The sequence below is a fragment of the Litchfieldella qijiaojingensis genome (assembly GCF_014651875.1).
GTDB classification, from domain to species: Bacteria; Pseudomonadota; Gammaproteobacteria; order Pseudomonadales; family Halomonadaceae; genus Litchfieldella; species Litchfieldella qijiaojingensis.
Genome location: NZ_BMXS01000005.1, coordinates 1 through 114,565, shown reverse-complemented (window position 1 = coordinate 114,565; position 114,565 = coordinate 1). Strand labels below are relative to the sequence as shown.

96 protein-coding genes and 5 pseudogenes (1 of these 101 cut by a window edge) are annotated in these 114,565 nt (G+C 62.3%); 57 read left to right on the top strand and 44 right to left on the bottom strand.

Features of this window, described 5'->3' with window-relative positions; all coding sequences use genetic code 11:
* From IE093_RS07455 to IE093_RS22430, 7 genes and pseudogenes are all read left to right on the top strand, one after another.
* Positions 1-1,078, top strand: the 3' portion of a protein-coding gene (locus IE093_RS07455; protein ID WP_189467728.1) for a TRAP transporter permease. It extends 938 nt beyond the left edge of the window; 1,078 of the gene's 2,016 nt are visible here — the last part of the coding sequence; its start codon lies off the left edge, out of view; the stop codon is at positions 1,076-1,078.
* A gap of 159 nt (positions 1,079-1,237) precedes the next feature.
* Positions 1,238-1,744 carry a 5-(carboxyamino)imidazole ribonucleotide mutase gene (gene purE / locus IE093_RS07450; protein ID WP_189467726.1) on the top strand — a complete coding sequence of 169 codons (507 nt, stop codon included), beginning with the start codon at positions 1,238-1,240 and terminating at the stop codon, positions 1,742-1,744.
* A gap of 10 nt (positions 1,745-1,754) precedes the next feature.
* Complete coding sequence (locus IE093_RS07445) at positions 1,755-2,867, top strand: 5-(carboxyamino)imidazole ribonucleotide synthase (protein WP_189467724.1); 1,113 nt, start codon at positions 1,755-1,757, stop codon at positions 2,865-2,867.
* Positions 2,868-3,358: 491 nt separating this feature from the next.
* Positions 3,359-3,457: pseudogene (locus IE093_RS22760) on the top strand (toxin VasX); the annotation flags it as partial.
* A gap of 203 nt (positions 3,458-3,660) precedes the next feature.
* Positions 3,661-6,153 (top strand): DUF4149 domain-containing protein, encoded by a 2,493-nt coding sequence (locus IE093_RS07440; RefSeq protein WP_189467722.1) that lies wholly within the window; start codon positions 3,661-3,663, stop codon positions 6,151-6,153.
* A complete protein-coding gene (locus IE093_RS07435) occupies positions 6,056-6,592 on the top strand; it encodes a hypothetical protein (RefSeq protein WP_189467720.1) in 537 nt (178 codons plus the stop codon). The genes IE093_RS07440 and IE093_RS07435 overlap by 98 nt, the downstream gene beginning before the upstream one ends.
* A gap of 14 nt (positions 6,593-6,606) precedes the next feature.
* Entirely contained in the window at positions 6,607-7,743 is a 1,137-nt protein-coding gene (locus tag IE093_RS22430) for a hypothetical protein (protein ID WP_229803355.1), read from the top strand.
* A gap of 52 nt (positions 7,744-7,795) precedes the next feature.
* Here IE093_RS22430 and IE093_RS07425 read toward each other — a convergent pair whose 3' ends face one another.
* The 4 genes from IE093_RS07425 to IE093_RS07410 form a co-directional block, all read right to left on the bottom strand.
* On the bottom strand, positions 7,796-8,719 hold the full coding sequence (locus IE093_RS07425) for a LysR family transcriptional regulator (RefSeq protein WP_189467718.1): 924 nt from the start codon (positions 8,717-8,719) through the stop codon (positions 7,796-7,798).
* A gap of 267 nt (positions 8,720-8,986) precedes the next feature.
* Positions 8,987-11,011, bottom strand: coding sequence for a PhoX family protein (locus IE093_RS07420; RefSeq protein ID WP_189467716.1), 2,025 nt, complete (start codon positions 11,009-11,011; stop codon positions 8,987-8,989).
* A 116-nt stretch (positions 11,012-11,127) separates the two neighbouring features.
* Positions 11,128-11,928, bottom strand: coding sequence for a TraX family protein (locus tag IE093_RS07415; protein WP_189467714.1), 801 nt, complete (start codon positions 11,926-11,928; stop codon positions 11,128-11,130).
* Between the two features lie 2 nt (positions 11,929-11,930).
* A complete protein-coding gene (locus IE093_RS07410) occupies positions 11,931-12,428 on the bottom strand; it encodes a gamma-glutamylcyclotransferase family protein (protein WP_189467712.1) in 498 nt (165 codons plus the stop codon).
* A 219-nt stretch (positions 12,429-12,647) separates the two neighbouring features.
* On the opposite strand from IE093_RS07410, the gene IE093_RS07405 reads away from it, so the two are divergent.
* The 8 genes from IE093_RS07405 to IE093_RS07370 all read left to right on the top strand — a co-directional run bounded on the left by IE093_RS07405 (position 12,648) and on the right by IE093_RS07370 (position 22,136).
* Positions 12,648-13,160: a TRAP transporter small permease subunit gene (locus IE093_RS07405; protein WP_189467710.1), complete on the top strand. Its 513-nt coding sequence runs from the start codon at positions 12,648-12,650 to the stop codon at positions 13,158-13,160.
* The gene (locus tag IE093_RS07400; protein ID WP_189467708.1) at positions 13,157-14,476 is read left to right on the top strand and encodes a TRAP transporter large permease; all 1,320 of its coding nucleotides are present in this window, start codon (positions 13,157-13,159) and stop codon (positions 14,474-14,476) included. Before IE093_RS07405 ends, IE093_RS07400 begins: the two co-directional genes overlap by 4 nt.
* A 134-nt stretch (positions 14,477-14,610) precedes the next feature.
* Positions 14,611-15,669, top strand: coding sequence for a TRAP transporter substrate-binding protein (locus IE093_RS07395; protein WP_189467706.1), 1,059 nt, complete (start codon positions 14,611-14,613; stop codon positions 15,667-15,669).
* A gap of 131 nt (positions 15,670-15,800) precedes the next feature.
* The gene (locus IE093_RS07390) at positions 15,801-16,760 is read left to right on the top strand and encodes a LysR family transcriptional regulator (RefSeq protein WP_189467704.1); all 960 of its coding nucleotides are present in this window, start codon (positions 15,801-15,803) and stop codon (positions 16,758-16,760) included.
* Positions 16,761-17,005: 245 nt separating this feature from the next.
* Positions 17,006-18,385 carry a glutamine synthetase family protein gene (locus tag IE093_RS07385; protein WP_189467702.1) on the top strand — a complete coding sequence of 460 codons (1,380 nt, stop codon included), beginning with the start codon at positions 17,006-17,008 and terminating at the stop codon, positions 18,383-18,385.
* 251 nt (positions 18,386-18,636) lie between these two features.
* Positions 18,637-20,022, top strand: coding sequence for an aldehyde dehydrogenase family protein (locus tag IE093_RS07380; RefSeq protein ID WP_189467700.1), 1,386 nt, complete (start codon positions 18,637-18,639; stop codon positions 20,020-20,022).
* A gap of 189 nt (positions 20,023-20,211) precedes the next feature.
* Positions 20,212-21,396, top strand: a complete 1,185-nt coding sequence (locus IE093_RS07375; protein WP_229803352.1) for an iron-containing alcohol dehydrogenase — start codon at positions 20,212-20,214, stop codon at positions 21,394-21,396.
* A 20-nt stretch (positions 21,397-21,416) separates the two neighbouring features.
* The gene (locus IE093_RS07370) at positions 21,417-22,136 is read left to right on the top strand and encodes a glutamine amidotransferase-related protein (protein WP_189467699.1); all 720 of its coding nucleotides are present in this window, start codon (positions 21,417-21,419) and stop codon (positions 22,134-22,136) included.
* Here IE093_RS07370 and IE093_RS07365 read toward each other — a convergent pair.
* Both IE093_RS07365 and corA read right to left on the bottom strand, forming a co-directional pair.
* On the bottom strand, positions 22,099-24,360 hold the full coding sequence (locus tag IE093_RS07365) for a heavy metal translocating P-type ATPase (protein WP_189467697.1): 2,262 nt from the start codon (positions 24,358-24,360) through the stop codon (positions 22,099-22,101). The two genes, IE093_RS07370 and IE093_RS07365, sit on opposite strands and share 38 nt — an antisense overlap.
* 77 nt (positions 24,361-24,437) lie before the next feature.
* The gene (gene corA, locus IE093_RS07360; protein WP_189467695.1) at positions 24,438-25,391 is read right to left on the bottom strand and encodes a magnesium/cobalt transporter CorA; all 954 of its coding nucleotides are present in this window, start codon (positions 25,389-25,391) and stop codon (positions 24,438-24,440) included.
* A 122-nt stretch (positions 25,392-25,513) separates the two neighbouring features.
* Between corA and cadR the strand changes: the two genes are divergently transcribed.
* The gene (gene cadR, locus IE093_RS07355; RefSeq protein ID WP_189467693.1) at positions 25,514-25,975 is read left to right on the top strand and encodes a Cd(II)/Pb(II)-responsive transcriptional regulator; all 462 of its coding nucleotides are present in this window, start codon (positions 25,514-25,516) and stop codon (positions 25,973-25,975) included.
* 75 nt (positions 25,976-26,050) lie between these two features.
* On the opposite strand, the gene IE093_RS07350 is transcribed toward cadR, so the two are convergent.
* From IE093_RS07350 to IE093_RS07325, 6 genes are all read right to left on the bottom strand, one after another.
* Positions 26,051-26,824, bottom strand: a complete 774-nt coding sequence (locus IE093_RS07350; protein WP_189467691.1) for an ABC transporter substrate-binding protein — start codon at positions 26,822-26,824, stop codon at positions 26,051-26,053.
* Between the two features lie 102 nt (positions 26,825-26,926).
* Positions 26,927-27,658 (bottom strand): ABC transporter permease, encoded by a 732-nt coding sequence (locus IE093_RS07345; protein ID WP_189467689.1) that lies wholly within the window; start codon positions 27,656-27,658, stop codon positions 26,927-26,929.
* Positions 27,658-28,362 (bottom strand): ABC transporter permease, encoded by a 705-nt coding sequence (locus tag IE093_RS07340; protein ID WP_189467687.1) that lies wholly within the window; start codon positions 28,360-28,362, stop codon positions 27,658-27,660. Before IE093_RS07340 ends, IE093_RS07345 begins: the two co-directional genes overlap by 1 nt.
* 22 nt (positions 28,363-28,384) lie before the next feature.
* Positions 28,385-29,155 carry an ABC transporter ATP-binding protein gene (locus tag IE093_RS07335; RefSeq protein WP_189467685.1) on the bottom strand — a complete coding sequence of 257 codons (771 nt, stop codon included), beginning with the start codon at positions 29,153-29,155 and terminating at the stop codon, positions 28,385-28,387.
* Between the two features lie 246 nt (positions 29,156-29,401).
* Positions 29,402-30,400, bottom strand: coding sequence for a succinylglutamate desuccinylase (locus tag IE093_RS07330; protein ID WP_189467683.1), 999 nt, complete (start codon positions 30,398-30,400; stop codon positions 29,402-29,404).
* 1 nt (position 30,401) lies between these two features.
* Entirely contained in the window at positions 30,402-31,214 is an 813-nt protein-coding gene (locus tag IE093_RS07325; RefSeq protein ID WP_189467681.1) for a DUF1338 domain-containing protein, read from the bottom strand.
* Positions 31,215-31,402: 188 nt separating this feature from the next.
* On the opposite strand from IE093_RS07325, the pseudogene IE093_RS07320 reads away from it, so the two are divergent.
* Positions 31,403-31,507: pseudogene (locus IE093_RS07320) on the top strand (NAD(P)H:quinone oxidoreductase); the annotation flags it as partial.
* A 78-nt stretch (positions 31,508-31,585) separates the two neighbouring features.
* On the opposite strand, the gene IE093_RS07315 reads toward IE093_RS07320, so the two are convergent.
* Positions 31,586-32,659 carry a tartrate dehydrogenase gene (locus IE093_RS07315; protein WP_189467679.1) on the bottom strand — a complete coding sequence of 358 codons (1,074 nt, stop codon included), beginning with the start codon at positions 32,657-32,659 and terminating at the stop codon, positions 31,586-31,588.
* A gap of 111 nt (positions 32,660-32,770) precedes the next feature.
* On the opposite strand from IE093_RS07315, the gene IE093_RS07310 reads away from it, so the two are divergent.
* Together IE093_RS07310 and IE093_RS07305 are read left to right on the top strand one after the other, a co-directional pair.
* The gene (locus tag IE093_RS07310; RefSeq protein ID WP_189467677.1) at positions 32,771-33,715 is read left to right on the top strand and encodes a LysR family transcriptional regulator; all 945 of its coding nucleotides are present in this window, start codon (positions 32,771-32,773) and stop codon (positions 33,713-33,715) included.
* Positions 33,712-35,025 (top strand): glycosyltransferase, encoded by a 1,314-nt coding sequence (locus IE093_RS07305; protein ID WP_229803350.1) that lies wholly within the window; start codon positions 33,712-33,714, stop codon positions 35,023-35,025. Before IE093_RS07310 ends, IE093_RS07305 begins: the two co-directional genes overlap by 4 nt.
* 1 nt (position 35,026) lies before the next feature.
* Here IE093_RS07305 and IE093_RS07300 read toward each other — a convergent pair whose 3' ends face one another.
* The 3 genes from IE093_RS07300 to IE093_RS07290 all read right to left on the bottom strand — a co-directional run bounded on the left by IE093_RS07300 (position 35,027) and on the right by IE093_RS07290 (position 38,046).
* On the bottom strand, positions 35,027-35,728 hold the full coding sequence (locus IE093_RS07300) for a TVP38/TMEM64 family protein (protein ID WP_189467675.1): 702 nt from the start codon (positions 35,726-35,728) through the stop codon (positions 35,027-35,029).
* Between the two features lie 105 nt (positions 35,729-35,833).
* The gene (locus tag IE093_RS07295) at positions 35,834-36,769 is read right to left on the bottom strand and encodes an ABC transporter substrate-binding protein (protein WP_189467673.1); all 936 of its coding nucleotides are present in this window, start codon (positions 36,767-36,769) and stop codon (positions 35,834-35,836) included.
* A 101-nt stretch (positions 36,770-36,870) separates the two neighbouring features.
* Positions 36,871-38,046: a TauD/TfdA family dioxygenase gene (locus tag IE093_RS07290; RefSeq protein ID WP_189467671.1), complete on the bottom strand. Its 1,176-nt coding sequence runs from the start codon at positions 38,044-38,046 to the stop codon at positions 36,871-36,873.
* A gap of 113 nt (positions 38,047-38,159) precedes the next feature.
* On the opposite strand from IE093_RS07290, the gene IE093_RS07285 reads away from it, so the two are divergent.
* Complete coding sequence (locus IE093_RS07285; protein ID WP_189467669.1) at positions 38,160-39,038, top strand: LysR substrate-binding domain-containing protein; 879 nt, start codon at positions 38,160-38,162, stop codon at positions 39,036-39,038.
* Here the strand turns inward: IE093_RS07285 and IE093_RS07280 are convergent.
* Together IE093_RS07280 and IE093_RS07275 are read right to left on the bottom strand one after the other, a co-directional pair.
* Complete coding sequence (locus IE093_RS07280; RefSeq protein WP_189467667.1) at positions 38,969-39,844, bottom strand: M90 family metallopeptidase; 876 nt, start codon at positions 39,842-39,844, stop codon at positions 38,969-38,971. The genes IE093_RS07285 and IE093_RS07280 overlap by 70 nt on opposite strands.
* 9 nt (positions 39,845-39,853) lie before the next feature.
* Positions 39,854-41,425 (bottom strand): bifunctional GNAT family N-acetyltransferase/carbon-nitrogen hydrolase family protein, encoded by a 1,572-nt coding sequence (locus tag IE093_RS07275; protein ID WP_189467665.1) that lies wholly within the window; start codon positions 41,423-41,425, stop codon positions 39,854-39,856.
* Positions 41,426-41,660: 235 nt separating this feature from the next.
* Between IE093_RS07275 and IE093_RS07270 the strand changes: the two genes are divergently transcribed.
* From IE093_RS07270 to IE093_RS22755, 8 genes and pseudogenes are all read left to right on the top strand, one after another.
* Complete coding sequence (locus IE093_RS07270; protein WP_189467663.1) at positions 41,661-42,833, top strand: ABC transporter ATP-binding protein; 1,173 nt, start codon at positions 41,661-41,663, stop codon at positions 42,831-42,833.
* Positions 42,830-44,116 (top strand): ABC transporter substrate-binding protein, encoded by a 1,287-nt coding sequence (locus IE093_RS07265; RefSeq protein ID WP_189467661.1) that lies wholly within the window; start codon positions 42,830-42,832, stop codon positions 44,114-44,116. Before IE093_RS07270 ends, IE093_RS07265 begins: the two co-directional genes overlap by 4 nt.
* 44 nt (positions 44,117-44,160) lie before the next feature.
* Positions 44,161-45,048, top strand: a complete 888-nt coding sequence (locus tag IE093_RS07260; RefSeq protein WP_189467659.1) for a carbohydrate ABC transporter permease — start codon at positions 44,161-44,163, stop codon at positions 45,046-45,048.
* A 19-nt stretch (positions 45,049-45,067) separates the two neighbouring features.
* Positions 45,068-45,919, top strand: coding sequence for a carbohydrate ABC transporter permease (locus tag IE093_RS07255; protein WP_189467657.1), 852 nt, complete (start codon positions 45,068-45,070; stop codon positions 45,917-45,919).
* 64 nt (positions 45,920-45,983) lie between these two features.
* Positions 45,984-47,735 carry a transporter substrate-binding domain-containing protein gene (locus tag IE093_RS07250; protein WP_229803348.1) on the top strand — a complete coding sequence of 584 codons (1,752 nt, stop codon included), beginning with the start codon at positions 45,984-45,986 and terminating at the stop codon, positions 47,733-47,735.
* Positions 47,732-49,144 (top strand): sigma-54-dependent transcriptional regulator, encoded by a 1,413-nt coding sequence (locus IE093_RS07245; RefSeq protein ID WP_189467654.1) that lies wholly within the window; start codon positions 47,732-47,734, stop codon positions 49,142-49,144. The genes IE093_RS07250 and IE093_RS07245 overlap by 4 nt, the downstream gene beginning before the upstream one ends.
* 346 nt (positions 49,145-49,490) lie before the next feature.
* The gene (locus IE093_RS07240; RefSeq protein ID WP_189467652.1) at positions 49,491-50,771 is read left to right on the top strand and encodes a dicarboxylate/amino acid:cation symporter; all 1,281 of its coding nucleotides are present in this window, start codon (positions 49,491-49,493) and stop codon (positions 50,769-50,771) included.
* A gap of 64 nt (positions 50,772-50,835) precedes the next feature.
* Positions 50,836-50,925 (top strand): annotated as a pseudogene (locus IE093_RS22755) (carbohydrate ABC transporter permease); the annotation flags it as partial.
* Positions 50,926-51,238: 313 nt separating this feature from the next.
* Here the strand turns inward: IE093_RS22755 and tnpA are convergent.
* Positions 51,239-51,544: pseudogene (tnpA, locus tag IE093_RS07235) on the bottom strand (IS200/IS605 family transposase); the annotation flags it as partial.
* A gap of 26 nt (positions 51,545-51,570) precedes the next feature.
* Between tnpA and IE093_RS07230 the strand changes: the two are divergent.
* On the top strand, positions 51,571-52,791 hold the full coding sequence (locus IE093_RS07230; protein WP_189467651.1) for an RNA-guided endonuclease InsQ/TnpB family protein: 1,221 nt from the start codon (positions 51,571-51,573) through the stop codon (positions 52,789-52,791).
* A gap of 87 nt (positions 52,792-52,878) precedes the next feature.
* On the opposite strand, the gene IE093_RS07225 is transcribed toward IE093_RS07230, so the two are convergent.
* Entirely contained in the window at positions 52,879-53,868 is a 990-nt protein-coding gene (locus IE093_RS07225) for an IS481 family transposase (protein WP_189467649.1), read from the bottom strand.
* Positions 53,869-53,990: 122 nt separating this feature from the next.
* On the opposite strand from IE093_RS07225, the gene IE093_RS07220 reads away from it, so the two are divergent.
* The 5 genes from IE093_RS07220 (at position 53,991) to IE093_RS07200 (ending at position 57,012) form a co-directional block, all read left to right on the top strand.
* On the top strand, positions 53,991-54,599 hold the full coding sequence (locus tag IE093_RS07220; RefSeq protein WP_229803346.1) for a LysE family transporter: 609 nt from the start codon (positions 53,991-53,993) through the stop codon (positions 54,597-54,599).
* A gap of 109 nt (positions 54,600-54,708) precedes the next feature.
* Entirely contained in the window at positions 54,709-55,023 is a 315-nt protein-coding gene (locus IE093_RS07215; protein WP_189467647.1) for an NIPSNAP family protein, read from the top strand.
* Positions 55,024-55,178: 155 nt separating this feature from the next.
* Entirely contained in the window at positions 55,179-55,619 is a 441-nt protein-coding gene (locus IE093_RS07210) for a YgjV family protein (protein ID WP_268247390.1), read from the top strand.
* 92 nt (positions 55,620-55,711) lie between these two features.
* A complete protein-coding gene (locus IE093_RS07205; RefSeq protein ID WP_189467644.1) occupies positions 55,712-56,272 on the top strand; it encodes a DedA family protein in 561 nt (186 codons plus the stop codon).
* 116 nt (positions 56,273-56,388) lie between these two features.
* Positions 56,389-57,012, top strand: coding sequence for a LysE family transporter (locus IE093_RS07200; RefSeq protein ID WP_189467642.1), 624 nt, complete (start codon positions 56,389-56,391; stop codon positions 57,010-57,012).
* Between the two features lie 117 nt (positions 57,013-57,129).
* Here the strand turns inward: IE093_RS07200 and IE093_RS07195 are convergent.
* Positions 57,130-57,237 (bottom strand): annotated as a pseudogene (locus IE093_RS07195) (cyanase); the annotation flags it as partial.
* A gap of 10 nt (positions 57,238-57,247) precedes the next feature.
* On the opposite strand from IE093_RS07195, the gene IE093_RS07190 reads away from it, so the two are divergent.
* Positions 57,248-57,463, top strand: coding sequence for a hypothetical protein (locus IE093_RS07190; RefSeq protein ID WP_189467640.1), 216 nt, complete (start codon positions 57,248-57,250; stop codon positions 57,461-57,463).
* 627 nt (positions 57,464-58,090) lie between these two features.
* Here IE093_RS07190 and IE093_RS07185 read toward each other — a convergent pair.
* The 4 genes from IE093_RS07185 to IE093_RS07170 all read right to left on the bottom strand — a co-directional run bounded on the left by IE093_RS07185 (position 58,091) and on the right by IE093_RS07170 (position 62,471).
* Entirely contained in the window at positions 58,091-58,675 is a 585-nt protein-coding gene (locus IE093_RS07185) for a gamma-glutamylcyclotransferase (protein WP_189467841.1), read from the bottom strand.
* A 14-nt stretch (positions 58,676-58,689) separates the two neighbouring features.
* Positions 58,690-59,595: a DMT family transporter gene (locus IE093_RS07180; protein ID WP_189467638.1), complete on the bottom strand. Its 906-nt coding sequence runs from the start codon at positions 59,593-59,595 to the stop codon at positions 58,690-58,692.
* Between the two features lie 87 nt (positions 59,596-59,682).
* A complete protein-coding gene (locus IE093_RS07175; protein ID WP_189467636.1) occupies positions 59,683-62,007 on the bottom strand; it encodes a xanthine dehydrogenase family protein molybdopterin-binding subunit in 2,325 nt (774 codons plus the stop codon).
* Positions 62,004-62,471, bottom strand: a complete 468-nt coding sequence (locus tag IE093_RS07170; RefSeq protein ID WP_189467634.1) for a (2Fe-2S)-binding protein — start codon at positions 62,469-62,471, stop codon at positions 62,004-62,006. Before IE093_RS07170 ends, IE093_RS07175 begins: the two co-directional genes overlap by 4 nt.
* Positions 62,472-62,865: 394 nt before the next feature.
* On the opposite strand from IE093_RS07170, the gene IE093_RS07165 reads away from it, so the two are divergent.
* A complete protein-coding gene (locus IE093_RS07165; RefSeq protein WP_229803344.1) occupies positions 62,866-64,506 on the top strand; it encodes a BCCT family transporter in 1,641 nt (546 codons plus the stop codon).
* A 182-nt stretch (positions 64,507-64,688) separates the two neighbouring features.
* On the opposite strand, the gene betT is transcribed toward IE093_RS07165, so the two are convergent.
* From betT to betC, 3 genes are read right to left on the bottom strand one after another with little or no spacing between them, the layout of a single operon-like run.
* Positions 64,689-66,743 (bottom strand): choline BCCT transporter BetT, encoded by a 2,055-nt coding sequence (gene betT / locus IE093_RS07160; RefSeq protein WP_189467633.1) that lies wholly within the window; start codon positions 66,741-66,743, stop codon positions 64,689-64,691.
* Between the two features lie 12 nt (positions 66,744-66,755).
* Positions 66,756-68,411, bottom strand: a complete 1,656-nt coding sequence (locus tag IE093_RS07155; protein ID WP_229803342.1) for a SulP family inorganic anion transporter — start codon at positions 68,409-68,411, stop codon at positions 66,756-66,758.
* Positions 68,408-69,940: a choline-sulfatase gene (betC, locus tag IE093_RS07150; RefSeq protein WP_189467631.1), complete on the bottom strand. Its 1,533-nt coding sequence runs from the start codon at positions 69,938-69,940 to the stop codon at positions 68,408-68,410. Before betC ends, IE093_RS07155 begins: the two co-directional genes overlap by 4 nt.
* A 113-nt stretch (positions 69,941-70,053) precedes the next feature.
* Here betC and IE093_RS07145 point away from each other — a divergent pair, with 113 nt between their 5' ends.
* Together IE093_RS07145 and metX are read left to right on the top strand one after the other, a co-directional pair.
* Positions 70,054-70,971 carry a choline sulfate utilization transcriptional regulator gene (locus IE093_RS07145; protein WP_189467629.1) on the top strand — a complete coding sequence of 306 codons (918 nt, stop codon included), beginning with the start codon at positions 70,054-70,056 and terminating at the stop codon, positions 70,969-70,971.
* Between the two features lie 76 nt (positions 70,972-71,047).
* Positions 71,048-72,157, top strand: coding sequence for a homoserine O-acetyltransferase MetX (gene metX, locus IE093_RS07140; RefSeq protein ID WP_189467627.1), 1,110 nt, complete (start codon positions 71,048-71,050; stop codon positions 72,155-72,157).
* A gap of 56 nt (positions 72,158-72,213) precedes the next feature.
* Here the strand turns inward: metX and IE093_RS07135 are convergent, their stop codons facing one another.
* The 6 genes from IE093_RS07135 to IE093_RS07110 all read right to left on the bottom strand — a co-directional run bounded on the left by IE093_RS07135 (position 72,214) and on the right by IE093_RS07110 (position 79,819).
* The gene (locus IE093_RS07135) at positions 72,214-73,323 is read right to left on the bottom strand and encodes a cobalamin-independent methionine synthase II family protein (RefSeq protein WP_189467626.1); all 1,110 of its coding nucleotides are present in this window, start codon (positions 73,321-73,323) and stop codon (positions 72,214-72,216) included.
* 42 nt (positions 73,324-73,365) lie between these two features.
* The gene (locus IE093_RS07130) at positions 73,366-73,767 is read right to left on the bottom strand and encodes a GlcG/HbpS family heme-binding protein (protein WP_189467624.1); all 402 of its coding nucleotides are present in this window, start codon (positions 73,765-73,767) and stop codon (positions 73,366-73,368) included.
* 260 nt (positions 73,768-74,027) lie between these two features.
* A complete protein-coding gene (gene glcF, locus IE093_RS07125; RefSeq protein ID WP_189467622.1) occupies positions 74,028-75,281 on the bottom strand; it encodes a glycolate oxidase subunit GlcF in 1,254 nt (417 codons plus the stop codon).
* Positions 75,282-75,284: 3 nt separating this feature from the next.
* The gene (gene glcE, locus IE093_RS07120; protein ID WP_189467621.1) at positions 75,285-76,370 is read right to left on the bottom strand and encodes a glycolate oxidase subunit GlcE; all 1,086 of its coding nucleotides are present in this window, start codon (positions 76,368-76,370) and stop codon (positions 75,285-75,287) included.
* 9 nt (positions 76,371-76,379) lie between these two features.
* Positions 76,380-77,879, bottom strand: a complete 1,500-nt coding sequence (glcD, locus tag IE093_RS07115; RefSeq protein WP_189467619.1) for a glycolate oxidase subunit GlcD — start codon at positions 77,877-77,879, stop codon at positions 76,380-76,382.
* A 239-nt stretch (positions 77,880-78,118) separates the two neighbouring features.
* Positions 78,119-79,819, bottom strand: coding sequence for an L-lactate permease (locus IE093_RS07110; RefSeq protein WP_189467617.1), 1,701 nt, complete (start codon positions 79,817-79,819; stop codon positions 78,119-78,121).
* Between the two features lie 341 nt (positions 79,820-80,160).
* Here IE093_RS07110 and IE093_RS07105 point away from each other — a divergent pair, with 341 nt between their 5' ends.
* Together IE093_RS07105 and IE093_RS07100 are read left to right on the top strand one after the other, a co-directional pair.
* Positions 80,161-80,871, top strand: coding sequence for a glutathione S-transferase N-terminal domain-containing protein (locus IE093_RS07105; protein ID WP_189467615.1), 711 nt, complete (start codon positions 80,161-80,163; stop codon positions 80,869-80,871).
* A 75-nt stretch (positions 80,872-80,946) separates the two neighbouring features.
* The gene (locus tag IE093_RS07100; RefSeq protein ID WP_189467613.1) at positions 80,947-81,636 is read left to right on the top strand and encodes a glutathione binding-like protein; all 690 of its coding nucleotides are present in this window, start codon (positions 80,947-80,949) and stop codon (positions 81,634-81,636) included.
* Positions 81,637-81,656: 20 nt separating this feature from the next.
* Here IE093_RS07100 and IE093_RS07095 read toward each other — a convergent pair whose 3' ends face one another.
* A complete protein-coding gene (locus IE093_RS07095; RefSeq protein WP_189467611.1) occupies positions 81,657-82,565 on the bottom strand; it encodes a LysR substrate-binding domain-containing protein in 909 nt (302 codons plus the stop codon).
* Positions 82,566-82,791: 226 nt separating this feature from the next.
* On the opposite strand from IE093_RS07095, the gene IE093_RS07090 reads away from it, so the two are divergent.
* From IE093_RS07090 to proX, 3 genes are read left to right on the top strand one after another with little or no spacing between them, the layout of a single operon-like run.
* Entirely contained in the window at positions 82,792-84,093 is a 1,302-nt protein-coding gene (locus IE093_RS07090; protein WP_189467608.1) for a quaternary amine ABC transporter ATP-binding protein, read from the top strand.
* Positions 84,086-85,018 (top strand): ABC transporter permease, encoded by a 933-nt coding sequence (locus IE093_RS07085; protein ID WP_189467605.1) that lies wholly within the window; start codon positions 84,086-84,088, stop codon positions 85,016-85,018. Before IE093_RS07090 ends, IE093_RS07085 begins: the two co-directional genes overlap by 8 nt.
* A 57-nt stretch (positions 85,019-85,075) precedes the next feature.
* On the top strand, positions 85,076-86,125 hold the full coding sequence (gene proX, locus IE093_RS07080) for a glycine betaine/L-proline ABC transporter substrate-binding protein ProX (RefSeq protein WP_189467603.1): 1,050 nt from the start codon (positions 85,076-85,078) through the stop codon (positions 86,123-86,125).
* Between the two features lie 77 nt (positions 86,126-86,202).
* On the opposite strand, the gene IE093_RS07075 is transcribed toward proX, so the two are convergent.
* Both IE093_RS07075 and IE093_RS07070 read right to left on the bottom strand, forming a co-directional pair.
* Positions 86,203-87,150, bottom strand: coding sequence for a threonine ammonia-lyase (locus IE093_RS07075; protein ID WP_189467601.1), 948 nt, complete (start codon positions 87,148-87,150; stop codon positions 86,203-86,205).
* Positions 87,151-87,221: 71 nt separating this feature from the next.
* Positions 87,222-88,034, bottom strand: coding sequence for a helix-turn-helix transcriptional regulator (locus IE093_RS07070; RefSeq protein WP_189467599.1), 813 nt, complete (start codon positions 88,032-88,034; stop codon positions 87,222-87,224).
* Positions 88,035-88,154: 120 nt separating this feature from the next.
* Here IE093_RS07070 and lhpI (IE093_RS07065) point away from each other — a divergent pair, with 120 nt between their 5' ends.
* The 5 genes from lhpI (IE093_RS07065) to lhpI (IE093_RS07045) all read left to right on the top strand — a co-directional run bounded on the left by lhpI (IE093_RS07065) (position 88,155) and on the right by lhpI (IE093_RS07045) (position 97,568).
* On the top strand, positions 88,155-89,117 hold the full coding sequence (lhpI, locus tag IE093_RS07065) for a bifunctional Delta(1)-pyrroline-2-carboxylate/Delta(1)-piperideine-2-carboxylate reductase (RefSeq protein ID WP_189467597.1): 963 nt from the start codon (positions 88,155-88,157) through the stop codon (positions 89,115-89,117).
* Positions 89,118-89,206: 89 nt separating this feature from the next.
* Positions 89,207-90,673: a Na+/H+ antiporter NhaC gene (gene nhaC / locus IE093_RS07060; RefSeq protein ID WP_189467595.1), complete on the top strand. Its 1,467-nt coding sequence runs from the start codon at positions 89,207-89,209 to the stop codon at positions 90,671-90,673.
* Positions 90,673-91,935, top strand: coding sequence for an NAD(P)/FAD-dependent oxidoreductase (locus IE093_RS07055; RefSeq protein WP_189467593.1), 1,263 nt, complete (start codon positions 90,673-90,675; stop codon positions 91,933-91,935). Before nhaC ends, IE093_RS07055 begins: the two co-directional genes overlap by 1 nt.
* Positions 91,936-92,048: 113 nt before the next feature.
* Positions 92,049-95,714, top strand: coding sequence for a bifunctional proline dehydrogenase/L-glutamate gamma-semialdehyde dehydrogenase PutA (putA, locus tag IE093_RS07050; protein WP_189467591.1), 3,666 nt, complete (start codon positions 92,049-92,051; stop codon positions 95,712-95,714).
* A 159-nt stretch (positions 95,715-95,873) separates the two neighbouring features.
* The gene (lhpI, locus tag IE093_RS07045) at positions 95,874-97,568 is read left to right on the top strand and encodes a cis-3-hydroxy-L-proline dehydratase (protein WP_189467589.1); all 1,695 of its coding nucleotides are present in this window, start codon (positions 95,874-95,876) and stop codon (positions 97,566-97,568) included.
* 5 nt (positions 97,569-97,573) lie between these two features.
* Here the strand turns inward: lhpI (IE093_RS07045) and IE093_RS07040 are convergent, their stop codons facing one another.
* Genes IE093_RS07040 through IE093_RS07030 form a run of 3 tightly spaced genes read right to left on the bottom strand, consistent with a single transcriptional unit; the run spans position 97,574 to position 99,553 of the window.
* Complete coding sequence (locus IE093_RS07040; RefSeq protein WP_189467587.1) at positions 97,574-98,344, bottom strand: molybdopterin-binding protein; 771 nt, start codon at positions 98,342-98,344, stop codon at positions 97,574-97,576.
* Positions 98,337-99,281 carry a cytochrome b/b6 domain-containing protein gene (locus IE093_RS07035; protein ID WP_229803340.1) on the bottom strand — a complete coding sequence of 315 codons (945 nt, stop codon included), beginning with the start codon at positions 99,279-99,281 and terminating at the stop codon, positions 98,337-98,339. The genes IE093_RS07040 and IE093_RS07035 overlap by 8 nt, the downstream gene beginning before the upstream one ends.
* Complete coding sequence (locus IE093_RS07030) at positions 99,278-99,553, bottom strand: hypothetical protein (protein WP_189467585.1); 276 nt, start codon at positions 99,551-99,553, stop codon at positions 99,278-99,280. The genes IE093_RS07035 and IE093_RS07030 overlap by 4 nt, the downstream gene beginning before the upstream one ends.
* Before the next feature lie 189 nt (positions 99,554-99,742).
* Between IE093_RS07030 and IE093_RS07025 the strand changes: the two genes are divergently transcribed.
* From IE093_RS07025 to IE093_RS07015, 3 genes are all read left to right on the top strand, one after another.
* Positions 99,743-100,471, top strand: coding sequence for a response regulator transcription factor (locus tag IE093_RS07025; RefSeq protein WP_189467583.1), 729 nt, complete (start codon positions 99,743-99,745; stop codon positions 100,469-100,471).
* Positions 100,468-101,961, top strand: coding sequence for a sensor histidine kinase (locus tag IE093_RS07020; RefSeq protein ID WP_189467581.1), 1,494 nt, complete (start codon positions 100,468-100,470; stop codon positions 101,959-101,961). The genes IE093_RS07025 and IE093_RS07020 overlap by 4 nt, the downstream gene beginning before the upstream one ends.
* 153 nt (positions 101,962-102,114) lie before the next feature.
* Complete coding sequence (locus IE093_RS07015; protein WP_189467579.1) at positions 102,115-102,483, top strand: phasin family protein; 369 nt, start codon at positions 102,115-102,117, stop codon at positions 102,481-102,483.
* Positions 102,484-102,559: 76 nt separating this feature from the next.
* Here the strand turns inward: IE093_RS07015 and IE093_RS07010 are convergent, their stop codons facing one another.
* The gene (locus IE093_RS07010) at positions 102,560-103,645 is read right to left on the bottom strand and encodes a class I SAM-dependent methyltransferase (protein ID WP_229803338.1); all 1,086 of its coding nucleotides are present in this window, start codon (positions 103,643-103,645) and stop codon (positions 102,560-102,562) included.
* A 109-nt stretch (positions 103,646-103,754) separates the two neighbouring features.
* On the opposite strand from IE093_RS07010, the gene IE093_RS07005 reads away from it, so the two are divergent.
* Together IE093_RS07005 and IE093_RS22425 are read left to right on the top strand one after the other, a co-directional pair.
* On the top strand, positions 103,755-104,519 hold the full coding sequence (locus IE093_RS07005) for a DJ-1/PfpI family protein (RefSeq protein WP_229803335.1): 765 nt from the start codon (positions 103,755-103,757) through the stop codon (positions 104,517-104,519).
* On the top strand, positions 104,498-104,767 hold the full coding sequence (locus tag IE093_RS22425; RefSeq protein ID WP_229803334.1) for a helix-turn-helix domain-containing protein: 270 nt from the start codon (positions 104,498-104,500) through the stop codon (positions 104,765-104,767). Before IE093_RS07005 ends, IE093_RS22425 begins: the two co-directional genes overlap by 22 nt.
* A gap of 13 nt (positions 104,768-104,780) precedes the next feature.
* On the opposite strand, the gene IE093_RS07000 is transcribed toward IE093_RS22425, so the two are convergent.
* Positions 104,781-105,722: a permease gene (locus IE093_RS07000; protein WP_189467577.1), complete on the bottom strand. Its 942-nt coding sequence runs from the start codon at positions 105,720-105,722 to the stop codon at positions 104,781-104,783.
* Between the two features lie 95 nt (positions 105,723-105,817).
* Between IE093_RS07000 and IE093_RS06995 the strand changes: the two genes are divergently transcribed.
* Positions 105,818-106,666: a LysR substrate-binding domain-containing protein gene (locus tag IE093_RS06995; protein ID WP_189467575.1), complete on the top strand. Its 849-nt coding sequence runs from the start codon at positions 105,818-105,820 to the stop codon at positions 106,664-106,666.
* A gap of 25 nt (positions 106,667-106,691) precedes the next feature.
* On the opposite strand, the gene IE093_RS06990 is transcribed toward IE093_RS06995, so the two are convergent.
* Entirely contained in the window at positions 106,692-107,678 is a 987-nt protein-coding gene (locus IE093_RS06990) for a LysR family transcriptional regulator (RefSeq protein ID WP_189467573.1), read from the bottom strand.
* Positions 107,679-107,960: 282 nt separating this feature from the next.
* On the opposite strand from IE093_RS06990, the gene IE093_RS06985 reads away from it, so the two are divergent.
* From IE093_RS06985 to IE093_RS06975, 3 genes are all read left to right on the top strand, one after another.
* Positions 107,961-109,145: an efflux RND transporter periplasmic adaptor subunit gene (locus IE093_RS06985; RefSeq protein ID WP_422730966.1), complete on the top strand. Its 1,185-nt coding sequence runs from the start codon at positions 107,961-107,963 to the stop codon at positions 109,143-109,145.
* A 68-nt stretch (positions 109,146-109,213) separates the two neighbouring features.
* Entirely contained in the window at positions 109,214-112,384 is a 3,171-nt protein-coding gene (locus IE093_RS06980) for an efflux RND transporter permease subunit (RefSeq protein WP_189467569.1), read from the top strand.
* The gene (locus IE093_RS06975) at positions 112,377-113,810 is read left to right on the top strand and encodes an efflux transporter outer membrane subunit (RefSeq protein ID WP_229803330.1); all 1,434 of its coding nucleotides are present in this window, start codon (positions 112,377-112,379) and stop codon (positions 113,808-113,810) included. The genes IE093_RS06980 and IE093_RS06975 overlap by 8 nt, the downstream gene beginning before the upstream one ends.
* 105 nt (positions 113,811-113,915) lie before the next feature.
* On the opposite strand, the gene IE093_RS06970 is transcribed toward IE093_RS06975, so the two are convergent.
* A partial coding sequence (locus tag IE093_RS06970; protein WP_189467564.1) for an aldehyde dehydrogenase family protein occupies positions 113,916-114,565 on the bottom strand: 650 nt, incomplete at its 5' end.

The following is a 114,565-nucleotide window of genomic DNA, read 5'->3' as shown; positions in this document are numbered from 1 at the left end:
TGTGGTCAAGGTCAGCATCCTGCCGGCCATCATGTACTTCGCCACGGTGTACCTGTTCGTGCATATCATTGCCCTGAAACAGGGCATGCAGGGCATGGCACGCTCGGAGCTGCCGCAGGTGCGCGACGTGATGCGCCAGGGCTGGCACTTCCTGTTGCCGCTGGCGGTACTGATCTGGTTGCTGGTGATGCACATGTCGCCGATGCGGGTCGGCTTCTATGCGGTGATCTCGATGATCGTCGTGGCTGTGCTGCGCTATACCATCTGGTTCCTGTTCATTGCGCCGCAACAGGGGGAGAAGGTCACCTTGGCTAGTATTCGCCGTGTGGTCTGGGCCGGATTCCACAAGCTGGTGGAAGGGCTGGAGCTTGGCGCGCGCAATGCAGTGGCGGTGTCCATGGCCTGTGCGGTGGCGGGGATCATCGTCGGTGTGGTCGGGTTGACCGGCTTGGGACTCAAGTTTTCGGCGATGATGTTGGCCTTCTCCGGCGGCAATCTGGTGCTGGCGCTGCTGATGGTATTGCTGGCGAGTCTGATCCTGGGCATGGGGTTGCCGGTCACCGCGAGTTATATCGTGTTGATCGTTCTGGTCGGGCCGGCGCTGACCTCCGAGTTCGGCGTGCCACTGCTGATCGCTCACCTGGTGGTGTTCTGGTATTCCCAGGATTCCAATGTTACGCCACCCATTGCTTTGGCCGGTTTCGCCGGTGCAGCGGTTGCTGGCAGCAAACCCATGGAAACCGGTTTCCAGGCCTGGAAGTTCGCCAAGGGACTGTATCTGATCCCGCTGTTCATGGTGTTCAACCCCGAGATCATCATCGGTGGACCGGTCCCCGTCGTGATCTGGAATGCGTTCATTGCCCTGCTGGCACTGGGGGCATTCGCAGCGGTTCTGGAGGGCTATCTATTCACGCGCATGTCGTGGCTGCCCCGTCTGGTCACCGTGCCGGCCATCGTGGCGGTGTTCTATCCTGACCTGATAGTGGAGGCTGCTGGTGTCGTGGTCATGCTGTTGACCCTCGGCGGCAACTGGTTGGTCCACCGTCGCGAGTCGAGTGCCGCTGCCGCCAGCGGCTGATATTGGCAAAACGTCCGGTCTCCCCGGCGATGGATGTCCGCTGGGGTTCCGTCGACCCTTTCCCCAAACCGCGTATGGCGGTATGCTGCGCGGTTTTCAGACGATACCGCTGTGTTTGGGGCGGAGAGATCGTCATCATTACAATGGGGGAACACAGGCATGCCGTCGTCGAAGCAGGCGCCGCGAGTGGGCGTGATCATGGGATCCAAGTCGGATTGGCCGGTCATGGAGCATGCGGTCGACATGCTCGAGCATCTAGGCGTGGCCTATGAGACTCGCGTCGTCTCGGCCCACCGTACGCCGGACCTGTTGTTCGATTATGCCAAGGGAGCTGCCGGGCGGGGACTGCAGGTGATCATTGCCGGGGCTGGCGGCGCGGCACACCTGCCGGGCATGGTTGCCTCCCAGACGCCATTGCCGGTGCTGGGGGTGCCGGTGGAGTCCAAGGCGCTCAAAGGGCTGGATTCGTTGCTATCGATTGCCCAGATGCCGGGTGGCATCGCCGTCGGTACGCTGGCGATCGGCAAGGCCGGGGCGACCAATGCCGGGCTGCTGGCGGCACAGATCATCGCGCTGCAGGACGATAACGTGCGCGCTGCCGTCGAGGCCTTCCGCGCAGAGCAGACCCAAAAGGTGCTCGACAACCCCGACCCGCGTGCCGAGTGAGGAGACCGCTATGAATATCGGTGTACTGGGTGCCGGTCAGTTGGGCCGCATGCTGGCCCTGGCGGGCTACCCGCTAGCCAACCGCTTTACCTTCCTGGATACCACCGGCCACCCGAGCGCCGGGATCGGCGAGGTGATGATCGATACCGATCAGCGTCACCTGGAGGAGTTCCTGTCAAAGGTCGATCTGGTGACCTACGAATTCGAACACCTGCCGGTGGCCTTGGTGCAGGACATCGAAGAGCACAAGCCGGTTTACCCCTCGAGCGAAGCGATTCGTATCTGCCAGAACCGTGCCGAGGAAAAGGCCTTGTTCGATCGTTTGGGCATTCCCACCCCTGCCTATCGCCTGGTGGAGCATGCCGACGAACTCGAGGCCGCGGCACGCGAACTGGGCTGCCCGGTGGTCGCCAAGTCGGTGACCGAAGGCTACGACGGCAAGGGCCAGGCGGTGCTACGCGATCCGTCCGAGGCACATGACGCTTGGCGCCATATCGGCCATCCACGCCTGGTCGTCGAAGCCTTCGTGGATTTCGTGCGCGAGGTATCGATCATTGCCGTACGTGGGCGCAATGGCCAAGTGGTGTTCTATCCCATGGCCGAGAACGTGCATGTCGATGGCATCCTGCGTTATTCGCTGGCGCCGATGCCGGATCTCGACGACAGCGTGCAGTTGCTCGCCGATGACTACATCCGTGCGCTGCTCGACGAACTCGACTATGTCGGCGTGCTGACCCTGGAGCTGTTCCAGACCCGTGACGGCAAGCTGCTGGCCAACGAGATGGCGCCCCGGGTGCACAACTCCGGCCACTGGAGCATGGATGGCGCCGTGACCAGTCAGTTCGAGAACCACCTGCGCGCCATCCAGGGCTTGCCGCTAGGTGACACTCATGCTCGGATGCCGACCTGCATGGTCAACGTGATCGGCCGCGAAGGCGATCCCGCCGAGATCCTCGCCCTCGAGGATGCTCATCTGCACCGCTACGACAAGAGCGAGCGTCCCGGCCGCAAGCTGGGGCACGTCAACTTGGTGGCGCCTACCCATGCCGAGCTGCTGGAGAAGGTACGCGCCTGCGCGCGCCTGCTGCCCGATGCCCCGGAGCCGCACTTCAGCTTCGAGTAGTGAAAAATCGCTCTAGGAGGCTGAGCGAACACCCTTTCCTTGCACTGGCTTATCAACTCCTATGACTTGCGGCGCTTGGCGCCGCATGTGTGCTGTGTGCCACTGCGATTCATAATCAGGGTGGCTATCGAATTTATCAGGCATATCTGACAATCTTCGTTAGGGAGCGCAGCAATAAATCAGCGTTTCCTTAGCCTATTGCATTGTCGACTGTTCTCGTTAAGCTTCCCTGTAATTCCTATCTCACTAATAACTGATATAGCTGATGCAGGGAGGCATCATGAGCGATCGACAAGGATGCTCATCTCCTACTTTCACACGTCCCGCCGACGACCGCCACGATGGCATATTGGCGGCCTACGAGGCCTCCAACCGCCCCGCCGACGCGGGCGCCATCTGCCCGCTGATGAACGGCCGTGTACAACTGATCCCGCTGCGCTACGGCCTGGTCGAGACGCTCGAGCCCGGCTGCCCCACGCCCTACACGCCCCTCCCGGCCGCTGGGCCTGCGCCTGATGCGCGACGGCTACCTCTACGTGCTCGACGGCCACACCAACACGCTCGACGAATACCGCTTCAGCGACCAGGGCGCCACGGTCAGCGGCAAGCTCGACTACCCCAACGACCGCACCCTCTACGTGGGGTTCTCCGAAGTGCCCTGGAGCGACGCCAAGAAGGCCCAGGTCACAGACAGCGCCGCCGACCGCGACGCCTTCCTGCAGGCGGTCGACCTCGCCGGTGCCGGGCCGATTACCGGTGGCGAACACCTGATCCCGCTCGATAAGGCCACGCAGTGGGTCGCCGAATTCGCCGAGGACCACGCCCCCGAGCCCCCGAGCACGGCCACCCCCAGGAAGGCGAGGCCTACCACTGGGAGCACGCCCCCTACTACCACAAGACCCGCATCGGCAAGCTGCACCGCGCCCACGCCATCGAGGAACCCGACGAGTGCCTGTGCCTGCTGGTGCGCGACGACCTCGGCGTGATGCGCGACCTGGCCGAGTTCCAGGACGACGTGGTGGGCTGGATCGAGGACTGGACCCGGGAGAACGACGGCCGCACCCAGCGCGACTATGTGCTGGGCAGCTATATCGACTCGTTGATCACCATCGGCGAGACGCGCCTGCAGCAACGCGCCAAGGCCGGCGACGAGCGTGTCATCGCCTTGCTGGAGGACACCAACGACGCGCAACGACAAACCATCTACGAACACCTGGCGGTGCGTCGTGACCACCGCGGCGCCATTCCCATGGGGGACGAAGCGTACTTGCATGACGAACGCTTCGCCGACAACCCCTACGTGCAGAGCTATCTGGCCATGCGCGAGGCGTTAGGCGAGGCCACCTACGCCAGGCATCGCGACTTGATCAACCGGCTCAACCTGGAAACCTTCCATGCCCTGAACGGTCGGGAACTGGGCCAGCGTGGCGTGGCGGATCTGATCGACCGCCCGGCGATGGAAGCCTTTCTCGATAGCCAGCGGCCCCGGATGGCGCGCTGGAGCGAACTACTCGACCGCATCAGTGCCGACCGTGCCGCAATGCTGGCGGCCAACCGCTTCCACACCGCCGCCTGGTACTTCGACCCACACGACGACGGCCAGGTGGAAGCCTGCTTGCTCGCCGAATACGCCTGCACCCGGGATATCTGCCGCAACGACGACACGATCGAAACGCTGCATGCCTGGCTGGAAGAGCACCCGGTCTACGACCGCCCGCTGTTCCACACCCTGACACTCGAGGAGCAGGTCGCCCTGAGCAACCAACTGCTCGGCCTGGTCTCGAACAGCTACGCCCTGGCCGGTCAACTCCCCGGCATCGTCGAGAACATGGGTGACTGGGCGGAACGGTTGCAGGTACTGGAAGACGGCCTGCTGCCGGACCTAACCCAAATGCCCGAGCCCATTCAGGCCGCCAACGAGATGGCACGCGCCAACCTGTCGCCGGCCCTGGCCAAGGGCATCGAACAGGCCATGGCCCCTCTCGGCGCGGTGCTGGAAGGCAATCGGCTTCCGCTCATTGAAGACTTGTTCGAGGACCTGCCCAGGGCGCTGGGATGGCGCCTGATGGACGCGGCCAGGCAAGGCGGCTTGAGTTTCGTGGTCAGCGACGGCGAGGCGTTCAAGGTCTTCCGCGACCTGGTGGATGACGTGTTCACCCTGCGTAGGACCCTGTACTCGGTGAACCATCAGCGCGCCCGCTACCGCTTTGATCGCGGCTCGGAGCAGTATGCGCGGCTGAACCAGAACGAGATCCACTATCGGGAGCGCCTGGCGCCTTTGGAGCCACGCTTGGCGGCGGCCCTGAGCCCGGTGGAAGCCCTGCCCGACGAGCGCCTGGACAACACCGCCCCACGTGCCGGCGTCACGGCGGCAGCGGTGCGGGCCGGGGTCACCGTGGCTATCGCCGGCAACACCCAAGGGAGTTCGTTGTTGCAGGCGGGCGGCTTCATCCGCGACCTGCGCCGCGGCCTTCAAGCGACACCATCCGCAAGCCATATCGGCAACGCGCTGTCGTTGATGATCTTCCTCGGCCAGGCGATCAACCTGTGGGGCGTCAACCAGGCGTTGGACGAGCTGCCGGCGAAGCGTCACGGCGACGACACTTACGAACTCCAAAAGCGTAAGACCCGTGAGGCCTTGGCCGCCACCGCGGCGGCCGGCTTTCTCGGCGCGCAAGGCATCGGCCATGCCGCGCTGACGGCGCGGGCCGCACAGTTGGACAAATTGCTGCAACACAGCGGCGTCGACCGGGTCCAGGCCCAGTTGGGCAGGATGCATCTTGGACTGGGGATTGTGGGGTATACGGCTGGATTTTTTGCAGCCCTTTCCAGCCTGAGTAACGATTTCGCCAAGTGGCAGACCGCCGTGCGTTATGGCCGGTCCGGTGCCGAGGCCGGTGCGTTGATGGCCATGGGCGGTAGCGCCGGGATGGCAGGGGTCTCCGGTTACGCGCTAGTAACCACAGGAAAAACCCTTATCGATGTGGCGTTTCGGGGTGTTACCTGGACGATGGCAGGTAAGTACCTTAGCCAGCTCTTTGCCCGTTTCAATACCCTGGGATTGGCGTTCAGCGTCCTGCAATTGGCCGGTACCTGGCTCCACCACCGCTACAACCTCAGCGAGCACGACCGCTGGCTGCGGAGCACCTTGGGGCGAGCAGTACCAGGACATCTCGCTCGACACCTATATGGAACGGCTGCGCAGCGTGATTCAGCCGGCCTATGTGACCCTGGCCAAGCGACGGTTCTCGCCGCATATGCTCGCCATCATCCTGCCCAGCGTTGACAAGGCGGCGCTGGTGGCACCGCTGGATGGGCGGGCGGCGGTACGGGTGGCGCTGCAGGTTTGGCAGATCCGCCCGTCCTCGGGCCTGCGACCGATTGGGCCCGGCCCTCGGTCTCCCGGCGAGCAGTGGCTGTCCGTCACCGAAAGCGTGGTCGAGACCCTGGAGGTGCTGGAACAGGTCGGCGCGCCGGGGGTGGTCATCCGCGTGACGGCACCCGAGCGCCGTTTCACGCCGGAGCACTATATGGTGGGCGTGCGACTCGAATGGCTCGACGCAGAGGGACGCTATCAGCCCGACGAGCGCTATATCTATATCAACCCACGCCTGGGGTCGGGGCCCGGCAGCCACTACCCGGCCAGCGACGAGCTGCGGCCACCGCAGGTGCGTGAGGACGACTGGCACCTCGTCGACCTGCGTCTCACGCTGATGAATCCATAACGAGGGAGAGTGGCATGGCGAAGAAAACCGCCACTGAGCTGCCCAAGCCAAGTGGCCAGCCGCATCGCGCCGGCGACACGGAAGGGTTTTTCGGCGGCCGCACGCTGTTCCTGGCACCGCTGCCGCTGCCCGCCGGGGGCTCGCGGGTCGACTTCAGCCAGGGCATCGGCGAGCTCAACGAGGTGTGGCTGGATTATGGGGTGGGCTGGCCCAGAGTTTCCGGGTGGCAGGTATTACTTGGGGGATACATTAGTAGCTTTATTCTCATTGTATTTGGTCTTCCTTTAGGAATGGCAGCCATGACTTCCAATGAGGACTATCCCTTCTGGAGTGAATTCATCTATCACTTTTATGATGACCTCGAGTTTTCCTTGTTCGTAGTTGGGTGTGTTTTCATTCTGTTGGTGGGTTATTGGCCGCTCGCGCATATGAAACGCCGGCGCTTGATCCCGGTGCGTCTCAACCGTCAGCGCCGCGAGGTGTGTTTCGTGCCGCAATCGCCCGATGGGCGGGATGCCGAAGCACCGGTCTTCGTGCCCTGGGAGGCGATCACCGCCTGGGTGGTGGAGGCCCAAGGGGCGAGCCAGTACGGGGTGCATCGCCACTACGGCATGGGCTTCGGCCATTTTGATGCCGAGAGGGAGCGATGGCTCAGCCTCGAGGTGATGACGGCGGCGCTGCCGATGGCGATCAGCAACTGGGAGGCGCTGCGCGCCTACATGGACTACGAGGTGGACTCGCTCGCCGAGATCCAGGACCCGCTGGGCATCCGCCGCCCCGACGACCCGCCCTGGGAAGGCGTCCATACCGTGCGTAATGCCCGCCGCAAGCTGCACGAACGTCGCCGTAACGGCGAGGTGGGCTGGATCTATGTGGTCTTCTGGTACCTGTGGTACCTGGTCGAACTGGGCCCGCTGCCGGGCTATCTGGCCGAAGGGGAAGCCTGGTTGCTCAGGCGTCGGGGCCCCAAGGCGCTGCCGCCGGAAATGGTCGAATGGTCGAAGCCGCTGCCTAAAGAGCAATGGGCCCAGCCCAGCGAGGAACTGGTCAGGCTCGCCGCCGAAGCGCGACGGCTGCGCCGACTCGACCCGCGGCGGCCGGTCGCGGAGATCTTCGCCGAGGTCTACCGGGGGAAGGGGGTGGTGGCGTAGGCGCGAGATCATCGCCTGGCGCCTGCTAAATCCGAGGTAATATCATCGGAAACTACTGTACCTGATGACCGAATTCTCCCAGCAAGCGATGCAGCCAGCGATGGGCCGGCGAGTGATGGGTGCGGTCGTGCCATAGCTGGTAGAAGCGCATCGGCGGGAAGTCGATGGGCGAGGGGAGGATGGTCAGGGGCAGCAGGTTGGCGTAGAAGCGCGCGAAGTGGCGGCTGGTGGTGAAGACCAGGTCGCTGTCCTGTAGCAGGTAGGGCGCCAGGTTGAAGGACTGCACCTCGACGGTTTCGCGTCGCTCGACGCGCAGGCTGGCCAGACAACTGTCGATCACACCGCGTTGGCTGCGTGAGTAGGGCATCGGCACCACATGACGCGCGGCGAGGTAGTCGTCGTACGTCAGCCCCTTGCGCGCCAGGGGATGGCGCGAGGAAACCAGGCACACGATATCGTCTTCCAGCAGCATCGACAGGTGCATGCGCTCCGGTGGCTCTGGCCAGTTGCCGATCACCACGTCCAGTTCGCCCTCGGCCAGGGCGGTCTCGAAATCGTAGTCTGGCCCCAGGGAGTGAATCGTCAGCCGCGCCAGGGGCGCTTCCTGGCGGAAACGCTCGACTACCCGTGCCATGAACACCGGGGCCAGGTAGTCAGGTGCGCCGAGCCGGAACGCCTGCTGGCTGGCGAAGGGATCGAACTCCACCGGTTCGTTGATGAGCTTGTCGATTTCCGCCAAGGCCCGCCGTGCGTGCGGCAGCAGTTGCAAGGCACGTTCGGTGGGTACCATGCCGCTCTTTTCCCTCACCAGCAGCGCATCGCCGAAGGTGTCGCGCAACTTTTTCAGGGCCGCGCTGACCGCTGGCTGCGATTGATGCATGCGTATCGCGGTGCGCGACACACTGCGCTCGTCCAGCAGCAGGCACAGTACCCGCAGCAGGTAGGTGTCGAGGGGATCCTTGCGTCGCTGAATCATGGGCTCGTCCATATCGTTGGCAAGGGGGTCTATACGCTATTCATTATAGAGATTATGGGGTCATATCGGTTTTCATTTATCCCGGCATCTCTAGACTGATGTGGCACACCTAATTGTATACATGGTGTGTCCTCACAATGACAACAATGCTGGAAACATTTTTCATGATGCTGTGTCTGGTTGATAACCCACCAGGTCATTTTTACGCAGAACCAAACACCAACGCCGCTGCCATGGGCAGCGGCGTTTGCCGAAGGGGAAGGAAGGTCAGGCGCCGATCTTGTCGCCATCCTCGCGGGTGATGACGACCGTCGCCGAACGCGGGATGGCATCGCCGCCATCCGGCCAGTGGCTGAGGTATTGGCCCTGGGCGAAGTCCTCGGCACTGGTGTTGGCGCCGGGATGCTGGACGTTGATGAACATGGTGCGTTGATCCGGCGTGATGGCGACGCCGGTGATCTCCTGGCCGATGGGGCCGGTCAGGAAGCGCTTGATCTCGCCGGTCTCGGGGTTGGCGGCGAGCATCTGGTTGTTGCCGAACGGCGTGTAAATACCGTCGTTCACTGATGAGTCGCTGATGTCGGTCTGGATCCACACCCGACGATCGGCATCGATACACAAGCCATCGGGGCAGGCGAGCAGCGCGTCCTCATCGAGCGGATTGCCCGCCAGGTCGCGGCTGTCGTTGCCGTCGCCCGCCAGCACGAACAGTTCCCATTGGAAACGTTCGGCCTCTTGGCCACCGTCTTCCTGCCAGCGCACGATCTGGCCGAAGCCATTCGCGGCGCGAGGGTTGGCGGCGTCGAGTTGGTCTTCTTCCCGCTTGCTGTTGTTGGTCAGGGTGAAGTAGACATGGCCGGTTGCTGGGTCCACCGCACCCCACTCGGGGCGATCCATCTTGGTGGCGCCCACATGGTCGGCGGCGCTACGGGTGTTGACCAGGATATCGGCGAGATCGGCGAAACCGTTCTCCGGGGTCAGGCCATTCTCGCCCGGCGCTAGTGCCAGCCACTCACCGCTGCCATCGTCATTGAATCGCGCCACGTACAGCGTGCCTTCGTCGAGCAGTGAGCCGTCGGCGGTAGCGGCGTGATAGGGCCTGGCGGAAACGAACTTGTAGATGTACTCGAAGCGCGAGTCGTCGCCGGAATAGCAGACCACCGGCTTGCCTTCGACGGCCGGGGCGAAGATCACCCCTTCATGAGCGAAGCGTCCCAGGTGAGTGCGCTTGACCGGCGTGGAATCGGGATCGAAGGGGTCGATTTCGACCATGTAACCGAAGGTGTTGGGCTCGTTGCGATAGTCGTCCCGGGCGCTGGCACCGTGCGATGTGGCGTCGAAGCGGATGAACTCGTCATCGCCGCCCTTGGCCCGGTGCCAGTTCCAACGCCCGCTATCGCGAGTTTCGATACCGTAGCGCGACTGACGACGGTCGATCTCGGTGTCCTGTTTGGCGAAGTAGCCGGCCCAGTTCTCTTCGGCGGCCATGTAGGTGTTCCAGGGCGTGACGCCACTGGAGCAGTTGTTCTGGGTGCCGCGGGTCATGGTGCCGTCGGGGCTGTATTGGGTCCGCACGTGCTCGGTGCCGGCGACCGGGCCGGACAATTTCATCGGGGTGCGCGCCGTGATGCGACGGTTGAGGCCGTCACGCACCACGTCCCATTGGCCATTCGCGGACTGGCGAATGCGTACGATGCTCACGCCATGCCCGTTCATTTCCCTGAGCACCTGGTCGGGGTCGCGGCTGCCGTCCTCATTCTGCGGGAAGCCTTCGCTGTCGAGTGCCAGGCCAGAAGCCGCGGCATGCATGAAGCGCGGCTCGACATATTCGTGGTTGAGCACCAGCAGGCCGTCCTGCGAGCTGCCGTCGATGGCAAAGAAGTGCATGCCGTCATGATGGCTGCCGGTCTGTTGGGCCTGCGCCTCGCCACTGTTGTCCGGAGCGAAGTCGGGATAGTTGCCGGTGATCGGGGTGCCCCAGGGAATCAGCACCTGGCTGCGATAACCTTGCGGCACCACGACGGTATCGGCGGTGCTGGTAGGGATTGGCGTGAAGCCGAGAGTTGGGCCCGTACCACGCTGAGATTGCCCGGCGAAGGCCGAAGCGAGCGGCAGGCTGGTGGCCATGGCGGCGGTCACGGCCGTGGCCAGGCTGCCACGCAGGAATCCCCTCCGACTCAACCGGGCCTGCAGGACATCGCCGAAATAGCGATTGTCGGAGTTGTTGCTCAAGGGCTCGTCGCCTGCGGCGAGAACGGGATCGGTAGTGCCGGGCTGCTGTGGTTGTGTCATCGTCCTGCCTCTCATGAAGTCACGGGAGCCTCATGGTCGGAAGCTTTTGTTGCATTAGCATGAACGGATGATGGCAGTCCGATGTCAGGAAAGTGTCCAGCGGGCTCGGATGAGCCTCAACTCAGCCCTCCGGCCAACCACAACCACAGTGCGATGGCGGCGAAGTGGCCGGGATACCACGCCAGCCACAAGCGGCGAGGCATCTTCATGGTGATCTCGGGAACATGGCGTGCGGCACCGGCCGACAGCAGCAATATCAGCAGGCAGGTGGCCACGGTGAAGGACTTGGCCATGTCGCTGCTGTTCATCAACCCGGCGACGATCAGCACGGGCAGGGTGGCGCTCACCGCCAGCAGGCGTTCGGTCAGCGTTTCTCCTGTATGGCTCAGGTGATGCATGGCAAGCATGTACAGCGGCACCAGTAGCAGACCGTGATGGCCGTATTCCACCCAATTGCCTAGCAGCATCCATACCACCAGCGAAGCCGCCATCCCCGAGGCCAGCCAACCAGAGCTCAGTTCCTGGTCGCGGTGGCGCTCGAGCAGTTCGCGCCACCAGGCACCCCAGGCGAGGCCGGCCGCCAGGGTGAAGCAGATATTGAGGATCAGGGCGTCGGAAGCCCTGGGCATCAGCATGTAGGGAAACTGGGCGATCACGCCGATCACCAGGATACGGCGTGCGTAACGCAACGGGTTACGGGTATTGAACAGGGCGTGCCAGGCGACCATGGCGGCGAACAGAGGGAAAGCGATGCGTCCGATGGATGTTTCCGCCCAGGTCAGGTCCCAGCTTGCCGGTACGACATAACGGGTCAGGTGGTCGATCGTCATGGTGACAAGCGCCAGCCACTGTCCCCAGCCGGTCCAGCTCGAGGAAGGGCGTATGGCACCGGGCATGGCGGTGGCTGATGTGGACATCGTTACCTCCAGTCTGTAATCGATGACGGGGAAGCACTGAATTTATTCAGCACTTCCCGAGGGTTGCGGGGCCTGCCCTCAAGCGTGCCGATATTACCGTAAGGTGGACGATCATGGCGCTCATCGTAGACGGCCAGTGGCTTGCTCCTGACGTCCTCCACCTCGGCAGGCGACTTGAAATACCCCCACACGGAGCGCATGCCGCCTTGACTGTCGGTGACGGCCAGCCGCCGGCGGCGATAGCCATCTCGTTCATTGACACCTTCCAGCCGGTCGAGTTTATCCAGGGTTGGATTGTCGACCCGATACAGCTCGCCTTTTACCCGATGGCCGCGTCCTTGAGCATCGATCAATACCGGCGTGTAGTCGGCGCCATGCAGTACGAGGGGAAAGGTGTCACAGGTCTTTGCCGTATCGAGAAAAGTGGCCGTCGTCATGTAGGGCCCATGGTTGGTGAAACCGCGCTTCAGTGTGCCGTAGACGAACAGGAGATGTGTCATCGCTATCCTCCCGGGCGCTTGTGAACGGCTTCAGAACCGAGCCTTCGACTTGCTGCATCATGGTGAAATCGTCAGACCACAAGGCACTCGATGAGTGCACTATCGATTTTATCGATAGCCGGGGCGTCACCGTTACTGATGTTTATTGCGGTTTTCCAGAACCTCTGCAAACACTGAGGCGTATCGAATTGTTACCAGCCATAGGGACAACGAGACGCGATGCCAAGAACAATAAAACGCTATGTCTACTATGTGGATGCGTTCAACCGCCGCGTGGGCCGTCTGGTCATGTATATGATCTTCGCGATGATCGGTCTCATGCTATATGCCTCCGCTTCGCGGTCGGTGTTCAATAGCCCCCTCATCTGGGGCGTGGAAATGTCGCAGTTCATGATGGTGGCCTACTACCTGCTGGGCGGTGCCTACGCCATGCAGATGAATGCCCACGTGAGGATGGATCTGTTCTATAGCCGTTGGTCGGACAGAACCAAGGCCGTGGTGGATGCCATCACCATCCTGTTCCTGATCTTCTTCCTGGTGGCGCTGCTGATGGGCGGCATTTCCAGCACCCAATACGCGCTGGAATACGGGCAGCGCAACTACTCGTCCTGGGCACCACCACTGGCGCCGATCAAGATCATCATGTCATTCGGCATCCTGCTGATGCTGTTGCAGGCGATCTCCTCCTTCTTCAAGGACCTGGCCCGGGCCCGGGGGGAGACCCTGACATGAGCTATGAAATGATCGCGCTGATGATGTTCTCGACCATGATGCTGTTGCTGTTGACCGGCCAGCGAGTGTTCGGGGTCATCGGCTTCGTCGGCGCGGCTTCGGCACTGCTGCTGTGGGGAGACGGCGCCATCGAGATGCCGTTCAACGCCAGTTTCGTACTGCTCAACTGGTATCCGCTGCTGACCCTGCCGCTGTTCATCTACATGGGCTACATGCTTTCCGAGTCGGGGATCGCCGGCGATCTCTACGAGATGTTCCATGTGTGGACAGGCTCGCTCAAGGGCGGGCTGGCGGTGGGCACCATCGGCCTGATGGTGGTGGTGTCGGCCATGAACGGCCTGAGCGTGGCCGGTATGGCGATCGGGGCCAGCATCGCGTTGCCGGAACTGCTACGGCGCGGTTATGACAAGATCATGGTCACCGGGGTCATTCAGGCCGGCAGCTCGCTGGGTATCCTGGTGCCGCCCAGCGTGGTACTGGTGCTCTACGGCATGATCGCCCGACAGCCGGTGGGCAAGCTGTGGTTGGCCGGCGCTCTCCCCGGGCTGCTGCTGGCGACGCTGTTCGTCCTCTATATCGTGGTTCGTTGTCGAATCCAGCCGAACCTGGGGCCGACCCTACCCGAGGAGGAGCGGCAGATGGCACTTGGCGAAAAGCTCAAGCTGCTGCGCGCGGGCATCCTGCCGTTATTGATCTTCTTCGCCATGACCGGTCTATTCCTGCTCGGGGTGACCAGCCTGGTCGAGAGCTCGGCCTTCGGCGCCACCGCGGCGACCCTGGCGGCCCTGGTCAAGCGTCGGCTGACGCGCCATGTCATTGAGGAGACCATTCGCAAGACACTGGCGATCAGTTGCATGTTCATGTGGATCATCCTAGCGGCATTGTGCTTCGGCGCCGTCTTCGATGGCCTGGGCGCGGTACGGGCGATCGAAAACGTCTTCCTCGACCGGTTGGGCATGGGGCCCTGGGAAGTCCTGCTGATGATGCAGCTTTCCTACATCCTGATGGGCATGTTCCTCGACGACACCGCCATGCTGGTGATCGTGGCACCGCTATACGTGCCGCTGGTGATGAGCCTGGGGTTCGATCCGGTGTGGTACGGCGTGCTTTATACCATCACCGTGCAAATCGCCTACATGACGCCGCCGTTCGGTTACAACCTGTTCCTGATGCGCGCCATGGCGCCTCCCGAGGTTTCGCTCAGCGACATCTACCGCAGCGTATGGCCGTTCGTGGCGATCATGATCCTGGGGTTGGCGCTGGTGACGGCCTTCCCGCAGATCGCACTATGGCTACCGGAGATGTATTACGGCTAGCGACTCCGATTGAACGGGTCGACGCCATGACCGAGGACAGACGACGGCAAAGGAGGTGCTTACGCAGGAGATCCCTACGCATACCACGCTTCAGGCAACAACAACAATGGACTACTGACCAGGAATGAAGTGACATGACCAATAGACGCGATTTTCTCAAGAAAGCGGGGTTGGCCACGGCCGCGACCGTGGGTGCCACGACCCTGTCCGCCCCCTATGTGCATGCCCAGTCGCGCAGTCCGATCCGCTGGCGGCTGCAGACCTATGCCGGCCCCGCGCTGGCCGAACACGTCATCAAGCCGTCGATCGATGCCTTCAACAAGGCCGCCAACGGCGAGATGGAGATCGAGCTCTATTATTCCGACCAACTGGTGCCCACCGGCGAGCTGTTCCGTGCCATGCAGCGGGGGACCATCGACGCCGTGCAGAGCGATGACGACTCCATCGCCGCCCCGGTGGATGTTTCGGTGTTCGGCGGCTACTTCCCGTTTGCCTCGCGCTACAGCCTGGACGTGCCGACACTGTTCCATCACTACGGTTTGAAGGAAATCTGGGAAGAAGCGTACGGCCAAGTCGAGGGCGTGACCTGGCTGGGGGCGGGCTCGTGGGACCCGTGTAACTTCGTGACCCGCGAGCCGGTCCGCACCCTGGAGGATCTCAAGGGCAAGCGCGTCTTTACCTTTCCCACGGCGGGCCGTTTCCTGCAGCGCTTCGGCGTGGTCCCGGTGACGTTGCCCTGGGAGGACATCGAGGTGGCCATGCAGACCCGCGAGTTGGATGGCATCGCCTGGGCGGGGATCACCGAGGCCTATACCGTGGGCTGGGCGGATGTCTGCAGCTACTACCTGACCAACAATATCTCCGGGGCCTGGTCGGGTTCCTACTTCGCCAATACCGAGCGCTGGAACGAGCTGCCCGACCACTTGAAGACGCTGTTCAAGCTGTGCATGGACAGCTCTCACTATTACCGTCAGCACTGGTATTGGTGGGGCGAGGCCCACTACCGTACTGCGGGAGGCAAGCTCGAATTGACCTCGATTCCCGAGTCCGAATGGCAGACCATCGAGGACGAGGCCTTGTCGTTCTGGGACGAGATCGCCGCCCAAAGCGATATCAACGCTCGCGTCGTGCAGATCCTCAAGGATTATCGTCAGACCATGCAGCAGGCGGGTCCTCCCTACCGTTACAGTTAAGCGGAATCGGTACCTGCCCGGGAAGGCTTCGTTGACATGGCTCTGGAGCCGAGGTGTTCTCGGCAGGCTGTGTCCCGGTCGGATGCGGGATAGGCTTGGAGCGATCATCTTCCCGGGCTAAGGAGAAAGGCATGCGTAGCGGTTTCGGGTTCGATCTGCGCAGCATGGAAATCTTCGTCGAGACCCTCGAACGTGGCAGCCAGACCGCCGCGGCCGAGAGTCTCGGCCTCAAGCAATCGTCGGTATCCCAGAGCCTGGCCAATCTCGAGGAGGCCATGGGAGTGGCTCTGCTGAACCGCCATTCACGCCCGCTGGAACCGACCAGCGCCGGTCGTTTCTTCTACGATCGTGCCAAGCGTCTACTGAACGAAGCGCGCAGCACACGGCGAGAGTTGGTCTCGGGAGCGTTCGGTTGCTTGCATCAGGTACGCATGGCGCTGGTGGATTCGTTGGCCACTGCCGTGGGCCAGCCATTGATCGACGTCATCAAGCGCCATACCAGCGACTATACCCTGACCACCGGCCTGTCCCACATGCATGGCCATGCACTGCTGACCCGCCACGTGGATATCATCATCTCCGACGATCGCCTGGAGAACTACGATGGCCTGGAGCGTCATGCGATCCTTGGCGAGCCCTTCGTGCTGGTACTGCCCGCCGACTGGGTCGGACCGGTCGACAACCTGCACTGGCTGACGCGGAAGCTGGACTTCGTACGCTACACACCGCAGTCGTTGATCGGGCAAAGCATCGAGCGGCACCTGCGGCTCCATCAGATGGAATTACCGGCTCGGCTGCATCTCGACAATACCTACGCTGTGTTGAGCCTGGTCAGTTCCGGGGCTGGCTGGACCATCACCACGCCATTGTGTCTCTACCAGGCCGGTCTCGATCGCTTGAACGTAAGGGTAGTGCCGCTGCCGACCGAGCCGTTGCGTCGTGAGTTGACACTGGTGGCTCGACGCGACGAACTGGGTGATCTGCCCTCGCAACTGGCACGCGACAGCCGCCGCCTCTTGGAGCGCAGCTATCGTGCCGAATTGGAGCGACACTTGCCTTGGGTGCTGTCCGATGTCGTCACCTCGCGCTGATACGGCGGATGGAGAGTCCCGGTACCGGTGCTGAATGGAGCCCCAAATGCCCACTGCGAGTGCATTATCGAGCTTTTCGATAGCGATGCTGTCAGCGCCACTGATGATGTTTGCTCCTGGTCATGACCCCCACTCACACTGTCTGGGCGCATCGTGGTCAGTGCGGCGCTGTGGTCGGCCCGTGTTGTACGCCGTCATGCTCGCCTATTTTGGTATTTACAACTGACAAGATTGAGGGTAGCTCGATGAGCCGAATGCAAGCGAGAGACATCAAGACCGCGGAAGAGGCCCGACGTATCGTCGAGGAGCGTGGCTTGAGCCACGTCAAGGTGGGCATGTTCGACATTGACGGCGTGATGCTCGGCAAGTACATGCAGCGTGACAAGTTCTTCTCGGCCCTGGAAGACGGTTTCGCCTTCTGCGACGTCGTATTGGGTTGGGACAGCAAGGATGAACTCTACGACAACGTCAAGTTCACCGGCTGGCATACCGGCTATCCCGATGCGCCGCTGAAGATCGTGCCCGACAGTTGCCGTGAGCTGCCCTGCGAAGGCGATATGCTGCTGTTCCTGGCCGAGTTCGCTGGTCCAGCCGAGGAACTCTGCCCGCGTGGGTTATTGAAGCGTGTGCTGGAACGCGGACGTGGGATGGGCTTCGAGGCCTTTGGCTCGCTGGAGTACGAGTTCTTCATGTTCCAGGAGACACCGGAGTCGGTGCGCGAGAAGGGCTTTCGCAATCTTAAACCGTTGACGCCGGATATGATGGGCTATTCGATGCTGCGCAGCTCGGTGCACAGCGAGCTTTATCGCGAGTTGCTGGCGCTGGCGGAAACCATGGATTTCCCGATCGAAGGGCTACATACCGAAACCGGCCCCGGCGTGCTCGAGGCGGCCATCGGCGTGGATGGTGCCTTGGCGGCCGGCGACAAGGGCGCGTTGTTCAAGGTCTTTACCAAAGTCTGGGCCCAGCGCCGTGGTCTGATGGCCACCTTCATGGCCAAGTGGTCGCCTGACTATCCGGGCCAGAGTGGCCATATCCATCTGTCGCTGCGGGAGATTGGCAGTGGCAAGTCGGCGTTCTTCGATCCCGAGAAGCCCTATCAGATGAGCGATGTGCAGCGCCATTTCGTGGCCGGTCAGCAGAAGCTGATGCCGGAGTTTCTGGCCATGTTCGCACCGACCATCAACAGCTACACGCGCCTGATCCCCGGCTTCTGGGCGCCTACCGATGCCACCTGGGGGGTGGAGAACCGCACCACGGCGCTGCGCGTGATCCCCGGCAGCGACAAGTCGCAGCGAGTCGAATACCGCCTCGGCAGCGCCGATGCCAACCCTTATCTGGCACTGGCTGCGGCCATCGGTGCCGGTCTTTACGGCATCGAGCACCAACTCGAGCCAGACGAGCAGGTCAAGGGCAATGCCTACGAACTCGACCACCCCGAGCACCAGGCCCTGCCGCGGACCCTGTGGGAAGCCGCCCAGCGCTTGAAGGCCTCCGAGGCGGCCCGGGAATTGTTCGGCGACGCCTTCGTCGAGCACTTCGCCGCGACGCGCGAATGGGAGGAGCGGCAGTTCCGCAAGCACATCACCGATTGGGAGTTGGACCGCTACTTCGAGATTATCTGAGCCTCCAATTGCGCAGCTTCACTGCGCGATGGTTCCGACACCGTTGCGGAGGGTGCCGACCTGAAGGCCGGATCGCGCAGAAGATCTGCGCTCCCACGAGAGTGGGGCTAGGGGATTGTGTGGTGGGAGCGCAGCTCCGCTGCGCGATGAAGGAGCCGCAATAGCCGGCCTGGCGGCCGGATCGCGCAGAAATCTGCGCTCCCACGAAGGACTCGATGGCGGCCCGAGACGGCAACGAATGAGGACAAGTAATGGCCATACAGAAAACGATTTCCCCGGTCGACGGTTCAGTCTACGTCGAGCGTGAGCAGGCCGATGCGGCCCAGGTGGAGGCGACCCTCGAGCGGGCGGTGGCGGCACAGCGGTCATGGCGTGAGGTGCCGCTGGGGGAGCGGGCCAGGTTATGCTCGGCAATGGTCGATGCCTTCGTCGCTCTCCGCGACGAGTTGGCCGAGGAACTGACCTGGCAGATGGGCCGGCCGATCGCTGCCGCCGGCGGTGAAATCGGCGGTTTCGAGGAACGCGCACGGGCCATGATCGCCTTGGCCGAGTCGGCGCTGGCGCCAATCGAGCTTCCCGACAAGCCGGGCTTTACCCGCTATATCACCCGCGAGCCGCTGGGGGTATCGTTCATCGTCGCGCCCTGGAACTTTCCGTTTATGACCGCGGTGAACGCCATCGTGCCGGCGATCATGGCTGGCAATACGGTGATCCTCAAGCACTCGGCTCAGACGCCGTTGTGCGCTGAGCGTATCCAGCAGGCCTTCGACGAGGCCGGGGTGCCGGAGGGTGTGTTCCAGCACCTGCACCTGTCGCACGATGCCACCGAGGCGCTGATTCGCGATTCGCGCGTGAAACATGTCTCCTTCACCGGCTCAGTGGCGGGTGGTGAGATGGTCGAACGCAATACGGCGGGACGTTTCATCGCTACCGGTCTCGAGCTGGGAGGCAAGGATCCGGCCTATATTCGTGCCGACGTCGATCTCGACAGTGCCATTGACGGCGTGATGGACGGGGCCTTCTTCAATTCCGGCCAGAGCTGCTGCGGCATCGAGCGGATCTACGTGCATCGCGAGATCTTCGAGGCTTTCGTCGAGCGGGCAGTGGCCTGGGTCAAGCAGCTCCGGCTTGGTAACCCCACCGATCCTGCGACCACCTTGGGGCCATTGGTCAAGCCCTCCGCAGCCGACTTCGTGCGTAGCCAGATCGAGGAAGCGGTGGCACAAGGTGCCAAGGCCTGGATCGATCCCGGCGATTATCCATTGTCCACCCCCGGCAGCGCTTATCTGGCGCCACAGATCCTGACTGACGTCGACCATTCGATGCGGGTCATGCATGAAGAGAGCTTCGGCCCGGTAGTGGGGATCATGCCGGTGGACTCCGACGACGAGGCCGTGCGCCTGATGAACGACAGCGATTTCGGACTGACCGCGGCGGTCTTCACCCGCGATATCGCTGCCGGCGAGGCCATCGCCCGACGCCTGGAGGCTGGCACGGTATTCACCAATCGCTGCGACTACCTGGATCCGGAACTGGCCTGGACCGGCGTCAAGCACTCCGGTCGTGGCTGTTCGTTGTCGCGGCTTGGGTACGAGACGTTGACGAGGCCGAAGTCATTTCATTTGAAGCATCCATAAAGTCATAAGCTTGAAGCTGAAAGCTGGAAGAAACCCCTTGTGAGTCAAGGTGATAAATCCAAGTCTGATGTCGAGCTTCGAGCTTCGAGCTTCGAGCTTCGAGCTTCGAGCTTCGGGCTTCGGGCTTCGGGCTTCGGGCTTCGAGCTTCGAGCTTCGAGCTAAAAACATTGAGTACAGAGGGCGCTGCTATGAGTCACGTCGACATGAGTTACTTCACCACTGGCTGGAACTATCCGGCCCACATCCTGACCGGTGCCGGACGCATCCGTGAGTTGCCCGAGGCGTGCAAGGCGCTGGGCATGAAGGCGCCGCTGTTGGTCACCGACCCCGGACTGGCGGGGTTGGCGATGGTGCGCGATCTGGTACTGGCCTGCCATGACGAGGGGCTAGGCATTGCCGTGTTCAGCGAGATCAAGGGCAACCCCACCGGCAAGAACGTGTTGGATGGGGTAGCAGCCTTTCGCGACGGCGGTCACGACGGCGTGATCGCCTTCGGTGGCGGTTCGGGGCTGGATGCCGCCAAGGCGGTGGCGTTGATGGCCAACCAGCGCGAAGGCTTGTCGCTTTGGTCGCTGGAGGATGTCGGTGACAACTGGAAGCAAGCCGATGCCGAGGCTATTGTCCCCATCGTCGCCGTGCCCACCACCGCTGGCACCGGTTCGGAAGTGGGGCGCGCCTCAGTGATCGTCGACGAGCTCGAGCACGTCAAGCGAATCATTTTCCACCCGAAGATGGTGCCGGCCACTGTGATCCTCGATCCCGAGCTGACCCTTGAGCTGCCGCCGTGGATCACCGCCGCCACCGGCATGGACGCACTGTCTCACTGCATGGAGGCCTGGTGTTCGCCGCGCTATCACCCCATGGCCGAGGGCATCGCCGTGGAGGGCATGCGTCGGATACGCGATTACCTGCCGAGGGCCTTCAGCGATGGTCACGACCTGGAAGCGCGTATGAATATGTTGGTGGCCTCGATGATGGGGGCGACCGCTTTCCAGCGTGGGTTGGGGGCGATGCATGCCCTGGCGCACCCGCTCGGTGCCCTGTACGACGCTCACCATGGCACTCTCAATGCCATCCTCATGCCCTATGTGCTGCGAGCCAACGAGTGTGCCATCGGCGAGCCCATGGTGCGGCTGGGTCGCTATCTGGATCTGCGTCAACCGGGGACTGCGTCGGTGATCGACTGGGTGCTGGAACTCCGCGAGCGGCTGGGGATTCCCCATACCCTGGCCGAACTCCATATCGACGCCCACCAGGCCGACAAGGTCGGGCAGATGGCGGTGGTGGATCCCTCTTCCGGCACCAACCCCGTCGCCTTCGATGCCGCCAAGTACCGCGAGATCTTCGTCAACGCCGTCGAAGGGCGCCTCTAAGCCGCAAAGGAGATTCATCGATGCGTATAGGGCTTCTGCAATGCGATGACGTGGCGCCGGAACTGCGCGACGAGCATGGCAATTACCCCGAGATGTTTCAACGGCTGTTCACATCGGTGGATCCTTCCCTGACGTTTCGCGTGTGGCGTTGTCTGGACGGCGAGATTCCCGACGACGTGAACGCCGTGGACGCTTGGCTGACCACCGGCTCCAAGTTTGGCGTCAATGATGGCCTGGCCTGGGTCGACGAGCTGTGTGGCTTCGTGCGCAAGTTGTGGAATGCCGGCAAGCCGTTGGTTGGGGTGTGCTTCGGCCATCAAGTGATCGCCAAGGCGCTGGGCGGCAAGGTGATCAAGAGCCCGCGAGGCTGGGGAGTGGGAATGTCGTTCAATCGGGTCACCGAACGTGTCGAGTGGATGGAGCCCTGGCAACCGAGCCTGGATCTGCTGGTCAGCCACCAGGACCAGGTGGAGGAACTGCCGCCCCACACCCGGGTGCTGGCGGAAAGCGATTTCTGCCCCTTCTACCTGATGCAAGTCGGTGAGCATTTCCTCGGCGTGCAGGGCCACCCGGAATTTCCCAAACCCTATTCGCGTGACCTGATGCAGCTACGCAGCGAGCTGGTGGGCGCCGAGCGGGTCCGTGAGGGATTGGCCTCGCTCAACGCCCCGGTCGATGATCAACTGATGGTGCGTTGGATCCTCAACTTCCTGCGCTCGCCACAGCCGCGCTCGGGCTAGTCTGCTGGGGGTGTCTGGAAGGCATGGCGCGCAGTAACCGCATGCCATTGGCCACCACCAGGAGGCTGGCGCCCATGTCGGCGAACACTGCCATCCACAGGGTGGCGTGGCCACTGAAGGCCAGCACCAGGAACACCAGTTTGATGCCGATAGCGAACGCGATGTTCTGGACCAGCACCGAGCGGGTAGCTCGTGACAGTCGTACGAAGGTCGGTAGCTTGCGCAGGTCGTCATCCATCAACGCTACGTCGGCGGTTTCGATGGCGGCGTCACTGCCTGCCGCGCCCATGGCGAAACCGATATCGGCGCGGGCCAGCGCTGGCGCGTCGTTGATGCCGTCACCAACCATGCCGACGACGCCGTGTCGGGCATGTTCCTCGATGGCCGTCAGCTTGTCCTCGGGCAGTAGTTGCCCTTGTGCTTCATCGATGCCGGCTTCGCGGGCGATGGCAGAAACGCTGGCAGCATTGTCGCCGCTGAGCATCAGCGTCTTCACGCCGAGCTGGTGCAGGTCGTCGATCGCTTCCCGACTGGTCGCCTTGAGCGGATCGGCGACGGCGAACAGGGCCAATGCCCGCTGCGTATCACCCAGCACCACCACGCTATGGCCTTGACGTTCCCAAGTGTTGAGCTGGGCTTCCAGGTCTGGGGAGCAGAGGCCGAGTTCTTCCACCATCCGATGATTGCCCAGCCACACGGTTTGACCGTCGATCACGCCCTGTACGCCGCGTCCAGGGTGCTCGGTGAAGGAGTCCACCTCGCTTGCCACGATATCATCGGCCTTTGCGGCATCATGCACGGCGCGAGATACCGGGTGATTGGAGCGCCCGGACAGACTCGTTGCCAGTTGTTGCAGTCGCCTGCGCTCAGCAGCATCGGCATCGGGTGATAGCGGTTGCCAGTGGCGCTGGCGTGGTTGACCACGGGTCAAGGTGCCGGTCTTGTCGAGTGCCACCCAGGCCAGGCGATGCCCCAGTTCGAGAAAGCTGCCGCCCTTGATCAGGATGCCACTGCGGGCTGCTGCCGAAAGTCCGCTGACGATGGTCACCGGAGTCGAGATCACCAATGCGCATGGGCAGGCGATCACCAACAGCACCAAGGCACGATAGATCCCATCGAGCCAGGCCCCGGCGAACAGCAGTGGCCATAGTAGTGCGGTGGCAATGGCCAGGCCAAAGACCGCCGGGGTGTAGACGGTGGCGAAGCGGTCGACCAGGCGCTGGGTGGGTGCGCGGCTGGCCTGAGCCTGCTCCACTGCGTGGATGATGCGCGCCAGCGTCGTATCGTTGGCCACCCGGGTGGAGCGGTAGTCGAATTCGCCGTCACGATTGATGGTGCCGGCGAAGACAGTGTCGCCCATCGTCTTGTCGCGGGGCAGACTCTCGCCGGTGATCGGCGATTCGTCCAGCACCGGGTTGCCGCGCACGATCTCACCGTCCAACGCCACCCGTTCGCCTGGGCGTACTCGTACCAGGCTGCCGATGGTTACCTGATCGGCGGGTACCTCATGCCAGTCGCCGCAGGCCTGTTGCACGCGAGCTTGCTGTGGGGCCAGGGCCAGCAGGTCGCGAATGGCATGGCGGGCGCGCTCCAGCGAGCGGGCCTCGAGACGCTCGGCCAGGGTGAACAGGACCAGCACCATGGCCGCTTCGGCCCACTGGCCGATCAGCAGGGCGCCAGTCACCGCCACGCTCATCAAGGCATTGATGTTGAGGGTGCGGTGGCGCAGCGCCACCATGCCCTTGCGCCAGGTGGGCAACCCGACCATGGCAATGGCGGTCAGGGCCAACAGCGGCGGTGCCCAGGGTGTGCCCATCGCGAACCAATGACTGGCTTCCGCTCCCAGAGCGATCAGTGCCGCCAATACCACAGGCCACCAACGCTCGCGTTTCGTGGGGATCGCTTCGTCGCGGGAAGATGCCGAGTCGCCGTCCTCGATGGTTACCGGTGTCATGCCAAGGCTGCGGACACTCGCTTGCAAAGCATCGGGGGCGGCATCATGGTGATGGATCGTCAGTACGCGATCCATCAGGTTGAAGTCCAGCGCCATCACGCCCGGCTGGTCGGCCAGCGCCTTGCGCAGCAGGGCCTCCTCGGTGGGGCAGTCCATTTCCTGAATACGCAGGCGCAGCATCTGGCTGCCTTCTGGTGGCCGTGAGGCCTCGGTTGCTTCCTCGGCGAGGTGTGCCTGGCAGCAGGATCCCCCGGTATCGTGTCGAGACATGACGAACTCCTGGTGGCGTAGTCTTGTCTCATGACACACCCTGTAGTGACTACAGGGTCAAGTAAGGGTGGAAAAGCCTATAGCCAGTTCTTGTGTTTGAAATACAGATACGGCGAAATGCCGGCAATGGCCATCAGGCCAAGCGCGAAGGGGTAGCCGAAGGGCCATGACAGTTCGGGCATGATGTCGAAGTTCATGCCGTAGATACTGGCGATCATCGTCGGCGGCAGGAAGACCACGGCGGCGATCGAGAAGGTCTTGATGATCTGGTTCTGCTGGATGTTGATGAAGCCTTGGGTGGAATCCATCAGGAAGTTGATCTTGTCGAACAGGAAGGTGGTATGTGTCATCAGCGTGTCGACGTCACGCATCACTTCGCGGGCGGTTTCCTGGAGCTCTGGCTCTCCGCGCAGGTGGCGGATCAGGAATGACATCGAGCGCTGGGTATCCATCAGACACAGGCGGATCTTGCCGTTGCTGTCCTCGAGTTTCGCCAACTGGTCGATGGCATCCTCGAGGTCGGAGTCTTCCTCTTCCAGCACCAGATGGCTGACATCCTCGAGTTTGCGGTGTATGTCCTCCAGGGTGTCGGCGAGGTTTTCCACCTTCTGCTCGAAGATCGTCAGCATCAGTGATTGTGCCGAGTCGGTTTCCACCTGACCGCTGCGCGCACGCAAGCGCAACAGGCGAAAATCGGCGATCTCGGTGTCACGGAAGGTGATCAGCCGTTCGGGCTGCAGGATGAAGGCAACGGTGGTGTTACCGTGGCGGCCCTCGCTCTGCGACAGGAACAGCGAGTGCACGTGAATGCCATCGGCATCTACGAAGTAACGTGCCGACGATTCGATTTCCTCGACGTCGTCGGTGGCCGGCAGTTCGTCGGCAAGGAAAGCATTGAGCCGCTCGCGCTCGTCGTCGTCAGGCTCGTGAGCGTCGATCCAGGTAGCCTTGGCCAGGCGCTCGGAGAGTGGCAGTGAGTCCTTGGTGACTTCTTGGATGGTCTGGCGGTTGAGCTGGAAGGTTCGAATCATCGTCGTCCTTGGGTCGAAGCGTTGAATGCGCACAGATTATGCGTTTACGACCGACAAGCCAATCGAAATGACCCTATAGTCACTACAAGGCGCAGAATGGTCCGGAGACAGGAGGGCGACGCATGAAAATCGGTGACCTTGCCCGGCTTACGGGCTGTCAGGTGGAGACGATCCGCTACTACGAACGCGAGGGGATATTGCCCGAACCGGCGCGCAGTGCGGCCAATTATCGCTTGTACAGCGAGGCCCATGCCGAGCGCCTCGGGTTCATTCGCCACTGTCGGGCGTTGGACATGACGCTTGGCGAGATTCGATCGTTGCTCGACTATCACGATCATCCCGAGCAACCTTGTCACGAGGCCGATGCCCTGATCGACGAGCACCTGGCCCACGTGGAGTCGCGCATCGCCCAGTTACAGGCACTCAAGCAGGCGCTGGTCAAGCTGCGCGCACGCTGCAACGGCGAAAGCGCGGCGAGCGATTGCGGTATTCTCAACGAACTCGCTCGGCCATTGGAGGCCAAGGAGTTGCCGGGCACGGAGTCTGGTAGCGCGCATGTGCCGGGGGCGCATCGCGGGGTGTGAAGTTCGAGTGAGAGAGAATGGTGCGACGAGAAGGAGGTCATGGCTCCCCCGGCAATGCCGGGGGAGCGGAGACGATTACTGGTTATTGTTGCCGAAGTAGCGGTTGTAGATCTCGTTGTAGGTGCCATTTTCCTTGAGGGTGGCCAGTGCCTCGTTGAACTTGGCGGCCAGTTCCTCGTCACGCTGGCGGAAGGCGATGCCGAAGCCGTCGCCGAAGTACTTCTTGGGCTCGGTGATCATCTCGCCGACCACCTGGTAGTTACCCGCTTCGCTGTCGAGGAGGGTGGCCTTGCCGATCGGGAAATCGAGGAACACGATGTCCAGGCGCCCGGCATCCATGTCCAGCACCATGTCGTCGGCAGTGGCATAGCGACTCACGCGGGCCACGTCGCCGAAGTTATCGGTGACATAGTTGTCCTGCAGGGTGCCACGCTGCACGCCGATGGTCTTGCCTTCCAGGGCTTCTGCATTGGGCGTTTCGATATTGCTGTCGGCCGGTGCGAACCAGGCGGACGGCGGCGTGATGTACGGATCCGAGAACAGTACCTGTTCGCGACGCTCGTCGTTGATGGTCATCGACGACATGATCGCGTCGTACTTGCGCGACAGCAGGCCGGGAATGATGCCGTCCCAGCCCTGCACGATCCATTCACACTCGATTTCCATCTCTGCGCACAATGCGTTTCCGAGCTCGATGTCGAAACCGGTCAGCTCGCCATCCGGGGTGCGGTACTCCATCGGTTCGTAGGGAACGTCGACACCAAAGCGTACCTTGTCGTATTCACGTGCCTCGGCGGCGCCAGCCACGAGGATGGCACCGAGTAGGGTCACGCCGAGAAGTCTTTTCATGGTCCTGCTCCTATTTGTTGTAAGAATGCGCCGGTAAAGGGTTCAGCGACACATTATCGCACCTGCAATGAGCCCTTTCCAACGCTCGTTTGACGCTTGCCGTCATTGGCTTGCCGGCTTGAGATGGGCCAGCATTCGTTTCTCCAGATAGCGGAACAAGTACAGGATGGCGAACGTCAGGCACAGATAGATCGCGGCAACGAACAGGAATGCCTCGAACGGCGCATAGAAGCGTGCATAGACGAAGCGAGCTGCCCCTGTCAGATCCATGATGGTCACCACACTGGCGATGGCGCTGGCATGTAGCATGAAGATCACCTCGTTGCCGTAGGCTGGCAGCGCCCGGCGGAAGGCGCTGGGCAGGATGATCCGCCGCATCATCAGCGAGTACGACATGCCATAGGCCCTGGCCGCTTCGATCTCTCCGCGCGAGGTGGCCTTGATCGCACCGTGGAAGATCTCGGTGGTATACGCTGCGGTATTCAGGGTGAAGGCGATCAACGCCGGGTAGAAGGGCCGTTCGAGGATCAGCCACAACCAGGTGTCCTGAATGCCCTCGACGAACACCACGCCATAGTAGATCAAGTAGAGCTGGACCAGCAGTGGGGTGCCGCGGAACACGTAGGTGTAGAAGAAAATCGGCATCTTGATCCACTTACGCTTCGACCCGCGGCCGATCGCCAAGGGGATCGCCAATACCAGGCCGATGATCAGCGACAGGAACACCAACTGCACGGTGGTGACCAGCCCCTCGCCGTAATAGCCGAGCGTCTGAGCGTTGAAGATGGTGTTCTCGGCCAGTAGCTCGGTGATGTTTGCGATGAGTGCTTCCATCAGTGCGACTCCCCGAAACCGACGTTATAGCGTTTCTGCAAGTGGGCGAAACCCCACTCGGAGAAGGTAGCGATCAGCAGGTAGATCGCCGCTACGATGATCATGAAGGTGAATGGCTCACGGGTGGCCTTGGAGGCTTCGGAGGCGACACGCACCATGTCCGACAGCCCGATCACCGAGACCAGGGCGGTGGTCTTGAGCAGCACCATCCAGTTGTTGGACAACCCCGGCAGGGCATGCCGCATCATTAGCGGGAAGCGGATACGCCGAAACACCAGCCATTGGCTCATGCCATAGGCGCGGCCGGCCTCGATCTGGCCACTGTCGACCGCCAGGAAGGCGCCGCGGAAGGTTTCGCCCATGTAGGCACCGAAGATCAGGCCGATGGTGATGACGCCAGCGACGAACTCGTTGACATTGATGAAGATGTCGATGTCGTAGCGGTCGTAGAGCATGTCGGTGAACATGTTGATGCCGATCTGGCCACCGAAGAACAGCAGCATCATCAGAACCAGGTCCGGCACACCGCGGATGATGGTGGTATAGAGCGTGCCCAGGCGATGTAACGGCCAGCTACGCGACATCTTGGCACTGGCGGTGAGTAGGCCGAGCACAACGGCCAGGATCAGCGACAGGATCGCCAACTCGATGGTGACGAGGGCACCTTCGAACAGTCGTGGGCCGTAACCATGCAGATCGATCATGTTTCTCTCCTTCCGGGGCCCGTCAGTGCTTAGGCGCCAGGAACTGCTTGAGGCGCTCCGACTTCGGGTTGCCGAGGACTTCGGCAGGCGGTCCAGCTTCTTCCACCAGGCCCTGATGCAGGTAGATGACCTGGGTGGACACGTCCCGTGCGAAAGACATTTCGTGGGTTACCACGATCATGGTGCGTCCTTCGTCGGCCAGGTCGCGCATGACCTTGAGGACGTCACCGACCAGTTCCGGGTCGAGCGCCGAGGTGGGCTCGTCGAACAACATCACTTCGGGATCCATGGCCAGCGCGCGGGCGATGGCACCGCGCTGTTGCTGACCGCCGGACATCTGCGCCGGATAGTAGTCCGCACGCTCGGACAGGCCGACCCGTTCGAGCAGGGCGTGTGCCTGTTCGACAGCTTCCTTCTTTGGCTTGCCCAGCACATGGACCGGAGCCTCGATCACGTTCTCGAGCAGGGTCATGTGGGACCACAGGTTAAAGCTCTGGAACACCATCGACAGTTTGGCACGCATGCGTACCACCTGCTTCCAGTCGGCGGGCTCGCGGCCGTGCCGCGTCTCCTTGAAACGAATTTCCTCGCCATGAACGATCAGGTCGCCTTCATTGGGCTGTTCGAGCAGATTCATGCAGCGCAGGAACGTACTCTTGCCGGACCCGGAGGCGCCGATCAGAGTGATCACGTCGCCCTTGTGGGCCTGTAGGGAAAGGCCCTTGAGGACCTCGGTATTGCCGAAGCGCTTCTTGATGTTGCGCACTTCCAGTGGGATGGGAGTAGCGGCCATATCGGACTCCAGAGCTTGGTTCACCGCCAGCGTCGCGGCGTGCGGTATGTAGGATCGTGGCTGGCGCGAAAAGGGGGCGATTCTAGCAGGCCAGACGCCTCTGGGCAGAGCCCGATGTCGATATGTTATTACGACTTTTGTCTGATTTGCAGTGAGGTTGAATCATGGGGAATACCTGCAACTTGTGTTATGCTAGATGAATAGACTTCGTTAAAGGGATTCGGCAGCGAAAAGGGCTGTAGGGTGTCATGTCGGGGGCGGTGACGGGGCAACCAGCAGCGCGGCGCGCGCACCCAACTCCACCTGGGCATTGGGAAAGACTACCGCCAATGGCCGATCACCGACCACGAAGTTTCCCGCCACGGCATCGCTTGCCAGGCGCGTACCGGGGGCGAATTCCGTGAAGTTCGGAGTATCGTCGGCGAAGCACAAGGTGAAGTCCTCTGCTTCACGCATCAACTCATGTTCGACACGGAAGAACCTCATGCGCTCGGGTTCGGTGCCGCTTGGCTCACGTCCTTCGAGCAAGGCCTCGAGCAAGGCGCGCATGGGGCGCAGTGCCCCCAAGTCATTCTCGCCGAACGCTGCCACCTTGCCCAGCTCCAGGGTGAAGGCCTGGGCTACGTGATAGTGCTTGGAGTAATGCGAGAAGGTCCAGCTATGTCGGTGCTGATGGAGCACCGCCTGGATATCCGCCGCTGCCAGCCAGCGCCACTGCTCGGCATCGATGGGGGTGGCGGCGAAGGGCTCGACGGCGAAGCGCGGGTAGCGGCTGTCGCGAATCGCCGTATGCAAGTCATAGTGCAGCGCTGCCCGCTCGGCGTGTCGGGCATAGAAGGCGTCCACCGCGGCCATCAGTTCCCGGGCGCGTTGCGGCTCGTCGCCACGCTCGTTCTGCTGGCGATCGAACAGCCGGTTGAGGTTGGTGGTGATGAAACGTTGCCCCGAGCGGATCGCGGGGATGTTGCCAAGCACGAACAATACCGGGGCGCCCAAGCGAATCAGGCCGGCTTCCAGGCGTGAGAGTAGTTCGCCCAATAGCTCGATGGGAGCTGTCTCGTTGCCGTGTATGCCGGCCGAAAGCACGCAAGCTCGGGCCTCGGGCCGTGCAATGGCCGGCGTTAGCTCGAGAAGCCCAGGCCCATGGAGTGTGTAGCGTCCGAAAGGCAGGCGTCCTTCCCGGGAGTGGGACAGTGGCCTCGGTGGCACTTCCTCAAGGGTTAGATCGAGCCACTTACCCAGCATGTCAGGTTCCATACCGCTTGATATCGGTCGACTCGAAGATCTTGTCGGCGCTGGCGGCGACGAAGCCCTGATAGAGCTTGCCTTCGGCGTCGGGGTAACGCTTGGCGAATTCGTAATAACAAGTCGGGATCTCCTCGACCTGGCCACCCGCGAAGGTGAAGGCCTGGCGGTCGGCCAGGGTCGAGCCTTGCTCCAGCAAGACCTCGGGCGAGCCCTTGATACGGCCACCGGAGTCGCTGATGCCGAGACCCAGGGATTCGACCTTGGCCAGCACCTTCTCCACGCTGTCGTAGCGCTGGAAGTGGTTGACGCTGATGGTGAAATGGTTGGCACGTAAGCCGATGATCGCCAGCCAGGCGGCGTACTCGCTCTCGGCCATCAAGGTCTGGTAGTCCTCGAAGCTCGGCGCCTGCCACAGCCGGCCAGCCCACATGACTTCAGGGCTTGCCACTCGCGCGGGCTCGATTTGGGCGATCAGGCCGTCGACGATGGCTTGTGCTTCTGGCGAGAGTTCGTCGCACTTGAGTTCGGAGAGGAACACTCGCGGTAGGTCATCGGAGGGTGGCAGGTAGCCATAGGCGCGCAGCTTCTTGGCCTTGAACTCATAGGGTTCGAAACGAGTATAACCCAAGGCCAACAGGTGGGGTTCCAGTGCGGCCAGGGTAATGGGGCCGCGGTCGAAGGTGCGAAAGGCAACGTGGTCGTTGACGATGGTTTCGCCCTCGTCGACGAAAGCGTCGTGAATGCGGCTCGCCTGAGGCGTCATGACGGTGTAATCGTCCCACAGCCGCGAGAAGAAGGTATTGATATCCATGCTTTAGAGCCTGTGCCTGCCTGCTGGGTTGTTGTTACGTGACCCTTACCTTCCACGGTCACGTTCCTCGACCACAAGTGAGCACGTCGAGCTGATGAAAATGCAGGGTGCGATGATGAAAACCGAAGCGAGAATCCATTGCCGATGGTGTTCCCGTTGCGAGCCCCGGCTATCTTGATCCCGTACCGGTAGCCGGTGGCGACGGCTCGCGCCAGCCCAGCGAGACCGAGCTTGCCCTGGCGCGGTTCCAGGGCGAGCACGTGGCGGCTATCGCTGCCCGCCTCAAGGACTGAACGCTTCGCCTTGAGACAATGACAACGCCCCGCCTGGTTAGCAGGCAGGGCGTTGTCGTATCCCGAAGGTGTGAATGATCAGCCGGCAACCCGCTCGGCGATCGCTTTGCCCAGGCTTTCGGTGGTGCCCTGGCCACGGATGTCCGGGGTCAAGATCTTGGCGTCGCCCTCCGCCAGTACGGCTTCGAAAGCGTCGACGATGGCCTTGCCGGCTTCCTGGTAGCCCAGGTGCTCGAGCATCATCGCGCCCGACCAGATCTGGCCGATGGGGTTGGCGATCCCTTTGCCGGCAATGTCCGGGGCGCTGCCATGGACCGGTTCGAACAGGCTGGGGAAGGTGCCGTCCGGATTGATATTGGCGGACGGTGCCACACCGATGGTGCCGGTACAGGCTGGACCCAGGTCGGAGAGGATGTCGCCGAACAGGTTGCTGGCCACCACTACGTCGAACCAGTCTGGATGCATCACGAAGTTGGCGGTGAGGATGTCGATGTGGAACTGGTCGACGTCGATCTCCGGGTAGCGCTTGGCCATCTCCTTCACCCGTTCGTCCCAATACGGCATGGTGATGGAGATGCCGTTGGACTTGGTGGCCGAGGTCAGCTTCTTGCGCGGGCGGCTCTGGGCCAGGTCAAAGGCGTATTTCAGCACGCGGTCGATGCCGGTGCGTGTCATCACGGTTTCCTGGATCACTACCTCGCGCTCGGAACCCTCGAACATCCTGCCGCCGATGCTCGAGTATTCACCCTCGGTGTTCTCGCGTACCACGTAGAAGTCGATGTCGCCGGGCTGACGGTCGGCCAGCGGGCTCTTGATGCCCGGCAGCAGCTTGCAGGGGCGCAGGTTGATGTACTGATCGAACTGGCGGCGGAATTGCAGCAGCGAACCCCACAGGGAAATGTGATCCGGTACCTTCTCCGGCCAACCCACTGCACCATAGAAGATGGCATCGAAGTCCTTGAGCTGGTCGAACCAGTCATCCGGCAGCATCTGGCCGTGCTCAAGGTAGTAGTCGCAGTTGCCGAAGTCGAAGTGGCGGTATTCCAGGTCGATATCGAAACGCTTGGCGGCGGCATCCAGGGCACGCAGTCCCTCGGGCATCACTTCGGTGCCGATGCCGTCGCCGGCGATGATGGCGATGCGGTGTGTCATGGTCGTGTCTCCTTGGCGGTTATGATCGACACCAGTCTAGCCTCTGTTCTCGATTCGATAATCGGGCTAAAGTGAAAGCTATTCTTGCTTTCAAGTGGATAATAGGTGGCCATGACCCAATTCGACGATCTGGCTTTCTTCCAACGCTTGGCCCAGTGCGGTAGCCTCACGGCCACGGCCCGCGAGCTGGGGCTGTCGCTATCGGCGGTCAGCAAACGTCTGAAGCATCTTGAGGCGCGATTGGGCGTCGAACTGGCCAGTCGCACCACGCGCCGGCTGACACTGACCGCCGAAGGTGAGCTGTACCTAGCCCGTGGTGCCATGATCCTCGATGAGCTCGGCGAGTTGGAAGAGACACTGGGCGATCACCAGGCCGAGTTGACCGGCCGGCTTCGAGTCAATGCCACCTTCGGTTTCGGTCGTCGCCATGTTGCACCACTGCTGTCGTCCTTCTGTGCTCGACACCCGCATCTGGATGCCTGGCTGGAACTGACCAACTTCCCGCTAAATCTCAGTGATCATGGGTTCGATATCGGCGTTCGGGTGGGCGAGCCTCCCGATTCACGGTTGGTAGCGCGGCGTATTCTGACGAACCGCCGGATCTTGTGCGCCGCTCCCGCCTATCTCGCCGGAAGGACCATGCCACGGCATCCTGGCGAGCTGGCCGGCCACCAGTGCCTGGTGCTGCGCGAGAACGACAGCGACTATGCGTTGTGGCGTTTCGTGCGCCGCGACGGCGGCGGGGATGAGCGGGCGATCAAGGTCGGCGGGCGCCTGGCCAGCAACGATGGCGAGGTGATTACCCGCTTGGCCTTGGATGGTCACGGTATCATGTTGCGTTCCTGGTGGGACGTGCATGAATATCTCGCCAGCGGACGGCTGGTCGAGCTGTTACCCGAGTGGCAGGGGGTGAGGGCCGATTTCTTTGCCGTCTACGATCAGCGCCGCCATGTGCCGGTACGCGTTCGGGCTTTCATCGCCTATCTTGAGGAAGCGATGGCCGGCCGAGTTCCGCCACTGCCGCTCGTCCCGCAGCTAAGGGAGTCCCTGGTGTGAATATCTTGATGTTCACCAACACCTATTCCCCCATCGTCGGTGGTGTCAGCGAGTCCGTCCAGCGGCTCAAGACTCGTTTGCAGGCCGAAGGCCATCGCGTGTTGGTGGTGGCGCCCAAGATGAGTGGCCAGCCACGACGGGAAGACGATGTCGTTCGGGTGGCGGCTGTCCAGCATTTCAATGGCAGTGACTTCTCGCTACCGGTACCGATCCCCGGCCAGCTTTTCGAGGCGATCGAGGCGTTCGATCCCGATATCATTCATTCCCATCACCCCTTCCTGCTCGGCGATACGGCGGCGCGTGCCTCGGAAACCTACGGTTTGCCGCTGGTCTTCACCCACCACACGCTCTATGAGCATTACACGCATTACGTGCCTGGCGATTCGCCGCGCATGCAGCGATTCGCCGTGGCCCTCTCCACCGAATACACTCGACTGTGCGAGGCGGTGATCGCTCCTAGCGAGAGCATTCGCGACCTGCTGCTGAGACGTGGGGCCAACGTGAATGTCACGGTGGTCCCCAGTGGGGTCGACACGCGGCGTTTCGCCCGGGGTGACGGTACCTTGCCACGTCATCAGGAAGGCATTCCGCAAGATGCCTATGTGATCGGTCATGTCGGTCGGCTGGCCAAGGAGAAGAATCTCCCCTTCCTCGCCGACGCCGTGGCACAACTGCTGGCGCGGCGCCGCGATGCGCATTTCCTGGTGGTCGGGGACGGCGATGCCCGTGAGTGCATGCAGCGTGAAGCGGAGCGGTATGGCGTGGAGTCACGTTTCCATTTTACCGGCCGATTGCAGGGGCAAGCCTTGATCGATGCCTACCATGCCATGGATGTCTTTGCCTTTGCATCGCATAGCGAAACCCAGGGCATGGTGCTCGTCGAGGCCATGGCGGCCGGCCTGCCGGTGGTGGCAGTGACGGCGTCGGGGGTGCGCGAGGTGCTGCAAGATGGGGGAAACGGCCGCTTGCTGATACATGACGACAGCGTGGCCATGGCCATGGCGCTGGAGGAACTGGCTGATCCCGATCGTCGCCGCTCCATGCGTTTGGCGGCTCATGAGATGGCCGCCGCATTCGACGAGAGCCGCTGCGCGGCGCGTTGCCTGGAAGTCTATCGTCGCGCCATCGCCATGGGGGGCGCGTTCAGCCATGCCGATGACAGTACCTGGGAGCGGGTGCGCAGCCGCCTTGGCGCCGAGTGGCACCTGCTGCGTCACCGCGGTCGCGTGCTGCGCTCGTTGCTGCAGGAAACGCGTGAAGAGACGCGACGCTTGCGCGAGGATGACGAAGAATCGAACGTGCCCAAATAGATCATGGCGATTCGCCGCGATGCTTACGCTTGCGCTGGCGCCAATCGGCGTAACGCTTCAGCCCATATAGCAGCGCAACGCCCAACAGGATGCCGCCCGCCGCCCACATGAGATCCTGTCGGTCGTCGGCGGTGACCAGCGAGCCGAGTTGGCTGCTCAACAGGATGATGCCGGCAAGCCCCGGGACGATGCCGATCAACGATCCCAGCAGGTAATCGCGAAAGCGCAGGTGGAAGGCGCCGGCCAGCATGTTGGTCAGGGTGAACGGCGCCAGGGGCAGCAGACTGATCACGGTCATGGTGCGTATGCCCCGGCCAGCGAGATAGCGCGACAGACCGACGAGGCGCTTGCCGCCGTGACGCAGCAAGGCCTCGCGTCCCAGGCGCCGCCCCACCCAATAGGTGAACACCGACGCGGCGAGCGTGCCGGCCAGGGAATAACCGAACCCCCACAGTGGCCCGAACATCAAGCCCGTCAGCACCACCAGCAGGCTCAGCGGGAACATCACTAGCGAGGCTCCCGTATAGGCGGCCATGACGATAAGGACCGCCCAAGAGCTATCCCGCCAGGCTAGCGAACCCTCCAGCAGGGTCTGAAGAACCTGTACATCGAGCAGATTTTCCATTGCCAGCCATTGCCACAAGATGCCCAGGGCAGCTAGTACGGCAAGCGCCCCGAGGACGATGGCGAGAGGTCGGGACATGGGTGAAGGGGTCCTGTGCAATGTCATGTGGCTATAGCATACGAACAACGCGCTCCCCGGCCAATGGCCGGGGAGCGTACATGACGGGATGCGGTGACCCTCGGCTTATTCCTGGAGGCTGGCCTCGACGACCGGCCAGGCGGGATCGCCATCGGTGGTGGTGACATCGGCGAGCATCGCTTCGACGCGTTCGGCATTGTCGCGTATCCACTCGCCGGCCACCTCGTCGGCGTCGCGTTCCTCGTGGCCGAACTCGCGGATCATCCAGCTCTGTTCCTCGGCGCTGAAGGTGAACCGCTCGAAGAAGGCTACCAGGTTGGGGTTGGCTTCGGCGTAGTCGCCGCGCACCAGTGTCAGTACGTCGCTTTCGCCATTGTTCTCGCCAAACAGGTCCTGGGAGTCGTCGAGATAGCGCATCGGCAACTCCAGGTTCATCCAGTGCGGCGTCCAGCCGACCCAGACGATGGGTTCCTGGCGAGAGATGGCATCGCGGGCGGCGCTGAGCATGCCCACGGTGCTGGTATCCACCAGGCGCCAGTCGCCGAGCCCCCAAGTGTCGTCGTCAATGGCCTTGTTGAGGATCTCGCTGGCGGCTGAGCCGGCACCGAAGCCGTAGATCTGGCCGTTGAACATATCGCGGTTTTCGTCGAGGTCGGCGAAGCTCTGGATGCCCGCTTCATAGGTGTAGTCGGGCACGGTAAGGGTCATCTGGGCGCCGTCGACATTGTTGGCCAGGCTGACGATGGCACCGCTCTCTTGGTGTGGGGCGAACATGTCGCGTTGTGCCGGCATCCAGCCGCCGAGGAAGACGTCGATGTCGCCACTGTCCATCCCTTGGTAGATCACCTGCAGGCCTAGTTCGTGGGAGCGAGTGTCATAGCCCAGGGGAGCGAGCAGTTGTTCGGCGATCCGGGTCTTGACGGTGATGCCCGGCCAGGCGGGGACACCGAAGTCCAGGGTGGCATCGTCGGCATGGGCCGAGGCGGCGAGGCCGAAGGCCAGCGGCAGGATCACGGAAGCCTTGGTCAGGGGGAATGTCATGGGGTTCTCCTCTTGTCATGGAAGCGGTACGCCGGCTCGGATGTTGTCGTGAGTCGCGAATTGGCGGCCGGCGCGTGAGGCAGTGAGCGGCGCGATGCGGTTCATGAGTGGCGGGAGAGCACCCGCAGCCGCGATTCGAGCATGTCGCGGTCGAGATAGGTGCCTTGCAGGTGGCGACGCCCGGTATTGGGGTCGAAGGCACGCCGGCCGTGCAGCACGCGACGGTTGTCGAAAGCGATCATCTGCCCCGGTGCCAAGGCGAACTCGAGCTGATGGCGCGGGTCGTGCAGCAAGTGCCAGAAGTGGCGGTAGGCTTCGTACCAGGCATCGACTTCATGGGCCGGTAGGCGCAACGTGTCGCGGATCCAGTTGTTGAAGCGCACTTCCACCACCTTGCCATCGGCATCGCACTCGAGGATGGGCGCGCACACGCCGATATCCTGGCATTCGTCCTGAAAGCGGAAGTCGACCGGGGTCTCGCTGAGAATGCGAAAGGCCTCCGGAGCGTCGCGACGCAGCACCTCGGCGACCTGGAAGCCATCGGCGAACAGCGACTCGCCACCTTGGGCACCGTTTTCCAGACAGTAGAGCAACTGGATGTCGGGCGGCTGGCGCCAGTTGGGCAGGTCGGTGTGCAAAGTCAGGCCGATAGCGGTATAGGCGGCGTTGTTGGGATTGGGCTTGGAGCGCACATCGAAGCGCGCACCGAAATTGGTCGAGCGCAGCGGCCCGATGCGCGTGGCAAGACGGCTGACCTCCTCGTCGGCCAAGGGGCCGTCTTCGAGCAGCACCAGCCCGTCGCGCAGCAGCGCCTCGAGCCAGGCCCGCTCCCCAGTGGCACCGGTGATGAATTCGGCATGCGTGATGCGCTCGGGGTGGAAGCTTTCGCGCCAGGGGCGCCGCATCGGAATGACGTCACGGCTTGGCTCACCAGGGCGGCGTTGATGAAGCCAGCCGCCATCGAAATGGCTCTCGTGTCCATCGGCCCACACCAGTGCCAGGTGGCCATTCTCGATTCGCGCATCCGGGGCGGTGCAGATCTCCGCGAGCGGAACGTACAAACGCTCACGGGTCTGGGTGTGGCGGCATTCCTCACAGGCGCAGTGATCGCGCAGCCAGGACAGCGGGAAATGGGCCTGCTGGCCATCGCGCCAGGTGAGCGTCACGCGTGCGCCGCTGGCCAGCACGTCTCGCAGTCGGGGAGCTTGGGCATAGGGAGATAGTTCGCGCATGTCCAGCGGCGGTTCGTGAGCGGCGTCGGAAACGGCGACGTGCATCCAATTCTCCTGTTGGCGATGACGAGTGCCCGACAGCATGGCGTTTGGTGTCGGGGCTGACAAACGATTAATCTGGCCCCTATGCCCAAGCTGAACTTATGACAGGCTTTCTCATGACTGCTTTGCCTCCCTTGCTGTGGCTGCAGGCCTTCGAGGCCGCGGCACGCACCCTGAGCTTTACCGCCGCCGGTCATGAACTGGGTGTGACCCAGGCGGCGATCAGCCAACGCATCCGTCTGCTCGAGGATCGCCTGGGCCAGAAGTTGTTCGTACGCCATCCGCGCAGTCTATCTCTCACCCCGGCAGGCCAGGCTTGGCTGCCGAGCATTCACGATGCCTTTGCGCGGATCAGTGAAGGCACCAGCGAGGTATTCGGTAGTACTTCGGAGAGTCCGGTGACGCTGCGCACTACCCCCGTGATACAGCAGAACTGGCTGGCGCCCCGGCTGCTGGCCTTCCATCGCGCCCACCCGAGTATCGCCGTGCGCTTGGTCAGTGCCATCTGGCCGGATGACTTCGGGCCAGAGGGTGCCGATCTGGAAATTCGCTATGGGCGTGGCGAGTGGTCGGGCGTGGAAGCGGTGTCGCTGGGCGGCGAAAGTATGTTGCCGGTGTGTGCGCCGACACTGGCGGCAGGGCTTCGCGAACCGGCGGACCTTGCCGGTCACACCTTGTTGCACGCGGTGGGCTTCGCCGTGGGCTGGCCGACGTGGTTGGAGCAGGCCGGGGTGGCGGGGCTCGAGCACCACTGTCCGGCACTGACTTGCGACAACCAGGTGATGACGCTGGCCCTGGCCAGCCATGGAGGAGGTGTGGCCCTGACTCACCGGCGGCTGTTCGAGAGTTGCGATGACTTGGTGGCACCCTTTGCCTTGGAGGTGCCCAGTGAGGAAGGATTCTGGCTGGTGCGTCCTGGGCGGCGTCAGTCGCGAGAGGAGTCGTCGCTGCTCTGGGAATGGCTGGTCGAGGGGCTCGAGGGCGACTCGGGCTGATCCGCCGTGGCCGCTTGCAGGCGTGCGAGCGGGTCCTGGCGGAAATAGCGGGCGAGTAGCGCATAGAGCTCGGGGTAGGCCTCGGCGAGAACATCCGGCGCGCTGAAGAAGTGTTCGCAGCACACCGCATAGCACTCGCCGGGGTGACTGGCGGCGTAGTCGTCGATCGGCGTCTCCTCACCGCGCGCTAGCCGGGCCTGTAGGTCGTCCCACAACGCGGTGAAGATGCGGTGCCACTCGCGTGGGTCGATGTCGCGTGGCAGCGGTGGGAAGCCGTCGATGTCGCTGGCGTTGCCCATGTCGAGCTTGTGGGCCAGTTCGTGGATCAGCACGTTGAAGCCGGTCCAGTCGCCGCTTTCCATCAGGTCGGTGAAGGAGACCACCACCGGCCCCTGGTAAGAGGTCTCGCCGGCGCGCTCGTCGACGTATTCGTGCATGACGCCGAATTCATCCATCTCTTCCACTTGGCGCTGGAAAGAATCGGGTAGCACCAGGATCTCGTGAACGTTGGCGAAGGCCTCCTGGTGTTCGTGATCGCGCCAGTTCAGTGTCAGCAGGCAGGCCTGGGCGGCCAGCGCAAGGCGAGCCGGCAGGTCGAAGTCGGTGGTTTCCGCCAGGTCGGGGTGCAGGGTCAGGCGCTTGGAGTGGGCAAAGTGCCAGGCGCGGCGGCCCAGACGCGCTGCCTCGTCGTCTGACAACGCAGCGAGTAATGGAATGCGGTCACGCGCCTCGGCCCAGGCCGCGTTCGGAAACGGGTGGCGGGCCTCGAAGCGTTCGGCCCGCCAGCGGCGCCATTTATCGAGCATGGTTGAGCCTCAATTGTCTTCCTGCCTACCTCCGGATTTCCATGACCAGTCGCGCCAGCGCACGTCGAACAGGTCCTGGCGGCGGTCCTTGAGATTGGTCACCGAGCCTTCGGCGCGCACTACGGTCAGCCGCGTCAGGTCGAGATCCGAGAACATGATCATTTCGGTGTTGGGGGTGGTCTCGGAGAGCACGGCGTCATGCGGGAAGGCGAAGTCCGAGGGCGAAAACACTGACGACTGGGCGTACTGGATATCGAGGTTCCTGATCGACGGTACGTTGCCAACGCTGCCGCACAGTACCACGTAGCACTCGTTCTCGATGGCCCGCGCCTGGGCACAATGGCGTACTCGCAAGTAACCGTTCTTGGTATCGGTCCAGAAGGGGACGAACAGGATGTCCATATCTTGGTCAGCCAATAGCCGCGAGAGTTCGGGAAACTCCACGTCGTAGCAGATCTGGATGCCCACGCGCCCGGCATCGGTTTCGAACACACGCAACTCGTCGCCGCCCTCGATCACCCAGTCGCGGCGTTCCTGGGGAGTGATATGCAGCTTGGACTGGGATTCCAGGGTGCCGTCGCGATGGCACAGGTAGGAAACGTTGTAGAGACGCTCGTCCTTACCGACCTCGATCATCGAGCCGGCCACGATGTTGATGTTGTAGGACACCGCCATGCGTGACAATTCGGTCTTGAACTGCTCGGTGAAGCCGGCCAGGTAGCGGATGGCGGCCAGTTGGTCCTGCTGGGCGGCGCGGTCCTGCAGACCCATCAGTGGAGCGTTGAACAATTCCGGGAAGACCGCGAAGTCGCTCTGGTAGCCGGACAGGGCATCGACGAAATACTCCACCTGCTGCAGCACTGCCTCCACCGAGGCGAATTCGCGCATCTGCCACTGTACGGCACCGACCCGCACTTGGGTGGGGCGGGTCTCCAGCACCCGCTCGGCGGGTTCGTAGAGGATGTTGTTCCACTCCAACAGGGTGGCGAAGCCCTGGGACTTTTCGTCCTCGGGCAGGTACTTGCGCAGCAGCCGCTTGACCTGGAAGTCGTTGGCCAACTGGAACGACAGGATGGGGTCGTGAATCTCCTTGCGTGACACCTTGTCAATATACTCGGTCGGCGAGAGCTCGTCGGCGTACTGGTGATAGTTGGGGATGCGTCCGCCGGCGAGAATCGCGCGCAGGTTCATCGAGCGGCACAGTTCCTTGCGTGCCTCGTAGAGGCGGCGGCCCAGCCGATAACCGCGGTAGGCGGGATCGATCAGCACGTCGAGTCCGTACATGGCATCGCCGTCCGGGTCATTGAGGATGGTCTCGCGCTTGCCGATCAGGTCGTCGTACTTGTGCGGGTTGGAGAACTCGTCGTAGTCGACCAGCGCGGTCAGGGCCACGCCGACGATGGTTTCGTCGTCCTCGATCACGATCTGGCCATCGGGAAACTCGCTGATCAGCTTGTCGATGGTGAGCTTCGGCCAGGCACCACCAATATCGTCGTAGACTCGGTCCATCAACGTCTTGAGCTGTGGGTAGTCGTCCGACGTCAGGTTGCGCAGATTGAGGTGCAGGTCGTCGAGGGACATGAGCGTGTTCCTGATCGAGAGTGATGGCGCATTCTATCATGGGCCCCGAAAGCGCTAGGAGGCCCCGCAGACGTCATCCCCTTGTCATCATGTCATCACTCGACGGTAATAGGTGGCAACGACGATAAAAGCGAGAAAACGCCACCTGAGTGACTACGCTTGAGGAAAGCAGGGATGACCGATATGCCGTATCCAAGCAATGTGATCGGCGATTGCAATCGATACCAGGCAAATCATGATCGATAACAACAGCCAGCGTATCCGACTGGAAGGCGTCAGCAAGACTTGGGGAAACGTGCCTGCCGTGGACCAGGCGTCCTTCGAGGTGATGCGGGGGGAGTTCGTTATCCTGCTGGGGCCATCCGGTTGCGGCAAATCCACCACACTGCGCATGATCGCTGGCCTCGAGCGGGTTTCCAGCGGGCGTATTCACATCGGCGAGCGCGATGTCACCACGCTGCCGCCAGGAGACCGCGGCATCAGCATGGTGTTCCAGTCCTATGCGCTGTTTCCGCACCTGAGCGTTGCCGACAACATCGTCTTCGGTCTACGCAGCCGCAAGGTGCCCAAGCCGGAGCGGCGTGAGCGGCTCGACAAGGTGGCAAGGCTGGTCGGCCTCGAAACCTATCTGGATCGCAAACCGGCGCAGCTTTCCGGTGGTCAGCGCCAACGCGTGGCCCTGGCCCGAGCGATTATCTCCGAACATCCTATCTGTCTGATGGATGAACCGCTCTCCAACCTGGATGCCCGGTTACGCGGCGAGATGCGTCGCGAGATCAAGGCGTTGCAAAAACGCTTGGGCATGACGGTGATCTACGTCACCCATGATCAAGTGGAAGCCATGAGCATGGGGGACCGGGTGATCCTGATGCAGGACGGACGCCTCGTGCAGGATGGCACGCCCGGCGATCTCTATAACCGCCCGGCCACCGCATTCGCGGCAAGCTTCATCGGCAGCCCGGCAATGAATCTGGTGCCGCTAGTCGACAGTCGCGATGGCGCCATCATCGATGGCGAGCTGCGTTGCGCCATTGCCCCCCATGAGGCCGCCGGCTGTCAATTGGGCATACGGCCCGAGGATATCCACGTGCAATCCGCCACGGCTCCCGGTGTGCCGGCTGAAGTGCTCGATGAGGAGTATCTGGGTGCCGATACCATCGTGCGTCTGCGAGTCGGCGCCCAGGAGTTGCGCGCCCGCCTCCCCGGGGTGACATCCTTGGGCAGCCAGACAGCCTGTCGCCTGCAATGGATACCGGCGGCGGCGCATTTCTTCGCCACCGAGGATGGGCGCCGTGTCGATCTCCAAGGTTACGATTTCGCGGCCGCCTGTGGCCGTGACTTACAGCAAAACGAGGCTCGGACCTCGACCGCCCATTACGGGACCAATCCTCCAGGAGTGAACCCATGAGCTCGCGTCTTCCCCGCACACTAAGCGGCCTGGCCGCCGCTGGCCTGCTGATGGCCGGCCAGGCATCCGCCCAGGATCCCATCGAACTGACCATGTATTACCCAGTGGCGGTTGGTGGCGCCCTGACCGAAGTGATCGATGGCCTGGTCGCCGACTTCGAGGCCGAACATCCGGACATCTCGGTGGATGCCATCTACGCCGGCAACTACGACGACACGCGGGTGCGCGCGATGTCGGCGGTCGAGGCCGGCGACGCGCCGCAGCTCTCGGTGATGTTTTCGATCGACCTCTACGAGCTCATCGAACAGAATGTCATCGTCCCCTTCGACGACCTCGTGCAGAACGGCGAGGAAGGTGAATGGCTCGACAGTTTCTATCCGGCCTTGATGGAAAATGGCCGGCTCGACGGTAAGACCTACGGCATTCCCTTCCAGCGCTCGACCATCGTCTTCTACTGGAACAAGGATGCCTTCGAGGCGGCGGGCCTCGACCCCGAACGCCCCCCGGAGACCTGGGAAGAGATGGCCGAGATGGGCGCCGCCATTCGTGAGGCCAGTGGCGGTGAGCAGTGGGGCGTAATGGTGCCTTCCACTGGCTACCCCTACTGGATGTTCCAGGCATTCTCCTTCCAGAATGGCCACCGGCTGATGAGCGACGATGGTACCGAGGTCTATTTCGATGATCCTGCAGCCATCGAAGCGCTGGAATACTGGGTGTCACTGGCCGAGGAGCATGAGGCGATGCCAGACGGCACTATCGAATGGGGTACGCTGCGCCAGAACTTCATCGAAGAGGCCACGGCCATGATGTGGCACAGCACCGGCAATCTCACCGCGGTACGCAACGAAGCCGACTTCGACTTCGGCGTGGCCATGCTGCCCATGAATACCCAGCGCGGCAGCCCCACCGGCGGCGGCAACTTCTATATCTTCAAGGATGCCAGCGAAGACGAGCAGCGTGCCGCCATGACCTTCATCCGCTGGATGACGGCACCGGAACGCGCCGCCACCTGGTCGATCGAGACCGGCTACATGGGCGTGAGCCCGACGGCCTACGAAACCGAGGCGCTGAGCGATTATGTCAAGGAGTTCCCGCCGGCGGCGGTGGCTCGCAATCAGCTCGAGCACGCCACCGCCGAACTCGCCACCTATCAGGGTGGCCGGGTGCGCCGCGCGCTCGACAACGCCGTGCAGGCGGCCCTCACCGGCCAGATGACGCCCGCCGCAGCGCTGGCCCAGGCCCAGCGTGAGGCGGACGCGGCGCTGCGGCGCTACGCACGCTGAAGAATTAGGGCGCCGGGGGCAGGTCAATGAGGAGGTCATTTGCCATGGTGATCCAGACTTCCGATCGGCGCCTGCAGGTCTACGGCGCGCTGTTGCTGCTGCCGGCGGCGGTGCTGCTCGGCACCTTCGCCTACCTGCCGACCGTTGCCACCCTGATCAACAGCCTGTTCCTGCCCGGCTTTCGTGGCGCGCCACCGGAATTCGTCGGGCTCGAGAACTATGCGCTGCTGATCGAGGACCGTACTTTCTGGAAGGTCGCGCGCAACAATCTGCTCTATGCGCTGGGTACCATTCCCACCGCGATCGCCCTGGCGCTGGGCATGGCATTGTTCGTCAATGGCCGCTTGCCGGGGCGCGGCCTGGTACGCATGGCCTATTTCACGCCGACCGTGCTGCCGATGATCGCCGCGGCGAATATCTGGATGTTCTTCTACGCGCCGCAGATCGGGTTGTTCAACACGCTGCTGGGCACGCTGGGCATCACTGGCCCGAACTGGCTGGGCGACCCCAGCGTGGCGTTGACCTCGGTGATCGTGATGACGGTATGGAAGGAAGCCGGCTTCTTCATGATCTTCTACCTGGCAGCGTTGCAGAGCATTCCACCAGAGCTCGAGGAAGCCGCCGACCTGGAAGGCACCAGTCGCTGGAGCTTCTTCTGGCGAGTGACCTTCCCGCTGCTGATGCCGACCACGCTGTTCGTGCTGATCAATGCACTGATCAACGCGGTGCGCGTGGTCGATCACTTGTTCATCCTCACCAAGGGCGGGCCCAACAATGCTACCAACCTGTTGCTCTACTACGTCTACGAGAATGCCTTCTCGTTCTTCGACCGCACCTACGCCGCCACCATTACCGTGGTGATCCTGCTGGTGCTCGCCGTGGTGGCGACGATCAAGTTCCGTGTGCTCGACCCCCGCACGCACTACCAGTGACGACCTCGAGGAACGGGCCATGACCACGCCAACCGCTACTGCAGCCACGACCCTGATACGCGACTTGGTACGGTTCCCAAGCTTGGAGACCACCGCCGCTTGGCTGCTGGCGATCGTGTGGATCTTCCCGCTGCTGTATGCCGTATGGGCAGCCTTCCATCCCTCGGAATTCATGGTGCGCTTCGACCTGCTGGCGCCGCTGACGCTGGAAAACTTCACCAACGCCTGGAACCAGGCGCCGTTCGCCCGTTATTACGTCAACACCTTCCTGCTGGTCACCGGCATCGTTGCCGCCCAATTCGTGGTCTGCACCCTGGCCGGCTTCGCCTTCGCGCGCTTCCCGATTCCCGGCAAGGATGTCCTGTTCATGCTGGTGCTGATCCAGCTATTCGTGTTTCCCGAGGTGCTGATTGTCGAGAACTACCGTATCGCCAGTTCCCTGGGGCTGGTCGACACCATCGCAGGCATCGGCCTTCCATATGTGGCCAGCGCCTTCGGCATCTTCCTGCTGCGCCAGACCTTCAAGACCATCCCCCGCGAACTGGAAGACGCCGCCCGCGTGGAAGGCTGTGGCTGGATGGCGGTGCTGCTCAAGGTCTACGTGCCGCTGGCCAAGCCCACCTACCTGGCCTACGGCCTGGTTTCGATCAGCCACCACTGGAACAATTTCCTGTGGCCGCTGGTGGTTACCAACTCGGTGGAGAGCCGCCCGCTGACGGTGGGGCTGGGGATCTTCTCGGCACCGGAAACCGGCGTCAACTGGGCCACCATCAGCGCCGCCACACTGCTCAGCATCGCTCCTCTGCTGGTCGCCTTCTTGCTGTTCCAGCGCCAGTTCGTGCAATCGTTTCTGCGGGCGGGGATTCGCTGAGCTGGAACGCACGCTCGCCGCATGGCAAGGTAAACGACTTGCAGGATTTTAGGATTTAGTTGACTTGGCTCGTGCTAGCGTGTCGGCCATCGATGTAATGGCCTTTCCCTTACTTCCCTTGTTACGCCATGCGATGGGCTGCCTGCTCGGGCTGGTCCTGTCCCTGGTGGACGTTACCGATGTTGCCGCCCGTAGTCACGCCGCTGGTGAGAGAAACGTCATCATCGTCGGCGGCGACCACAACTATCCGCCCTACGAGTTCATCAATGAAGAGGGGCAGCCGGACGGCTATAACACCGACCTGACCCGGGCCATCGCCGAAGTGATGGGGGTCGACGTCGAGATTCGGCTGGGGAACTGGGCAGAGATACGCCAGCTCCTCGAGGCCGGAGAAATCGACGTGTTGCAGGGGATGGCCTACACGCCGGATCGCACTAGCCGATACGATTTCTCTCCGCCTCACGCCATCGTTCATCAGTCGGTCTTCGCTCGCAAGGGGCAGGCGGAAGTCACCGATTTGCAGGAACTACGAGGCAAGGAGGTGATCGTGCAGGAAAGCGGCGTCATGCACGACTTGATGTTGCAGAACGATGTTGGCGCTCGGCTGATTCCGGCGGATACCCATGCCGATGCCCTGCGAATGCTGGCATCGGGCAAGCACGATTATGCGCTGGTGGCGAACCTGCCGGGACTCTATCTGGGACGCGAACTGGAACTCTTGAACATTCAGCCGGTGGGCAAAACCTTTGCTGCACGGCGTTACGGCTACAGCGTTGTCAAGGGCCAGGAGGAGTTGCTGGCGCAGTTCAGCGAAGGCTTGGCGATTCTCAAGAACACCGGGCGACAGCAGGCGATCTACGACCAGTGGTTGGGTCCGTTGGAGAAGCCGGGAGTGCCCTGGAAGAAGATCGGCCAGGGCGCCGCAGTGGTATCGGCGGTGTTATTGCTGGTGCTCGGGGGTATCGTAATCTGGAACCGGATGCTCACCCGTGAAGTCGCCCGACGCGCGCAGGAGTTGCAAGTCCAGCAGCAGAAGCTGATCCAGGCCGACAAGATGACCTCCCTGGGGGTTCTGGTCTCGGGGGTTGCGCACGAGATCAACAACCCCTGCAGCCTGGTGCTGATGAACCTGTCGATGCTCAAGGAGGTGCTTCGTGACAGTGAGGAGGCATACGAAGCATTTTTTCAGCAGCACGGCGATTTTGTGCTTGGCCGCTTACCCTATAGCCGGATGAGTAAAGAGATACCGCGGATGTTGGAGGATATCTCCACCGGTGCCCAGCGTATCCGCCGGATCGTCGACGACCTGCGTGATTTCGCCCGGCAGGGGCCGGTCGACCTGAGCGAGTCGGTGGATCTCAATGAAGTGGTGGCCGCCGCCATCCGCCTGGTCGACAGCACTATTCGCAAGTCCACCGACCATTTCCAGGTCCGCTACGACGAATCGGCGCCGCGGTTCCGGGGCAGCGCCCAGAAAATCGAGCAGGTGGTGATCAATCTGATCGTCAACGCCTGTCAGGCGTTGGACTCCCGCGACAATGCCATTTCCGTGGCTACGCAATATGATGCTGCCAAAAATCGGCTGTGTCTCGAAGTGCGGGATGAAGGGCAGGGCATCGAACCGGAAAACCTCTCGCGGCTCAGCGATCCCTTCTTTACCACCAAGAGGGAGCAGGGCGGCATGGGGCTCGGCCTCTCGGTATCCCTGAGCATCGTACAGGAGCATGGTGGCACGCTGGATTACGACTCCGAGCCCGGCAATGGGACCCGCGCCGTGTTTTCATTACCGATCAACCCGGGAACTCTATTGGAATGAGCAGTAATCTCTATCCGGCCTTCGGCGTTTTGCTGGTCGACGACGAAGCCTCGTTTCTACGCAGTTTCAGTCTGATATTGGAGACTCAGGGGGGGATTAACCATCTCTACCAGTGCCAGGACAGTCGCGATGCGATGCAAGTCATCGCCGAGAATCCGATTGGGCTGGTGCTGCTCGACCTGACCATGCCACACCTGTCCGGTGAAGCGTTGCTGCAGCAGATCGTTGAAGAGCACCCGGATATCGGCGTCATCATCATCAGCGGGCTGAACCAACTGGAAACTGCGGTTAACTGCATTCGCCTCGGTGCTTATGACTACTTCATAAAAACGACGGAGGAGAACCGCCTGCTCGATGGCATTCATCGGGCGATCCGAATGCAGGAAATGCGGCTGGAAAACCTGGAGATGCGCCGGCGGTTTCTCAGCGATACGCTGGATCGGCCGGAGGTGTTTGCCGACATCATTACCCGGGATAAGGGCATGCGCTCGGTGTTCCAGTACCTCGAGACGGTGTCGGCAAGCAGCCAGCCGGTATTGATCACCGGCGAGAGCGGGACCGGCAAGGAGGCGATCGCCCGGGCCATCCACACGTTGAGTGGACGCAGTGGGCCGCTGGTCTGCGTCAATGTTGCCGGCCTTGACGACAACATTTTCGCCGACACCCTGTTCGGTCATCACCGCGGCGCCTTTACCGGCGCCGACAAGGCTCGGGCGGGCATGATCGATCAGGCTGGCGGTGGCACCCTGTTACTGGACGAGATTGGCGACCTCAGCCTGGCTTCGCAGGTAAAGCTGCTGCGTCTGCTCCAAGAGGGCGAGTACTATCCCCTCGGCAGCGACAGGCCCAAGCGTATCCATGCCCGGGTGCTGGTGGCCACCCACCAGGACCTGGACCAAAAGCAGCGCGATGGCGGTTTCCGCAAGGATCTCTATTACCGCTTACGCACTCACCAGGTGGAGTTGCCGCCGCTGCGCCAGCGCCAGGGTGACATCCCGCTGTTACTGGATCACTTCCTCGCCGAAGCCGCCGAGGAACTGGGCCGGGACAAGCCTCCGGTACCCAAGGAACTGCCGGCACTGCTACGCAACTATGCCTTTCCCGGTAACGTCAGGGAGTTGCGCGCACTCTGTTTCGACGCCCTCGGCCGCCATCGTGGGGGCGTGCTGTCAATGGAAGTGTTTCGCCGGGCGGTTGGGCAGGAAGACGCGATACTGGAGCCCGAAGCGGATACTGCGATGCCCCTCTTTGCTCCCGATCAGCCGTTGCCGACCCTACAGGAAGTCGCCGATCAGCTGGTGGCCGAGGCGCTGAAGCGGGCGCAGGGCAACCAGTCCCGGGCCTCGCGTCTGCTGGGTATTTCCCAGCCGGCATTGAGCAAGAGGCTGAAGAAGTCGCAGTCGTCCTGAGAGTGGTCCTGAGCTGGCCTTCTCCTTCCCCATAACCAGGGTTATAGCTATAACCCTGGTTTGCTATTTTCATAACTCATTGAATATATAGCCGATTTTCAGGAATCGGCGTGCCATTCCATTACCTTGGTTATACCTTCCTGGTCGACTTCAGCCCCATTCTTCCTTCCGGTTAATTTTTTTAAAAACAATAACTTACACTGTATTTGCATGGGTTGGCACTGTTCTTGCTAGATAACGGTCAGGGATCGAGCTCTGGCGGGCTACTCACTGGCCCGCAGTGTCGCCGTCCGTCGGCGCTTGTCGCCCAAGCTGATTGACCACAACGACAACGAAAGAGAAAACCATGGAACATGTAACTATAGAGACACGTCGTGCCGGTTTCTGGAGCAAGTTGGCACTCTGGAAGAAAATCCTGATCGGAATGGCTCTGGGGATGCTGGTGGGGGTGATTTTGGGCCCCGATGCCGAGCTGTTGAAGCCGATCGGAACGCTCTTTATCAACGCCATCAAGATGCTCATCGTGCCGCTGGTGTTCTGCTCGCTGGTGGTCGGCGTCACCTCGATGCAGGACACCCGCAAGCTGGGACGCATCGGCTTTAAGTCCCTGGTGCTCTATCTCGGCACCACCGCCGTCGCGATCAGCATCGGTCTTGGCATGGGCACGCTTTTCTCGCCAGGCGAGGGCGTCAATATGGTGGCGGCCGACAGTGCCGTCGCCGCCAAGGAGGCGCCTACTCTGGTCGAGACGCTGCTCAACATGATTCCGACGAATCCGGTCGATGCGCTGGCAACCGGCAACATCCTGCAGATCATCGTATTCGCTCTGGGATTGGGCATTGCGTTGAACCTGTGCGGTGAGAAAGCGAAGCCGGCCGTGCAGGTGTTCGAAAGCCTGGCGGAGGGCATGTACAAGCTGACCGAACTGGTGATGAAACTGGCACCCTACGGCGTGTTCGGCCTGATGGCCTGGGTGGCCGGCACGTACGGCATGGACATCCTGCTGCCACTGATCAAGGTGGTTGCCGTGGTCTATATCGGTTGTGTCATTCACGTGATGGTGTTCTATTCCGGCCTGGTCAGTGGCCTGGGGCGCCTGAATCCGATGCGCTACCTCAAGGGCCTGATCAATCCGGCTGCGGTGGCTTTCACCACGACCAGCAGCGCCGGAACCCTGCCGGCCTCCATTAAAGCCGCTGGAGAGGAGATGGGCGTCTCCAAAGGGGTCTCCAGTTTCGTACTGCCGCTGGGTGCAACCATCAATATGGACGGCACCGCTCTCTACCAAGGGGTCTGTGCGCTGTTCATCGCCCAGGCATTTGGCGTCGACCTGGCGTTCTCCGACTACCTGCTGATCATCATGACATCCACCCTGGCATCAATCGGTACTGCCGGCGTACCGGGCGCGGGCCTGATCATGCTGTCGTTGGTCCTGACAACCGTCGGCCTGCCGATGGAAGGTCTGGCGATCATCGCCGGTATTGATCGCATCCTGGATATGGCCCGTACCACCGTCAACGTCTGTGGTGATCTAATGGTGTCGGTCCTGGTGGGTAAGAGCGAAAATGAGCTCGACGAGAGCGTCTATAACCGTTTACGCCCCGCCGCCCAGCCCAGCGCTGCCTGATTCACCCTAAGGGAGATGCACGTTACGCCGTGTATCTCCCAACTCTCGAGAGTCGGCCGTTCGTACACTGCTTAGCATTGCCCCGCTACTGGTCGCCTTCCTGCTGTTCCAACGCCAGTTCGTGCAGTCGTTCCTGAGGGCGGGTATCCCCTGATTCAGGTTGAGCAGTGACCAATGGTAGGCTGCATCGCTTTGCAAAACGTTAGGGGATTCGGTTAACTGAAACCTCAAGTCCGATCAAGTCGCTGCCGATGATCGTATAGGGACAAGGTGCACAGGGACTGTCGCAGGGTGGCGTAGCCACCGACCTGCAAGGCAGGGGCGGTAGCGTATCTCAAGCAAGTCATGTCAGAAGGACGAGATGCAAGCGCACCACTGCACTCAGCGCTTGATCAATTGCGCGGCAAACCTCGCCCTTCAGGGCGGGGAAGGATAGCGCGGACGGCGTAGCCGTCCTTGACTTTGCCTCAGTGTGGTGTTTGCTGCTGCTCGATGTATTGGCGGATGACCTTGATAGGTGCGCCGCCACAGCTACCGGCGAAGTAACTGGGCGACCACAGCGCACCGCTCCAGAGCTTTTTGCGGATGCTGGGGTGGTTCTGCTTACGGATCATGCGGCTGGAGACACCCTTCAGGCTGTTTACCAATGCAGATACCGCGACTTTTGGCGGATAGTTCACCAGCAAATGCACATGGTCATCCTCGCCGTCGAACTCCACCAGTTCCGCCTCGAAGTCGGCGCAGACGCTGGCGAAGATACTGCGCAAGGCGTCGAGGATTTCCTTGTATCATAGACGACATGCAACGTATCCAAGCCTTCAAATACGAGCTCATGCCCGACGGCGACCAGCAGCGTCAGATGCGCCGCTTCGCGGGCTCATGCCGTTTCGTGTTCAACAAGGCGCTGGCGTTGCAGAAAGATAACTACGAGACTGGCGGCAAGTTCATTGGCTACGTCGCGATGGCCAAGCAACTGACGGCCTGGCGCAATGACGCCGAGACGGCGTGGCTGAAGGATGCGCCCGTTCATCCGCTGCAACATACCCTCAAAGACCTCGAAAAAGCCTACAAGAACTTCTTCGAGAAGCGCGCCGACTTTCCGCGCTTCAAGCGCAAGGGGCAAAGCGACAGCTTTCGCTACCCCGACCCGAAACAGATCAAGCTCGACCAGGCCAATGGCCGTATCTTCCTGCCAAAGCTGGGCTGGCTGCGCTACCGCAACAGCCGGGAAGCGCTGGGCGAATTGCGCAACGCCACCGTCAGCCAGAGTGGCGGCAAGTGGTTCGTCAGCATTCAGACGCGGCGCGACGTTGAACCCCCGTTCCCTCAAGGCGGCGCGGTCGGCATCGACATGGGTATCGCCCGCTTCGCCACGCTCTCGGATGGTACGTTCTACGCTCCGCTCAATAGCTTCAAGCGACACGAAACGGCCTTGCGCAAGGCGCAGCGGGCGATGAGCCGCAAAACCAAGTTCAGCAACAACTGGAAGAAGGCGAAAGCCCGCGTCCAGAAGATTCACTCCCGCATCGGCAATGCCCGCCGCGACTACCTGCACAAGACCACGACCACGATCAGCCAAAACCACGCGATGGTGTGTATCGAGGACTTGCAGGTGCGGAACATGTCCAGGTCTGCCAAGGGCAGTGCCGAACAACCGGGAAAGCAGGTTCGGGCCAAGTCCGGCCTGAACAAGTCCATCCTCGATCAGGGCTGGTTCGAGTTCCGCCGCCAACTGGATTACAAGCTGGCGTGGAACGGCGGGCATCTCATCGCCATGCCGCCGCGGAACACGAGCCGGACGTGTCCGTGCTGCGGCCATGTGTCGGCGGACAACCGCCGCGCGCAGGAGAGGTTCGCGTGTGTTGAATGCGGCTTCGAGGAAAACGCCGATCTGGTCGGCGCGATCAATGTGCTAAGGGCGGGACACGCCCGGTTAGCCTGTGAAGTGAGCGGTGAGGTAATGCCGCCAGCAGCAGGAACCCACCGAAGCGACTCAGTGGCGGCTCAATGTCGCGCCTGAGCGCCGTGGGAATCCCCCGCATTCAGGCAGGGGAGGATGTCAAGTGCCTACTGTCCGCCAATCATATAAAGGAGTTAGAGATTGGAACTACTTGTCTGGTCCCGGATGATTAATTACTCGTTTATGAAATAAGTCTGGCCGCATCTCCTGCCACTGCTTCATGGCATCAATCGGTGACTGATGATGCAGCGCCTTCTGAGCAATGTGGTGATTGTACAGCCAGCAATAGCGTTTCAGCGTTTGCTCCAGATCTTCTCCTGACACATACCGCCGTGTTGCCAGGACGTCACTGATACGCCCATTGAAGCGCTCGACCATGCCGTTGGTCTGTGGCCGCCCCGGCTTGATCAGGCGATGCTGGATGCCATGAGCCCGGCACATTCTGTCGAAGGGATGCTGGCCGCTGGGTGTCCGTTCGCCCGCACGGGTGAAGCGGTCTGTGAAGGACTTGCCGTTGTCAGTCAGCACTTTCTGGACCTTGAACGGCGCCTTTTCGATCACTCGCTTCATGAAGGTCCGCGCATCCTGAGCTGACTGACTACGCCGCACTTCCAGGTAAACCCAGCGCGTGGCGCGATCGATGGCTACGTACAGATAGCGCTTCCGCTCCTCATCCGGCATCTGCGGCAGGTGCTTGATGTCGACATGCACGAATCCCGGCGCATAGTCCCGAAAAGGCTTGTGCGTCGGCTGAGTAGATTCACCCGCGTCCTGCCGAGCCAATTCGGCGAGCGTCGGTACCTCACGCCGCTTCAACAGGCGATGAAGCCCAGAGCGCGAGAGGCGAGGGTTCAGAAATTCACGCGCGACCACCAGCAGGTCATCGAGGCCAAGCCGTAAGAATTCCCGGGCGGCAATGAGCACCTCTTCCTGCTCGGGCGTCAGCGTGGCCAGCAGATTATGCCGAGTATGCGAGCGATCATGGGTATCCTGGCGAAGCCGCCAGCGTCGAACGGTAGTGTCAGCGACACCGTATTTCCGTGCCAGCTCGCTATTGCTGATGCTGGGTGGTGCACCCTGGATCTCGGCCCGGATCTTCGGCGTGGTGGTCGCCTGCTTATGCAGCTTGATGTCCATATCCTTGCTCCCGAATGACCTGGTGAAGAAGCTCCTTGGCTGCCAGCAAAGGATAGCTTCTATAGCTCAGTCGATCATCGGGGACCCGACAACTACTGATTGATAGGTATCTCGCAGAATTCTTGGCTGTCCTGACGATTACGATTTTGACAATCATTACTCCTGGGCCTGATTTTTTTGTCGTGGTACGAAACAGCCTGAGTTATTCTCGTCGCTCTGGCATGTTCACGGCTTTAGGTGTGGCATCTGCCGTATGGATACACGTTTTCTATACGCTGGTGGGAATCGGGGTGATCCTGTCCAAGTCCATCCTGTTGTTTTCGATTGTGAAATATCTCGGGGCAGCCTATTTGATCTATTTGGGGTTTGGTTGTGTTCTTAGTAAGCGTGTTTCACAACATGCTTATGAGAACTCAGTCAAAAAGAGGGTTGTCTCCGATTTTATGTCTTTCAAGATTGGGTTTATAAACAATGCGTTGAATCCAAAAGCGACATTGTTTTTCATGAGTCTGTTTACACAGGTTGTGAGTGTTGAAACGCCAGTGGCTATACAGGTTGCTTATGGAGCGATAGCCTCTATCTCTTGCTTGGCATGGTTCAGCTTGGTCGCTGTCTTTCTTAACCAGAATAAGGTTCGTCGTGTTTTTGAGTCTGTTCAGTACTACTTCGAAAAAATCATGGGAGCGGTATTGATAGCGTTTGGGATAAAAGTGGCATTGGCTTCAAGGTAGCCACATAACAAAATGGCTAGCGGTATGCGCATTGTTTTTACATGTTGGAGGTGGCTGTAAACTTTAGTTTTCTGCCACATCATAGTTGCGAGAATAACGAGGAAAAAGCATGGTCACCTGTTACCTTAGCTACATCATCGATCCCTACAAGGTTAAAGAATTCGAGCATTACGCGAAGTTATGGATCCCGCTTGTCGAGAAGTTTGGCGGAAAGCATCACGGCTACTTCCTCCCCTCTGAGGGGGCGAACAACGTTGCGCTGGCGCTGTTCACCTTTCCTAGCCTGGCGGCCTACGAGCAGTACCGCGAGGACTCCTTTAACGACCCGGAGTGTCAGGCTGCCTTCAAGTATGCCGAAGATACTCGCTGCATTCTCAGCTATGAACGGAGCTTCTTCCGACCTGTGTTCGAGGGAAGTGTTTAATTAGGCGGTTGAGTGCAATTAATAAACCTCAATCATGGCTCCCCGCACCAGTGCAAACCATAACGTGATCGAAATTATCCCAAGCGCAGCCACGCTATTCGGTGTCCTAGGAATCACGGCAAATCTCTGCTGGCCTATGATGCGGCAGCGCGCGCTTGCTTGCCGGACAAGTCGTGGCGTGCGCACTCATGCTTACCCACTTCGCCCTATTGGAAGCAGAGACGGGGGCAGCCGTCATGGGTGTTGCCGGTTTACAAGCCGCTCTTGCTATCCCGCTCGGTACACATCCTCGCTTCAAATACATCTACTTGGCATCATTGCTGCTGACACCGCTCGTCAGCGCAGTTACTTGGCATAGGCTGCCTTCGGTGTTCTCCTCGCTGGCACTCATGATCGTTTGCGTGGCGAATTTTCAGCTCGATCAGGTTCGCCAGCGGGCCATATTGATTGGGGCTATATTCGCTTGGATCGCCCACAATTTTCTCGTGGCATCGGTGCCAGGTCTCGTATCAAATTCACTTGCGCTCGCCGTCAGCACTCATATGCTTTTTCGAACCATCAAGGCTGCACGAAATGCTGCATCCGAACCGGCTTAATCTACTTTCCCATACACAGATGGTTCTTGGTCGCAGAAACTGAGTGCAACCGAGTTGGCTGGTACCAGTACGTTAACTGAGTGACGTGGAATATGTCCCTTGAAGAGTTGGTTTCTACATATGGTTATGCAGCGATAGCGATTGGAACATTCTTCGAGGGAGAAACGATCCTTGTCCTCGGAGGCTTTTCTGCGCATCTCGGTTATCTTCAACTGCCATGGGTGATCGTGTGCGCGCTTCTTGGTAGCTTCCTTGGGGATCAGGCCTATTTCTACATTGGTCGATCGAAAGGCATGGAACTGCTGAACAGCCGACCAAAGTGGAAGGCGAAATCCGAGAAGGTGTTTTCACTGTTGGATCGCCACCAGGTGTGGTTGATTCTCAGTTTCAGGTTTCTATATGGGTTACGTACGGTGACACCATTTCTCGTTGGAATGGCAGGAGTGTCTCCATTTCTCTTTTTCGCGCTCAACTTTATCAGTGCATCCCTATGGGCGATAGTGGTGGGGACCTTGGGCTATTTGTTTGGCCATGCGATTGAAGTGTTGATCGGCGATATCAAGCGTTACGAGATACTATTTTTCGCCATCATAGCCGGTATCGGTTTAACTGTTTGGCTAGGTCATTTCATGATCAGGAGAAGTAATAAATAAAGGTATATAGAGGAGGGGCTTATCCTCCTGTCACGCCTCGAGGCGGGCTGAAGCTCTCCATCACAGCTTTCTAGAACCTACGTTACCTTGCAGGATACCAAGTTCAAGGAGAACCCATGATTGAAGCATTTGCCGTAGTGACTATCACACTCCTCGCCGTCATCAGTCCGGGGGCCGACTTCGCAATGGTTACACGGAACAGCATGGTCCTTTCACGCCGCGCAGGGCTGCTGACCTCTGTTGGCATTTCCTTGGGGGTACTCGTGCATGTAGCCTACTCCATGGCCGGCATCGGCCTCGTCATCTCCAAGTCGATTCTTCTGTTCAGCATCATCAAGTACGTTGGAGCGGCGTATCTCATCTATCTCGGCATCACGATGCTGCGTGCCAAGAAAGCCGAGCAAGGCCAGATCGACTCCACCAACTTGCCAATTTCTGACTTTGCCGCACTTCGTATCGGTTTCCTGACGAATGCTCTGAACCCAAAGACGACCCTATTCGTTGTAGCGTTGTTCTCCCAAGTCATTAGCCCAAGCACACCCATTGCCGTGCAATTCGGTTATGGAGCGTTCATGTCGGTCGCACACTTGGTCTGGTTCGCTCTGGTGGCTTACGCCTTCTCATCCGAAGCCGCAAAAAACCTTGCCGCCTCGTCACGCCACATCATTGAACGTAGCATTGGCGCAGTTCTGGTGACCTTGGGGGTTGGTCTTGCCGCTACCTCCATGAAACGGGCGTAAGGTCTAATTCCTCGGGCAAAGTGAGCCCAGCGGGTGCAGGGGCTCGGCGTCGATCCGGTAGGCCATGCCCTGGTGGAGAGCTGTGTTCCTGCAGCACCCTCCGCCAGGGCCGATTCGTCAGTAGGTCTTGTAGGGCAGGAACTTGCCTGACAGGGTGATGTTGACCCGATCACCCTTGGGGTCTTCCTCGCGTTGGATGTCCATCGCGAATTCGATGGCGTTCATCGGTAGAGCAATGATCGATGTTTTTCACCGCCAGGGCTGGAGCCTGATGCGGCTACGCAAGCAGGTGCTCAAGGTGGCCGCCACCATCACGGTGCATGCCCGTCGGATGACCGTTCATATTGGTACCGCCGCCGACAAATGGTGGCCCAAAGCGCTGCAGTTATTCTATGAATTCAGGCTTCAAATGCCCCATCGAGATGATGGCGAAGCATTACGAGGGCCCTAGCACACTCCAGTGAGCAGTGTTGCACTCAGAACCTGCATCCGCCGGGTATATGTGAGGATTCCGTCCGGGCTGGCGCACCAGCATCGCGCAACGCAGCGATTGATCCACGCAGGCATTTATTCAGTGTTTCCCTAACAGAGCACCCATCTAATAATCAGCGGCTGACTGATATGAGCGACTGCTGGTCGATGGCCGTAAGCAACGGAACTATCCTTGAAGTGAGGATCGCGACCGATCCGGCTGACTTTGGGGTCTGGGCCGGGTATGCCAACGGCAAGCATGATGGCGCGATCCTCACCCTACCTCGGCTCCCGCATGATCATGTCTTGTCCGTTGGACGAGTTGAGCAACATGCTCCAGTGGTTACGGCGCTTCTTTTGGTCAGTTCTACTTAATCTTTAGTGTTGGTGAAATTCATACCATGGGTATCTCGTATTCCATGTGTACGCTTCGTGACTTATGTGTAACAATGTGTAATAAGAGAAGGGAGGCTCGACAGGAAACTTGAGCAGGGATTCTCGATGGAACAAGGAGGCACGGACGGGACGTTCGTGGTGACTTGCATAGGGAATGGCTCTCAAAGCCCGGCCGGTGGTATGACGGCCGGGCTTTCTCGTTGCGAGCTCTTCAATCCGTTGGTGACTCGATCAGTCGATAGTCCCGTACTCTGTCCGCCAACTCGAACACGTGTCGATCCTCCGCACCCAGTCCCTCGAGCGAGGTGGCCAGGTTCAGCAGGTAATCACGGTTTGGACCGCTGGGACCATGAGCGGTGGCGATCTGCTCCGCCATGGCGTTGAATGGTGCCTCACCCAGGAAGGCGGCGTTGTCTTGCGTGGCGATATAGACCAGCCCTTCGGCGTGGCTGCCGTCGGTGAAGTGCAGTGTCACGATCTCGCGCAGGTAGCCGTTCTTCTCGCGAATATCCAGCGGGCGAAGGGTCTCGGCATCGATCCGGTAGGCCATGCCCTGGCAGATGGCACCGGGTTCGCTGATCAGAGTGACGACGCGGCCGGGCGCTTCCGGCGTACCTCGATGATCGTGCGAGCCCTGCCAGAAGCGGCGTACCCATCCTTCTATATGGGCGGGACGTCTTTCATGATAGGGAAACTCGGCCTTCCAGATCAGCGAGCCATAGCCGAACAGCCAGAGTTCGGCCTGGTCGTCGAGGGGCATGCGCTGTTGGTTGATATGCGTGGTATCGAGTGTCATGAATGCGGCATCTCTCATCCTTCGTCTTTCGTGGCGACAGCGCGGGCAAGTGGCTGCGTCAGTGTCTGGGCCATGATCACCCCGGCGAGCGTCAGGCCGCCGCCCAGCAGGTGGTGAAGGCCCAGGCGTTCGCCGAGGAAGACCATGGCGATCAGAGCGCTGAACAGCGGCATCAGGTTGATGAAGATACTGGCCTTGCTAGCGCCGATCTGGCGCACCGCGCGCATCCACAGGAAGGTGGTGACGATCGAGGCCGGGATGCCGGCATACAGGATCAGCCACACATTGTGGTTGTCGATGGGCGTCATGGGGCCCATCAGGAAGCCCGGCATCAGCAACAGCACCGCGAAGCAGACCTGAACGTAGAGCATCACCCAAGGCGGCAGGTCCAGCGGCCAGCGTTTGAGCATCACCCCGTAGCCGGCATAGCAAAGCGCTGCTGCCACCATCAGCGCATCGCCGGGCACGATTTCGAGTTCCAGAAGCGATATGAGATCGCCACGGCTGAGCAGAATCAACACCCCCAACAAGGCCACCAGGCCGCCCAAGGTCCCGCCAAGCGTCGGCGTTTCCCGCAGGATCAAGGCACTGAGCAGTACCGTCAACAACGGTACCATCGCCGCCAGGATACCCATATTGGTCGCCGAGGTGGTTTCGGCGGCAACATAGGCCAACCCCTGCCACATGGCCTTCCCGAGCAGCCCCAATACCGCCAGCTTCGGCCACTCACTGCTAATCGTGTGGCGGTGGCGCCATGCCGAGGGCAGCACGAACGGTGTGAGTACGGCCAGCGCCAGCACCCAGCGATCGAAGGCGATACTGCTGGGCGCAATGCTGCCCACCGTCAACTGATTGACGGTCATATTGCCCGACCAGATCAGCACAGTGCCAAGCGGGGCAAGAAAGTACAACAGTGGCATGGTGACCTCAGATAAACGAAGAAGCCCCGTATCGGTCGGGGCTCCTGAGAGAATTTCATAATATAGTGCTGGTGATGCTCTGCAGGCTCAGCTCGCCAGCTGATCGCCTATCGGCAGGCGCCGGATACGCTTGCCGGTCGCGGCGAAGATCGCGTTGCACAGCGCCGGCGTCACCGGTGGTACGCCGGGCTCGCCGACGCCGCCCATGGGCGCCTCGGGGCTGTCGTTGATCAGGTGCACGCGGACGGTGCGCGGGGCATGCGAGATGCGCGGAATCAGGTACTGATGGAAGTTGTCCTGTTCGATGCGTCCCTCGCTGACCGTGATCTCGCTGTGCAGGGCGTTGCCGATGCCCATGACGCAGGCCCCCTCCATCTGGGCGCGGATGCGCTCGGGATTCACCTGGGGGCCGCAGTCGAAGGCGATATCGGCGTTGTGCACGATGACCTCGCCGCCATCGTCGACCTCCACGTCGAGTACCACGGCGGTATAGGAGACGAAGCTGTGGTGCACCGCCAGCCCCAGGCCACGCCCCTCGGGCAGCTTGCGTCCCCAGCCGGCCTCCTCGGTGGCCTTCTCGACTACGGCACGTAGGCGGCCGATATCGACGGGGTAGCGTTCGGGGTCCTCGCCGTAGTTCCAGCCCTCGTTGATCTCCCGGGGATCGATCTGCCGTGCGGGACCCAGCAGTTCCAGCAGGTAGTCGCGGTGGTCATGGCCCGCCGCCTCGGCCATTTCGGCGACGAAGCTCTGGATTGCGAAGGCGTGCGGCAGATTGTAGACGGCGCGGTACCAGCCGATACGCACGTGTGCCTCGGCTTCAGGGTTCTCCAGGCTCATGGCGGGGATATCGAAGGGCGTCGCGGTGAAGCCCATGCCGAGCTCGAAATCCACCTTGTGCTTGGGGTCGGGCCCGAACAGCGAGCCGATGCTCGGCGAGAGGGTGCGGTGGCGCCAGGCGAGTGCCTTGCCGTCCCCATCCATGCCCGCTTCCAGGCGATCGACTGACACCGCGTGGAAATAGTCATGCTGGATATCGTCCTCGCGCGTCCACTGGACCCGAACGGGACGGCCCTCGAACTCGCGGGCCAGGCTGGCGGCCTCGAGCACGAAGTCCGGCTTGGACTTGCGGCCGAAGCCGCCGCCCAGCAGGGTCACGTTGACGGTGACATCCTCGGGCTCGAGGCCCAGGCGCCCGGCCACGCCATCCCGGGCGGCCTGGGGGGACTGCACCGGTGCCCAGATTTCCGCCTTGCCGTCCACCAGGCGGGCGAGGGCGGCGGGTGGCTCCATCGTCGCATGGGCCAGATGCGGCATGTAGTAGGTGGCCTCGAGACGGGTCTCGGCGTCGGCCAGAGCCGCCTCGATATCGCCCTGCTCGCGGACCACACGGCCGGGAGACTGGGCGCTCTCCTCCAGCAGTTGTCGGTAGGCTTCCGAGTCGTAGCTGGCGTTGTCACCGGCGCTCTCGGTATCCCACTCGATCTCGAGGGCGCGGCGTCCCTCGATGGCCGCCCAGGTATTCTCGGCGACCACCGCCACGCCACCCAGTGGCTCGAAACCGGCCGGCTGGCCCGTGCCTTGGACTTCAACGACCCGGATAACGCCGGGCACGGCCAGCGCCGCACTGTCATCGACGCTGGCCAGTGTTGCCCCGTAGACCGGAGGCCGGGCGATCACCGCGTAGAGCATGTCGTCGAGGACTACATCGGCACCATAGAGGGCGCGTCCGGTGACGATATCCTCACCGTCTATCGCCAGGGGGCGATCGGTCTTTACATTCTCGCGGCCGATATAGCGCCACTCGTCCCGGGGCTTGAGGCGCAAGCTGTCGCGTTCGGGCACCGGTAGTTGGCTGGCGGCCGCGGCCAACTCGCCGAAGCCGAGCTCACGGTCGCTGGGTTCGTGGATCACCATGTGCACACCGGCGTGGCACTCCGCCACTGGCACGTCCCAGTGCTCGGCAGCCGCTTGTTCCAGCATGGTCCTCGCTGCGGCGGCGGCACGCCGCATGGGGTCGAACCAGTGACGCATGCTACGCGAACCGTCGGTATCCTGGTTGCCGTACCGCTCTTCGTGGCCGATCGCCTGCTCGACCCGTACCCGATCCCAGTCGGCGCCAAGCTCGTCGGCGACCACCATCACCAGGCTGGTACGAATGCCTTGACCCATTTCGGCACGGTGATTGACGACGGTGACCGTGCCGTCCTCGTCGATGCGGATGAAGACGTTGGGATCGTCGACCCAGCCGTGGGGCATGCCATCCGCCCCGTAGCTGGCCTCTTCCTCGTCCTGGGCCAGGGAGAGATCCCAGCGGGCGGCGATCACCAGGGCGCCGCTCGCGGCCAGCCCCTTGAGGAAGTGGCGGCGGCTGACATTGGCCAGCAAGAGGCCGTTGCGATGGGTACTCATGCCTGTTCCTCCTCATGGCCGGCGGCGCGATGAATCGCCTGACGAATGCGGTTGTAGGTGCCGCAACGGCACAGGTTGCCGGCCATGGCCTCCAGGATCTGCGCGTCGTCCGGGTCCGGCTCTCGATTGAGCAGAGCGGTGGCACTCATGATCTGTCCGCCCTGGCAGTAGCCGCACTGCGCTACGCCGAGATCCAGCCAGGCTTGCTGGATCCGCTGGCCGACCTCGTCATCGCCGATGGCCTCGATGGTAGTAATCTCACGGCCCTGAGCCTGGGACACCGGGGTGACACAGGAGCGCACCGCCTCCCCATTCAGGTGCACCGTGCAGGCGCCGCACTGCGCCATGCCGCAGCCGAACTTGGTACCGGTGAGTTGTACGACATCCCGCAAGGCCCATAGCAAAGGCATCTGGTCCGGTACATCCAACTCGTGATCCTGACCGTTGATCGTCAGAGTGACCATTCCGAATCTCCTCGCGTCGTTCTTGTTTCCTCTATCGGCTGGCATCTGGTGCGGATGCGCAGTGTCCAACGCTCCCATGAATGAATAGGGTAGACCGAGGCTTGGTCCGCTGCCCGGTGTTTCGGGCGTCAGATGGGTAGGCTTCAGACCGTGTCGGCAGCCTTCAGTGAGGGCATATCGATCACGAAGCGGTAGCGCACATCACCCTTCTCCATGCGCTCGTAGGCTGCATTGATATCCTGAATGTCGAATCTTGGTGATTCGGGGTTGGGGGGAGGAGTCCTCTACCTGTTGATCCAAGGTGCTGCCGTTATTCTATGAATCCAAGGTTGTAGGCTTATGAGGAGAAAAATTCCTAAGCTGTTCTATATCCTATAACAAGAGGAAGCCTCTCATGGGTACCCCGAGTGGCCCGGTGCCGACCCCCGTGACTAGCGACATGCAAACGGATTACACCGTTGGCCAGGACAACATCCAAGGGCGACTGGGGCCTATCGGCTTCGATATACACAATCGGGTCTTTATCGTATCGGCTCTCATTTCGGTCGTCTTCATAGTACTCACCCTCTTGTTTCCAGAGAGGGCGGGGAGCATTTTCCAGTCCATTGTCAGTTTCTCTACCGGGACGCTGGACTGGTATTTCATGATCGTGGTGGATTTCTTCATCCTGTTCTGTGTGGCGCTCGTCGTCCTGCCCTATGGGTCGGTCAGGCTGGGTGGTCCCGATGCCCGACCGGAACACAGTTACTTGTCCTGGTTTGCGATGCTGTTCACTGCCGGCATCGGTATCGGACTGCTGTTCTTCAGCGTGCTGGAACCGGTCTATCATGCCAACGTCTCCTTGCCATTGGGCATTCCTTCGCCTTTCGGGGCCGATGGTGAACTCAATCCGGAGGCCATTCCCGAAGCAACCGCCCTGGGCCTTGCCGGCACCTTTCTTCATTGGGGCATCCATGGCTGGGCCGTCTATGTGGTCATGGCCCTGGCGCTGGCCATTTTCTCCTATAACAAGGGCCTGCCCTTCTCCATTCGTTCGGCGTTCTTCCCGATCCTTGGCGAGCGTGTCTGGGGCTGGTGGGGGCATGCGATCGACATCCTGGCGGTGTTTTCCACCTTGTTTGGACTGGCCACGGCGCTCGGACTCGGGGCCCAGCAGGCCAATGCGGGGATGAATTTCGTCTTTGGACTGGACATCAGCACCACCTTTCAGGTCATCGTTATCTTGCTGGTAACGGCGGTGGCCCTGGTGTCGGTCTGGCGTGGGCTCGAGGGCGGCGTGAAGAAGCTCTCCGAGATCAATATGATCCTGGCCGTGTTCTTCTTCTTCTTCGTGCTGTTCGCCGGCCCGACCCTGGTGGCCCTGAATGGGTTCTGGTCGGGGTTGGTGACCTACGTGAAGGACTTCATCCCGTTGTCGGCCCCCTTCGGTCGTGACGATGATGCCTATCGTGAAGCATGGTCAGTCTTCTACTGGGCCTGGTGGGTCAGTTGGGCACCGTTCGTCGGCATGTTCATCGCTCGGGTGTCGCGTGGGCGCACGGTTCGGGAGTTCGTGATCTGTGTGCTGTTGGTTCCCAGCCTGTTCATCTTCATCTGGATGGGCGTCTTCGGTGGCATCGCGCTCGATCAGCTCTATGCCGACCCCGGCAACAGCCTGGTCAAGGACTACGTGATCGACAATTACAGCCCCGAGCTGTCGCTGTTCGGCATGCTGAATGAACTGCCGCTGACGGGCCTGATGTCGACCCTTGGCATCACTCTGGCGTTGATTTTCTTCGTCACCTCGTCGGATTCCGGCTCCCTGGTGATCGATACCATCACAGCCGGCGGCAAGATCGATGCTCCCAGGCCTCAGCGGATGTTCTGGGCAACGGTGGAGGGATTGATTGCCATCGTGTTGCTTCTCGGCGGCGGGCTGTCGGCGCTTCAGGCCGGGGTGACGGCAACGGCGATTCCGTTCTCCATCGTGATGCTGTTGATGTGCTACACCATCATCAAGGCTCTGAATGGCGAGCTGCGCCGCAAACCCACCTGAAGAACGCTGAATACGTCATTGAAACACCCCCCGCCATGACGCCTTTCCCTTTGGTTGGCTCTTCGCGTGCCGACTTGTATCGCCTGGCCACATGACCTGGGATACCTGGATGGCCTTGACCAATAAAAAGGCTCCACCGAAGTGGAGCCTTTCCGAGGTAGCGGCAGCAGCTACCGACGCGCCTACCGAGCGGGCACGGCTTGCGGAACGGCATCGCCTTCCATGATGTGGCCGGGAATGGTGTCCAGATTGCCGTCTTCACTAGCTTGGGCCAGGAAGCGCAGGTGGCGCTGATATTCGTTCAGCACGTCATGCACGACCTGCAGGCGCGTATAGCCGTTGAGGTCTTGCCCGAGGCCGCCTTCGGCGAGATGCACGTCGAGGCGCAGGTAGTAGTCGTCATCCGCGGGCAGGAAGCTCGGCGGTTGCATGCGCTGCGGGCGTATCCCGTAGATGAAGCTGGGGGCGCCGTCGAAGTCGACCTGCAAGGTCGGGCAGAGCAGTTGAGTGCCGTCCACTTGCTGTTCGGTGACGGTGGCCTGTTGGCCTCGCCGGGTCAGCTCCTCGGCCAGTTCGATCAGTGCCGGGCGAATGGCGTGGCGTAGCGTGGCCTCGGCACCATTCTGTGTGGTGGCGTCCAGGGTGCGGTCGAGACGCTCGCGCCAGTCGCTGGTGGCAGAGGCGCTGGCAACCACCTGATGGCGGGCATCGGCCTTGCCGGTCTCGACCTTCAGCGAGCGGTACATGCTGATCATGGTCAGGAAGATCACCGCCGAGAACGGCAGGGCGGTGATCACCACGGCGCTCTGCAGGGTGCGCAGTCCACCGGCCATCAGCAGTGCCAGGGTGATCAGGCCGATGATGGCAGACCAGAATATCCGCAGCCGAGCGGGGGCATCGTGATTCACGTCGCGCAGCACGTAGGTGAAATTGGACAGTACCAACGCGCCGGAATCGGCCGAGGTGACGAAGAACACGATGCTCAGCATCAGCACGATGGTGGCGGTGAGACCGACCAAGGGCAGTTGCTCGAGGAAGGTGTAGATGGTGGCCGGCGGACTATTCAGGGCTTGCTCGCCGAGCACCACCAGGCCCTGTTCGACCATGTCGATGCCGCTGTTACCGAATACGGACATCATCACCATCACGAAAATCAGCGGGATGAACAGGGCACCGGCGACGAATTCGCGGATGGTGCGACCACGGGAGATGCGGGCCAGGAACAGGCCGACGAACGGTGCCCAGGCGATCCACCAGCCCCAGAAGAACACCGTCCAGCCACTGAACCAGCCTTGCGCCTCGGGCGAGTAGGCATAGGTGTCGAAGCTCTTGCCGGTAAGCGCGACCAGGTAGTCGCCGGTGTTCATGACCAGGGCATTGAGCAGCTTGAGGGTGTCGCCCTGGAGCAGCACGAACAGCACGAGACCGGCGACCAACAGCAGGTTGAGCTCCGATAGCCGGCGGATGCCACGCTTGACGCCACTCACCACCGACAGGGTGGCCAAGGTCACCACCAGCAAGATCAGCATGATCTGAGCGGGGAGTCCCTCCGGTATGCCGAACAGGTAGGTCAGTCCGTAGTTCATCTGCATCACGCCGATCCCCAATGCGGTAGCGATGCCGAATACGGTGGCCAGCACGGCGGCGATATCCACGGCATTACCGATCGGTCCGTAGATGCGCTTGCCCAGCAACGGATAAAGCGTCGAGCGAATCGCCAGCGGTAGCCGGTGGCGATAGCTGAAATAGGCCAGGGCCATGCCCATGAGCACGTACAGCCCCCAGCCCGAGATCCCCCAATGAATGAAGGTCTGCACGATGGCGCGGCGCTGGGCCTCGGCGGTACCGCCCTCGCCGAGTGGCGGGTTCAGGTAGTGGGTCAGCGGCTCGGAGACCACGAAGAACAGGATGGCACCACCGAGACCGGCAGCGAACAGCATGGCCGACCATGAATGCAACGAGAATTCCGGGCGCGAATGATCTGGGCCCAGGCGGATCTTGCCGAATCGCGAGAAGCCGATCATCACCACGAAGACCAGGTAGGCGACGACCGCCAGCATGTAGTACCAGCCGAAGGTGTTACCAATCCAGTCCAGCCCGGCATTGAAGAATGCCGTGGCGTGATCGGTGAAGGCGATGGCATAGATCAGGAAGAGCAGGATGCCGGCCACCGAGCCGTGAAAGACGACCGGGTTCAGGCGGTTGCTCTGTTCATGTTCGAAATGTCTGTGTGTCATGGGGGATGTCTCTCATATTGTTATTGCCATGGGGTTGTCGTGGTGGTGATCGTTGTGGTTGTCGACGAGACCGGCCCGTTGCAAGCGGGCCATGACGTCGGGTTTGGTCCAGGCCAGGTACAGCTTTCCTCCTCGTGAGTGGCAAAGACGTGCCTGACTCTGGAGCAGATGGATACCGCTCAGGTCGAGGAAGTTGATGCCCGCCGCCAGAATCACCAGGTTCGGCCGATCGAAGCGCTCGAGCCGTCGGGCGACCGACTCGCAGGCGCCGAAGAACAGCGAACCGTCGATCCTGACCACGGTACAGCACGGTTCCTCCACGGCCTGCTGGATCGTTTGCGGGGCTTGTGACAGGGTGCATTCCACCACCGGCGGTCGCGTGGTGCGGCGCAGGTAGAGCACCAGTGAGGCCAGCACACCGAAGTAGATGGCGACTTCCAGTGCCAACAGCAGGGTGCAAGAGAAGGTGATCAGCAGTACCGCCGTTTCCGAGCGGCTGATGGTCAGTGCCTCGCGAATGCTGTGACGGTCGACCAGCTTGGCGGCGACCAGCAACAGCAGGCCGGCCATGGCGGGCATCGGCACGTATTGCAGCAGCGGTGCCGCCAGCAGCATGATCGGCACCAGGAACAGCGCGGACAGAACCGCCGCCAGTGGCGAGCAGGCCCCGGCGCTGGCGTTGAGTCCCGAGCGGGTGAACGACCCCGACGAGACATAGCCGGAGAAGAAGGCGCCGCCGATGTTGGATAGCCCCTGGCCGATGAACTCCTGATTGCTGTTCAGTCGCTCGCCCGAACGCGAGGCAAAAGCCCGTGCGATCGCCGCGGCTTCGACCAATCCCAGCAGCCCCAGGGCAATGGCACCGGGCGTCAGCATGCGCAGCGTGTCGAGCGAGAGATCCGGCGCCGAGAGCGGCGGCAGGCCCGCCGGTACCGCAGCGATGCGCAGGATCTCGACTTGCTGCGGGTCAAGCCAGGCGGCCAGCAGCGATGCCGCCACGAGCGCCAGCAGCATGCCCGGCCAGCGTGGCAGCCAGCGCTGGAACGCCAGGCAAACGGCGAGCGTAAACCCGGCGATCAGCACTGCATCGGGGCGTATATCATCGAGCCGTGCGAACAGCTGTGGCCAGATATCGAGAAAACCGTTGTTCTCCAGCGCGGTCAGCCCCAGTGCATAGGGGAGTTGGCTGGTGGCGATGATCAGCGCGGCACCGGCGGTGAAACCCGTCACCACCGAATGCGAAACGAGATCGACCAGCACTCCCAGTCGTGCCAGGCCCAGCAATAGCTGGAAGGCACCGGCGAGGAAGGTCAGCGTCAGCACCAGGGTGATGAACTCGCTGCTTCCCGCCTCCGCGAAGGGCTGCAAGGTGGCGAACAACGCGATCGACAGTGCCGCCGTCGGTCCGCTGACCATATGCCGTGAGGAACCGAACATTGCGGCCAGCACGGCCGGGACGATGGCGGTGTACAGGCCATACTCCGGGGGGAGCCCGGCCAGCAAGGCATAGGCCACCCCCTGAGGCACGACCAGCACCGCACCGGTCAATCCGGCGATGGCGTCGGCACGCAGCGAACGCGAGGTCTGCCGCGGCAGCCAGCCGAGAAACGGCAACCAGCGTTGCAGCCTGGCCGGTTGCCGGCGGATGTCGGTCGGCGACGTCATCATGGCTGGTCAGAAGATACCGCCGGGAAGCGCGCACGCCGCTCGAGATTGTCCAGGTCGATGTTGTTGCGCATGTACTGGGTACTGGCATCGAACACCGGCTGGTGATCCCAAGGGGTGACCTTGCCCTGCTTGAGCGCTCGCGATACCAGCTTGCGGCGCCGCTGGCTGGCGATCACCTCGCCGTGCAGTCGCTCGTAGTCCCAGCGGCTTGCGATCTCGTTGCGGAACTCCTTGCACAGATCCAGGTGCGCCGGGTCCTCGGCCAGGTTGTTGAGTTCCAGTGGATCGGCTTCGAGGTCGAACAACTGGTCCGGATCCGGCGCGGTGTGGACGAACTTGTAGCGCCCGCGGCGGATCATCAGCAGCGGCGCGATGGCGCCTTCGCCGAGGTATTCGCCGATCACCTCGTCGTGGCCGCCGTTGCCGGTCAGGTGCGGCAGCAGGCTGCGGCCGTCGACGGGCACGGCATAATCCGGCGCTGTGCCATCATGGGCAATCTCGGCAAAGGTCGGCAGCAGGTCCATGGTGGATACCGACTCGTTGACCCGACCCGGGGCGAAGCTGTCGGGTGCGTGAACGATCATCGGTACGCGTGCCGAGTCCTCGAACCAGCTCATCTTGTACCAAAGGCCACGCTCCCCAAGCATGTCGCCATGATCGCCGGAGAACACGATGATGGTATCTTCATCGAGACCGGTCTCTTTCAAGGCCTTCAGCACGGCGCCGATCTGGTCGTCGACATAGCTGAGCGCCCCGTAGTATGCATGGCGTGCGTTGCGGATCTGCTCGTCGTTGATGGTGTCCTCGTCGAGTTGATAGACATGGCGCAGGCGTTTGGAGTGCGGGTCCATCAGCTCGCGCGAGTAGGGCACGCGAGGCATGTCGATGTCGGCGTGGTCGTAGCGGTCCCAGTACTCCTGCGCAATGGTGTAGGGGTCGTGCGGGTGGGTCAGCGATACGGTCAGGCAGAAGGGACGCTGCTCGCCGTTGCGCGCATAGTCGTAGAGGAAGCGCTTGGCGCGGAAGGTGACCTCGTCGTCGAAGTCGAGCTGGTTGGAGCGCACGCAGGGGCCGGCCTGAATCACCGAGGACATGTTGTGGTAGTAGCTCGGCCGCTCGTCGAAGTTTTCCCAGTCGACGAACCAGCCATAGTCGGCCGGGTAGATGTCGGTGGTCAGGCGCTCCTCGAAGCCGTGGAGCTGATCCGGGCCGCAGAAGTGCATCTTGCCCGACAGCGCGGTGTAGTAGCCGGCATCGCGCAGGTAGTGGGCGAAGGTCGGGGTGTCGGCGGGAAAGTCGCCGGCGTTATCGTAGCCACCGATGCGCGAGGGTAGTTGGCCGGCCATCAACGTGAAACGCGACGGCGCACACAGCGGGCTGTTGCAGTACGCCGAATCGAAGACCACCCCTTCCTCGGCCAGGCGCGAAAGGTGCGGCGTCTTGACCAGCGGGTGACCGTAGAAGGGCAGGGCCGATGCCGCCATCTGGTCGGCCATCAAAAACAGGATGTTGGGTTGCTTGCGGGGCATGGGGCCTCCTCTTGTTGCCGGTGCGAGCTTGAGCTGGCTGTCGAGACAGTCTCTCTGCTAATCTCAAAGCCTGTAAACTCGGTAAATTTTTATGGGAGGCATTAGTCTGTCTAATGTCGTGGATAGCTAGGGCGGCGTCGCCCAACAGTCTACGGGTGTTCGAGGCGGCGGCCCGCCATCTGAGTTTCACTGCTGCGGCACGCGAACTGCGCTCGACCCAGTCGGCCGTCAGCCAACAGATCCGTGCCTTGGAAGAGCACCTCGGCTTGCCATTGTTCGAGCGGATCTACCGTGGCGTGAAGCTGACCGAAGCGGGGCATGCGTTGTTTGTCAGTGTGCAGGAAGGGTTCGCGACCATCGATCGCACGATCGACCGTCTCCAGCACAAACATCGCCATCCACACGTGAATATCCTTACCGATTTCTCGTTCGCGGCTTACTGGCTGATGCCGCGTCTGCCACGCTTCCGTGAACAGTATCCGCATATCGATGTGCGCATCGTGACCAATCAGGGCGTGCTCGACTGGCGGGCTCAGGAAGTCGACATCGCAATCGTGTTCTGTGATGAACGTGCCCTCGCCAGTGGCGTTCCCCTTCTGTTTCATGAAGACGTCTTCCCGATCTGCAGCCCTGGTTTCCTGCAACGATACGGGCCGATCGAGGATCTCGAATCACTCAGCAAGGCGCCGCTTTTGACATTGACCGCCGATCAAGGGCAGAGCTGGCTGGACTGGCCGAGCTACTTCGAGCAACTGGCAGGTATCCGTTATCTGGAATCGTCGGAGCTGACGTTCAACAACTACACTCTGCTGATCCAGGCGGCGATCGCTGGGCAGGGGATCGGGATGGGTTGGCATGGCCTGGTCGACGACATGCTGGAGAGTGGCATGCTGGTCGGCCTGCACGATCTGCGCTTGCGCTCGCCGCGAGGCTATGGGTTGATCGATGCTCGGCCGGATTCGCCCGGAGAGGCGAAACAAGCGCTGCAGGAATGGGTGCTGGGCTGTGCGGCACCTTCAAGTCGAGAATAATGTAAGCGTTTTCGGGGAACTCTGGGACGATTCCCGTTCCCAACATAATGGCTGGTATGGCGAGGAGTGAGCAGCGATGTCCGATGCACGCCGCTTCGTCGAACTGCAAGACCCCTTGCGCATGTATCGCGGTGGCAAGCTGCCATCTGTGACCATTGCTTACGAGACTTGGGGCAAGCTTCGTGGCCGGGGCGACAACGCGCTGCTGCTTTTCACGGGACTGTCGCCCAGCGCCCATGCAGCGTCCTCGGCGGTCGATCCGTCGCCCGGCTGGTGGGAGTACATGATCGGGCCGGGCAAGTCCATCGACACCGAGCGATTTTTCGTCATTGCCATCAATTCACTCGGCAGTTGCTTTGGCTCCACCGGCCCCGCCTCGTGCAACCCCATGACGGGGAAGCCCTACCGGCTCGACTTCCCCAAGCTTTCGGTAGAAGACATCGTGGCGGCCGCACGTCATGCGTGCCGTGCCCTCGGCATCGACCACGTGCATACTGTGGCGGGCTCTTCGCTCGGCGGTATGGACGCGCTCGCCTATGCCATGATGTATCCGGGCACGTACCGCGACATCATCAGCATCTCGGCGGCCGCCCAAGCGACACCGTTCGCCATTGCCTTGCGTTCGATCCAGCGTGAAGCGGTGCGTGCCGACCCGACCTGGGCCGGTGGCAATTACGCACCGGATAAAGGTCCGAAAGACGGCTTACGCGTGGCACGCGAGCTCGGCATCCTCACCTATCGTTCCGCCGAGGAGTGGCTGCAGCGCTTCGACCGCGAACGCATCGAGGGCGCGGATGCCAGTGCCGACCCGTTCGCGATGGCGTTCCAGGTGCAGTCGTACATGGATGCCAATGCGCGCAAGTTCGCCGATGTCTTCGACGCTAACTGCTTTCTCTACCTGTCACAGGCGATGGACCTGTTTGACATGGCCGAGCATGGCAACGGCAGACTGGAGTCCGCCATTCGCAAGGTCGACGCGAAGCGGGCGCTAGTCGCCGGTGTAACCACCGACTGGCTCTTTCCGCTGTGGCAGCAGCGACAGATCGCCGAACTGCTGGAGCATGCGGGAGTCGCCGTCAGTTATCACGAGCTTGAATCTATCCAGGGACACGATGCCTTCCTGATCGACCGCGAGCGCTTCGCGCCAATGATAGCGGAGTTCCTTGCCGGCATGCCGGATGCCTGACGACGGCCGGAGCAGGCGCAAGCACCAGGACACGGACTACATCAGGGGGCTGCGGGTCAGCCGGAGAGGCGGGCGGCGACATCGCACACCAGGCGTAGCTTCGCCGCCTGCTCGTCGATGGTGAGCCTGTTGCCGACGATCGAGGTGCCGAAGCCGCACTGCGGGCTGATTGCTAGACGCTCGCGGTCAATATGATGGCTCGCTTCCTCCACGCGGGCGAGCAGTTCGTCCAGGTCCTCGAGCGCACCCCGCTTGGATGAGACCAGGCCGAGCACCACTACCTTGTCGTCGGGAACGGCGGCTAGCGGCTCGAAGCCGCCGGAGCGCTCATCGTCGTACTCGAGCAGTAGCCGGTGGGCGGCAGTGCGCTGGAAGATTGGCTTGGCGATCGGCTCGTAGCCACCTGAAACGAGCCAGCGGCTCCCCTGGTTGCCGCGGCATAGGTGCAGGCCGAAGGTGACGCCGTCGATGTCCTGCATTACGACATTATCGAGCGCAACACCAAAGTCCAGCCACTGGGCTGTGCTCCAGCCCCGGGCCTCATAGAAAGCGCGTGTCTCTGGATCGAGCAGCAGGGGGTAGTGCGGGGCATCGAGCTGAATGTAGCTCGCACCGTAACCGGCGAGCTCCTCGACCTCCTCGCGCAGGATCCGGGCCACGTCCTCGAGAAACTCCCGTAGGGAGGCGTAAGCGCCCGACGAGTGCTCTGGCGACCAGAAGTTGGCGAACAGGCCTGGGCTGGGCAGCGTCACCTTCGGCGTGCGCGGCGTCCGTGCACGCAGATAGACGAACTCCTCGGCCGACAGGGAGCGCCGACGGCGCAATGGTGCGGTTACGGCGAGCTCATGCGGTCGCTCTTGCTGCCAGTCACCGATGTCATTGTCGCCATGCCACTTCCCCCACAGGAAGGCGTCGAGATCCCAGGTGCCGAAGCCCTCGACCGCCTGCACCAGCTGGCTCTGGAAAGACAGCCGGCGCATTTCTCCGTCGGTGACCACCTCGAGTCCAGCCGCCTCCTGGAGTGCAATCGCCTCGTCGACGGCGCGATCCTCGACCTGTTTGAATACAGCCTCACTTATGCTCCCGGCCCGTCGTCGCTCCTGAGCCTCGAGCAACCAGCCGGGGCGAAGCAGGCTCCCGACAACGTCGGCACGTGCCGTGATCATAAGGCCTCCTCACAGCATATTGCTGTGGCGCATGACCAAAAATCAGCCGATGACCGCGACCCCCGCCTTGGCGATCTGCACGTCCTGGTCCGGTTTGACACCGGAAACGCCTACGGTACCGGCAACCTGGCCGTCGACCAATACTGGAACGCCACCGGAGAGCATGCCCGAGAGCGGGGCGGAGAGGAAAGCGTTGCGACCGCCGTTGATCATCTCCTCGAAGGCTTGGGTCTCGCGGGCGCCGAGTGCCGAACTGCGAGCCTTTTCGGTGGCCACGCTCGGGGTCATCGGCGCGGCGCCGTCGAGGCGGCGCAGGCCGAGCAAATGTCCGCCATCGTCGGCCACAGCGATGGTCACCGCCCAGCCGTTGGCTTCGGCCTCCTGCTGCGCGGCGTCGAGAATGGCGTTGACGTCGGCGAGGGTGAGTACGGATTTGGTTTTCATGTCATTCTCCTTGGTTAATATCAGCTACGGGCTACGGGCTACGGGCTACGGGCTACGGGCTACGGGCTACGGGCTAAGAACTTTCTTTCACAACTAAGTAGAGAGATGAGCTTTCCCGGCGCCAAGCCTCCGCGAGGGCGCTGTAAACCCGTCCATGGGCGCTACTTTTGCCATCCATGGCAAAAGACCCTCGCTCCGCCTTGTCCCCGGCGCTCATCTCACTCGACGTTTGGAAATGCGCTCTAAGGGCTGCTCGTGGCTCACAGCTCGTTGCTCGTAGCTGGTGTTAATGCCTCATCAACAATTTCGATCCAGTGCCGTACCGGCGTTCTGCCGGCACCAGCGAGATGCGTCTGGCAACCGATATTGGCGGTGACGATCAACTCCGGGTTGCCGGCTTCCAAGGCGTCGAGTTTGTTGTCGCGCAACTGGGTCGCCAGTTCCGGCTGGGTGATCGAGTAGGTGCCCGCCGAACCACAGCATAGATGGGCATCCTGTACCGGTGTCAGGCTGAAACCGAGCCGGGTCAACACACCTTCCACGGCACCGCTGAGCTTCTGGGCGTGCTGCAGGGTACAGGGGCAGTGGAAGGCCAGGCGCTTGCTTTCCTTGATGGCCAGGGCGTCGAGGTCCTCGTCGCGCAGGATCTCCACCAAGTCCTTGGCCAGTTCACTGATGCGCCTGGCCTTTTTGGCGTATTCGGGGTCGTCGGCGAGCATCTCGCCGTATTCCTTGACGAAAGCGCCGCAGCCGCTGGCGGTCTGCACGATCGCTTCGCAGCCGTTCTCCACATGAGGCCACCAGGCGTCGATATTGGCGCGTATCCGGGCACGGCCGTCGTCCTGGGCGTTGAGGTGATAGTCGATGGCGCCACAGCAGCCGGCTTCCGGCGCAGGGGTCAGGCCGATGCCCAAGCGGTCGAGCACCCGTGCGGTGGCGGCATTGGTGTTGGGCGACAGGCCCGGTTGCACGCAACCTTCGAGGATCAGCATCTGACGGGCATGCCGCTTGCCATCCGGGCGCTTGCCGGCATCCACCGGCGCTGGCGGCATCTTGTCACGGAGCTGACCGGGCACCAGCGGCCGGAAGGTCAGGCCCAGCTTGAGCAGCGCCTGGAAACGCTTGGGGTCAACCAAGGCCTTGCGCAGCCCGTAGCGCAGCGCGCGTTCGCTGGCCTTGCGCGGCACCCGGCGCTCGATCTCGGCACGGCCGATGTCGAGCAGCTTGTGATACTCGACACCCGAAGGGCAGGTGGTCTCGCAGTTGCGGCAGGTCAGGCAGCGATCCAGATGCAAGCGAGTTTCCTCGGTAACCTGGTCGTCGTCGTCACGGCTCTCCAGCAACTCCTTCATCAGGTAGATGCGCCCGCGTGGCCCGTCGCGTTCGTCGCCGAGCAGCTGGTAGGTGGGGCAGGTAGCGTTGCAGAACCCGCAGTGCACACAGCTGCGCAGTACTCGATCGGCCTCGCGGATGTGCGGCTTCTTGAGGTCTTCCTCGGTGAAATGGGTCTGCATGTTTTAGAACTCCGCGTACAGTCGGCCGGGATTGAAGATCCCGTGGGGGTCGAGCTCGGCCTTGAGATTGCGGTGATACTTGGCCACTACCGGCGCCAGCGGCGTGAACGGCTCGATGCTGCCTCCCTCTTCGCAAGGGGTGTAGCAAGTGGCATGACCGCCGGCGCGGGTCGCCACATCGCGGATGGCGTCGACCGAGGCTGAACTGCGCAGCCAGCGCTGGGCGCCCGCCCAGTCATAGAAAGTGTCGCCCTCGAGTGGCAGCTCGGGGGTATGGTTGGGCAGCGACAGCCGCCATAGCGGTCGGGAATCGTCGCCGGAGAAGAACGTCAGGCGCTGCTCGCGCAGCTCCAGCCAGAAGGTGTCGTCGAGATCGTCGCCGCCCAGCCGTTCGCGAGTCGCGGCCACCGAACTTGGGCCACCCTCCAGGCGCAAGTAAAGGCTGCCTTCGTGCCAGGCGGCAGCGGTCAAGGGCAACGGTTGACGGCCCCACTCGGCAAGTTTTTCCAATGCCTCTTGCAGTGGCATTTCCAGTCGCAGGCTGTGTCGGGCGCCCGGCTTGGGCAGCACCTTGAGCGAGACTTCGGTGATCAGGCCCAGGGTACCTTGGGCACCGGTCATCAGCCGCGACAGGTCATAGCCGGCGACATTCTTCATTACTTCGCCACCGAAGCGCAGCTCCTTGCCTTCGCAAGTCATCACCCTGGTGCCGAGCACGAAGTCGCGTGCCGCACCAGCCCAGGGGCGTCGGGGGCCGGACAGGCCGGTGGCGATCGTGCCGCCGACAGTGGCGGTGTCGCCGAAGTGGGGCGGCTCGAAGCCGAGCATCTGGCCTTCGGCATCCAGCGCCGCTTCGAGCTCCGTCAATGGCGTCCCGGCGCGTACCGAGACGATCAGTTCCACCGGGTCATAGTAGCGGATACCGCGATGCTCCAGGGTGGAGAGCGTCTCGCCTTCCACCCCATGGCCGTAGAAAGCCTTGGTGTCGCCGCCGACGATCTTGAGCGGCGTCTTATCACGATGGGCCTGGCGCACGCGTTCGCAAAGCGCCTCGGCCATGTCCTGATCGTTCTGCTGTGTCACGGTCATGGTTATCTCTTAAAAACGCGGCAATTCCGGAAACGGCAGCTCGTTGTTATGCACATGCATGGCGCCGAACTCGGCGCAGCGCTGCAGCGTGGGGATGTTCTTGCCCGGATTGAGCAGCCCGTGCTTGTCGAAAGCTGCCTTCACCGCGTGGAAGGCGGTGATCTCGTCGGGCTGGAACTGGGCGCACATCTGGTTGATCTTCTCGCGTCCCACGCCATGCTCGCCGGTGATGCTGCCACCGGCCTCCACGCACAGTTCGAGGATCTTGCCGCCAACCTCCTCGGCCAGTTCCAGTTCGCCGGGCTTGTTGGCATCGAACAGGATCAGTGGGTGCATGTTGCCATCACCGGCATGGAAGACGTTGGCCACCGGCAGGCCGGACTCCTCGGACAGCGCAGCGATGCCCTTGAGCACGCGTGGCAGCTCACGACGCGGAATGGTGCCGTCCATGCAGTAGTAGTCCGGCGACATACGGCCCACGGCGGGGAAGGCATTCTTGCGCCCGGCCCAGAACTTGGCGCGCTCGGCGTCGTCGCGGGCCTGACGGATTTCGGTGGCGCCGGTAGCCTCGAGCACCCGCCTGACAGTGTCGCAGTCGTCGTCGACGTCGGCTTCCACGCCATCGAGCTCGCACAGCAGAATGGCTTCGGCATCGGTGGGGTAGCCGGCCTTGACGAAGTCCTCAGCGGCCTGGATCGCCAGCTTGTCCATCATCTCCAGTCCACCGGGAATGATACCGGCAGCGATGATGTCGCCGACCGCCTTGCCGGCTTTCTCGACGTCGTCGAAGCTGGCCATTAGCACCTTGGCGGTCTCGGGCTTGGGCAGCAGCTTGACGGTGACCTCGGTGACCACGCCGAGCATGCCCTCGGAGCCGGTGAACAGGGCCAGCAGGTCGAAGCCGGGAGAATCAAAGGCCTCGGAGCCGAGCGTCATGCGGTCACCCTCGATGGTGATCACCTCGACCTCGAGCACGTTATGCACGGTCAGGCCGTACTTCAGGCAGTGCACGCCGCCGGCGTTCTCGGCGACGTTGCCGCCGATCGAGCAGGCGATCTGCGACGAGGGGTCCGGTGCGTAATAGAGCCCGTAAGGGGCGGCGGCCTCGGAGATCGCCAGGTTGCGTACCCCGGGCTGGACGCGGGCGATGCGTGCCTCGGGGTCGACTTCGAGGATCTGCTTGAAGCGCGACATCACCAGCAGCACACCCTGTTCCAGCGGCAGGGCGCCACCCGAGAGACCGGTTCCGGCGCCCCGGGTGACCACCGGCACGCCCAGCGAATGGCAGGTCTTGAGCAGCGTTTCGACCTGGTCGAGGGTATCTGGCAGCGCGACCAGCATCGGCAGCACCCGATAGGCGGACAGGCCGTCGCACTCGAACGGGCGCAGGTCCTCTTCACGGTGCAGCAGGGTCATGCCTGGCAGGGCCTGGCTGAGCGTGGCCAGCACCTGCTGCTTGTCGTTGTCCGGCAACTCACCGTCGAGTCGCGCGTCGTAGAGGATATTCATGAGTCGTCCTCGTCTGATTGCGGTCTGCCTCGGCCAGCGGGATGACCGTTTCGTTGCCCATAATCTGGGTCTTCGTTATCCATCTGTCCAGTTTTAGGACTATTGGTATGACCAATCTGATAAAATATTTGGAAATTATTTCCAATGTACATCTTTGACAGCAAAATGAAAGAGCCGTTGGCTTTTTTTATGACAACGCCCCGTCATGCGACGGGGCGCATTGCGTCTTGGGAGGGAGATCAGCCCACCCACATCAAGGGGTCGCTGATGCCAAGCATATAGAAGGCCACCAGCGCGATGATGCCGGTGAAGACGACGTAATAGAGCGTCGGAAGGATGGTCTTGCGCAGTGTCGTCCCTTCGCGCCCCAGCAGGCCGACCGTGGCCGATGCTGCTACCACGTTGTGGATGGCGATCATGTTGCCCGCCGCGGCACCCACCGCTTGCAGAGCCACCATCAGCGCCGTGGATAGCCCGAGCTGCTGGGCGACGTTGAACTGGAAGTCGGACAACATCAGGTTGGACACGGTGTTGGAGCCGGCGATGAAAGCCCCCAGACTGCCCACGGCTGGGGCGAAGAACGGGTAGATGCTACCCACGCTATCGGCTACGGACTGCGCCATGGCTACCGGCATCGACACCAGGTCGGCGGCATTGACGCCCGAGTTGATCAGAATCCGCACCATGGGAATGGTGAAGATCAGCACGAAGCCGGCGCCAAGAATGGTCTTGGTCGACTCGCCGAAGGCCTCCCTGACTTCATTGCTGCGCATGCGGTGCAAGCCGATGGTCAACAGCACCACCATCAACAGGATACCGCCCGGCAGGTAGAGCGGTTGGATGCTGCCGGATACCCCGGCTTCGCCGAGAATGTCGCTCCACCCGAAGCTCAGCGAGGTCAGGAAGCTCTTGACCGGTTCCACGGTACGCGAGATGACCAGCAGAACGGCCAGCAACACGTAGGGCACCCAACCCATGAGGGTGGAGATGGGAGCCTTGCCGACGACATCGTCCATCTTGATCTCGAGCTTGCCGAGCCACTCGTCGGGCCAGGACTTGCTATCCGGGAAGTCCCAGGTGTCCTTGGGCACCAGGAAGCCCTTGCGCGCCGCTGGCACGACGATGGCCAGGCCGACCATGGCACCGATCATCGATGGGAACTCCGGTCCCAGCAGTACCCCGGCCAGCATATAGGGCACCACGAAGCAGATGCCGGCGAAGATGGCGAAGGGAGCGATCGACAGGCCTTCCTTCCAGGAGCGGTTGGCACCGAAGAAGCGCACCATGATCAGCACCATGATCAATGGCATCAGAACCCCCACGATGCCATGCAGGATAGCCACTTCTGAGGAGATCAGACGGAAATATTCCAGCCAGGTGTAGCCGCCGCTGGTCAACTGCTCGCTGATGCCGGCCTGGTTGATACCACCGCTGACCCCGACCACGATCGGCGTGCCCACGGCACCGAAGGAAACGGGGGTGGACTGGATCATCATGCCCACCACCACGGCGGCGAGCGCCGGGAAGCCCAGGGCCACCATCAACGGGGCGGCTACTGCCGCCGGCGTCCCGAAGCCTGAGGCCCCCTCGATGAAGCAACCGAAAAGCCAGGCGACGATGATCGCCTGCACGCGCCGGTCGGGACTGATTCCCGAGAAGCCGTTGCGGATGGCCTTGATGCCCCCCGAGTGCTTCAGGGTGTTGAGCAGCAAAATGGCACCGAAGATGATCCACAGGATCGATACCGTGAGGATCAAGCCCTGGAAGGTCGAGGCGATGACGCGGGTGGCGCTCATCTCCCAGGCGAACAGTGCTATCAGCGCGGTGACGATGAACACGATGGGCATGGCCAGCTTGGCGGCCATGCGGAACCCGATCAGCAGCACGCCTGCCAATACCAATGGCAGGAAGGCGAGCAACGGGAGTAACGTGGAATCCATGTGGCAAACGTCCTCTTGTTGTGATTCAGCAGGTGGTGATCGAAGAGGAGGCTATCTGGGCAAAGCCCCCTTTTGGTCCGGGGGCAAGATAATCGGAGTCACCTGGTTTTGGCTATCATGGATAATTGGTATGACCAATATGTTGGTTCTTGAAATGAATGTGTTATATAGTTGTATTGAAAGTGGTTTTCTAGTCCAGGCGGGTTGGAGAAAGGCAGCAAATGGAGGGTCGAAGTTCGACTAATGGACAAGACTTCGCGCTATGTTTTCGCTGTCATTCCGCGGTATGAGTGAAGGAAACCGGCAAGGGGAAGCCTGGCTCATTGACTAGGGGAGGGGGTATGACTCGAGTGCTCTACGATCTGTGCGGTATTGACGAAGGGTTGCGCTTCTCGCCCTATTGCTGGCGGGTCAAGTACGCCCTAGCGCACAAGGGGCTCGACTACGAGACGCAGCCTTGGTACTTCACCGACAAGCAGGAACTGGCCTTCGCCAATCACGACAAGGTTCCGGTGCTGGTGGATGGCGACGAGGTGGTCACCGAAAGCTACGAGATTTTGCGTTACCTCGATCGCGCCTATCCCGACAAGCCACTGTTGGGTGGTCCCGATGCGGAGGCTCGCGCACGCTTCTTCAAGTTCTATGCCGAGCGTTCGCTGGCGCCAGGCATGCTGCGCACCATCATCATGGATCTGCTCAACGCCATCCATCCCAAGGATCGCGACTATTTCCGCGAAACCCGCGAGAAGCGTTTTGGGCGCACTCTCGAAGAGTTCCACTCGCCGGCCAAGGGCCTGTCGCAGCTAGATCAGGCGTTGGAGCCCCTACGCGGCCGGCTGGAAGAGAGCGACTTCGTCGATGGCAATAGCCCCGCGGCGGCGGATTATCTGCTGTTCAGCCCCTTCATGTGGGCGCGTGTGGTGTCCACGGCGGACCTGGTCTCCAATGCCGACCCGGTCTATGCGTGGATGGAACGCATGCTCGACTTGTATGGCGGCCTGGGACGACAGGCCATGCGGGTCGTCGATATCGAAGGAGCCTATGGGGCTTGATAGTCCCCCTCGACCCGCGTGACTGTGCGATGCTGTCAGGGTGAGCTGTCAGAGCGAAAAGCATGGGAGGTTGTCATGATCGACCTTTACTACTGGACGACACCCAATGGGCACAAGATCACGATCTTTCTTGAGGAGGCCGGTCTCGACTACCAGATTCAGCCGGTCAACATCGGTCGCGGTCAGCAGTTCGCGCCGGAGTTCCTGGAGATCGCGCCCAACAACCGGATTCCGGCCATCGTCGATCGAACCCCCATCGATAGCGGTCAGCCACTGGCGTTGTTCGAGTCCGGAGCGATACTCGAATACCTGGCTGACAAGACCGGCAGGTTCCTGGCCAGGGGCGGGCGCGAGCGCTACGTGACGCTGCAGTGGCTCTACTGGCAGATGGCCAACCTGGGCCCCATGGCTGGCCAGAATCACCATTTCCGCAACTATGCCCCCGAAAAGATCGAGTACGCCATCCAGCGCTATATGCGGGAAACCACCCGCCTCTACACGGTGCTCGACAAACGCCTTGACGATCACGAGTACGTCGGAGGCACCGACTACTCGATCGCCGACATGGCGATCTGGCCATGGATCCGTTCCCACGAGAATCAGGGCCAGGATCTCGAGGACTTCCCCAATGTGCAGCGCTGGTTCCGCACCATCGAAGATCGCGCGGCGGTCAAGCGTGCCCTTGCACGAGCGGAGGAGGTCAATCCCAAGGATGGCGTGGAAATGGACGACGAAGCGCGCCGCTATCTGTTCGGGCAGGAGTGAGGCCGTTGTTCACGATATGCTCACGGGATGGCGGTCACCCGGGCGAACCGCTCCCGGAATGTCATGATGAAATCCTGGGTCAGGCGCGAGATTGGCTGGTTGCGGGGCGTCAACAGGGCGAATTCCTCTCCCAGGTTGGGCTCGAAAGGGCGCAGCGCGAGCGTGGTTTCTCCGAAGACCCGGGCGCTGACCGGGTCGAGAATGGCGATGCCCACCTCTCGGCTGACGAGGCGTGAGGCCTGCAGGGCCAATGAAACCTCCAGGCGCCGGCGGGGGCGTACGCCGGTGTCCTCCAGCAATCGATCCAGCGTAATGCGCAGCGGGTCGTGGGTTTCGAAGCAGATCAGAGTCTCTCCGGCCAGGTCTGCCAGGTGAATTCGCTCGTGATTTGCCAAGGGGTGATTCGCTGGCATCACGCACAAGCTGTCGAGGCGGAAGGTTTCGCCGGCTACGCGGTCGTCGTTGTCGGCGACGATAGCAACGCCCAGGTCGCAGCGCTGGGTGATGACCTCCTCCACCACCTGTTCGGAGCGGAAGGTGGCGAGTTCGACCCGGGCATCCGGGTGCATGGGAGCGAAGTCCGCCAGCACATCGGGCAGGAAGGTCATGCCCAGCAGCGGTATGGCACTGATTCGCAGCCCGCCGACTTCACGTTCGCGGATGCGGCGTGCGGTGTCGCGCAGGTGCTCGATACCTATCCATACCCGTGCCACCTCGCGATAGAAGATACGTGCCTCCGGTGTCGGCACCAGGCGGCCACGCACCCGTTCGAAAAGCATGAAGCCCACGTCGTGCTCGAGTTGCTTGAGTAGTCGAGTTACACCAGGCTGGGCGATCAGCATGCGCCTTGCGGCACCGGAAACCGTGCCGCACTCCATGACGTGCTTGAAGGCCAGGACCTGTCGGTCACGAAGATGTGGCGAAAGCATAACATCAGGATATCGAATGCCGCTCGTCCGAGCCACCTTGACGGGGTATCCCCTGCGACCTAGCTTGTTGATAACGACAAGAATGAAGAACAGGGCGAGCCTGGCGACATGGCTCGTTTCATATTCCCTCTCGCGATGGCACCACCAGCCGGTCGCCGCCACCCAGAGTCGGTCGAGTCGCTAGCCAGATTGCCAAATCACTGAGCATCAAGGCCTGGACAGTGGTATGGGAGCTGACACGGTTACCGCAGGGACGGATGAGAAAGTCTGCGTTGAGCATCTGTTCAAGATTTTCGGTGCGGACCCTCAAGACACCATAAGGCGGATACGGGAAGGCGCCTCGAAAGACCAGATCTATGCCGATACGGCATCGGTGGCAGCCGTTGCCGATGTGTCCTTTAGCGTTGCCCAAGGTGAAATCTTCGTCGTCATGGGCCTGTCCGGCTCGGGCAAGTCGACGTTGATTCGCTGTATCAACCGCCTGATAGAACCGACTCAGGGGCGCATCCTGCTCGACGGGAATGACATCGTCGGCATGGATGTCGAAGGTCTGCGCCGTTTGCGGTTGAACAAGCTGTCGATGGTCTTTCAGCACTTCGCGCTGTTTCCCCACAAGACCGTCGGGGAAAACGTCGAATATGGCCTGAAGATCCGCGGCATGTCCGCGCGCGAACGCCGCGAGAAGGCGGTAAGGGCTCTGGAGCAAGTCGGGCTGGCGGCCTACGCCGATGTGCCGCCGGATAACCTCAGTGGCGGCATGCAGCAGCGTGTCGGCTTGGCACGCGGGCTGGCGGTGGATCCCGAGATCATGCTGATGGACGAGCCATTCAGCGCTCTCGACCCGCTGATCCGGCGCGACATGCAGGACGAACTGCTGGTCCTTCAACAGCAGTTGCGCATGACCATCATCTTCATTACCCACGATCTCCACGAGGCACTACGCATCGGCGACCGCATCGCGATCATGAAGGACGGTCGCTTCGTGCAGTTGGGAACGCCTGAAGAGATCGTGGCCAATCCCGCCGACGACTACGTCTCTGCCTTCACCCGGGATGTCGATCGCAGTCGTGTCTTTCGAGCGTATATGCTACGCGGTGATCCTCATGCGCTAAGTTCCGACACCACTATCGAGACCGCATTGGAACGCTTCGCAAGCTTGGGGCGTGAGACATTGTTCATGGTCGATGAAGACGGCCGGCCCTTGGGGGTCGTACGACGTCATGACCTGGAGCGTGGCGGGGAGAAGACGGCCCTGCGCGACTCACTGATCGACGACTTTCCCTCGGCTCAAGGCTCCCAGGAGTTGATCGAGCTCTATACGGCCTGTGCGACAGGTTTGCCGATCGCCTTGGTCGATGAAGCCGGTCGTCTGGAGGGGATCGTCGACCCGTTGGAGGTATTCCGGCTGCTGGGGGGCGGTAGCGAAGAGAGTGCTGAACAGGCCAGTGCCTCTGCAGCGAGTGGCGATACCGAACGCTCGGCCATCCAGACGGGGCCGCTCGAGATGAGGAGAAGCGACCATGGCTGACCAGATCTCCGACTACTATACGCTGCCACTCGATGACTGGATCGAGTTCTTCGTCAAGGACTGGCTGGTGCCGAATTTCCGCCCCGTCTTTCGCGCCGTGCAGTGGCCGATCGACCAGGTGCTGAACGGCCTCGAGGATTTCCTACTGTGGTTGCCCTATCCGGTCTTCGTGGTGGTGATCCCGTTGATTGCTTGGCGCGTCGCCGGTCGAGGCGTGGCGGGCTTCACATTGCTGTCGCTGATATTCCTCGATCTGTTGGGGATCTGGCGAGAAACCATGGTGACTCTCGCCATGATCGTTACCGCCGTGACCTTCTGTGTGATCGTGGGGGTGCCGCTGGGCATTCTCGCCGCTCGTAGTGATCGTTTCTACAGCTTCATCCGGCCGATCCTGGACATCATGCAGACGATCCCGCCCTTCGTGTATTTGGTCCCAATCGTCATGCTGTTCGGGGTCGGCATCGTTCCAGGTGTCATTGCCACCATCATCTTCGCCTTGCCGCCAGTGATTCGCTTGACCAACCTCGGCATTCGTCAGGTGCAGGCCGAACTGGTGGAGGCTGGGCTTGCCTTCGGATCGACGCGACGCCAGCTACTGTTCGAGATCCAGATTCCCCTGGCGCTGCGCACCATCATGGCGGGCCTCAACCAGACGCTGATGCTGTCGCTATCGATGGTGGTGATTGCGGCCCTGATCGGGGCTGGCGGCCTGGGGCTGACGGTGTTCACCGGCCTGGGGCGCCTGGATGTCGGTCGCGCTTCGCTGGGCGGCATCGGCATCGTGCTGTTGGCGATCATGCTGGACCGGATCACTCAGGCGCTCGGCGAGGGCGGGCGCTCGAAGGCTCCGGGGCAGAAAGGCTCCTTGACCCGTGTGTTCAAGGGGATCGTGCAAGGGAGCAAGGCATACAACGAGAAGTCGTGATCGGATCGCTCGTCAGACTCCGTCGTCGGGAGATCCCACAACAGAGGAGGATGCCTTATGAAGACGACGTTCAAGGCATGTCAACGGACCCTGATGGCCGGGGCCGTCGCGGCGTTGTTGTTGGCGCCGGCTTGGCAAGCCGTTGCGGATCAGCACATGCCCGGCGAAGGCGTCTCGGTGACGCCGGCACGCGCCACCTGGGACACCGGCTGGTTCCCGGCCGCGGTTTACAGTCTCTTACTGGCGGAGCTGGGCTACGATGTGGATCGGCCCACCACCCTGGATAACCCACCTTTCTATCAGTCGGTGGCGCAGGGCGATGTGGATTTCTGGGTCAATGGCTGGTTCCCGCTGCACAATACCTATCGCGATACCTTCGAGCAGGGGGCCGAGCTGATCGGTTACGTTGCCCAGGGCGGGGCCCTGCAGGGTTACTTGGTCGACAAGAAGACCGCCGACGAGCACGGCATCACCAGCCTCGAGGACTTCAAGAAACCCGAGATCAAGTCCCTGTTCGACTCCAACGACGACGGCAAGGCCGAATTGGTCGCCTGCCCACCGGGCTGGGGTTGCGAGTTGGTGATCGAGCATCACATAGAAGCCTATGGGCTTACCGATCATGTCGAGCCGATCAAAGCCAGCTACTCCGCCTCCATGGCCGATGCGTTGGGGCGCTATCAGGAAGGCGACCCGATCTTCTTCTACACTTGGACTCCCAACTGGACGGTGGGCCTGTTGACACCGGGTGAAGACGTGGTCTGGATCACGGTCGAGGAGGCCAGCTTGCCCGAGGACCAGAAGCAGTTCGAGGATGCCACCGTGGTCGAAGGTGTCGAGGGCTGTGTCAAGAATCCCTGCAATCTCGGCTGGCCGGCCAACGACATCCGGCCGGTGGTGAATAGCGAGTTTGCAAGCAACAACCCGGCGGCGGCTAAGCTGTTCGAAGTGATGAGCATTCCGTTGGAGGATATCTTCGCCCAGAACGCCAAGATGTTCGATGGCGAGGACAGCGAGGAAGATATCCAGCGTCATGCCGAGGAATGGATCAACGAGAATAGGGAACAGGTGGACGGATGGCTCGAGCAAGCACGCCAGGCCGCCATGTAAGTCTTCCTGAAATAAACGTTCGAACACCAAGCGGGGCCATCTGGCCCCGCTTTCTAGCTTTATGGCCTACGTAGAACCTATAAGAGCTCCGTGAGTTCATCCCACCCAATATTGCCGCCGGTCACCACCACCACGATATCGCCTTCCGCGGGCAGGTCGAGCGCTCCCGTTTGCAGGGCGGCTATTCCTACCGCGGCCCCCGGCTCGACGAACAGTTTGGCATTGAGCATCAGATGGCGCATGGCGTCGATGATGGCGTCGTCGTCGACGCTGGTCAGGGCATCGACATGCTGGCGGCACAAGGGGTAGGTATGTTCGCCGACGATAGCTGCAGCCAGACTCTTGGCACAGGTGTCGACCCGCTCCAGGCGTTGGGGCCCATCGTGCGCCCACGCGTGGGCCATGCTCGCCGCTCCCGTCGGTTCCACCCCGATCAGGCGCAGTTCCGGGCGCAACGCGCGCACGGCGACGCCGATGCCGGAGATCAGTCCGCCACCGCCGATCGGGCAAAGGATGGCGGTGGCGTCCGGGGCTTGCTCGAGGATTTCCAGCCCCACGGTGCCCTGGCCGGCGATGATGCGAGGGTCGTCGTAGGGGTGCACCAGGGTCAGGCCACGTTCTTTCACCAGACGATGCACTAGTGCCCAGGCATCGTTGATGTCGCCATGCAGGATCACTTCGGCACCCAACTCGCGGCTGCCCTCGACCTTGACCAGACTGGCGTTCTCGGGCATGACGATGGTGACCGGTACCCCCGCGGCACGTGCCGCCCAGGCCAGGCCCAGGGCATGGTTGCCCGCCGACACCGCGCCCAGCCCCTTGCCCAGTTCATCGCGGCTGGCGGTGCGGATCCAGTTCAGCCCACCACGCGGCTTGAACGATCCGGTTCGCTGCAACGACTCGGCTTTGAGCCATACCCGGCGTCCCAGGCGCTCCGACAGCAGGTAATCGGCGATCAGCGGCATCGCCTCGAGGGTATCGCCGATGGTGTCACGGGCGTTCTGGATATTCTCGAGGGTGATCATGCCAAGGCTCCTGTCTCCAATCTTCCCAATTCTACGATCTCTCGGAAGGGCGATCATCCGGAGCCCGACATCTAGGGATGATTAACTAGCCTCCTTTCGGCTTTTCGCTCCGCGCTCGGTGAGTGGCCCATCCTGCGCCGATAGGCCCTTGAGAAGCTCGATACGTCGGAAAATCCCAGATCGTAGGCGATTTCACTCACCGCACGCCGCGTCTCGCGTAACCAGAAACGTGCCCAGAGCAAACGACGGTTCATGACATACTGCTGCGGGGTGACGCCGAAATCGCGCAGGCAGAGCAGATGGAGCTGGCTCTGGCTGAGATGGAAGGCATCGGCCAGCAGTGCATTATCGGGGGGCGTGGCCAGAAGCTCGTCGATAAAAGCATCGAGGCGTTGGGCCGAGAGGCGCTCATGGGCGCCTTCCTCCGGGCTGCCCGTATCGACCAGCTCACTGAGCTGGCTGACGAAGAGGATGGCCAGTTGATGGTTGAGCAGCCGGGCCTGGGCCTCGGAGCGGGGGGCCTTCAACTGGCGGGTGGCCAGCTCCACCATGGGCAGCAGAGGCGGCGGTAGGCTCAGGGCCCGGGGCCTGGCGAACAGCGATTCGCGCAGGTTCAGTTCGCAACTCTGTTCCAGGGCCGTTAGGCAGGGGTCATCGGCGTCGAGATCGAGGACCAGGACCTCGCAGTCGTCATCGCGTCCCAGATAAAGATGGCGCTCGCCGGGAGGCAGGATGGCTGCCTGGCCCAGCACCAGTCGCTCTCCTCCGGGGCTGAACTCATAGTCCATGGCACCGCGCCAGCCCAGCATCAGTTGGGGATGCGCATGGCAATGCTCGCCATTACGACGCGCAATCAGATTACAGTGAGCGACGGTCTGGGTCATGGGGCCCTCCTCGGGAGGGAAAAGTATGGAGCCTCGAACAACGATATCGGAGTCAGGGTCAAGAGCCCGCTCGGCGTGCTTCCTAGACTGGGGGTTCGACATCGTTGAAACGAGGCTGACATGAATCTCGACGCCGAGCAAGTGACAGAGGCGTTGCCCTGGGATGCCCTGGTGGACGCCCTGGCCGACATCTTCACCCGCACCGTGCACTCGCCGGTGCGCCATCACCACCACATGCAGGTTCCCGGCGACCCGGAGGCGACCCTGCTGCTGATGCCGGCCTGGCTGGAGGGCGAGTACCTGGGCGTCAAGCAGGTCAACGTCTTCCCCGGCAACAGCAACAGGGGCCAGCCCGGGCTGAGCAGCCACTACCTGCTGAGCTGTGCCCGTACCGGGCGCCACCTCGCCCAACTGGAGGGCAATGAACTCACCGCCCGTCGCACGGCGGCGGCCTCGGCCCTGGCCGCGCGCTACCTGGCCCGCGAGAACGCCAGCGAGCTGCTGATGGTCGGCGCCGGGCGCATGGCCCGTCGTCTGATTCCGGCGCACCAGGCTATTCGGCCTATCCAGCGGGTGCGTATCTGGGACATCCGCGAGGCCTCGGCCCGTGCCCTGGCCGAAGAGTTCCAGGCCGAGGGGATCGATGCCGAGGCGGTGGCGGCAGACGGCTTGGCCGAGGCCGCCGGCCGGGCCGACATCATCAGCTGCGCCACCCTCAGTCGCGATCCGCTGATCCAGGGCGAGTGGCTGTCGCCCGGCACCCACCTCGATCTGGTCGGCAGCTTCACCCCCTTCATGCGCGAGGCGGACGATGAGGTGATGCGTCGTGGCGCGGTCTTCGTCGATACCCGCGACGGCGCCCTGAGCGAGACCGGCGACCTGATCGATCCGCTGAAGGCGGGTGTCATCCAGGAATCCGACATCCTGGCCGATTTTCCCGACCTGTGCGCGGGACGCCACGCTGGCCGCAGCGCGCTCGCGGACCCCGAACAGGCCATCACGGTGTTCAAGTCGGTGGGCGCCTCGGTGGAAGACCTGGCCGCCGCCATCCTGGCCTACGAGCGCTGCACCGCGCAGCCCTGAGCGGCGGGCAGACTGCCCGCTTCTCCCCGACTCCTGTGACACAACGACAACGAGGGTGGGTCCCCACCCACCCGGGAGTGTAAAGCAAGATGAAAGACCACTCTGTCCCTGACATCCCTGTACCGAGCCTGCCGCTGGCCTTGATCCCCATCGTGCTGACCATCGCGCTACTGGCGGTGCAGATCTTCTATTATGACGACTTCACCCCACATATCCCGCTAGCCATAGGTTTCGGTATTACCGCTTTGGTCGGCTGGCTACAGGGCTACCGTTGGAAGGACATCGAGTCGGGCGCCTTCAGGGTTCTCCACGTGGCAATGCCCTCCATTGCCACCCTGATCATCGTCGGCATGCTGGTGGGAACCTGGATCGCCAGCGGCACCGTCCCCATGCTCATCTACCTGGGGCTGGAATTGATCGACCCGAGCTGGTTCCTGGCCGCGGCCATGCTGATGTGCTCGATGGTCTCGCTATCCATCGGCTCGTCCTGGACCACCGTTGGCACCGTGGGGCTGGCGCTGATCGGGATCGGCGATGCCTTCGGCGTCCCCATTTACTGGACCGCCGGTGCAGTGGTCTCCGGGGCCTTCTTCGGTGACAAGATCTCGCCGCTGTCGGACACCACCAACCTGTCGCCGGCGGTGACCGAGACCAACATCTTCGACCACATCCGCTACATGCTGCCCACCACCATTCCCGCCATGCTGATCGCCCTGGCGGTCTACTGGGTCGTCGGCGGCGCCGAGGCCGGGGTGGGGCATTCCCTCGAGCGCATCGACCTCATCAAGCAGGGGTTGGCCGACAGCTTCGAGATGGGGGTCTGGCAGCTGTTGCCGCTGGTGGTGGTCATCGGCCTGGCCTTCTTCAAGGTGGCCCCGATCCCGGCACTGTTCACCGGGGTGATGCTGGGCGGCGGCGTAGCCATCCTGACCCAGGGCGCGACCATCCACGATGCCCTGACCTTCGCCCACAGCGGTTTCTCCATCGAAACCGGCACCGCGACGCTGGACAGCCTGCTCAATCGCGGCGGCGTCACCTCGATGACCTGGGTCGTGACCCTGATGATGTTCGCCCTGGCCTACGGTGGCGCCCTGGAGCGCACCCGCTGCCTGGAAGCCATTGTCGGCGCCATCATGAAGCGCCTCAAGGGCTTCCGAGGGCTGCAGACCAGTGCCATCCTGACGTCCATCGCCACCAACGTGGTGTCCGGCGACGTCTACCTGTCCATCGCCCTGCCGGGTCGCATGTACAAGCCGGCCTATGACCAGCTCGGCTACTCGCGGCTCAACCTATCCCGGGCCATCGAGGAGGGCGGCACCCTGGTCTCGCCGCTGGTGCCCTGGAACGCGGGCGGGGCTTTCGTGATCGGCGCCCTGGGCCTGACCGTGACCGCCGGCGACTTCAGCCAGCTGCTTTACATCCCGCTGGCCTTCGCCTGCTGGCTGTCGCCGCTGTTCGGCATCCTCTATGCCCAGTTGGGATGGTTCTCCCGGCGTGCCGAGCCCGAAGAGGTGGAGGCGGATGAGGCCACCACCGCCCAGGCGGAGGCACGCTGATGAACGACGTCGACCTGTGCTCCCGGGTCGCCGTGGTGGGCGCCGGCGTGGTGGGCATGACCACCGCGCTGGCCCTACAGCGCCGTGGCCATGAGGTCACCGTGCTCGACCCCCTGGCGCCGGGGGAGGGCGCCTCCTACGGCAATGCCGGCTTCCTGGCCACCGAGCTGATCGACCCGCTGCCCACCCCGGCCATGCTCCGCCAGGCCCCGCGGCTATGGCTGGATCCCCATGGGGCCGTCGCCCTGCCATTCCGCTACCTGCCGCGGCTGGTGCCCTGGCTGATGCGCTTTATCGCTGCTGCCCGTCCCGCCCAGGTAGCCAAGGGGCGCCAGGCACTGGCGGCCCTCAACGGCGCCGCAGTGGCGGCCTGGCGGCGCTGCCTGGCCGATATCGGGGCCGAGGAGGAGTTGGTGGCCTCGGGGTATCTATTGGTTTGGGAGTCTGACCGAGGCCGGGCTGCAGCCAAAGAGCAGATGGCACACCTGCGCCATTGGGGACATGAGGTGGAATGGCTCGAGGCGGCGGCGCTGCGCCAGCGCGAGCCGGGACTGACGGGCGAGCTGAGCCACGGGCTCTACTTCCACGGCGCCCACCAGGTGCGCGACCCCTATGCCTTGGTCCGCCGGCTGGCCTCGGCCTTCGAGGCCCGCGGCGGCGAGCTGCGCCGGGCGAGCGTCACCCGGCTGGAACCCCGTGGCGAAGGCGTGCGCCTTCACACCGACGCGGGGGAGTGGGAGGCGGACCAGGCGGTGGTCGCCGCGGGCGCCTGGAGCCATCGGCTGGCCGCCGGGCTCGGCCTGTCGATCCCGCTGGAGACGGAGCGTGGTTATCACCTGACCCTGCCCGCCCGGGGGCGGGCGCTGCGCCAGCCGGTGGGATCGGCCGAGCGGCGCTGCGTGATGACACCGATGAGCTGCGGCCTGCGGGTAGTCGGCTTCACCGAGCTCGGCGGGCTGACGTTGCCGCCGGTGGCGCGTCGCTATGTGTCCTTGCGCCACCATGCCGGGGCCTTGCTGGCGGATGGCCGGGGCCTCGACCACAGCGCCGAGGAGTGGATGGGCTTTCGTCCGACGCTGCCCGATTCCCTGCCGGTGATCGATACCCATCCCGCCTATCCGGCGATCCACTTCGCCTTCGGCCATCAACACCTGGGCCTCACCCAGGCGGCGGTCACGGCAGAACTCGTTGGCGACCTGGTGATGGGAGAGTCCCCCGCGCTGGACCTCGAGCCTTACCGTGTCACGCGCTTCCAACGGTGAGGGCGGGTATGCTGGAGGGGGATGCTCAATCCATGCATTGCCTTTCGACAATAACGACAGGATCCGAGTCGGCGCATCGACGCTGCGTGTCGGGTGACAAGGGGAGATCGACCATGAGCGAAGACACCATGCGCCACCATGGCACTGTGAGCGAATCGCGGGCGCGCATCCGCGCCAACTATGCGGCCGACGAGGCTGCCGTGCTGCACGGGCTTGTCGAACGTATCAAGCTGTCGGAGGACGAGCGCCGGAAGGTGGCCGCTGTCGGCGCCAATTATGTGGAACGCGTGCGCAAGGAGACGTCGCCCACGATGATGGAGGCGTTCCTGGCCGAATACGGGCTCTCGACCGCCGAGGGTGTCGGTCTCATGTGCCTGGCAGAGGCGCTTCTGCGCGTGCCCGACGCGGAGACCATCGACGATCTTATCCACGACAAGATCGAGCCGTCCGACTGGGGCGCGCACCTGGGTAAGTCCTCGTCGTCGATGGTCAACGCCTCGACCTGGGCGCTGATGCTGACCGGAAAGGTGCTGGAAGACGATCCCAAGGGACCGGTGCGGGCGCTGCGCGGCTTGGTGCGCCGGATGGGCGAACCGGTGGTGCGCACCGCGGTCGGTCAGTCGATGAAGATCCTTGGGCGCCAGTTCGTGCTCGGCCAGACCATCGAGGAGGGTATGAAGAATGCCCGCGAGCTCGAGAAACAGGGCTACACCTATTCCTACGACATGCTGGGCGAGGCAGCGTGTACCGACGCCGATGCAGTGCGCTATCACGAGGCCTACGCCAAGGCGATCGCCGCGATCGCCAAGCAGGCCAAGGGCGACGTGCGCTCCAGCCCCGGGATCTCGGTGAAACTCTCGGCGCTGCATCCGCGTTATGAATACACCCACCGCGAAACGGTGATGGCCGAACTCGTGCCGCGCGCGCTGGAACTGGCGCAGCAGGCGGCCAAGGCCAATATCGGCTTCAACATCGACGCCGAGGAACAGGACCGGCTGGATTTGTCGCTCGACGTGATCGAGGCGCTGCTGTCCGACCCCAGCCTCGCCGGATGGGACGGATTCGGGATCGTGGTGCAGGCATACGGGCGTCGCGCCGCGCCGGTGATCGAGATGCTCTATGACCTCGCCGAGCGGCTCGACCGCAAGATCATGGTGCGGCTGGTGAAAGGCGCCTACTGGGACACCGAGATCAAGCTGGCGCAGGAGATGGGCGTCGAGACCTTCCCGGTCTTCACCCGCAAGGTCAACACCGATGTCAGCTACATGGCCTGCGCGCAGATGCTGCTCGACCGGCGCGACCGCATCTATCCGCAGTTCGCCACCCACAACGCCCATACCTGCGCCGCCGTTGTCGCCATGGCGGGCGACGACAAGGACAGCTTCGAGTTCCAGCGCCTGCACGGCATGGGCGAGTCGCTGCACCACATCGTGAAGCAGTCGGAGGGCACGCGGTGCCGTATCTACGCACCGGTCGGCGCGCACCGTGACCTGCTGGCCTATCTGGTACGCCGTCTGCTGGAGAACGGGGCGAACTCCTCATTCGTGAACCAGGTGGTGGACGACTCGATTCCCCCGAGCGAGGTCGCGCGCGACCCGGTGGCCGAGATGCAACGCCTGGGCGACGCCATCGCCAGCCCGTCGATCTCCCTGCCCGGCCAGCTCTTCGCGCCCGAGCGTAAGAACTCCCGCGGCTTCCGGATCAACGAACCCGCCTCGATCCTGCCACTGCTGGCAGCGCGCGAGGGTTTCGCCGACAAGACCTGGACCGCCGGGCCCATGCTTGCCGGTAGCCCGGCGCCGCAGGGGCCGGCTCGCGATGCCATTTCTCCTGCCGACAGCTCACGCGTGGTTGGAAAGGTGCATGAGGCGACCCCGTCCGAGGTGGCGGCCGCGCTCGACGCCGCCGAGGACGGCTTCCGCGACTGGTCGGCGCGGCCGGTGGCAGAGCGGGCCGAGGTGCTGCGCCGGACCGCCGATCTCTACGAGGAACACATCGCCGAGCTGACCGTGATCGCGACGCGCGAAGCCGGCAAGATGATTCTCGATGGCATCGCCGAGGTGCGCGAGGCGGTGGATTTCCTGCGCTACTACGCGAACGAGAGCGAGCGGTTGGAGACGGAAGAGCCCGGCGGCGCCCGCGGTATCTTCGTCTGCATCAGCCCGTGGAACTTTCCGCTCGCCATCTTTACCGGCCAGATCGCGGCGGCGCTGGCGGCCGGCAACGCGGTGCTCGCCAAGCCCGCCGAGCAGACGCCACTGATCGCCGCCCGTGCCGTCGAACTGATGCGCGAGGCCGGCCTGCCGGAGGCGGCGCTGCAATTGCTGCCCGGCGACGGGCCGACGGTGGGCGGGCCGCTGACCAGCGATCCGCGGATCGCTGGCGTATGCTTCACCGGCTCGACCGAGGTGGCGCAGATCATCCACAAGGCCCTGGCGCAGAATGCGGGGCCGGATGCGGTGCTGATCGCCGAGACCGGCGGGCTGAACGCCATGATCGTGGACTCGACGGCGCTGACCGAGCAGGCGGTGCGCGACATCCTGATCTCGTCCTTCCAATCGGCCGGCCAGCGTTGTTCCGCGCTCAGGATGCTCTATGTCCAGGAAGAGGCGCGAGACCGGTTGCTCACGATGCTCGACGGCGCGATGGACGCGCTCGCCATCGGCGATCCGTGGAATACCGACACCGACGTCTCGCCGGTGATCGACGCCGAGGCGCGGGACAGCATCAGCGCCTATGTGGCGGCGCAGGAAAAGACCGGCAATGTACTCAAGAAGCTGCCCGCGCCGGACGGCGGCACCTTCGTCAGCCCGGCCGTGGTCAAGGTCGGGGGCATCGATGATCTCGAGCGCGAGATCTTCGGACCGATCCTGCACGTGGCCACGTTCAAGGCGCGGGACATCGACGAGGTGGTCAACGAGATCAACGCCAAGGGTTACGGGCTGACCTTCGGCCTGCATACCCGGATCGATGACCGCGTGCAGCAGATCGTCGAACGTGTCCATGTCGGCAATATCTACGTCAACCGCAACCAGATCGGCGCCATCGTTGGTTCCCAGCCCTTCGGGGGCGAGGGCCTCTCGGGCACCGGGCCCAAGGCCGGAGGCCCCCTCTACGTCACCCGGTTCCGCCGGACCGCCGCCGCAGAGAGCCACGAGGCGCCCCAGGGCGACGCAGTGACACCCGGGGATCTCCAGTCGGCCATCGACGGGCTGGATGCGCGCAACTGGGCGGCGCGACCCGATCGGGTCGAGGTGCTGCGCAAGGCGTTGAGCGGCAAGGGCGGCGTGATCCGCAAGGCGCTCGCCGAGACCGCGGCCCTGGATATGACGCCACAGACGCTTCCGGGGCCGACGGGGGAAAGCAACCGGCTGTCGTTTTATCCGAAGGGCACGGTACTCTGCCTTGGGCCGACGCTCGATATCGCCGTCGCCCAAGCGGCGCAGGCGCTCGGCGCGGGCTGTCCGGCGGTGCTCGTCGCTCCAGGCGTTGCACAGGCCGTGCAACCGCTGATCGATGCCGGGGCGCCCGTCGCCGCGCTCGACGGCACCGTTGCGGCCGAGACGCTGACCGCGGTCAAGGGCATCGCTGCCGTGGCCGCTTCCGGCGCCAGCGACTGGACCCGCGAACTGCGCATCGCGCTCGCCAAGCGCGACGGCCCCATCGTGTCGCTCGAGACCCAAACCATCTCGCCGGAACGCTATGTGGTGGAACGCCATCTCTGCATCGACACCACCGCCGCGGGCGGTAACGCCAGCCTGCTAGCGACGGCTGAATAGACTTGCCGGCTCTGCCGGGCGGCAAAGGGAATTGCCGCCCGGCAACGGGGTGCGAATACCGGTATGGGCCGCCTTGCCTACCTGACAAGGTCAGGCTCAGGTGGTGAGACGTGGCATGCTTGGGTCTCCTCAACCGATTCAGGGAACAGGAGGGGTAGTATGACGCGAAGTATCATTTCCGGTCGCGCCGACGCGGCGATTCTGGCTGGCCAGGAGGGATTAAGTTTCTGGGGTGGCGTGGATGCCTCAACAGGCAAGGTTATCGACACTCATCACCCTCTGAGGGGGCAAAGTGTTGATGGCAAGCTGCTGGCCATGCCCACGAGTCGTGGCTCCTGTACCGGCAGCGGTGTGTTGCTCGAGTTGATCCAGAATGGCCATGCACCGGCTGCGCTCATCTTTCACGAGCCCGAAAGCGTACTGACGTTGGGGGCTCTCGTCGCCCAGCATGTCTTCGGTAAGACGATCCCGGTCGTGCAGCTTGATGCAGATGACTTCGCGGCGTTCTGCTCCAAAGAGCGGGCCACTATCGATGGCGACAGACTTGTGGCAGAAGGCCTCGATCTACAGCTGCCAGCGATGGCTACCGATCACATCGAGCTGACGTCAAACGACCGCGCCATGCTCGAAGGTAACGAAGGTCCCGCCTTGAAGGCCGCCATGAGTATTCTTTACGACATGGCCATCATCGAAGGCGCGCCACATCTTATCGATGTCAATCAGGTGCACATCGACGGCTGTATCTACGCAAGCCCGGCGTTACTGCGGTTTGCAGAGATCTTCGCCGAGATGGAGGCGCGCGTTCGCGTACCCACGACCATGAATTCGATCTCGGTCGATCATGCCAACTGGCGCCACCAAGGCGTTCCGTCGTCGTTCGGTCAACCGGCCAGTCGACTGGCCGACGCCTACGTACAGATGGGCGCACGGCCCAGCTTCACCTGTGCCCCCTATTTGCTGGACAGTACGCCGCAAGCGGGTGACGTCATCGCTTGGGCCGAGTCCAACGCCGTGATCTATGCCAACAGCGTACTGGGCGCACGTACGGCCAAACATCCGGATCTACTGGATCTTTGTATCGCGCTAACTGGGCGCGCACCTTACTATGGCGTCTATCTTGACCACCAACGTGCCGCACGTCGTGTCATTGAAATCGAGGCACCACTCGAGCACGACGATGCCTTCTGGCCGCTATTGGGATATCTGGCTGGCCAACTGGCGCCCGATCGTATTCCGTTGCTGACCGGCGTCGAACATCTCACGCCGACCGCGGACGATCTCAAGGCGCTCTGCGCGGCTTTCGGCACGACATCGGCCGCGCCCATGCTGCACGTTGACGGTGTAACACCGGAAGCCGGCCTCGTGGCACCCGACGCCGACAGGGTGACGATCTCCTGCGATGACCTGGCGCAGGTCTGGCAGCAATTCAATGCCGGCCCCGACGAGATCGAACTCGTCTCATTCGGCAGCCCCCATTTCTCGCTCGAAGAGTGCCGAACACTCGCCCGTCTAATGGCGGGACGCTGCTGTCACCCGGGCGTAACGGGCATCGTCACGCTGGGACGCGACACTCTGAACGCAGCGCGCGCCGAAGGCCTTGCAGCGAGACTGGAATCCGCCGGATTACGCCTGCATGCCGATATCTGCTGGTGCTCGATCTCCGAGCCCGTCTTTCCACCGGCAGCGCGTACCTTGATGACCAACTCCGGCAAGTACGCCCACTACGCCCCCGGCCTGAGCGGGCGCGCCGTGCGCTTCGGCAGTCTTGCCGACTGTGTCACTGCCGCTTGTACCGGTCGCGCCTCCAAGACGCTACCGGCATGGCTGCAATCGAGCCCAAAGCGAGATACTTAAATTCCCTATATCCCCGCCCACCATTGATAGCCACGGTCCTCCCAGAAACCGCCCCGGCCGCGACCGAGATGGGCAAAGCTCTCCACCAGTTCGACTCGCATCACATACTTGGCCATCTTGTAGCCGAGTTGTCGCTCGGCCCGCAGCCGTAATGGGGCGCCATTGGCGATGGGCAGGTCGCCACCGTTCAGGCGGTAGGCCAGCAGCGTCTGTGGGTGGTAGGCCTCGAGCATGTCCAGGCTTTCGTAATAGGAATCCGTGCCACGATAGCGATCGGCGCAATGGAAAACCACGAAGCGCGCCTCATCGCGTACGCCTACCTGGGCCAACAGATCGCCGAGCACTACGCCGGTCCACTGGCCGATGCAACTCCAGCCTTCGACGCAGTCGTGACGGGTGATCTGGGTACGCGAGGGCATGGCCTTGAGCTCGTCGAGCGAGAAGGTCTGAGGACGTTCGACCAGGCCGTCGATCGTCAAGCGCCAGTCGCGGAAGCCATTGGCCGCCAGGCGTCGATAGGCCTCGTCCTGGGGATTGGTGGTGCCGTTGGCGCGAAAGCTCGGGGCGATGTCCTCGGGTGCGTATTCGCGTGCGAGGGATTCACGGGAAGCCAGCAGACGCTGCGTGCGCTGGGTCAGGGCCTTGCTGGCATCGAATAGCCGGTTCATGGCGTCGCTGCGTGACAGTCGGTCGCAACCGGCCAGCAGGACCGCACTCGTGGCCAGCAGCGAACGCGTCAGAAAACGTCGACGTCGAGGATCGGTCGGGTTACTCATTGTCGGCCTCCTTCTCGGGGGGCAGCACATAGCGCCCCGTGATCATTGAGCGCAGGTTGTTGACGACGCCGGAGACCAGCACCAGCACGATATGAATCAGGAAGAAGCCCACCAGCGCCACGGCGCACAGGAAATGGATCGTGCGCGCGCTCTGGCGGCCACCGAAGACATCCAGCAGCCAGGGCCAAGCGGCGTCCATGGTCGGCGACATGGTCAGCCCGGTAAGTACGATCAGTGGGGTGATGACGAACAGGACCAGCAGATAGGCAAGTTTCTGCAGCAGGTTGTAGTGACGTGCTTCTTCGCCTCGCGGAAAACGCAGCCGCAGGTGCTCATACAGGGTATGGCCGAGGGTTCGCCATTCATGTCGGCGTGGCAGCAGGCGCCGCCTCAGCTGACCGCTGATGGCCAGGTACAATAGATAGGCGATCAACATGGGGGCGAAGATCCAGCCGGCCAGGAAATGCCACTCACGCCCCATGGCCAGCCAACGCGGGCCGGGCAAGGTGATCCAGGCAGGAAAGGCACGTCGCTCGCGGGCTTCGCGAGGACCGGAGACGCCCAGTACGCCAGTGGTGTCGAAGCGATAAGCGCCAACTTGAGTGATGCCGCGCAGCTCGCCGTCATTGCCGCTCACGGCGCGAATCGATAGTGCCGGGCTGTCGAAATGGGAATCCTTGCCCCAATACAGCGCTGGGTGGGCATTGAAGATCTGCAGGCCGCTCATCAGCAGCACCAACAGACAGATAGCGTTCACCCAATGCCAGATGCGGGTGAACGCGCTGTGTCGCTGGATGACTGTTGGCGCTTGGTCCCTGTTCGTGCCAAACAACGTATCGAAGACACGCATTGCGGAACCCTCCCTCGGGTGAAGGTCGAGAAAAATGCCGGCCGGTTGGGGAATGCCGGCACCGGCCAGCAGCGAGCCGAGCGTCACATGGCATCGTCATCCGACATCATGTCGTCTTCTTCCTCCATCATGGGCTCTTCTTCCATCATCGCGCCTTCATCTCCCATGGCGTCTTCTTCCATCATTGCACCTTTGTCTCCCATGGCATCGCTGCCCATCTGGTCGGAGGCCATGGCGTCGTGTTCCATGCTGTCACCTTCCATGGTTTGGTCGGCAAGGGCGGCAGTCGGCAGCAGCAAAGCAGAGGCGAATAGCATGGCAAACAGTGTGGTCTTGGGATGGTTCAGCAGGTTCATCATCTCGTATCTCCTTACGTGAGTCGGTCGCCGATGGAGTTGTCCTGATCGGCAATGCCAAGCTATCGGGGCATCACGAACGGTTCATCACGAAACCGTCACGCCGCGACGACTTTTTTCGTGATGTTTTCGTGATGCAGGGAGAATGTTTCGGCCCTAGAGTAGGGGCAGATGTCTGGCGAGAACTCCGCGATGTCCTATCGGATCCTGTGTGTCGAAGACAATCCCGAGATTGGCAAGCTGCTGACGGAGTCGTTGGCGGCGGCGGATTACGCCTGTGACTGGGTTCGCGATGGCGAGGCGGCACTGGCGTTGTTGACGAGCGAGTCGGCTGGGGTGCGTTATGATCTGGTGATGCTGGACCTGATGTTGCCGGGGGTGGATGGACTGGATGTGTGTCGCCGGCTACGCCGTCACGACAGCCAGACGCCGGTGTTGATGGTCACGGCCAAGGCTGCGATCCGCGATGTGGTGGTCGGCCTGGAGATCGGTGCCGATGACTATGTCACCAAGCCTTTCGCCATGCCGATCCTGCTGGCCCGGGTTCAGGCCTTGCTGCGCCGTGGCGTTCGACCAGCGGTAAATACCGATGATGGTATCGTTGCCGCCCCGCCGCTGGGCTATGGCCCATTGGTCATCGATATCGACCAGCATCGCGTGACGCTGGAAGGAAAGCCGGTTCAGCTCACCGGCAAGGAGTTCGCACTACTTTCGTTGTTCGCGCGCCATCCCGGCCACAGCTTCACGCGCGGCGAGCTGCTGGACAGAGTGTGGGGCGAAGAATTCGACGGCTACGACCATACCGTGAATACCCACATCAACCGCTTGCGCGGCAAGATCGAAACCGATCCGGCCAAGCCGCGTTTCATCCAGACGGTCTGGGGCGTCGGCTACCGATTTGCCGGTGACGAGCATCCATGAGAGCGCTGATCCACAAGGTCGCCCGCCTGGGGCGCAGTCTCTATGCGCGTATCGCCCTGGTCTATCTCACCAGCCTGCTGCTGCTGTCGGTGGCCGTTGCCTGGATCGCCATCAGCCAGTTCAATCAGCTCGCCCGGGAACTGCAGCAAAGGATGGAAATCGACCTCGCCCAAAACCTTGCCCAAGTCATGCAGCCAGCGTTGCGGCAAGGTGCCGACAGTGATGCTGCTCGCGACATGGCCCATCATATCCTCTCGATCAATCCCTCGCTGTCGCTATATGTGCTCGACGAAAATGGCTGGGTGATCGCCGACTATGGCGAGCCTGCCTGCGGGTTGGGACAGCAGGTGGATCCCGAGGCGCTGGAAACCTTGCTGGGCAAGGAACCCATGCTACCGGTGCTGACGACGTCGCCTTGCGGTGACGATCCCGGGATCTTCTCCGTGGCGCCTATCCAGCATGGTGAGCAACGCCGCCCTGGCTACCTGTACACCGATCTCGACAATGCCGGTCAGGCTTCGATGTTCGCCATGCTGCGCACCAGTTCCATCACTCGCACCCTGGTGGCCGCCGGGCTGATGGCGCTATTGGTCTCGGGCATTTTCGGCCTGGTATGGTTCGCACTGTTGACCCGGCATTTCTCGCGCTTGACGGTAGCGGTGCAACGCTTCGCCGAGGGTGACTACGGGCAGCGTATCGTCGCGCCTAGCGACGATGAGCTCGGACGCCTGGCCAAGGCCTTCAACGATATGGCCGGGACCATCGAGGCGCAGCTCCAGGCCCTGCAAGAAACCGATCGCCAGCGCCGCGAATTGATCGCCAATCTTTCCCACGATTTCCGCACGCCGCTGACCTCGCTGCGTGGTTATGCCGAACAGCTGTTGTCCCAAGGCTCGGTCCTGGACGCGGAGCGGCGGCGGACCTTGGCCGCGATTCTCGACAATGTCGATCGTCTGACCCGTCTTGCCCAACAGCTCTCGACCCTGGCACGTTTGGATGCCGACGACCGGCCGCTCCAGCGCGAGCCGTTTTCGCTGTCCGAGCTGGCCCACGACATCGTTGGCAAGTTCCAGCATCAGGCGCGCCACGCCGGTGTCACCCTGGAGGCCGCCTGCGATCCTGAGCTGCCTTGGGTGGACGCTGACCTGGGGCTGATCGACCGGGTGTTGTCCAACCTGCTCGACAACGCTCTGCACGCCACTGCTGCTGGCGGCAAGGTGCGGCTCGAAGCCGAGGCGTTGGCGGATGGCGTGCGTCTGGCGGTCATCGATAACGGGGTAGGCATCGATGCCGAAGAGCTACCGATGGTGACCCAGCGCTTCTATCGCACCCGGTCGGGCCTCGCACGTGGAGATGGATCGGGGTTGGGTCTGTCGATCGTACGCGAAATCTGTGAACGTCATGGCACGCAGTTGAAGATCGACAGTCGGGTGGGGGAGGGCACCCGGGTAAGCCTAGTGCTTCCCTACGCTCGAGTCATCGAAGCGTAACGCCCGTCGCGTAAAGTTCTAGGCCTAGTGTCAGTGATGAGACGGTGGATAGCGAATCGAAGCGTTCATGTTGCATCGCAACAAAAAGTTTGCTATGTTGCATTGCAACAGAAGGCAACGCGCTTTCTACTGGCAATCCAATGGAGGTGTTCCATGAGCAACGCTACTCTCGACCAAACCACTGAGCAGTTCGAATCCCTGTTCTTCGCCCCGGCCCGTACCTATGCGACGCTGACCCTGGATTACACCGAGAAGCTGATGGCTGCCCAGTTCGAAGCCGCCAAGGCTTATTCCGACGTCGGCCTGAGCCAGGCCCGTGCCGCTCTCGACATCAAGGATGCCGAAGGGCTGCGCAGCTACGTCGAAGGCCAGCAGAAAGTCGCTCAGGATATTAGCGAGCGCCTGAAGGACGACGCCGAGAAGGTTGCTGCCCTGAATCAGGAGTTCGTGCAGAAGAGCCAGAAGCTGGCCGAGGACAACCTCAAGGCAGCTTCCAAGAGCACTGCCAAGGCTGCCAAGTAATATACGTCAGTCGCTCGAAAGAATACCGAGCCGTCGCCCCCTCCGGGCGACGGCTCGTTTTTTTATGTGCCGCGATTCAGGGGCGACACACGAAGTAGTCGTTCTGCACATCGTGCTCGAGCTGGTGAACTTGCACGTCGCTGAATCCAGCCTTGTGAAAGTATTCCAAGGCCCGCTCGCGCCCCCACATGGTCCCTAATCCTTCACCTCCCTGGGCCAGCGAGACGGTCATGCAGTGGGTGACGGAGACAGCGTACAACAGGGTACCCAATGGGTGGTCGCGGTCCTGATGATGGTGGCTCGAGGCATGGATGTCCTGGGCGATATAGACCCCGTCCGGCGAAAGGCTGCGGCGAATGCCACGTAGCAGGTTGAGCGGTTTGGCCTGATCGTGGATGCCGTCGAAAGTGGTGATCAACTCGAAGGCTTCCGGCTTCGCCGTGGTGTCGAAGTCACTCAGGTCGCGGACCTCGAAGCGCAGGTTATCGAGTCCGGTCTCGGTGGCGCGGGCTTGTCCCCAAGCGATGGCCTCCTCCGACAGGTCGTAGCCGGTGAAACGGCTGGCCGGGAAGCGCTCGGCCATCATCAGCAGGGCGCGACCACGGCCACAGGCGCAATCCAGTACCCGAATGCCACTTTCGAGCCGCTCGATCAGCCCTGGCGATAGCGGCAGGATGTTATCGAACAACGCCGGCAATACCGTCTGGGCGCTGTCGCTGGCCATGATCTCGTGGAAGCGCGGATAACGGGAATAGGGCACGCCACCGCCTTCGCGGAAGCAGTGTACGATATCGTCCTCCACGGCGCCCAGCAGGCCGAAGAACTGCGAGTAGACGGCCAGGTTGAAGGGGCCACTATCGGTCAGCAGTGACGCATGGGCATCGGGTAGCCAATAGCGCTGGCTGTCGGGGTCGATCTCAACGATGCCGCCGACGACCATACCGCCCAGCCATTCGCGCACGTAGCGCTCATCGAGACCGGCGCGTTCGGCCAGTTCGAGGCTGGTCATGGGGGTCTGACCAGCCAGCGTCTCGTAGAGGCCGGTACGGTGCCCGATCGACATCAGCAACATCAGTCCGCTCTCGTTGAGAGCATGAAGCAGACGCGCCTCGAAGGCATCGACGTTATGGCTGGTGGTGTGACGGGAGCGATGATATCGCACATGACAAACTCCTTATCGATTTCTTGTTGGTGATGATGCAAGGAGTACGCTACTGCTCGGCGAGCGAGTGGGCTAAAGTGATTTGCGACGCAAACGAGAGATTTCTGCCATGGCCGAGGCGCCGGCGCTGTCGATTGCCTTGCTCGCCACCCCCGAGGCGACGGCGTCGACGCTCTATGGTCTGTATGACCTGTTCAGTTCGGCGGGACGCGACTGGGACGTCGTGATGCACGGCTGTCCCGGCCGGGCGCTTCTCGAACCGAAGATCGTTTCGGTGGATGGCCAGGGCTTTCGCGCGAGCAACGGGGCCTGGATACAGCCGGATGCCAGGCTCGCCGATTGTCACTCCCCGGTGGCCATCTGCATTCCCGATCTGATGGTCGCCCCCGACGAAGCGCTGACGGGGCGACATGAAACTGAAATCGAATGGTTGCGGGCCTGTCATGCGCAGGGAACGCTGCTCGCCGCGGCCTGCACGGGGGCGTTGATATTCGCTGAGGCGGGGTTGCTCGATGGTGGCGAGGCTACGACTCACTGGGCCTATTGCGACACTCTCGCCAGACGTTATCCGAAGGTTCGTGTGCATGCCCACCGCGCATTGGTGGCGACGGGCGAGGGCGAACGTATCGTCATGGGCGGTGGCGGCACTTCATGGCTGGATTTGGCGCTGTTTCTGGTGGCACGTCTAGTGGGCACCGAGGAAGCCATGCATCTTGCCCGCCTTTACCTGATCGACTGGCACCGTGAGGGGCAACGCCCTTATGCGGCATTGTCGACCTCACGCCAGGTCGAGGATGCCGTGATCGCCAAGGCTCAGGTCAGCATTACGACACCCCCGCGCCAGTATGTGCCATGGTGCAGCTCAGCGGCCTGACCGAGCGTTCCTTCAAACGCCGTTTCAAGCTCGCCACCGGCATGACGCCGATGGAGTACGTGCACACGCTGCGCCTCGAGGAAGCCAAGCAGTACCTGGAAACCACCGATGAACCGGTCGAAGCCATCGCCGAACTGGTCGGTTATGCCGATGCCAGTTTCTTCCGGCGTCTGTTCAGCCGCCGCGTCGGCTTGACTCCCAGCCAGTATCGCCGCCGTTTCCGTTCCATGCGACTGGCCATGCAGTGAAGGTCGCTGACGGTCACGCCAACAGGTGGACGACAAGGTCGGTCAGCCAGCCGACCAGCATTGCCCCGCCCACCGCGAACCCCATGTAGAGTGCGAACAACCGGCGACTGACCAGCGACCACACGGCAACGGCTGTATAGAGACTGATCGCGCCCCCGGCGATCAGCAGCGCCATCGCCGCCCCCTGTGACATGCCGAGCTCGATCAATCCGCGTACCAGCGGCAGGGCAGCATAGCCTTCGAGATACAGGGGAGTGCCGATCAGTACCGCCAGGGGGACCGAACCCAGGCTGTCGCTGCCCAATAGCTGAACGACCGAGGACTCAGGGAGATAGTCGCGCATCAGGGCTTCGAGGCCGAGTGCCAGCAACAGCCAGCGCACGATCAGCCAGAAAGTGGTCAGGCTTTCCTGCCAGGCGTGCACCCTGTGACGTTCGGTACCGCACACGGAGACAATGTTCAATGCATCTTCGAGACGCAGGCGATGCGTGATGATGCCGGACAATAGCCCCAGGCCGAAGGCGGCCAGCACCATCCCCGCAGCAAAGGGCCAGCCCAGAAAACCGAGTGTCAGGATGAACATGCCGGGATCGGTGATCGGTGAGGAGAGCCAGAAGGCCATGGCAGCGCTGATGGGCACTCCATGACGTAACAAGGCAGCGACGAGTGGCACCATGGCGATTCCGCATACCGGGGTGATGGCTCCAATGACGCTCGCGGTCACGATTGCCGTACCTGGCCGTTGTCGCAGCCAACGGCTGAGGCCTTCGGCACCGGTCGAGGCGCCGAGCCACCCTGCCAGAGCCGCCGCCAGTACCACCAGCGGTATCAGCGCGAGCAGATCACCGAATACCGCCAGGAGGAAGCCGATACTCCCCTCCAGCCAGGAACCGGCCAGCAACGTAAGAGCGGCCAGCCACCACACCCGGGATACCTCGTTGATCGATGACTTCATGCTGATAATCCTCTCCGCGCCGTTCGATGCTAGGCTGGAGAGATAAATCAGGGAAACGAATAGTTCTGATATTTGGCATCAGGGAGTCTGATGAGGTGACCATCAAGAGCGAATGGCTGGCGACATTCCTCGCTGTAGTCGATGCGGGAAGCTTTACCGAAGGGGCACGGCGCATTCATCGCACCCAGTCGGCCGCCAGCATGCAGATCCAGCAACTCGAACAGCAGGCCGGACATCCCTTGCTGGTGCGTGGCCAGCAGACGGTGTTGCCCACCGAAGCAGGGGAGCGGTTGATTCCTTATGCAAGGCGGGTGGTGCAATCGCTTGCCGATGCGGCGCAGGTTCTGGATATTGCCCCGGAGCAGGGCCGATTGCACGTTGGAATCGCCGAGGAGTATGCGACCAGCCGGTTACCCGAGTTGCTGGCGGCGTTTCGACGCCAGCAACCGCGGGTCGAGCTTGAAGTGCGCTGCGAACCGAGCGCTGGCATCGAGCGAGCCCTGGCCCGAGGGGCGCTCGACCTGGGCATCCTCATTGTCGACCGTCAGCCAGTTCATGGTGAGGTACTGCGCTATGATCCCACTCGCTGGTTCATCGGCGAGGGCTTGGAACTGGAGCCAGGCAATCCTTTGCCGCTAGTGCTGTTCGATCATGCCTGCTGGTGGCGCCAGTGGGCGCTGGATGCCGTGGAGAGTAGCGGGCAAGCCTGGCGGATCGTCTATTCCAGCGCCAGTGTGGCAGGGGTTGCCAGTGCCATTCGGGCCGGTGTGGGGATCGGCGTGTTGGGCGAGAGCACGGCACTGCCCGGGACGTTGCAGGCGCCGGCCGCGCTTGGCTTGCCACCGCTGCCCGGCTCACATCTGGTACTGCAGGTGGCAAGTCCCACGGCACCGGGGGCCAAGGTCATGGCGAGTCAGATCCGCACGGGCTTTTCGATCCCATGAAGGCTGAGCGTCTCGGTCACCCCCCTCAAGCCGTTTCGTCCACGGTCTCCGTTTCACTCTCGGGCTCGGTGGATGCCACGGGACGAACGGGTGGTTGCCAGTCGGCGGTGAAGTCGCTGTCGATCTGCATGCGTTCGGCGACCATATCGACGAAACTGCGTACCTTGGGCGAGATGAGTCGTCCCCCGGGGAACACGGCATTGAGTTCGACTTCCGGGCCCGACCAGCCTTCCAGCACACGATGCAGACGCCCCTCTTGCGGTCCCCAGCAGGCCACGATCTCGCTGGCCAGCATCACGCCGTGTCCTTCGATGAGCAGGCGCCGCAGCACGAAGGGGTCGTTGGCCACGGCGATGGGATCGATGGCGACTTCTTCCTCTCGCGCACCGTTGTGCAGTTGCCAGAAGTAGCGTTGACTGCGCTTGTCGGCGGCCTTTGCCAGGGTCGGGTGAAATGCCAGATCCGCCGGCTTGCGGGGTTCACCATGACGGGCGATGTAGCTGTCGCTGGCATAGACGAACGAGCGATAACTTGCCAAGGGGCGGGCGATCAGGCTGGAGTCCGGCAAGGGGCCGACTCGCAGCGCCACGTCAATCTGGTTGGCGACCAAATCGAGGCGCTCGTTGGACAGCACCAGATCGATCTTGACCTCAGGGTACAACAGGCGAAAGTCGCGGATCAGGATCGAGGTGAATTCGGTGCACATCGTGAATGGAGCCGTGACCCGTAACCAGCCGCGTGGGCTGCCTTCGAGTCGATGCACGGCGCTTTCCGCCTCCCCCAGGTCCTGGGCGATGCGATTGCAATACTCGAAGTAGACAGCGCCGGCCTCGGTCAGGCTCAGCTTGCGGGTCGTGCGGTTCAGCAACCGGGCACCCAGGCGCTGTTCCAGTTCCTGAACCTTGCGGCTCACTGTGGTCTTGGGAATGCGCAGTAACTTCGACGCTGCGGTAAAACTTCCCTGCTCCACGACCTTGGCGAAGATCAAGACGTCGTTGAGATCCTGTAACATGTCATTGTCCTTTTCCCGTGCATGCGTGTCCGAGGCGGGGGATCGCGGAAGGCGGGCTGCACGGTGACTATCCCGTCAATGGAACAGTATTTCCCTCAAAGCCCGACTAATCAAGTCGGCTTAATCGCTTTATCTTCATGCACTTCACCAGCGCCGATAATGTCGATTTTGTGCTCTGTCCGACGACTAAGGGCATGTAGAGCACTTATACCCACCACAAACTGGTCGGCGTTGGCACAGATAAGCGAAGGGTCGAGAGGGGCACTCATGAACGTCCACAAGATGTTCCATCATTCGAGCTCCAGGCGAATGCACATGGTTATCTCCATGCTGCTGGGGCTCGCATTTCTGGCAGGTTGCGATACCCAAGCGGATAGCGCTCAGCAGCAGCCACCACCGCCCGAGGTCAGTGTGGCCGAAGTGGTGGTGAAGGATGTGAGTTTCTGGGATGAGTTCACCGGTCATATCGAAGCGGTGGAAACGGTGGAGCTGCGTCCGCGCGTGGCTGGCTACATTGAACGCATCAATTACACCGAGGGCCAGATCGTCGACAAGGGCGATGTGCTGTTCGTGATCGATCAACGTCCCTATCGCGCCGAACTGGCGCGTGCCGAGGCCGATCTCCAGCGGGCCCAGGCGCGAGCTGAGTTGGCCCGTGCCGAGGCCGCCAGGGCGGAAGCGCTGGCGCAGACCCGTGCCATCTCCCGCGAGGAGCTGGATCAGCGCCGCGCAGCGTCGGCAGAGGCCGAAGCCGATGTGCTGGCGGCGCGCGCCGTGGTCGAGACGGCAAGCCTGAATATGGAGTACACCGAAGTGCGCGCGCCGATCGCCGGCCGCACCGGGCGGGCTCTGGTCACCGCGGGCAACCTGGTGTCCGATACCACACCGCTGACCAGCATCGTCTCCCTCGACCAGGTCCATGTGCACTTCTTCGCCGACGAGCAGAGCTATCTGCGCTATGGCGCCATGGAGCGTTCTGGGGAGCGGCCCAGTTCGCGGGAGGAACGCACACCGGTACGTGTCGGACTGGCTTCTGACATCGGCTATCCGTATGAAGGCGAGGTGGACTTCGTCGATAACCAGCTCGACACCTCGGCGGGCACCATCCTGATGCGCGCCGTGCTCGACAACCGCGATGGGCGTTTCGCTCCCGGCATGTTCGCGCGCGTGCAACTGCGCGGCAACGACTCCGACAATGCACTCCTGATCGACGATAAGGCAGTGCTGACCGACCAGGACCGCAAGTACGTCTACGTTGTCGATGATCAGGGCGTCGCCGTGCGCAAGGACGTGCAACTCGGACGCATGGCCGAGGGGCTGCGGGTGATCAATTCCGGGCTCGATCCCGGCGACCGCGTGGTGGTGCGCGGCGCTCAGCGCATCTTCTTCCCGGGAATGCCGGTGGCCGCCCAGAACGTCGACATGAGCGACTCCCCGCTGACGGTCGACCTTTCGGCGGCACACTGACGGCCGATGTTGTTGATGTGTTCCCCGGAGCGGGCGCCAAGCGTCCACTCCGATGATGGAGTCTTGCCATGAACTTCGCGAAGTTTTTCATCGACCGCCCGATCTTCGCCGCGGTGCTGTCGATCCTCATTTTCATCGCGGGTGCGATCACCATACCGCTGCTGCCGGTCAGCGAATACCCGGACGTGGTGCCGCCGTCGGTGGTGGTGCGCACGGTCTATCCCGGCGCCAATCCCAAGGTCATCGCCGAAACCGTGGCCGCGCCGCTGGAAGAGGAGATCAACGGCGTCGAGGACATGATGTACCTCAAGTCGGTGGCCGGCTCCGATGGTGTGCTGCAGATGACCGTGACCTTCCGCCCCGGTACCGATCCGGACGATGCGGCGGTCAAGGTGCAGAATCGGGTCAACCAGGCGCTTGCGCGGCTGCCTGAGGACGTGCGCCGGCAGGGCGTGACCACGCAGAAGCAGTCGCCGACGTTCCTGATGGTGGTGCACCTGACATCGGAGGATGGCCGTTACGACACCCTGTACCTGCGCAACTACGCCCGTCTGCACGTCAAGGACGCGTTGGCGCGCATTCAGGGTGTCGGTGACGCGCAGATCTTCGGCGGCGGCGACTACGCCATGCGCGCCTGGCTCGACCCGAACAGGATCGCCGCGCGCGGACTCACGGCCGGCGACGTGGTGCGGGCGATGCGCGAGCAGAACGTGCAGGTTTCGGCTGGCCAGCTCGGCGCCGAGCCCATGCCCGACAGCGACTTCCTGACCCTGATCAACGCTCAGGGCCGTCTAACCACCGAGCAGGAGTTTGGCGACATCGTGGTCAAGAGCGGTGCCGACGGCGAGATCGTGCGTTTGGCCGACGTCGCCCGTCTGGAACTGGGCGCCAGCGACTATACCCTGCGCTCGAAGCTGGACGGCAATGACGCGGTCGCCATCGGTGTCTTCCAGGCGCCGGGAGCGAATGCGCTGGAGATCCAGGAAAGCGTCATCGCCACCATGGACGAACTGGCCCAGTGGTTCCCCGAAGGGGTCGAGTACGAGGCGGTGTACGATACCACCATCTTCGTGCGCGACTCGATCGAGGCAGTGGTCAAGACCTTGCTAGAGGCGGTGCTACTGGTGGTGCTGGTGGTCACGCTGTTCCTGCAGACCTGGCGCGCGTCGATCATTCCGCTGATCGCGGTGCCGGTGTCGGTAGTGGGCACCTTCGCCGCACTCTATCTGCTGGGCTTCTCGATCAACACCCTGACCCTGTTCGGCCTGGTGCTGGCGATCGGTATCGTGGTCGACGACGCGATCGTGGTGGTGGAGAACGTCGAGCGCAATATCGCCGAAGGACTTGCGCCGTTAGCTGCTGCCCACCAGGCGATGAAGGAGGTGTCCGGCCCGATCATCGCCATCGGCCTGGTACTGTGCGCGGTGTTCGTGCCGATGGCGTTCCTGTCCGGTGTCACCGGCCAGTTCTACCGCCAGTTCGCGGCGACTATCGCCATCTCCACGGTGATCTCCACGATCAACTCGTTGACCTTGTCTCCGGCGTTGGCGGCGATGCTGCTCAAGCCCCACGACGCGCCCAAGGACCGTATGACACGCTTGATCGACCTGCTGTTCGGCTGGGTGTTCCGGCCCTTCAACCGCTTCTTCGGCAGCAGTTCGGCGAAGTACCAGGGCGCGATCTCGCGCATCCTGGGCCGGCGCGGGGCGGTATTCGTGGTGTATGCGTTACTGCTGGTCGCGACCGGGGTGATGTTCAATGCGGTGCCTCCGGGCTTCATCCCGACCCAGGACAAGCAGTACCTGATTGCCGGCGTCAAGCTGCCGGAAGGGGCCTCGCTGTCGCGCACTGATGCGCTGCTGAGCAAGGTTGGCGAGATCGCCATCGAGACCGAGGGCGTGACTCACACGGTAGCCTTCCCGGGACTCAATGCGCTGCAGTTCACCAATACGCCCAACAGCGGTGTGGTGTTCCTGACCTTGGCGCCATTCTCCGAGCGTAGCCGCACGGCGGCCGAGATCAACGCCGAGATCAACCAGAAAATCGCTGGACTGCAGGAAGGCTTCGCGTTCGCGTTCATGCCGCCGCCGATTCTTGGCCTAGGTAACGGCAACGGCTGGCAGATGTTCATCGAGGACCGTGCGGGGCTCGGCTATGGCGCGTTGCAGAACGCGGTGCAATCGTTCCAGGGGGCTATCGCGCAGACTCCAGGCATGGGCTTCCCGATTACCAGCTATCAGGCCAACGTGCCGCAGCTCGACGCCGAAGTCGACCGAATCAAGGCCAAGGCCCAAGGGGTGCCGCTGACGGAGCTGTTCGACACCCTGCAGACCTATCTCGGTTCGACCTACGTCAATGACTTCAATCAGTTCGGTCGCACCTGGCAAGTGATCGCCCAAGCCGATGCCTCCTTCCGTAATAGCGTCGAGGATATCGCCAACCTGCGCACCCGCAATGAGCGCGGCGAGATGGTGCCGATCGGTTCGATGGTGAAGATCAGTCAGACCTTCGGTCCGGACCCGGTGCTGCGCTACAATGGCTATCCCGCCGCCGACCTGGCCGGCGAGGCGGATCCGCGTGTGCTGTCCTCGGCGCAGGCGATGGACACGCTGAGCGAACTTGCCGCCGGGGTGCTGCCAGGCGGCATGACCTTCGAGTGGACCGATCTGAGCTTCCAGCAGGCTACCCAAGGCAACGCCGCGCTGGTGGTGTTCCCACTGTCGGTGTTGCTGGTGTTCCTGGCCCTGGCCGCGCTCTACGAGAGCTGGACCCTGCCGCTGGCGGTGATCCTGATCGTGCCGATGTGCATGCTCTCGGCGCTGCTCGGGGTACGGTTCATGGGGGGCGACAACAACATCTTCGTTCAGGTCGGGTTGGTGGTGTTGATAGGTTTGGCGTGCAAGAACGCCATCCTGATCGTCGAGTTCGCCCGAGAGCTGGAGATACAAGGGCGAGGCATCATCGAAGCGGCGCTGGAGGCCTGCCGTCTGCGTCTGCGGCCGATCATCATGACCTCGATCACCTTCACCGCGGCGGTGGTGCCGTTGATGCTGGGTAGTGGCGCCGGTTCCGAAGTGCGCCAGGCGCTCGGCGTGGCGGTGTTCGCCGGCATGCTTGGCGTCACGCTGTTCGGGCTCTTCCTGACGCCGGTGTTCTACGTGGCGTTGCGCAAGCTGGCCGAGCGCTTCCATCGGGCGCCGCAGGAACCCCTGCCAGCGGAGGGTGAATACCGTGCGTAAGCTACTGCCGATTGCCTTATCGTTGCTGCTCACGGCTTGTGCCGTGGGGCCCGACTACCAGTCGCCCGAGCTGCCGGAACCTCAATCTCTGGTACGCGCCGATACATCGTTGTATGCCACCGAGCCAGTGGAAGCCGAGTTCTGGCAGCGCTTCGACGATCCGTTGCTGACGCAACTGGTAGAGGAAACTCTGGCCACCAATCATGACCTGCGTATCGCATTGGCTCGCTATGATCGAAGCCGTGCCTTGCTGCGTGAATCGCGGCAGAACCTGACACCTGACATCACAGCAGAGGCCGGGGTCGCGAATCAGCGTCTGAGTGCCGACCAGATGCCGGGTGTGTCACGTGCCGAGCGTGACGCCGACAGCTTTGATGCCGGGATCTTGGCCTTCTGGGAACTGGACGTCTTCGGTCGCGTGCGACGGAGCGTCGAGGCCCAGCGTGCCGAGAGCGAAGCCACGGCGGCCGACTTGCGTGCAGTACAGGTAGTGGTGGTCGCCGAACTGGTCGATAGCTATTTCCAGCTGCGCGGGTTGCAGGAGCAACTCAGAGTCGCTCGAGCCAATGCCGATAACCAGCGCGAGTCGCTGGAACTGGTGGATGCGCGCCTTGCGGCAGGGCGAGGCATCGAGTTCGACAGCGTTCGCGCCCGAGCACAGCTCGAGACCACGCTGTCGCGAATTCCGGCACTCGAAGGCGAGATCGCCGCGCTGACGCACCGCATCGCCGTACTATCCGGAAAGGAGCCCGGTGCCCTGGTCGCCGTGCTGGAAGCGCCGGCGCCATTGCCAGCGTTGCCTGACCGGGTTGCTACTGGTTTGCCAGGTGAGCTGCTGCGTCGTCGTCCCGATATCGCTGCCGCTGAGCGTCGCTTGGAGGTTGCCAGTGCGCGGATCGGCGTTGCCACCGCGGATCTCTATCCGCGCTTCACCTTGGGTGGGCTGCTGGGAACCCAGGCGGCCAATACCGATGATCTGTTCAGCCGTGATAGCGAAACGCGGCTGATCGCGCTGGGCATCGACTGGTCGTTCCTCGACATTGGCCGTGTGCGGGCACGCATGGCGGCCGCTGATGCCGACGCCGAAGCCAACCTGGCCCGCTATGAACAGGCGATCCTGCTGGCCTTGGAGGAAACCGAAACCGCCCTGGCACGCTACGCCCAGGCGCGTCGCGAGCGCGAGCACCTGCAGGACGCCGCCGAGGCCAGTGCCGAGGCGGCACGTCAAGCACGCCAGCGCTTCGAGGTCGGTGTCGTCGATTTCCTGGAGGTCATCGACGCCGAGCGTTCGCGCCTGGAGATCGAGGACAGCCTGGCGCGCAGCCACACCCGTACCGCCACGGCGCTGGTCGGGCTTTACAAGGCCCTGGCCGGTGGTTGGGAGGAAATGCCGGTCGGTACCGCCGAGATCAGCGCCAGACTATGAGAACATGGGATGACATCGTCAGGCGGGAAAAAAAGCAGCCGAACCGGGACATCCGATTCGGCTGCAAAGCCCAGAGGGTGACATCACGTCATGCCACCGCGGCCCTCATGAGGGGAAGGAGAACTGCGCTCCTTCGCGCACCCCGGCCGACGGCCAACGTTGGGTGACGGTCTTGCGCTTGGTGTAGAAGCGCACGGCATCCGGCCCGTAGGCGGCCAGGTCGCCGAACAGCGAGCGCTTCCAGCCACCGAAGCTGTGGTAGGACACCGGCACCGGCAGCGGCACGTTGATGCCGACCATGCCCACCTGGATGTTGTCGCTGAAGTAACGGGCCGCCTCGCCATCGCGAGTGTAGATGCAGGTGCCGTTGCCGTACTCGTGATCGTCGATCAGCTGCATGGCTTCTTCCATGGAGCCGGCACGGACCACCAGCAGCACCGGACCGAAGATCTCCTCGAGGTAGCAGGTCATGTCGGGAGTCACGCGGTCGATCAAGGTGCCACCGACATAGAAGCCGTTCTCGTGGCCCGGCACCTGCACCCCGCGGCCGTCGACCACGATCTCGGCACCCTGCGCCTCGGCGCTGTCGATATAGCCGCAGACCTTCTCCTGGTGGGCCTTGGTGATCACCGGGCCGAAGTCGTTCTCGGCGTCGGAGAAGGGGCCGACCTTGAGGGTCTTCATCTGCTCCTGCATCTTGCCGATCAGGGCGTCGGCGGCTTCGTCGCCCACGGCCACCGCCACCGACAGCGCCA

What these genes read in the sequence shown, in the direction of transcription:
- IE093_RS07405 (WP_189467710.1), top strand. Translation starts at nt 12,648, where the DNA reads ATGCCAAGAACAATAAAACGCTATGTCTACTATGTGGATGCGTTCAAC.
- IE093_RS07240 (WP_189467652.1), top strand. Translation starts at nt 49,491, where the DNA reads ATGGAACATGTAACTATAGAGACACGTCGTGCCGGTTTCTGGAGCAAG.
- IE093_RS07375 (WP_229803352.1), top strand. Translation starts at nt 20,212, where the DNA reads ATGAGTCACGTCGACATGAGTTACTTCACCACTGGCTGGAACTATCCG.
- IE093_RS07170 (WP_189467634.1), bottom strand. Translation starts at nt 62,471, where the DNA reads ATGGTCACTCTGACGATCAACGGTCAGGATCACGAGTTGGATGTACCG.
- IE093_RS07330 (WP_189467683.1), bottom strand. Translation starts at nt 30,400, where the DNA reads ATGCTGGGTAAGTGGCTCGATCTAACCCTTGAGGAAGTGCCACCGAGG.
- IE093_RS07400 (WP_189467708.1), top strand. Translation starts at nt 13,157, where the DNA reads ATGAGCTATGAAATGATCGCGCTGATGATGTTCTCGACCATGATGCTG.
- IE093_RS07275 (WP_189467665.1), bottom strand. Translation starts at nt 41,425, where the DNA reads ATGTCCCTCGACGACCTGCACCTCAATCTGCGCAACCTGACGTCGGAC.
- putA (WP_189467591.1), top strand. Translation starts at nt 92,049, where the DNA reads ATGAGCGAAGACACCATGCGCCACCATGGCACTGTGAGCGAATCGCGG.
- IE093_RS07300 (WP_189467675.1), bottom strand. Translation starts at nt 35,728, where the DNA reads ATGTCCCGACCTCTCGCCATCGTCCTCGGGGCGCTTGCCGTACTAGCT.
- IE093_RS07435 (WP_189467720.1), top strand. Translation starts at nt 6,056, where the DNA reads ATGGAACGGCTGCGCAGCGTGATTCAGCCGGCCTATGTGACCCTGGCC.
- cadR (WP_189467693.1), top strand. Translation starts at nt 25,514, where the DNA reads ATGAAAATCGGTGACCTTGCCCGGCTTACGGGCTGTCAGGTGGAGACG.
- IE093_RS07095 (WP_189467611.1), bottom strand. Translation starts at nt 82,565, where the DNA reads ATGCTTTCGCCACATCTTCGTGACCGACAGGTCCTGGCCTTCAAGCAC.
- IE093_RS06990 (WP_189467573.1), bottom strand. Translation starts at nt 107,678, where the DNA reads ATGTTACAGGATCTCAACGACGTCTTGATCTTCGCCAAGGTCGTGGAG.
- IE093_RS07225 (WP_189467649.1), bottom strand. Translation starts at nt 53,868, where the DNA reads ATGGACATCAAGCTGCATAAGCAGGCGACCACCACGCCGAAGATCCGG.
- IE093_RS07020 (WP_189467581.1), top strand. Translation starts at nt 100,468, where the DNA reads ATGAGAGCGCTGATCCACAAGGTCGCCCGCCTGGGGCGCAGTCTCTAT.
- IE093_RS07075 (WP_189467601.1), bottom strand. Translation starts at nt 87,150, where the DNA reads ATGATCACCCTCGAGAATATCCAGAACGCCCGTGACACCATCGGCGAT.
- metX (WP_189467627.1), top strand. Translation starts at nt 71,048, where the DNA reads ATGTCCGATGCACGCCGCTTCGTCGAACTGCAAGACCCCTTGCGCATG.
- IE093_RS07255 (WP_189467657.1), top strand. Translation starts at nt 45,068, where the DNA reads ATGACCACGCCAACCGCTACTGCAGCCACGACCCTGATACGCGACTTG.
- IE093_RS07345 (WP_189467689.1), bottom strand. Translation starts at nt 27,658, where the DNA reads ATGGAAGCACTCATCGCAAACATCACCGAGCTACTGGCCGAGAACACC.
- IE093_RS07390 (WP_189467704.1), top strand. Translation starts at nt 15,801, where the DNA reads ATGCGTAGCGGTTTCGGGTTCGATCTGCGCAGCATGGAAATCTTCGTC.
- IE093_RS07215 (WP_189467647.1), top strand. Translation starts at nt 54,709, where the DNA reads ATGGTCACCTGTTACCTTAGCTACATCATCGATCCCTACAAGGTTAAA.
- IE093_RS07025 (WP_189467583.1), top strand. Translation starts at nt 99,743, where the DNA reads ATGTCCTATCGGATCCTGTGTGTCGAAGACAATCCCGAGATTGGCAAG.
- IE093_RS07165 (WP_229803344.1), top strand. Translation starts at nt 62,866, where the DNA reads ATGGGTACCCCGAGTGGCCCGGTGCCGACCCCCGTGACTAGCGACATG.
- IE093_RS07385 (WP_189467702.1), top strand. Translation starts at nt 17,006, where the DNA reads ATGAGCCGAATGCAAGCGAGAGACATCAAGACCGCGGAAGAGGCCCGA.
- IE093_RS07370 (WP_189467699.1), top strand. Translation starts at nt 21,417, where the DNA reads ATGCGTATAGGGCTTCTGCAATGCGATGACGTGGCGCCGGAACTGCGC.
- IE093_RS07180 (WP_189467638.1), bottom strand. Translation starts at nt 59,595, where the DNA reads ATGCCACTGTTGTACTTTCTTGCCCCGCTTGGCACTGTGCTGATCTGG.
- IE093_RS07395 (WP_189467706.1), top strand. Translation starts at nt 14,611, where the DNA reads ATGACCAATAGACGCGATTTTCTCAAGAAAGCGGGGTTGGCCACGGCC.
- IE093_RS07055 (WP_189467593.1), top strand. Translation starts at nt 90,673, where the DNA reads ATGAACGACGTCGACCTGTGCTCCCGGGTCGCCGTGGTGGGCGCCGGC.
- corA (WP_189467695.1), bottom strand. Translation starts at nt 25,391, where the DNA reads ATGATTCGAACCTTCCAGCTCAACCGCCAGACCATCCAAGAAGTCACC.
- IE093_RS07325 (WP_189467681.1), bottom strand. Translation starts at nt 31,214, where the DNA reads ATGGATATCAATACCTTCTTCTCGCGGCTGTGGGACGATTACACCGTC.
- IE093_RS07100 (WP_189467613.1), top strand. Translation starts at nt 80,947, where the DNA reads ATGATCGACCTTTACTACTGGACGACACCCAATGGGCACAAGATCACG.
- IE093_RS07070 (WP_189467599.1), bottom strand. Translation starts at nt 88,034, where the DNA reads ATGACCCAGACCGTCGCTCACTGTAATCTGATTGCGCGTCGTAATGGC.
- proX (WP_189467603.1), top strand. Translation starts at nt 85,076, where the DNA reads ATGAAGACGACGTTCAAGGCATGTCAACGGACCCTGATGGCCGGGGCC.
- IE093_RS07105 (WP_189467615.1), top strand. Translation starts at nt 80,161, where the DNA reads ATGACTCGAGTGCTCTACGATCTGTGCGGTATTGACGAAGGGTTGCGC.
- IE093_RS07090 (WP_189467608.1), top strand. Translation starts at nt 82,792, where the DNA reads ATGGGAGCTGACACGGTTACCGCAGGGACGGATGAGAAAGTCTGCGTT.
- IE093_RS07425 (WP_189467718.1), bottom strand. Translation starts at nt 8,719, where the DNA reads ATGATTCAGCGACGCAAGGATCCCCTCGACACCTACCTGCTGCGGGTA.
- IE093_RS07245 (WP_189467654.1), top strand. Translation starts at nt 47,732, where the DNA reads ATGAGCAGTAATCTCTATCCGGCCTTCGGCGTTTTGCTGGTCGACGAC.
- IE093_RS07155 (WP_229803342.1), bottom strand. Translation starts at nt 68,411, where the DNA reads ATGATGACGTCGCCGACCGACATCCGCCGGCAACCGGCCAGGCTGCAA.
- betC (WP_189467631.1), bottom strand. Translation starts at nt 69,940, where the DNA reads ATGCCCCGCAAGCAACCCAACATCCTGTTTTTGATGGCCGACCAGATG.
- IE093_RS07340 (WP_189467687.1), bottom strand. Translation starts at nt 28,362, where the DNA reads ATGATCGATCTGCATGGTTACGGCCCACGACTGTTCGAAGGTGCCCTC.
- IE093_RS07380 (WP_189467700.1), top strand. Translation starts at nt 18,637, where the DNA reads ATGGCCATACAGAAAACGATTTCCCCGGTCGACGGTTCAGTCTACGTC.
- IE093_RS07200 (WP_189467642.1), top strand. Translation starts at nt 56,389, where the DNA reads ATGATTGAAGCATTTGCCGTAGTGACTATCACACTCCTCGCCGTCATC.
- IE093_RS22430 (WP_229803355.1), top strand. Translation starts at nt 6,607, where the DNA reads ATGGCGAAGAAAACCGCCACTGAGCTGCCCAAGCCAAGTGGCCAGCCG.
- IE093_RS07350 (WP_189467691.1), bottom strand. Translation starts at nt 26,824, where the DNA reads ATGAAAAGACTTCTCGGCGTGACCCTACTCGGTGCCATCCTCGTGGCT.
- IE093_RS06980 (WP_189467569.1), top strand. Translation starts at nt 109,214, where the DNA reads ATGAACTTCGCGAAGTTTTTCATCGACCGCCCGATCTTCGCCGCGGTG.
- IE093_RS07175 (WP_189467636.1), bottom strand. Translation starts at nt 62,007, where the DNA reads ATGAGTACCCATCGCAACGGCCTCTTGCTGGCCAATGTCAGCCGCCGC.
- IE093_RS07135 (WP_189467626.1), bottom strand. Translation starts at nt 73,323, where the DNA reads ATGATCACGGCACGTGCCGACGTTGTCGGGAGCCTGCTTCGCCCCGGC.
- IE093_RS07260 (WP_189467659.1), top strand. Translation starts at nt 44,161, where the DNA reads ATGGTGATCCAGACTTCCGATCGGCGCCTGCAGGTCTACGGCGCGCTG.
- betT (WP_189467633.1), bottom strand. Translation starts at nt 66,743, where the DNA reads ATGACACACAGACATTTCGAACATGAACAGAGCAACCGCCTGAACCCG.
- purE (WP_189467726.1), top strand. Translation starts at nt 1,238, where the DNA reads ATGCCGTCGTCGAAGCAGGCGCCGCGAGTGGGCGTGATCATGGGATCC.
- glcE (WP_189467621.1), bottom strand. Translation starts at nt 76,370, where the DNA reads ATGACCGTGACACAGCAGAACGATCAGGACATGGCCGAGGCGCTTTGC.
- IE093_RS07290 (WP_189467671.1), bottom strand. Translation starts at nt 38,046, where the DNA reads ATGCACGTCGCCGTTTCCGACGCCGCTCACGAACCGCCGCTGGACATG.
- IE093_RS07445 (WP_189467724.1), top strand. Translation starts at nt 1,755, where the DNA reads ATGAATATCGGTGTACTGGGTGCCGGTCAGTTGGGCCGCATGCTGGCC.
- IE093_RS07270 (WP_189467663.1), top strand. Translation starts at nt 41,661, where the DNA reads ATGATCGATAACAACAGCCAGCGTATCCGACTGGAAGGCGTCAGCAAG.
- IE093_RS07230 (WP_189467651.1), top strand. Translation starts at nt 51,571, where the DNA reads ATGCAACGTATCCAAGCCTTCAAATACGAGCTCATGCCCGACGGCGAC.
- IE093_RS07415 (WP_189467714.1), bottom strand. Translation starts at nt 11,928, where the DNA reads ATGTCCACATCAGCCACCGCCATGCCCGGTGCCATACGCCCTTCCTCG.
- IE093_RS07110 (WP_189467617.1), bottom strand. Translation starts at nt 79,819, where the DNA reads ATGGATTCCACGTTACTCCCGTTGCTCGCCTTCCTGCCATTGGTATTG.
- IE093_RS07280 (WP_189467667.1), bottom strand. Translation starts at nt 39,844, where the DNA reads ATGCTCGATAAATGGCGCCGCTGGCGGGCCGAACGCTTCGAGGCCCGC.
- IE093_RS07000 (WP_189467577.1), bottom strand. Translation starts at nt 105,722, where the DNA reads ATGAAGTCATCGATCAACGAGGTATCCCGGGTGTGGTGGCTGGCCGCT.
- IE093_RS07185 (WP_189467841.1), bottom strand. Translation starts at nt 58,675, where the DNA reads ATGACACTCGATACCACGCATATCAACCAACAGCGCATGCCCCTCGAC.
- IE093_RS07420 (WP_189467716.1), bottom strand. Translation starts at nt 11,011, where the DNA reads ATGACACAACCACAGCAGCCCGGCACTACCGATCCCGTTCTCGCCGCA.
- IE093_RS07365 (WP_189467697.1), bottom strand. Translation starts at nt 24,360, where the DNA reads ATGTCTCGACACGATACCGGGGGATCCTGCTGCCAGGCACACCTCGCC.
- IE093_RS07285 (WP_189467669.1), top strand. Translation starts at nt 38,160, where the DNA reads ATGACTGCTTTGCCTCCCTTGCTGTGGCTGCAGGCCTTCGAGGCCGCG.
- IE093_RS07315 (WP_189467679.1), bottom strand. Translation starts at nt 32,659, where the DNA reads ATGACACACCGCATCGCCATCATCGCCGGCGACGGCATCGGCACCGAA.
- glcF (WP_189467622.1), bottom strand. Translation starts at nt 75,281, where the DNA reads ATGCAGACCCATTTCACCGAGGAAGACCTCAAGAAGCCGCACATCCGC.
- IE093_RS07190 (WP_189467640.1), top strand. Translation starts at nt 57,248, where the DNA reads ATGATCGATGTTTTTCACCGCCAGGGCTGGAGCCTGATGCGGCTACGC.
- IE093_RS06985 (WP_422730966.1), top strand. Translation starts at nt 107,961, where the DNA reads ATGTTCCATCATTCGAGCTCCAGGCGAATGCACATGGTTATCTCCATG.
- IE093_RS07205 (WP_189467644.1), top strand. Translation starts at nt 55,712, where the DNA reads ATGTCCCTTGAAGAGTTGGTTTCTACATATGGTTATGCAGCGATAGCG.
- IE093_RS07085 (WP_189467605.1), top strand. Translation starts at nt 84,086, where the DNA reads ATGGCTGACCAGATCTCCGACTACTATACGCTGCCACTCGATGACTGG.
- lhpI (WP_189467597.1), top strand. Translation starts at nt 88,155, where the DNA reads ATGAATCTCGACGCCGAGCAAGTGACAGAGGCGTTGCCCTGGGATGCC.
- IE093_RS07005 (WP_229803335.1), top strand. Translation starts at nt 103,755, where the DNA reads ATGGCCGAGGCGCCGGCGCTGTCGATTGCCTTGCTCGCCACCCCCGAG.
- IE093_RS07295 (WP_189467673.1), bottom strand. Translation starts at nt 36,769, where the DNA reads ATGACATTCCCCCTGACCAAGGCTTCCGTGATCCTGCCGCTGGCCTTC.
- IE093_RS07130 (WP_189467624.1), bottom strand. Translation starts at nt 73,767, where the DNA reads ATGAAAACCAAATCCGTACTCACCCTCGCCGACGTCAACGCCATTCTC.
- IE093_RS07015 (WP_189467579.1), top strand. Translation starts at nt 102,115, where the DNA reads ATGAGCAACGCTACTCTCGACCAAACCACTGAGCAGTTCGAATCCCTG.
- glcD (WP_189467619.1), bottom strand. Translation starts at nt 77,879, where the DNA reads ATGAATATCCTCTACGACGCGCGACTCGACGGTGAGTTGCCGGACAAC.
- IE093_RS07410 (WP_189467712.1), bottom strand. Translation starts at nt 12,428, where the DNA reads ATGACACATCTCCTGTTCGTCTACGGCACACTGAAGCGCGGTTTCACC.
- IE093_RS07145 (WP_189467629.1), top strand. Translation starts at nt 70,054, where the DNA reads ATGTCGTGGATAGCTAGGGCGGCGTCGCCCAACAGTCTACGGGTGTTC.
- IE093_RS07030 (WP_189467585.1), bottom strand. Translation starts at nt 99,553, where the DNA reads ATGATGAACCTGCTGAACCATCCCAAGACCACACTGTTTGCCATGCTA.
- IE093_RS07310 (WP_189467677.1), top strand. Translation starts at nt 32,771, where the DNA reads ATGACCCAATTCGACGATCTGGCTTTCTTCCAACGCTTGGCCCAGTGC.
- IE093_RS07265 (WP_189467661.1), top strand. Translation starts at nt 42,830, where the DNA reads ATGAGCTCGCGTCTTCCCCGCACACTAAGCGGCCTGGCCGCCGCTGGC.
- IE093_RS22425 (WP_229803334.1), top strand. Translation starts at nt 104,498, where the DNA reads ATGGTGCAGCTCAGCGGCCTGACCGAGCGTTCCTTCAAACGCCGTTTC.
- lhpI (WP_189467589.1), top strand. Translation starts at nt 95,874, where the DNA reads ATGACGCGAAGTATCATTTCCGGTCGCGCCGACGCGGCGATTCTGGCT.
- IE093_RS07335 (WP_189467685.1), bottom strand. Translation starts at nt 29,155, where the DNA reads ATGGCCGCTACTCCCATCCCACTGGAAGTGCGCAACATCAAGAAGCGC.
- IE093_RS07040 (WP_189467587.1), bottom strand. Translation starts at nt 98,344, where the DNA reads ATGAGTAACCCGACCGATCCTCGACGTCGACGTTTTCTGACGCGTTCG.
- nhaC (WP_189467595.1), top strand. Translation starts at nt 89,207, where the DNA reads ATGAAAGACCACTCTGTCCCTGACATCCCTGTACCGAGCCTGCCGCTG.